114 protein-coding genes, 2 tRNA genes, 2 riboswitches and 3 other annotated features (1 of these 121 running past the window's edge) are annotated in these 115,343 nt (G+C 38.5%); of the genes, 18 read left to right on the top strand and 98 right to left on the bottom strand.

The genetic code is table 11. From position 1 onward, the window contains the following. On the bottom strand, positions 1-391 hold the 5' portion of the coding sequence (locus tag J2S74_RS19390; protein WP_307328854.1) for a hypothetical protein. Its footprint begins 266 nt before the window's first position; 391 of the gene's 657 nt are visible here — the first part of the coding sequence; it begins with the start codon at positions 389-391; its stop codon lies off the left edge, out of view. A gap of 211 nt (positions 392-602) precedes the next feature. Next, positions 603-860 (bottom strand): hypothetical protein, encoded by a 258-nt coding sequence (locus J2S74_RS19385; RefSeq protein ID WP_307328853.1) that lies wholly within the window; start codon positions 858-860, stop codon positions 603-605. A gap of 122 nt (positions 861-982) precedes the next feature. Between J2S74_RS19385 and J2S74_RS19380 the strand changes: the two genes are divergently transcribed. After that, complete coding sequence (locus J2S74_RS19380; protein WP_307328850.1) at positions 983-1,699, top strand: class I SAM-dependent methyltransferase; 717 nt, start codon at positions 983-985, stop codon at positions 1,697-1,699. Between the two features lie 166 nt (positions 1,700-1,865). On the opposite strand, the gene iadA is transcribed toward J2S74_RS19380, so the two are convergent. The 5 genes from iadA to J2S74_RS19355 all read right to left on the bottom strand — a co-directional run bounded on the left by iadA (position 1,866) and on the right by J2S74_RS19355 (position 6,495). Then, entirely contained in the window at positions 1,866-3,029 is a 1,164-nt protein-coding gene (gene iadA / locus J2S74_RS19375) for a beta-aspartyl-peptidase (protein ID WP_307328847.1), read from the bottom strand. A gap of 136 nt (positions 3,030-3,165) precedes the next feature. Next, entirely contained in the window at positions 3,166-3,438 is a 273-nt protein-coding gene (locus tag J2S74_RS19370) for a hypothetical protein (protein WP_307328844.1), read from the bottom strand. Between the two features lie 193 nt (positions 3,439-3,631). Continuing rightward, positions 3,632-4,105: a thioredoxin family protein gene (locus tag J2S74_RS19365; protein WP_307328841.1), complete on the bottom strand. Its 474-nt coding sequence runs from the start codon at positions 4,103-4,105 to the stop codon at positions 3,632-3,634. Positions 4,106-4,112: 7 nt separating this feature from the next. Then, complete coding sequence (locus tag J2S74_RS19360) at positions 4,113-4,547, bottom strand: disulfide oxidoreductase (RefSeq protein WP_307328839.1); 435 nt, start codon at positions 4,545-4,547, stop codon at positions 4,113-4,115. Positions 4,548-4,713: 166 nt separating this feature from the next. Continuing rightward, positions 4,714-6,495, bottom strand: a complete 1,782-nt coding sequence (locus J2S74_RS19355; protein ID WP_307328836.1) for a sensor domain-containing protein — start codon at positions 6,493-6,495, stop codon at positions 4,714-4,716. 55 nt (positions 6,496-6,550) lie between these two features. Further along, positions 6,551-6,633, bottom strand: a riboswitch (cyclic di-GMP riboswitch). 308 nt (positions 6,634-6,941) lie between these two features. On the opposite strand from J2S74_RS19355, the gene J2S74_RS19350 reads away from it, so the two are divergent. The 3 genes from J2S74_RS19350 to ald all read left to right on the top strand — a co-directional run bounded on the left by J2S74_RS19350 (position 6,942) and on the right by ald (position 8,803). Beyond that, on the top strand, positions 6,942-7,169 hold the full coding sequence (locus J2S74_RS19350; RefSeq protein ID WP_307328832.1) for a thioredoxin family protein: 228 nt from the start codon (positions 6,942-6,944) through the stop codon (positions 7,167-7,169). 73 nt (positions 7,170-7,242) lie between these two features. After that, positions 7,243-7,455 carry a KTSC domain-containing protein gene (locus J2S74_RS19345; RefSeq protein ID WP_307328830.1) on the top strand — a complete coding sequence of 71 codons (213 nt, stop codon included), beginning with the start codon at positions 7,243-7,245 and terminating at the stop codon, positions 7,453-7,455. Between the two features lie 229 nt (positions 7,456-7,684). After that, positions 7,685-8,803, top strand: a complete 1,119-nt coding sequence (ald, locus tag J2S74_RS19340; protein WP_307328827.1) for an alanine dehydrogenase — start codon at positions 7,685-7,687, stop codon at positions 8,801-8,803. A 207-nt stretch (positions 8,804-9,010) separates the two neighbouring features. Here the strand turns inward: ald and J2S74_RS19335 are convergent, their stop codons facing one another. Beyond that, the gene (locus tag J2S74_RS19335) at positions 9,011-9,850 is read right to left on the bottom strand and encodes an HAD family hydrolase (protein WP_370876038.1); all 840 of its coding nucleotides are present in this window, start codon (positions 9,848-9,850) and stop codon (positions 9,011-9,013) included. A gap of 298 nt (positions 9,851-10,148) precedes the next feature. Between J2S74_RS19335 and J2S74_RS19330 the strand changes: the two genes are divergently transcribed. From J2S74_RS19330 to J2S74_RS19310, 5 genes are all read left to right on the top strand, one after another. Then, on the top strand, positions 10,149-11,108 hold the full coding sequence (locus tag J2S74_RS19330) for a phosphate/phosphite/phosphonate ABC transporter substrate-binding protein (protein ID WP_307328821.1): 960 nt from the start codon (positions 10,149-10,151) through the stop codon (positions 11,106-11,108). Positions 11,109-11,176: 68 nt separating this feature from the next. After that, a complete protein-coding gene (gene phnC / locus J2S74_RS19325) occupies positions 11,177-11,953 on the top strand; it encodes a phosphonate ABC transporter ATP-binding protein (RefSeq protein ID WP_307328819.1) in 777 nt (258 codons plus the stop codon). After that, positions 11,946-12,740, top strand: a complete 795-nt coding sequence (phnE, locus tag J2S74_RS19320; protein WP_307328816.1) for a phosphonate ABC transporter, permease protein PhnE — start codon at positions 11,946-11,948, stop codon at positions 12,738-12,740. Before phnC ends, phnE (J2S74_RS19320) begins: the two co-directional genes overlap by 8 nt. Next, positions 12,740-13,543: a phosphonate ABC transporter, permease protein PhnE gene (gene phnE / locus J2S74_RS19315; RefSeq protein ID WP_307328813.1), complete on the top strand. Its 804-nt coding sequence runs from the start codon at positions 12,740-12,742 to the stop codon at positions 13,541-13,543. Before phnE (J2S74_RS19320) ends, phnE (J2S74_RS19315) begins: the two co-directional genes overlap by 1 nt. A 518-nt stretch (positions 13,544-14,061) precedes the next feature. Next, entirely contained in the window at positions 14,062-14,214 is a 153-nt protein-coding gene (locus J2S74_RS19310; RefSeq protein ID WP_307328810.1) for a hypothetical protein, read from the top strand. Between the two features lie 73 nt (positions 14,215-14,287). Here J2S74_RS19310 and J2S74_RS19305 read toward each other — a convergent pair whose 3' ends face one another. Next, positions 14,288-14,875 carry a DUF1836 domain-containing protein gene (locus tag J2S74_RS19305; protein WP_307328807.1) on the bottom strand — a complete coding sequence of 196 codons (588 nt, stop codon included), beginning with the start codon at positions 14,873-14,875 and terminating at the stop codon, positions 14,288-14,290. A gap of 131 nt (positions 14,876-15,006) precedes the next feature. Here J2S74_RS19305 and trhA point away from each other — a divergent pair, with 131 nt between their 5' ends. Further along, a complete protein-coding gene (gene trhA, locus J2S74_RS19300) occupies positions 15,007-15,654 on the top strand; it encodes a PAQR family membrane homeostasis protein TrhA (RefSeq protein WP_307328805.1) in 648 nt (215 codons plus the stop codon). 63 nt (positions 15,655-15,717) lie between these two features. On the opposite strand, the gene J2S74_RS19295 is transcribed toward trhA, so the two are convergent. The 4 genes from J2S74_RS19295 to J2S74_RS19280 form a co-directional block, all read right to left on the bottom strand. Next, the gene (locus tag J2S74_RS19295; protein WP_307328802.1) at positions 15,718-15,912 is read right to left on the bottom strand and encodes a YjcZ family sporulation protein; all 195 of its coding nucleotides are present in this window, start codon (positions 15,910-15,912) and stop codon (positions 15,718-15,720) included. A gap of 82 nt (positions 15,913-15,994) precedes the next feature. After that, positions 15,995-16,108, bottom strand: coding sequence for a YjcZ family sporulation protein (locus tag J2S74_RS19290; RefSeq protein ID WP_307328799.1), 114 nt, complete (start codon positions 16,106-16,108; stop codon positions 15,995-15,997). Positions 16,109-16,306: 198 nt separating this feature from the next. Continuing rightward, positions 16,307-16,462, bottom strand: coding sequence for a YjcZ family sporulation protein (locus J2S74_RS19285; RefSeq protein WP_307328796.1), 156 nt, complete (start codon positions 16,460-16,462; stop codon positions 16,307-16,309). Between the two features lie 98 nt (positions 16,463-16,560). Continuing rightward, the gene (locus J2S74_RS19280) at positions 16,561-16,677 is read right to left on the bottom strand and encodes a YjcZ family sporulation protein (protein WP_307328793.1); all 117 of its coding nucleotides are present in this window, start codon (positions 16,675-16,677) and stop codon (positions 16,561-16,563) included. 241 nt (positions 16,678-16,918) lie between these two features. On the opposite strand from J2S74_RS19280, the gene J2S74_RS19275 reads away from it, so the two are divergent. Beyond that, entirely contained in the window at positions 16,919-17,254 is a 336-nt protein-coding gene (locus J2S74_RS19275) for a hypothetical protein (RefSeq protein ID WP_370876039.1), read from the top strand. A 162-nt stretch (positions 17,255-17,416) separates the two neighbouring features. Here the strand turns inward: J2S74_RS19275 and J2S74_RS19270 are convergent, their stop codons facing one another. The 25 genes from J2S74_RS19270 to J2S74_RS19150 all read right to left on the bottom strand — a co-directional run bounded on the left by J2S74_RS19270 (position 17,417) and on the right by J2S74_RS19150 (position 40,476). Further along, positions 17,417-17,830, bottom strand: coding sequence for a YppG family protein (locus J2S74_RS19270; RefSeq protein WP_307328788.1), 414 nt, complete (start codon positions 17,828-17,830; stop codon positions 17,417-17,419). A gap of 324 nt (positions 17,831-18,154) precedes the next feature. Continuing rightward, positions 18,155-18,535: an Hsp20 family protein gene (locus tag J2S74_RS19265; protein WP_307328786.1), complete on the bottom strand. Its 381-nt coding sequence runs from the start codon at positions 18,533-18,535 to the stop codon at positions 18,155-18,157. Between the two features lie 359 nt (positions 18,536-18,894). Then, positions 18,895-19,035, bottom strand: coding sequence for a YrzI family small protein (locus tag J2S74_RS19260; RefSeq protein WP_307328784.1), 141 nt, complete (start codon positions 19,033-19,035; stop codon positions 18,895-18,897). A 57-nt stretch (positions 19,036-19,092) separates the two neighbouring features. Further along, positions 19,093-19,242, bottom strand: coding sequence for a YrzI family small protein (locus J2S74_RS19255; protein ID WP_307328783.1), 150 nt, complete (start codon positions 19,240-19,242; stop codon positions 19,093-19,095). Positions 19,243-19,759: 517 nt separating this feature from the next. Beyond that, positions 19,760-20,173 carry a YisL family protein gene (locus tag J2S74_RS19250; protein WP_307328780.1) on the bottom strand — a complete coding sequence of 138 codons (414 nt, stop codon included), beginning with the start codon at positions 20,171-20,173 and terminating at the stop codon, positions 19,760-19,762. 248 nt (positions 20,174-20,421) lie between these two features. Continuing rightward, a complete protein-coding gene (locus J2S74_RS19245) occupies positions 20,422-21,162 on the bottom strand; it encodes an MBL fold metallo-hydrolase (protein WP_307328777.1) in 741 nt (246 codons plus the stop codon). 357 nt (positions 21,163-21,519) lie between these two features. Next, the gene (gene rpmA / locus J2S74_RS19240) at positions 21,520-21,813 is read right to left on the bottom strand and encodes a 50S ribosomal protein L27 (protein ID WP_307328775.1); all 294 of its coding nucleotides are present in this window, start codon (positions 21,811-21,813) and stop codon (positions 21,520-21,522) included. 17 nt (positions 21,814-21,830) lie between these two features. After that, positions 21,831-22,163, bottom strand: a complete 333-nt coding sequence (locus tag J2S74_RS19235; protein ID WP_307328774.1) for a ribosomal-processing cysteine protease Prp — start codon at positions 22,161-22,163, stop codon at positions 21,831-21,833. A gap of 9 nt (positions 22,164-22,172) precedes the next feature. Continuing rightward, positions 22,173-22,481 carry a 50S ribosomal protein L21 gene (gene rplU, locus J2S74_RS19230; protein WP_307328771.1) on the bottom strand — a complete coding sequence of 103 codons (309 nt, stop codon included), beginning with the start codon at positions 22,479-22,481 and terminating at the stop codon, positions 22,173-22,175. A gap of 11 nt (positions 22,482-22,492) precedes the next feature. After that, positions 22,493-22,575 (bottom strand) — a sequence feature (ribosomal protein L21 leader region). A gap of 93 nt (positions 22,576-22,668) precedes the next feature. Then, the gene (locus J2S74_RS19225; protein ID WP_307328768.1) at positions 22,669-24,186 is read right to left on the bottom strand and encodes an Rne/Rng family ribonuclease; all 1,518 of its coding nucleotides are present in this window, start codon (positions 24,184-24,186) and stop codon (positions 22,669-22,671) included. A 261-nt stretch (positions 24,187-24,447) separates the two neighbouring features. Continuing rightward, positions 24,448-25,278, bottom strand: coding sequence for a M50 family metallopeptidase (locus tag J2S74_RS19220; RefSeq protein ID WP_307328766.1), 831 nt, complete (start codon positions 25,276-25,278; stop codon positions 24,448-24,450). Next, a complete protein-coding gene (locus J2S74_RS19215) occupies positions 25,271-26,095 on the bottom strand; it encodes a M23 family metallopeptidase (RefSeq protein WP_307328763.1) in 825 nt (274 codons plus the stop codon). The genes J2S74_RS19220 and J2S74_RS19215 overlap by 8 nt, the downstream gene beginning before the upstream one ends. A gap of 334 nt (positions 26,096-26,429) precedes the next feature. Next, the gene (locus J2S74_RS19210; RefSeq protein ID WP_307328761.1) at positions 26,430-26,939 is read right to left on the bottom strand and encodes a DoxX family membrane protein; all 510 of its coding nucleotides are present in this window, start codon (positions 26,937-26,939) and stop codon (positions 26,430-26,432) included. A 349-nt stretch (positions 26,940-27,288) separates the two neighbouring features. Further along, on the bottom strand, positions 27,289-28,086 hold the full coding sequence (gene minD / locus J2S74_RS19205) for a septum site-determining protein MinD (protein WP_307328758.1): 798 nt from the start codon (positions 28,084-28,086) through the stop codon (positions 27,289-27,291). Between the two features lie 105 nt (positions 28,087-28,191). Beyond that, complete coding sequence (gene minC, locus J2S74_RS19200) at positions 28,192-28,887, bottom strand: septum site-determining protein MinC (protein WP_307328756.1); 696 nt, start codon at positions 28,885-28,887, stop codon at positions 28,192-28,194. Between the two features lie 86 nt (positions 28,888-28,973). Next, positions 28,974-29,501 carry a rod shape-determining protein MreD gene (mreD, locus tag J2S74_RS19195; protein WP_307328754.1) on the bottom strand — a complete coding sequence of 176 codons (528 nt, stop codon included), beginning with the start codon at positions 29,499-29,501 and terminating at the stop codon, positions 28,974-28,976. After that, on the bottom strand, positions 29,498-30,418 hold the full coding sequence (mreC, locus tag J2S74_RS19190; RefSeq protein WP_307328752.1) for a rod shape-determining protein MreC: 921 nt from the start codon (positions 30,416-30,418) through the stop codon (positions 29,498-29,500). The genes mreD and mreC overlap by 4 nt, the downstream gene beginning before the upstream one ends. 13 nt (positions 30,419-30,431) lie before the next feature. Further along, the gene (locus J2S74_RS19185) at positions 30,432-31,472 is read right to left on the bottom strand and encodes a rod shape-determining protein (RefSeq protein WP_307328749.1); all 1,041 of its coding nucleotides are present in this window, start codon (positions 31,470-31,472) and stop codon (positions 30,432-30,434) included. A 250-nt stretch (positions 31,473-31,722) separates the two neighbouring features. After that, the gene (gene radC / locus J2S74_RS19180; protein ID WP_307328908.1) at positions 31,723-32,397 is read right to left on the bottom strand and encodes a RadC family protein; all 675 of its coding nucleotides are present in this window, start codon (positions 32,395-32,397) and stop codon (positions 31,723-31,725) included. 77 nt (positions 32,398-32,474) lie between these two features. Beyond that, complete coding sequence (locus tag J2S74_RS19175) at positions 32,475-33,047, bottom strand: Maf family protein (protein WP_307328747.1); 573 nt, start codon at positions 33,045-33,047, stop codon at positions 32,475-32,477. Positions 33,048-33,280: 233 nt separating this feature from the next. Then, positions 33,281-34,711 (bottom strand): aspartate ammonia-lyase, encoded by a 1,431-nt coding sequence (gene aspA / locus J2S74_RS19170; protein WP_307328744.1) that lies wholly within the window; start codon positions 34,709-34,711, stop codon positions 33,281-33,283. A 233-nt stretch (positions 34,712-34,944) separates the two neighbouring features. Then, positions 34,945-36,069: a hypothetical protein gene (locus tag J2S74_RS19165; RefSeq protein ID WP_307328742.1), complete on the bottom strand. Its 1,125-nt coding sequence runs from the start codon at positions 36,067-36,069 to the stop codon at positions 34,945-34,947. Between the two features lie 285 nt (positions 36,070-36,354). Further along, on the bottom strand, positions 36,355-37,113 hold the full coding sequence (locus J2S74_RS19160) for a prepilin peptidase (RefSeq protein WP_307328739.1): 759 nt from the start codon (positions 37,111-37,113) through the stop codon (positions 36,355-36,357). Between the two features lie 79 nt (positions 37,114-37,192). Continuing rightward, positions 37,193-38,875 carry a sensor domain-containing diguanylate cyclase gene (locus J2S74_RS19155; RefSeq protein WP_307328737.1) on the bottom strand — a complete coding sequence of 561 codons (1,683 nt, stop codon included), beginning with the start codon at positions 38,873-38,875 and terminating at the stop codon, positions 37,193-37,195. Positions 38,876-39,195: 320 nt separating this feature from the next. Then, positions 39,196-40,476: a bifunctional folylpolyglutamate synthase/dihydrofolate synthase gene (locus J2S74_RS19150; RefSeq protein WP_307328735.1), complete on the bottom strand. Its 1,281-nt coding sequence runs from the start codon at positions 40,474-40,476 to the stop codon at positions 39,196-39,198. A gap of 121 nt (positions 40,477-40,597) precedes the next feature. Between J2S74_RS19150 and J2S74_RS19145 the strand changes: the two genes are divergently transcribed. Further along, positions 40,598-41,473, top strand: coding sequence for an ATP-grasp domain-containing protein (locus J2S74_RS19145; RefSeq protein WP_307328733.1), 876 nt, complete (start codon positions 40,598-40,600; stop codon positions 41,471-41,473). Between the two features lie 65 nt (positions 41,474-41,538). Here J2S74_RS19145 and J2S74_RS19140 read toward each other — a convergent pair whose 3' ends face one another. The 6 genes from J2S74_RS19140 to J2S74_RS19115 form a co-directional block, all read right to left on the bottom strand. Beyond that, positions 41,539-42,159 (bottom strand): hypothetical protein, encoded by a 621-nt coding sequence (locus J2S74_RS19140; protein ID WP_307328730.1) that lies wholly within the window; start codon positions 42,157-42,159, stop codon positions 41,539-41,541. 30 nt (positions 42,160-42,189) lie between these two features. Continuing rightward, positions 42,190-42,822: a response regulator transcription factor gene (locus J2S74_RS19135; RefSeq protein ID WP_307328727.1), complete on the bottom strand. Its 633-nt coding sequence runs from the start codon at positions 42,820-42,822 to the stop codon at positions 42,190-42,192. After that, positions 42,815-43,861 (bottom strand): sensor histidine kinase, encoded by a 1,047-nt coding sequence (locus tag J2S74_RS19130; protein WP_307328724.1) that lies wholly within the window; start codon positions 43,859-43,861, stop codon positions 42,815-42,817. Before J2S74_RS19130 ends, J2S74_RS19135 begins: the two co-directional genes overlap by 8 nt. Beyond that, on the bottom strand, positions 43,858-44,601 hold the full coding sequence (gene liaF / locus J2S74_RS19125; RefSeq protein ID WP_307328721.1) for a cell wall-active antibiotics response protein LiaF: 744 nt from the start codon (positions 44,599-44,601) through the stop codon (positions 43,858-43,860). Before liaF ends, J2S74_RS19130 begins: the two co-directional genes overlap by 4 nt. A gap of 105 nt (positions 44,602-44,706) precedes the next feature. Next, on the bottom strand, positions 44,707-44,886 hold the full coding sequence (locus J2S74_RS19120; protein WP_307328718.1) for a hypothetical protein: 180 nt from the start codon (positions 44,884-44,886) through the stop codon (positions 44,707-44,709). Next, positions 44,883-45,242, bottom strand: coding sequence for a lmo0954 family membrane protein (locus J2S74_RS19115; RefSeq protein ID WP_307328716.1), 360 nt, complete (start codon positions 45,240-45,242; stop codon positions 44,883-44,885). Before J2S74_RS19115 ends, J2S74_RS19120 begins: the two co-directional genes overlap by 4 nt. Before the next feature lie 742 nt (positions 45,243-45,984). Here J2S74_RS19115 and J2S74_RS19110 point away from each other — a divergent pair. Next, entirely contained in the window at positions 45,985-46,377 is a 393-nt protein-coding gene (locus J2S74_RS19110; RefSeq protein WP_307328713.1) for a thiol-disulfide oxidoreductase DCC family protein, read from the top strand. 36 nt (positions 46,378-46,413) lie between these two features. Here J2S74_RS19110 and dat read toward each other — a convergent pair whose 3' ends face one another. From dat to J2S74_RS19095, 3 genes are all read right to left on the bottom strand, one after another. Then, positions 46,414-47,247 carry a D-amino-acid transaminase gene (gene dat, locus J2S74_RS19105; RefSeq protein ID WP_307328708.1) on the bottom strand — a complete coding sequence of 278 codons (834 nt, stop codon included), beginning with the start codon at positions 47,245-47,247 and terminating at the stop codon, positions 46,414-46,416. A gap of 44 nt (positions 47,248-47,291) precedes the next feature. Beyond that, positions 47,292-48,341, bottom strand: coding sequence for a DmpA family aminopeptidase (locus tag J2S74_RS19100; protein WP_307328704.1), 1,050 nt, complete (start codon positions 48,339-48,341; stop codon positions 47,292-47,294). Positions 48,342-48,636: 295 nt separating this feature from the next. After that, a complete protein-coding gene (locus J2S74_RS19095; protein WP_307328702.1) occupies positions 48,637-51,279 on the bottom strand; it encodes a valine--tRNA ligase in 2,643 nt (880 codons plus the stop codon). A gap of 43 nt (positions 51,280-51,322) precedes the next feature. Next, positions 51,323-51,624: a binding site (T-box leader), on the bottom strand. Positions 51,625-51,822: 198 nt separating this feature from the next. On the opposite strand from J2S74_RS19095, the gene J2S74_RS19090 reads away from it, so the two are divergent. Then, positions 51,823-52,023: a YszA family small membrane protein gene (locus J2S74_RS19090; RefSeq protein ID WP_307328699.1), complete on the top strand. Its 201-nt coding sequence runs from the start codon at positions 51,823-51,825 to the stop codon at positions 52,021-52,023. A 66-nt stretch (positions 52,024-52,089) separates the two neighbouring features. Here J2S74_RS19090 and ysxE read toward each other — a convergent pair whose 3' ends face one another. The 9 genes from ysxE to hemA all read right to left on the bottom strand — a co-directional run bounded on the left by ysxE (position 52,090) and on the right by hemA (position 62,300). Then, positions 52,090-53,115 carry a spore coat protein YsxE gene (gene ysxE / locus J2S74_RS19085; protein WP_307328698.1) on the bottom strand — a complete coding sequence of 342 codons (1,026 nt, stop codon included), beginning with the start codon at positions 53,113-53,115 and terminating at the stop codon, positions 52,090-52,092. Beyond that, positions 53,112-54,032: a hypothetical protein gene (locus J2S74_RS19080; RefSeq protein ID WP_307328696.1), complete on the bottom strand. Its 921-nt coding sequence runs from the start codon at positions 54,030-54,032 to the stop codon at positions 53,112-53,114. Before J2S74_RS19080 ends, ysxE begins: the two co-directional genes overlap by 4 nt. A 15-nt stretch (positions 54,033-54,047) precedes the next feature. Further along, positions 54,048-55,244: a stage VI sporulation protein D gene (spoVID, locus tag J2S74_RS19075; RefSeq protein WP_307328693.1), complete on the bottom strand. Its 1,197-nt coding sequence runs from the start codon at positions 55,242-55,244 to the stop codon at positions 54,048-54,050. Between the two features lie 328 nt (positions 55,245-55,572). Next, a complete protein-coding gene (hemL, locus tag J2S74_RS19070; protein WP_307328691.1) occupies positions 55,573-56,865 on the bottom strand; it encodes a glutamate-1-semialdehyde 2,1-aminomutase in 1,293 nt (430 codons plus the stop codon). A 44-nt stretch (positions 56,866-56,909) separates the two neighbouring features. Further along, a complete protein-coding gene (gene hemB, locus J2S74_RS19065; RefSeq protein ID WP_307328689.1) occupies positions 56,910-57,893 on the bottom strand; it encodes a porphobilinogen synthase in 984 nt (327 codons plus the stop codon). Positions 57,894-57,927: 34 nt separating this feature from the next. Beyond that, the gene (locus tag J2S74_RS19060; protein ID WP_307328687.1) at positions 57,928-58,716 is read right to left on the bottom strand and encodes a uroporphyrinogen-III synthase; all 789 of its coding nucleotides are present in this window, start codon (positions 58,714-58,716) and stop codon (positions 57,928-57,930) included. Positions 58,717-58,729: 13 nt separating this feature from the next. Then, positions 58,730-59,662 carry a hydroxymethylbilane synthase gene (gene hemC / locus J2S74_RS19055; protein WP_307328685.1) on the bottom strand — a complete coding sequence of 311 codons (933 nt, stop codon included), beginning with the start codon at positions 59,660-59,662 and terminating at the stop codon, positions 58,730-58,732. Positions 59,663-60,077: 415 nt separating this feature from the next. Then, positions 60,078-60,896 carry a cytochrome C assembly family protein gene (locus J2S74_RS19050; protein ID WP_307328683.1) on the bottom strand — a complete coding sequence of 273 codons (819 nt, stop codon included), beginning with the start codon at positions 60,894-60,896 and terminating at the stop codon, positions 60,078-60,080. Positions 60,897-60,911: 15 nt separating this feature from the next. After that, the gene (hemA, locus tag J2S74_RS19045; protein WP_307328680.1) at positions 60,912-62,300 is read right to left on the bottom strand and encodes a glutamyl-tRNA reductase; all 1,389 of its coding nucleotides are present in this window, start codon (positions 62,298-62,300) and stop codon (positions 60,912-60,914) included. Between the two features lie 276 nt (positions 62,301-62,576). Here hemA and J2S74_RS19040 point away from each other — a divergent pair, with 276 nt between their 5' ends. Beyond that, positions 62,577-63,062 carry a LiaI-LiaF-like domain-containing protein gene (locus J2S74_RS19040; RefSeq protein ID WP_307328677.1) on the top strand — a complete coding sequence of 162 codons (486 nt, stop codon included), beginning with the start codon at positions 62,577-62,579 and terminating at the stop codon, positions 63,060-63,062. Positions 63,063-63,197: 135 nt separating this feature from the next. Here J2S74_RS19040 and yihA read toward each other — a convergent pair whose 3' ends face one another. From yihA to J2S74_RS19010, 6 genes are all read right to left on the bottom strand, one after another. Beyond that, positions 63,198-63,785, bottom strand: a complete 588-nt coding sequence (gene yihA / locus J2S74_RS19035) for a ribosome biogenesis GTP-binding protein YihA/YsxC (protein ID WP_307328674.1) — start codon at positions 63,783-63,785, stop codon at positions 63,198-63,200. Position 63,786: 1 nt separating this feature from the next. Then, entirely contained in the window at positions 63,787-66,105 is a 2,319-nt protein-coding gene (gene lon, locus J2S74_RS19030; protein ID WP_307328672.1) for an endopeptidase La, read from the bottom strand. Between the two features lie 337 nt (positions 66,106-66,442). Then, on the bottom strand, positions 66,443-68,131 hold the full coding sequence (gene lonB, locus J2S74_RS19025) for an ATP-dependent protease LonB (protein WP_307328669.1): 1,689 nt from the start codon (positions 68,129-68,131) through the stop codon (positions 66,443-66,445). 441 nt (positions 68,132-68,572) lie between these two features. After that, positions 68,573-69,844, bottom strand: coding sequence for an ATP-dependent protease ATP-binding subunit ClpX (gene clpX / locus J2S74_RS19020; protein ID WP_307328667.1), 1,272 nt, complete (start codon positions 69,842-69,844; stop codon positions 68,573-68,575). A 604-nt stretch (positions 69,845-70,448) separates the two neighbouring features. Then, complete coding sequence (gene tig / locus J2S74_RS19015; protein ID WP_307328663.1) at positions 70,449-71,753, bottom strand: trigger factor; 1,305 nt, start codon at positions 71,751-71,753, stop codon at positions 70,449-70,451. A 105-nt stretch (positions 71,754-71,858) separates the two neighbouring features. Continuing rightward, positions 71,859-72,911 carry a tetratricopeptide repeat protein gene (locus J2S74_RS19010; protein ID WP_307328661.1) on the bottom strand — a complete coding sequence of 351 codons (1,053 nt, stop codon included), beginning with the start codon at positions 72,909-72,911 and terminating at the stop codon, positions 71,859-71,861. Between the two features lie 233 nt (positions 72,912-73,144). Between J2S74_RS19010 and J2S74_RS19005 the strand changes: the two genes are divergently transcribed. Continuing rightward, complete coding sequence (locus J2S74_RS19005; RefSeq protein WP_307328658.1) at positions 73,145-73,570, top strand: hypothetical protein; 426 nt, start codon at positions 73,145-73,147, stop codon at positions 73,568-73,570. Between the two features lie 104 nt (positions 73,571-73,674). Here J2S74_RS19005 and J2S74_RS19000 read toward each other — a convergent pair whose 3' ends face one another. The 17 genes from J2S74_RS19000 to J2S74_RS18920 all read right to left on the bottom strand — a co-directional run bounded on the left by J2S74_RS19000 (position 73,675) and on the right by J2S74_RS18920 (position 87,933). Beyond that, positions 73,675-73,815: a hypothetical protein gene (locus J2S74_RS19000; protein WP_307328910.1), complete on the bottom strand. Its 141-nt coding sequence runs from the start codon at positions 73,813-73,815 to the stop codon at positions 73,675-73,677. Positions 73,816-73,972: 157 nt separating this feature from the next. Further along, positions 73,973-74,049, bottom strand: a tRNA-Arg gene (locus J2S74_RS18995). A 6-nt stretch (positions 74,050-74,055) separates the two neighbouring features. After that, positions 74,056-74,129 (bottom strand) — tRNA-Gly (locus J2S74_RS18990). Positions 74,130-74,449: 320 nt separating this feature from the next. Beyond that, on the bottom strand, positions 74,450-74,962 hold the full coding sequence (locus tag J2S74_RS18985) for a metallophosphoesterase family protein (RefSeq protein ID WP_307328655.1): 513 nt from the start codon (positions 74,960-74,962) through the stop codon (positions 74,450-74,452). A gap of 61 nt (positions 74,963-75,023) precedes the next feature. Further along, positions 75,024-75,617, bottom strand: coding sequence for an XTP/dITP diphosphatase (locus J2S74_RS18980; protein WP_307328906.1), 594 nt, complete (start codon positions 75,615-75,617; stop codon positions 75,024-75,026). A gap of 2 nt (positions 75,618-75,619) precedes the next feature. Continuing rightward, complete coding sequence (rph, locus tag J2S74_RS18975) at positions 75,620-76,408, bottom strand: ribonuclease PH (protein WP_307328650.1); 789 nt, start codon at positions 76,406-76,408, stop codon at positions 75,620-75,622. 213 nt (positions 76,409-76,621) lie between these two features. Further along, positions 76,622-77,758: a GerMN domain-containing protein gene (locus tag J2S74_RS18970; protein ID WP_307328647.1), complete on the bottom strand. Its 1,137-nt coding sequence runs from the start codon at positions 77,756-77,758 to the stop codon at positions 76,622-76,624. Positions 77,759-77,898: 140 nt separating this feature from the next. Further along, positions 77,899-78,741: a glutamate racemase gene (gene racE, locus J2S74_RS18965; RefSeq protein ID WP_307328645.1), complete on the bottom strand. Its 843-nt coding sequence runs from the start codon at positions 78,739-78,741 to the stop codon at positions 77,899-77,901. A 20-nt stretch (positions 78,742-78,761) separates the two neighbouring features. Continuing rightward, positions 78,762-79,235: a MarR family winged helix-turn-helix transcriptional regulator gene (locus J2S74_RS18960; RefSeq protein ID WP_307328642.1), complete on the bottom strand. Its 474-nt coding sequence runs from the start codon at positions 79,233-79,235 to the stop codon at positions 78,762-78,764. A 301-nt stretch (positions 79,236-79,536) separates the two neighbouring features. Then, complete coding sequence (gene ptsP, locus J2S74_RS18955) at positions 79,537-81,255, bottom strand: phosphoenolpyruvate--protein phosphotransferase (protein WP_307328640.1); 1,719 nt, start codon at positions 81,253-81,255, stop codon at positions 79,537-79,539. After that, complete coding sequence (locus tag J2S74_RS18950) at positions 81,256-81,519, bottom strand: phosphocarrier protein HPr (RefSeq protein WP_307328638.1); 264 nt, start codon at positions 81,517-81,519, stop codon at positions 81,256-81,258. It abuts the gene before it with no gap. A 557-nt stretch (positions 81,520-82,076) separates the two neighbouring features. Beyond that, a complete protein-coding gene (locus J2S74_RS18945; protein ID WP_088076137.1) occupies positions 82,077-82,301 on the bottom strand; it encodes a helix-turn-helix domain-containing protein in 225 nt (74 codons plus the stop codon). Between the two features lie 167 nt (positions 82,302-82,468). Next, positions 82,469-82,921 (bottom strand): acyl-CoA thioesterase, encoded by a 453-nt coding sequence (locus tag J2S74_RS18940; protein WP_307328632.1) that lies wholly within the window; start codon positions 82,919-82,921, stop codon positions 82,469-82,471. Between the two features lie 97 nt (positions 82,922-83,018). After that, positions 83,019-83,783: a succinate dehydrogenase iron-sulfur subunit gene (gene sdhB / locus J2S74_RS18935; protein WP_307328629.1), complete on the bottom strand. Its 765-nt coding sequence runs from the start codon at positions 83,781-83,783 to the stop codon at positions 83,019-83,021. Then, positions 83,783-85,549 (bottom strand): succinate dehydrogenase flavoprotein subunit, encoded by a 1,767-nt coding sequence (gene sdhA / locus J2S74_RS18930; protein WP_307328626.1) that lies wholly within the window; start codon positions 85,547-85,549, stop codon positions 83,783-83,785. Before sdhA ends, sdhB begins: the two co-directional genes overlap by 1 nt. A gap of 22 nt (positions 85,550-85,571) precedes the next feature. Further along, positions 85,572-86,180, bottom strand: a complete 609-nt coding sequence (locus J2S74_RS18925; protein WP_307328623.1) for a succinate dehydrogenase cytochrome b558 subunit — start codon at positions 86,178-86,180, stop codon at positions 85,572-85,574. A 403-nt stretch (positions 86,181-86,583) separates the two neighbouring features. Beyond that, positions 86,584-87,933 (bottom strand): TrkH family potassium uptake protein, encoded by a 1,350-nt coding sequence (locus J2S74_RS18920; RefSeq protein ID WP_307328620.1) that lies wholly within the window; start codon positions 87,931-87,933, stop codon positions 86,584-86,586. 227 nt (positions 87,934-88,160) lie between these two features. Here J2S74_RS18920 and J2S74_RS18915 point away from each other — a divergent pair, with 227 nt between their 5' ends. Then, positions 88,161-88,604, top strand: a complete 444-nt coding sequence (locus tag J2S74_RS18915) for a YslB family protein (protein WP_307328617.1) — start codon at positions 88,161-88,163, stop codon at positions 88,602-88,604. A gap of 224 nt (positions 88,605-88,828) precedes the next feature. On the opposite strand, the gene J2S74_RS18910 is transcribed toward J2S74_RS18915, so the two are convergent. The 14 genes from J2S74_RS18910 to zapA all read right to left on the bottom strand — a co-directional run bounded on the left by J2S74_RS18910 (position 88,829) and on the right by zapA (position 107,490). Continuing rightward, entirely contained in the window at positions 88,829-90,073 is a 1,245-nt protein-coding gene (locus tag J2S74_RS18910; RefSeq protein WP_307328614.1) for an aspartate kinase, read from the bottom strand. A gap of 298 nt (positions 90,074-90,371) precedes the next feature. Beyond that, positions 90,372-90,554, bottom strand: a riboswitch (Lysine riboswitch). Between the two features lie 136 nt (positions 90,555-90,690). After that, positions 90,691-92,469: an excinuclease ABC subunit UvrC gene (gene uvrC, locus J2S74_RS18905; protein ID WP_307328610.1), complete on the bottom strand. Its 1,779-nt coding sequence runs from the start codon at positions 92,467-92,469 to the stop codon at positions 90,691-90,693. A gap of 505 nt (positions 92,470-92,974) precedes the next feature. Continuing rightward, positions 92,975-93,289, bottom strand: coding sequence for a thioredoxin (trxA, locus tag J2S74_RS18900; protein WP_307328607.1), 315 nt, complete (start codon positions 93,287-93,289; stop codon positions 92,975-92,977). Between the two features lie 333 nt (positions 93,290-93,622). Beyond that, positions 93,623-94,594 carry an electron transfer flavoprotein subunit alpha/FixB family protein gene (locus tag J2S74_RS18895; RefSeq protein ID WP_307328604.1) on the bottom strand — a complete coding sequence of 324 codons (972 nt, stop codon included), beginning with the start codon at positions 94,592-94,594 and terminating at the stop codon, positions 93,623-93,625. Between the two features lie 17 nt (positions 94,595-94,611). Continuing rightward, positions 94,612-95,382, bottom strand: a complete 771-nt coding sequence (locus J2S74_RS18890) for an electron transfer flavoprotein subunit beta/FixA family protein (RefSeq protein ID WP_307328601.1) — start codon at positions 95,380-95,382, stop codon at positions 94,612-94,614. A 45-nt stretch (positions 95,383-95,427) separates the two neighbouring features. Continuing rightward, positions 95,428-96,198, bottom strand: a complete 771-nt coding sequence (locus J2S74_RS18885; protein ID WP_307328903.1) for an enoyl-CoA hydratase — start codon at positions 96,196-96,198, stop codon at positions 95,428-95,430. A 42-nt stretch (positions 96,199-96,240) separates the two neighbouring features. After that, on the bottom strand, positions 96,241-96,828 hold the full coding sequence (gene fadR / locus J2S74_RS18880; protein ID WP_307328598.1) for a fatty acid metabolism transcriptional regulator FadR: 588 nt from the start codon (positions 96,826-96,828) through the stop codon (positions 96,241-96,243). A gap of 357 nt (positions 96,829-97,185) precedes the next feature. Beyond that, positions 97,186-98,889, bottom strand: a complete 1,704-nt coding sequence (locus J2S74_RS18875) for an AMP-binding protein (RefSeq protein ID WP_307328595.1) — start codon at positions 98,887-98,889, stop codon at positions 97,186-97,188. Positions 98,890-99,393: 504 nt separating this feature from the next. Then, complete coding sequence (locus J2S74_RS18870; protein ID WP_307328901.1) at positions 99,394-101,115, bottom strand: long-chain-fatty-acid--CoA ligase; 1,722 nt, start codon at positions 101,113-101,115, stop codon at positions 99,394-99,396. Positions 101,116-101,798: 683 nt separating this feature from the next. Then, positions 101,799-102,206: a DUF350 domain-containing protein gene (locus tag J2S74_RS18865; protein ID WP_307328592.1), complete on the bottom strand. Its 408-nt coding sequence runs from the start codon at positions 102,204-102,206 to the stop codon at positions 101,799-101,801. An 11-nt stretch (positions 102,207-102,217) separates the two neighbouring features. Then, the gene (locus tag J2S74_RS18860; RefSeq protein ID WP_307328590.1) at positions 102,218-104,581 is read right to left on the bottom strand and encodes an endonuclease MutS2; all 2,364 of its coding nucleotides are present in this window, start codon (positions 104,579-104,581) and stop codon (positions 102,218-102,220) included. 14 nt (positions 104,582-104,595) lie between these two features. After that, a complete protein-coding gene (gene polX, locus J2S74_RS18855) occupies positions 104,596-106,317 on the bottom strand; it encodes a DNA polymerase/3'-5' exonuclease PolX (RefSeq protein ID WP_307328586.1) in 1,722 nt (573 codons plus the stop codon). 382 nt (positions 106,318-106,699) lie between these two features. Beyond that, positions 106,700-107,236 (bottom strand): CvpA family protein, encoded by a 537-nt coding sequence (locus J2S74_RS18850; protein WP_307328584.1) that lies wholly within the window; start codon positions 107,234-107,236, stop codon positions 106,700-106,702. 5 nt (positions 107,237-107,241) lie between these two features. Further along, positions 107,242-107,490 carry a cell division protein ZapA gene (gene zapA / locus J2S74_RS18845; RefSeq protein ID WP_307328581.1) on the bottom strand — a complete coding sequence of 83 codons (249 nt, stop codon included), beginning with the start codon at positions 107,488-107,490 and terminating at the stop codon, positions 107,242-107,244. Between the two features lie 237 nt (positions 107,491-107,727). On the opposite strand from zapA, the gene rnhC reads away from it, so the two are divergent. Next, positions 107,728-108,681, top strand: a complete 954-nt coding sequence (gene rnhC / locus J2S74_RS18840) for a ribonuclease HIII (protein WP_307328577.1) — start codon at positions 107,728-107,730, stop codon at positions 108,679-108,681. A 226-nt stretch (positions 108,682-108,907) separates the two neighbouring features. Here rnhC and J2S74_RS18835 read toward each other — a convergent pair whose 3' ends face one another. From J2S74_RS18835 to J2S74_RS18815, 5 genes are all read right to left on the bottom strand, one after another. Beyond that, complete coding sequence (locus tag J2S74_RS18835) at positions 108,908-109,636, bottom strand: metallophosphoesterase family protein (RefSeq protein WP_307328574.1); 729 nt, start codon at positions 109,634-109,636, stop codon at positions 108,908-108,910. Positions 109,637-109,761: 125 nt separating this feature from the next. Next, positions 109,762-110,184 carry a hypothetical protein gene (locus J2S74_RS18830; protein WP_307328573.1) on the bottom strand — a complete coding sequence of 141 codons (423 nt, stop codon included), beginning with the start codon at positions 110,182-110,184 and terminating at the stop codon, positions 109,762-109,764. Positions 110,185-110,280: 96 nt separating this feature from the next. Then, positions 110,281-112,707 carry a phenylalanine--tRNA ligase subunit beta gene (gene pheT / locus J2S74_RS18825; RefSeq protein WP_307328571.1) on the bottom strand — a complete coding sequence of 809 codons (2,427 nt, stop codon included), beginning with the start codon at positions 112,705-112,707 and terminating at the stop codon, positions 110,281-110,283. A gap of 263 nt (positions 112,708-112,970) precedes the next feature. Beyond that, positions 112,971-114,005, bottom strand: coding sequence for a phenylalanine--tRNA ligase subunit alpha (pheS, locus tag J2S74_RS18820; protein ID WP_307328567.1), 1,035 nt, complete (start codon positions 114,003-114,005; stop codon positions 112,971-112,973). Between the two features lie 118 nt (positions 114,006-114,123). Next, positions 114,124-114,380 (bottom strand) — a binding site (T-box leader). Between the two features lie 85 nt (positions 114,381-114,465). Continuing rightward, positions 114,466-115,218 (bottom strand): TrmH family RNA methyltransferase, encoded by a 753-nt coding sequence (locus tag J2S74_RS18815; RefSeq protein ID WP_307328565.1) that lies wholly within the window; start codon positions 115,216-115,218, stop codon positions 114,466-114,468. Between the last annotated feature and the right edge of the window lie 125 nt (positions 115,219-115,343).

Genomic DNA, 115,343 nt, shown 5'->3' with positions numbered 1-115,343 from the left:
TAACATTACTTGCGACTAATTGATTAAGTTTTGTATGATTTTTCACGTTCATTGCTTGAAATATTTCTTTTGCCATTATGTCTAATTCATTTCTAATAACCATTTTCTCTTCCTGCAGATCTTCTAATTCATTGATTTGCTGCTTGACTGTTAAAATATCGTCTATTAACAAATCATTCTCCTCTTGCAGCGAATTTAAGTCATTCTTTAATTGTTCATTTTCCTCTCTAACTTTAGCAAGCTGTTGAACGAGAAATTCATTCGTTTCAATTAACGTGTGTAAATCATCTGTATCCTCTAGTAATTCTGCCTCGCTGACAACATCTCCATTGTTACAAGCAACTAACAGCATTAATCCAGTATAAACAACTGCGAATAATACCTTTTTCATATTGTAAAAGCCCCTTTAATTAATCTTTTTTGCACTTTCTTTCCTATACATATTTCTTTTTGATATAAACTCAATCCAAACTGATAGTTTATTTTATCATTATTTGTTAATTATTGAAAAGGGTGTAATAATGTCGAACTTTAGAATAAAAGAAGACCAACTCCATATTAGTGGAATTGGTCCTATCATCGCAAGTAGTTCCCCGTTTATTCTACCAAAATAGGGCTGCACCTAATGCGAAGCCGCCAATACCGGCTAAAGCAACTGGAATCCAAGGGCCTCCCCAGCCCCAGCCCCAACCCCAACCGAAGCCATAGCCTCCTGCTGGGTGTGTAGGCTCTAACCAAACATGGGTACGATCTACATGCATGATTTTTCCAGTATATACTCTTCCAGTACGATCGGTAATTCTTACAACACGACCTTTATGCTTACAGCAAAGGTCATAATAATAAGCCGTCGTCGACATTATACATACCTCCCTTTGTTCTTTCATAACTAGTGTATTAATTACTGTCAAAATGGTATGGACAACTGTCCTACTACAAAAAAATTCATCTCGCATATAGTGTTATGGATAGGAGGGATACTGTGAACAAAAACAATGCTTACATGGATATGCTAGCAGCGTATGGTGTGACTGCAGCACGCCCCGGAGGAAGGAAAATGTCAGACTATGTCTTTTCCAAATACCCAATAAAGGATAACAGTACTATTTTAGAAATTGGTTGCGGTATAGGGGATACGGCGAGGAAAATGACGGAAGATTTTCAATCAGATGTAACGGCCATTGACCCGCACCCAAAAATGATTGAAAAGGCAAAAAATAGGCATAAGGATAAATCATCGATTACCTGGATCAACGGTGATTTAAATTCATACCCATTACTAGAAAATAATTTTGATGCAGCCATTTCTGAATCGGTTTTATCCTTTACTAATATTTCTGATTCATTAAAAACAATTTATAAACTGCTGAAAGAGGACGGATTTCTGTATTTGTTAGAACCCATTTATTTAGAAGGGATGGAAACTAAACAATTCAATGAATATAAAGATTTTTATGGTTTTTCTTCCGTTTTAACAGAAAAGGAATGGAAACATATCCTTTCTGAAACTGGGTTTTCTGTAAAAAATATTATAAACAGCTTTGAAGTGAACGGTGAAGAAAATGAAGAATTTCCTGAGTTAGTCATTGATGAAGGATTAGATCATTCACATGTTGAAACATTAAAAAAACATGAGTATTTCCTAGAAAACTATTTAGCTTATTTCGATTACACTTATTTCATTTGTATGAAAAAATAAGATATGGAGGCTGGGACATAACTAAAGTGTTTAAGCGGAAATACGAACAATTCATCACCTTAGGGAAGTATATTTCCGAAGCGGGTAAATTGCACCTACATCTAGTTTGTTCGGATTTCTTACTATGAATAATACTTTTGTCCCAGCCTCTCGAATCATATTCCACTTATTCAAAGGTCCCTTTTACTAGGGGACTTTTGTTTTTCATTAAAAAGCTTCCCTTTGCCAATACACTTTCGATAGTAAGGTCAGCTTTATTTAAGAATACCATATCTGCATCCTTTCCCTCTGATATCCTTCCTTTTTGAGAAAACTTCAACATATCAGCAGGATTAGAAGTGGCCACTTTAATAGCCGTTCCTATTGGTACACCCTCATTTATAATAGCCTTACGAACCTCAGCAAATAAGCTTGTTACTTTACCTACACCTAAGCCTACAAACTCTCCCTTTTCATTAAACTTAGGTAAACTCCCTTGTCCATCTGACGTAAAGGAAATTTGCTCGATTGGTACTTCGGCCTCAAGCATTTTCTTTAAGGCCCTGCTACTGCTTAAATCATGTTCTTCTCGAATACTGCTTGTTGTAAAATCAATAAACCCTCCATTTTTTGCAAAAGCAATCCCAGCTTCTAAAAGATCATAGGTACGGTTAATGTGAGTTGTAATAAATTGTTGTAATGGAATGTCTGTTGTTGCAGCTATTTCCTCAATAAGAGCCAACTTCTCTTCACCATCTCCCACATGGACAATAACAGCTCCTCCTTTTCCGGAAAGAAGACCGCCTATCCTAGCTTCACTGGCTAATCGAGAGATCTCTTCTTTGGAAGGTTGTGAAGAGCGGTGATCGGAAATAGCAATCTCTCCTGCTCCTATTACTTCTTGAATAAACATTATGTCCGTTTCAACAGAGCCAGTTAACGTTTTAACAGGAACATGATAATTGCCACTTACACAAAAACAAGTTATCCCTTCCTCTGTAAGTCCTTTTGCCTTAGCAATTAAATTAGACATTGTTCTTGCAGAACCATCTGTTCCGAGAACACCTACAACAGTAGTTATACCACCTTTTATACAATCTGACAGTTGGAGTTCCGGGGTTCGGGTTTTAAAGCTGCCTTCTCCTCCCCCTCCAGTAATATGTACATGTCCATCAATTAGGCCGGGAATAATATATTTTTCCGAAGCGTCAATTACTTCTACATACTGTGACAAACCGTCTGTTGGAATATGATCAGAAACAGCAGCAATTCTACCATCGGTAATTAATATATCTTTTCTTCCTAAATAGTCTGGTGCGTATATTTCACCGTTCATGATAAGCTTAATCAACTGTATACTCCTCCTTTTTCTATCTATGACTATATCATATTAGATTTAGTTTCTTTAGTGTTAGCTACCTTCAGAGACGTACATACATAGAAAACCCACTGTATAACCATAGACAGTGGGTTTAAAATCTTTTTAATTATATATAGAAATAAAAGGCGATTGCTAATACCATTGATATGGTTCCTACAGTCCCTAAAACAATAGATGCTTGACTTTCATTTTTCCTATAAAGGGATACAACAGCGAAATAAATGGCTATCATTACAGCCATAAATAGTATTCCATCAACTATTGGATGAATAAAGGTTAACTGCATCGTTGTTTCTTGGTAAATAGTGAAATTGGCAATAAGGGCGACAACCCAACCTACCAAAAGACCGATACCTATGTATTTAATTAATTTGTTCATTTAGTGACACCTCCATTATTTTTCCTCTTTTTATTGTATAAGGTATTTTGCTCCTTGTCATCTTTTACAAAGATTCCCATTAACTTGTTATAAAATATTGTTACCTAAAATATTATCTAGCATGCCATTTTCTTTAAATCTTTACACTAAAAGGGCTCAAAAGGTATTTTTAACCATTTGAGCCCTTTTATACTTATTGTTCGAGAACGATTTGTCTAAAGTACTGCTCGTAGGTTTCTGTGTCTGCACGTCCAACTAGGCGCAAAGCCTCTTGTCCATCCTCAAAGTGAATAAGAGTCGGTGTGCCTTCAATATCATAATCATCCCAGCCCTGAGTAAACTCTAATACACTGTATAAATACACTTCTACACCTAACTCTTCCGCTACCGGCATTAAAATTGGTGTAGCAAGATTACATTGTTCACATTCAGGACTATAGAAATAAACAGTCAATGATTCCCCTGCCTCAAGCTTTTCATCCAATTCCTCAGGTAAAATAATGTTTTGGTATAGTGGATCATCCAATTGATTAATGGTACTTTGTGCAATACGATCCTTACCAAAAGGATTCCCTGCCGATTGCTGCTTATTTTGATAAGAAGTTACAAACGCTAAAGCACCAAAGATTACTATGATAACTAAACCGAAAATAATTACTTTTTTCATTCAATACTCACTCCTTCGAGACTTTAATTACCCATATCATTATTACTGAAATAAGGAAAAATGCTATTAATGCTAAAAATGGAATTGTGATAAAGCCAAACCAGTTTATATACTCATAATTACAAGGAATAATTCCACATGCTTCTGCCCGAGCACTCAAGGCTGGAATTTTCTCAAGCATATAATGATAAATAGAAAAACCCATTCCAATTAAACTTAAAGGTAATGTGTAAATAGCCTGTTTAGCATCTTTTTTTACAGAGGCAATGGCTAAGGTTATGGCTAATGGATACATGAAAATACGTTGAATCCAGCACAGCTCACAAGGAATAAACAATAGAATCTCCGAAAAATATAAAGACCCTAAAGTAGCAATTAATGCTATTCCCCATGCAGTAAATAGGGCATATTCAATCTTTTTCTGTTTACCTTCTCCTTCCAAGTACATCCCTCTTTTCGTTTTTTCTTCCATTCATCATATAACGAAAGGGTTCAATCGTATATAACTATAAAATGGAATTCATAGATTAGTCAAAAATTAAACCATAAAACTAAATATTTTATACAAAATATCAGTTTTATGGTTGAAACTACCTTTTTTTATCAAACTACTCTAGGGCATCCTCAGGGTTAACCTGATTAATAAACATGGTCACTTCATTTCCTGGCAATGGTTTACTGTAAAGAAATCCTTGCATTTCGTCACATTGACGCTCGTTTAAGAAATCGACCATATCCTTCGTTTCAACTCCTTCTGCTATTACCTTCAAGTTCATATTATGTGCTAATTGAATGATGGAGGTAACAATAGCTTGATCATTTGAATTTTCAACTAACTCTTGTATAAAGGATTGATCAATTTTTAAAGTATCAATAGGAAACTTTCTTAAATAGCTTAAAGAAGAATATCCAGTACCAAAGTCATCAATGGATATGGTGATCCCCAACTCCTTTAGCCTTTCCAATGTCTTAAAGGATTCCTTTCTACTATATAACAAATCGTTTTCTGTAATTTCTAAGTCAAGGAGTGTTGGGTCTAGCTGAGTCTTCCGCAAAATATGCTTTACTTTACTTACAAAGTCTGGACGCTGAAATTGCAATGGTGATATGTTGATGCCCATCCTCAAAGCGTCCCCTTCATTACACCAAGCTTTTGCTTGTTTACAAGCCTCTTCTAATACCCAATCTCCTATAGGAATAACGAGGCCTGTTTCTTCTGCGAGAGCAATGAAAACCGAAGGCGCTATTGGACCTAGTTCATTATCATTCCAACGAATTAATGCTTCCACTCCAACAACCTTTTTCGTTCGCAAATTAATTTGAGGCTGATATACCAATGTAAATCTCTTTTTTTCTGTTGCTAAACGAAGCCGTTTTTCCATGAATAATTTCTCATCATGCTCTGTCCTTATGGATGGATGATACCATTGAAAGTCATCCTTGCCTCGCTCCTTCGCATATTGCATTGCCATTTCAGCTTGATGAACCAATTCATCATAATTAGTTCCCAATTCAGGATATACTGAAATGCCTATACTTGCTGTGATATATAACTCCTTCCCCTTTACATGGAAAGGAGATTGAAAGCGTTGCAGTAATTCTTCAGCAATAGTTTGAATTTCCTGCTCCGATTCAGGAAATTGCAATAACAAAGAAAATTCATCCCCACCGTATCGGTATACCTGAAGGCCTTTACAATCCAAACTTAATAATGTTTGTGCAATCACTTGAATTAACTTATCTCCAGTAAAATGACCAAGAGTATCGTTATAAAACTTAAACCTGTCTAAGTCAATAAAAAGAATAGCAAAGGAAGAGCCATTTCCATCCCTTCCCTTTTCAATTAAAAAGGAAATATCCCTTTCAAATTTATCGCGGTTAGGAAGACCTGTGAGTGTATCCACTGCAACAAGCTCTTTTATAACTTTTTCTGCTTGCTTTAATCTAGTTACATCTTGATGAACAAGTAAGAATAAATCCCCTTTCCCTTCTATCAACGGCATCATTGTTGTCTGTAAAATGACAGGATTACCATTTTTCCTTTTAGGAATCATCTCTAACGTGATAGTACTATTACGTGTAAGGGCATTTTTAAAATCACCTTTAGATTCTGTACGAAAAGATCGGTGCTGTAAAAGAAAATAATCTGCACCAATTAAATCCTCTTCCCTATATTGAAGCAATTCACAAAAAGCTGTACTAACAAACAAAATGTGACCTTTGTTATTAATTACAAGCAATAACGAGGTTTCCTCTAAAGCTTTACTAAGGGATAAAGTAATTTTTTTATAGATCGACAGTTGATCAGCTTTTTGATCACTATTAGGAAGGATGTTAAACCACTTAGGTAACTCCAAGTTTCCTTCTTTTGTTTGTTTGCTTGAGTCCATATTGTTCTCCTTCTCCTACTTACTGTTGATTTACTTTTAAAACTAAAAAACCGACCTTTTGTTAGGTCGGTTGCACTACTAGCTCCAGAATGTCCAAGTGCCCAAATGAAGACATACTTTCTTCGCTACCTTCTTAATTTTTCCAAAACCTTCTTGTCCTTATATTCTATTATTGTTCTTAAGAAAATTTCAAGAAAAATAAATTATTTTTATAAAAATAATTCTTTCGAATCAGTTCATTTAAGGAAAATTATACCACGCCCTTTATCGAAATATTATAAAAATAGTAAATTATATAGTAATAAAATTATTATAACTATCCGTTGAGAGTTAATTAATTAGTAACAAATTAGTCACAACCTTGCCATATACAATCGATTATGGGAATTTAAAAGGATTTATAATAAAGGTAGAGAGAAGCTCTAAATGAAATTGAGGTGAGAGAAATGGATGTGAAACTTTTCATTAAATCAAATATTAATGGAAGAATCGTTGAAAAAAGACTATTTGAAGTTATTGAAGACATGGGATTACAAGCAAATATTGAAATTCATCATGAAGATCCTCCTTATATGGATGGAGTTTTTTATACTCCAACTCTCATCGTGGATAATCGTATTGTTTCCAGTGGCAAAGTTCTTTCAAAGGATGAAATGACCCAATTCTTTATGTAATCCGTTTCTTTTTTCAAAAAAAGGGTAGTCTAAAACTATAATGTCCCTAAATCCATAGGAAAGGGCGGATAGTATGGAAAAAGTTGAAGTAAATCAGGGAGACTTGCAATATATGGAGTATGATGAACTATCAAGGGAGCTCCATGTACACTTTAAAAATGGTGACTATGTCATCTATTATGAAGTGTTTAAACTTGACTATGTGGGATTGTTATCAAGTAATGATTATAATGGCTTTTTTAAAGAAAGAATAGAACCCCGCTTCCCATCAAAGACTATACATTAACAACCAGGATAGAAAATCCTATCCTGGTTTTTTATGGACATTAAACTGACTATATCTAATGGGCTGTTTTGTAAAATTTGTTGCTTTTATAAGGCTTGGAGAACCCAAAACCCCCTTTTAGAAAATAGCCGTTTAATAAAAAAATGTGGTAGAAATATAATTACTTCGTTAAAATAGTCTATGGGGTGGATTGTCCACTCAACAAATACATAGTAAGGAGGGCTGTTCCATGAAAATTGGAGTGCCTAGAGAAATAAAAAATAACGAAAACCGTGTTGCTTTAACACCAGCTGGTGTATTGACTCTTACTCAGGCAGGACATGAAGTGTTTATCGAAATGGACGCTGGTATTGGAAGCGGTTTCACCGATGAAGCATACACACAAGCTGGTGCTTCCATTATCAACGAAGCTCGTGATGTTTGGGGTCTTGCAGATATGGTTATGAAGGTTAAAGAGCCCCTTCCTACCGAATATGATTACTTTAGGGAAGGACTAATTCTCTTCACATATCTTCATTTAGCCGCTGTTCCAGAGCTTGCAGAGGCATTAACGGAGAAAAAGGTTACTGCAGTAGCTTATGAAACAGTAGAAGTAAATCGTACTCTTCCATTATTAACACCTATGAGTGAAGTAGCAGGTCGTATGGCTGCTCAAATTGGAGCTCAATTTCTAGAAAAGCCAAAAGGTGGAAGTGGCATCCTATTATCTGGAGTTCCTGGTGTTAAACGTGGGAAAGTAACTGTTATTGGCGGTGGTGTCGTTGGAACAAACGCTGCAAAAATTGCTATGGGACTTGGGGCTGATGTAACGATTATTGACTTAAGTCCCGAACGCCTTCGTCAGTTAGATGATATATTCGGTACAGAGATTAATACCATTATGAGTAATCCATTAAATATTGCTAGTGCAGTAAAGGAATCTGATCTAGTAATAGGAGCAGTACTTATTCCAGGTGCAAAAGCACCAAAGCTTGTTACAGAAGATATGATAATGGAAATGATGCCAGGATCGGTGATTGTTGACGTGGCCATCGACCAAGGTGGTATTTTTGAAACAGTTGACCGTATTACTACACACGATGATCCTATCTATACAAAACACGGTGTTGTTCATTATGCTGTTGCTAACATGCCGGGTGCTGTACCAAGAACGTCTACCATCGCTTTAACAAACGTGACGGTACCGTATGCATTGCAAATTGCAAACAAAGGACTTCAACAAGCACTCAAAGAAAACGCAGCCCTAGTGAAAGGAGTAAACACAGCAAATGGCTACGTAACATACGAGGCAGTTGCTAAAGATTTAGGCTATGACTACAAGTCAGTAGAAGAAACTTTATTATTCTAAAAAAGGGCTACTGAAAAGGTTGGGTTTATACCTTTCCAGTAGCCTTATTATTTTATCTTTTATTCCCTATGCCGATTTACTAACCAGTCCATTTCATCCCTATTAAACTATTAAAACTAGTTTATAAATAGTAGATTTCTAAAAGGAAATAAAAAGGTACTCCCACGGAACGATGCTTCATTCCACTGGAGTACCTTTAAAATGTATCTATTTGAACAAAGGCTTCATTTGTTCCATCCACTCTGTCATATTTTTTACCTGCATAAGATCGTGATGATCAGCAACTTTAGCATGATCAGATATATAAACTGCCTTCATTCCCATTAACAAGGCAGGAGCAATTTCATTAATAAAGTTATCACCAATTGATACCACTTGATTGCCTTCCACATTATATTTTTTTACAAGCTCCTCGAAATAATGCTTTGTTTTCGTTGGTTTTTGTGCGGAGGTTACAACTTCGTGGAAGAGACCTGTTAATTCAAGCTCTCTCAATAACCGCGCCACATCATCCTCATCACTGTTTGTTAGTAATACTACGGTTGCCTGATCCTTCAAATTCTTTAAGAACGGTGCTAGACCGGGGATTTTTTCTAATTCAAAGGCATCTGAAGACATATAGTCTTTCGTTTCCACATACCTTGGATAGCATTCTTTCACTCCGTAATGGATGGCACAGGCACATGGCAGCCACCACCCATCTCCAATGGCTATCACATTTTTGAAATCAAATTGGATTTGCTGTTCCCCATATTGTTCTTCCACATCCTTCAAAGAATTCCCTTCCCAATCTACAGCCTCCACTACTGTTAACGTCATTGGATCCACTGTGAGAATGGCATCATTCTTCGAATCGTAGGCTTTACCAATAGAGACTGGGTGCTCGCCTGCTTTCATACGCTCATAATCCTTCCAGTAAGCTTCATGACTTTCTTTAGGTACATCTAATAAAAGTCTCTTTGCGTAATAATCAAAATGGTCTGTTCCTTCATACAACGTTCCGTCTAAGTCAAATATAAAAAGTTTTTCCTTTACCAATTCTTCCACGTCCTTTTATAAGATAAGAAAATAGCACATTATAATATTTCGTTGCTATTACCCCTTTATAAATTAAACACATTAAACAGATTAATACATTTTATACTTATTCGGCAAGTTTACCATAATTTTACTAGATTGCTTGAAACGAATAATTTTATTTTGTTTTAGCCTTAATGTTAGCCTTTCTTACATTTTTTTTGTGAAAACAGTGTAAATTTGGTGTAAATGTTGTAGCTTTTCGAAATACTGTATTGTATAATCGTTTTGGTTGTACAAGATACTACAAAAAGTGAGGGATTTTTACATGAAGAAAATTTTCACAACTTTATTTTCATCCGTACTAGCACTTTCATTAGTTGCTTGTGGTACTGCTGACGAGCCTGAGGCAGATGCTGGTGCTGGAGATGCACCTGAAGAAACAGAAACAACTGATGAAACTACTGAAGATGCAGCAGAAGGAGAAGAAGTAACAAAACTTACTATGGGATTCGTTCCATCTCAAGATGCTGCTAATATCGCAACAACAGTTGCTCCTTTGTCAGAGCGTTTATCTGAGATTTTAGACGTAGAAGTAGATGCACAAGTTATGACTGACTACACTGCATTAGTAGAAGGTATGAGAACACAACAAATCGATATCGGGTTCTTACCAGCTTTCGGATTCGTACAAGCAGAAGAGCGTGCTGATGTAGAAGTTATCCTTAAATCTGTTCGTAATGGAGAAACTTCTTACCGTGCACAATTCACAGTAGCTGAAGATTCTGAAATTGACTCAATCGAAGATTTAATTGAAACACCAGGTTTTGTTTGGGCATTTGCTGACTTAACGTCAACTTCTGGTTTCTTATTCCCAGCAACAACTTTCATGAATGCTGGCGTAGATAACTTAGACACTCATTTCTCCCAAACTTCTGTTGGTGGACATGACAACGCGTTAATCGCAGTTCTTGATGGACAAGCTGACTTTGCAACAACGTTCGAAGATGCTCGTGAGCGTATTGCAGATGAGCGTCCAGAAGCAATGGATATGAAAGTTATTGGATTTACAGAACCAATCCCTAACGATACAATCTCTTTACGTTCTGGTTTAAGCCAAGAGTGGATGGATAAAATCAAGCAAGCATTCTTAGATTTCAATGATGATGAAGAAATGATTGAAGTAATGTATAACGTTTATAATTGGGATGGAATTGCTGAGGCAAGTTCAGATGAGTACCAAATCGTACGTGATACTTACGAGAACTTCCGAGAGCAGTTTGAGTAAGAAAAAAATATAAGGGGGAAAAGCTACTGCTTTTCCCCTATTCCATGAAAAAATGAGGGAAGATAAACATGATTCAATTTCGTAATGTTTCTTTAACCTATCCAAATGGTCATAAAGGATTAAAAAACATTAACTTAGAAATTAAAGATGGTGAATTCGTCGTTATTGTAGGGCTATCAGGTGCAGGTAAGTCAACACTTATCCGAAGTATTAACCAAATGGTTAAACCAACAGATGGAGAATTGCTGATTGACGGGGAGAATACTTTGAAGTTTTCGGACCGTAGGCTTCGAAGCTTCCGCAGAAACATTGGTATGATTTTTCAAAATTATAATTTAGTAAAACGTTCTTCCGTTCTACGAAATGTTCTTGCTGGCCGATTAGGACACACCGGAACGCTTCGCAGTATTTTTTCTCTTTTCTCACAAGAGGATGTAAAGCTAGCTTTAAATAGTTTAGATCGTGTTGGAATTGCAGAAAAAGCGTATATTCGAGCAGATCAGCTTAGTGGTGGACAACAGCAGCGTGTGAGTATCGCACGTGCACTCACTCAAAAACCGAAATTAATTTTAGCTGACGAGCCAGTAGCAAGTTTAGATCCTCCTACCTCTCATGCAGTAATGAAAGATTTAAAAAGAATTAATAAAGAAGATAATATTACAATGGTCGTTAACTTACATGCAATTGATCTATCCATGCAGTATGCAGACCGTATTATTGGTCTTCGAAACGGAGAAGTCGTTTTTGATGGGCCGGCCAGCTCAGTAAGTGAACAGACGTTTGAGGACATTTATGGTCGCCCGATCAAAGAAGACGACTTGGTGGGTGACGTATCAAATGAATAAGGAAAAACGGGTTCCAATTATTCCAGCAAAGCAAAAGCTAATGGCACTTGTAATACTAGCAATAGTCATTAGCTTATATTACTTAGCATCTATCGTAACTAATTCATCTCCCGCACGTTTAATTAACGGGATACCACATATTTTTGAGTTTGTGTTTGTTGACCTAATTCCACCGAACTGGAGCTACTATAGTCGAGTATTGCCTCCTCTTTTGGAAACGTGGAATATTGCATTATTAGCTACTTCACTAGCTGTTATTTTCTGTCTTCCTATCAGTTTTTTGGCTGCAGGGAATATTAATAAAAAAGCTTGGTTTTATCAAACAGTCCGATTCTTGCTGAATGTTTTACGAACCATTCCTGATATGATTTTAGCGGTTATGTTCGTTGCCATGGTAGGGATTGGGGCATTAGCAGGGGTTTACGCCTTATTTTTCTTCTCTCTTGGTATTTTAGTGAAGCTTGTGAGTGAAACGGTGGAGGCAATTGACCCTGGGCCACTTGAAGCCATCCGCGCCACAGGCGGGAATATATTCCAAGTCGTTTGGTTTGGAGCATTACCACAAATTTTACCACAGTATGTGTCCTATAGTTTGTATGTTTTAGAAATAAATGTACGTGCTTCCCTTGTTCTCGGTTTCGTTGGCGCTGGCGGAATCGGTCTGATTTTACGTCAACAAATGTCCCTGTTTAACTACGGGAATATCGCAATGATTATTTTCATCACCTTTATAATGGTGACAATCATTGACACCGTAAGTACTAGCTTAAGAAAGAGGTTAGTGTAATGTCACAGTTAGATATAAATAACATGAAAAATCCGAAACGGGCTAAGTATTGGTGGACATTTGCAGCAGTAACAGCGTTTATGGCTATTTTATATTACATTGCATTTACAGAAACCAGACTTGGTGCCCAACGGTCTATATGGGAGTCAGGTCCGTTATTACAACGTTTCTTCTGGGATCCTTTCTTTATGCCTGAAATTCATGCGAAAATTCCAGATTATTTTGGGTATATGATAGAAACAGTTGCCATTGCTTATGCCGGAACACTGATGGGGGCAATTTTAGCTATTCCAGTTGGTTTCTTAGCTGCACAGAACGTAGGTGGTCACTTTTCATTCATTGGGAAAGGGGTTTTAAATGCTGTTCGGGCATTCCCAGAAATTTTATTCGCCATTATTTTCGTAGCAGCTGTAGGAATGGGACCGTTTGCCGGGGTGCTAGCTATTTCCATTAACTCCATAGGGATGTTAGGAAAGCTTTACGCAGAGGTAATCGAATCTATTGATATGGAAATCATATCAACCTTAAAAGCGACCGGAGCAAGTAAACTTCAAGTCCTAGTTTATGGTGTTATTCCTCAAGTACTACCGGAATTCAGTTCATATGCTTTATACCGTTATGAAATAGATGTCCGTTCATCATCTGTATTAGGTATTGTTGGTGCAGGTGGTATCGGTGCACCACTTATATTAGCAGCAAATAACCGCTCTTTCGAAGAAGTGGGAATGATGCTCTTTATTATCGTTCTAACCGTTACGGTTATTGACTTGATTAGTACAAACATTAGAAAACGATTAGTTTAATATTAAAAGATTGCTTTCTAAAAGATTGTTGTTTTTAAGAGAATAACTATTGCTTGGAACCGCTACAGGCGGACCAATTACACCTAAAGGCCGTTCACCTCCTGCGTCTGCGATTACTCGACGCAAACTACTCGAGGAAGCATCTCATGGACAACGGCGTAATGTCACCGTCCTGGTTTCCCGCGGGCAATGCCTCAGCCTCTTCGGGAAAAAACCACCCTACGGTGTCTGCAGCTGCTAGTCCTGTCTCTTCCTCTACAAGTATCGCTTCGTAGCGTATCCGTCGAGACAACTCGTAGCTTACTCGTGAAGTAAACGCTCGTCGCTGGAGTCGCCGCCTTCCGCTTCTCCAAGCTTTAAAAAAAGCAACAAATTTTACGAAAACAGCCTATAAAAAACTGTACTTATGGGGAGTGCCTCAAAAGGTTGAAATCATACCTTTTGAGGCACTCCTTTGTTTTTTATTGTGATTGTTGGACATAATAAAATAAGAAAGAAATTACATGGAGGTTTTTCATATGCCAGAGCAACAAGATAAAAGGATTAAACGATTAAGAAAAGCAGTGGCAAGCATGAAAAATATATTTACAGAGTTCGGCGGGGGACAGTACGATTTCGAGGCAGAGATCGTAAAAACGGCAGATAAAAATAGGAAGAAGAATGACGAGTAACCCAAAGAAATTCCTTTGGGTTTAATATTATCACTGCTATCGAAGTAGGGTATATGCCCCTTGTCCTTTATGGTTATTTGTCCATAGATTTTAATCGTTCATCAATCATTCTTTCCGCTATCCTGCGATAAAAATTGCTCATCTGTGCAAAGGAAAGAATTAATAATAGTTCATTGAGGTCCTTTGTAACTTCCCCTTCCTTACCTAATTGGGCGGCTACTTCAATAGCCTCTTCTACTTGATCATGAACAAACTGTTTGAACACCTTTCCGTTCTTCGCAGCAAGCTGGAGGTACCCTTCATAAAATTCCTCCAAATTAAAGTCATCATCCTCCACTAATTTTTTATTTATTGGTTCCAAAGCATTTTTAATATCACCGATAGATAATGCTCCTTTTAGCTGATATATTAAACTAATGATAAGTAAATGCTCCTTCGAGTACTTTTTATTTTTAATCGGAAAAAACAACTTTCCTTTTGCATAATTGTTAATCATTGTTTTGGTAAGTACCTTCTCTTCGGCCGTTCGTGTCGTATCTCCAAATTTCTTCTCAAAAAGCTGGATAACTTGATCCATATAAAGATCTATTTCAGGGACATCCCCAAGAGTAATGTTCTTTTCCATTCTAAGGTCCATTATTAGTTCATTTATAGTCTTCATATAAAACCTCACGTTAGTCTTTTCTCTATTATAATTTATTTTACCCACGAAGTAAACCTTGACTACTTAAGACAATATGTTTATTATTATAAGTAGTATTAAAAACTACATTATGGAGTGAGGTTAATTACATGTACACATTTATTCGAGAACCTATGAATGGATTTACTCATTTAGCTGGAGCAATATTATCCTTTTGGGCTTTGCTGGCTATGGTCATAAAAGCCTCTATCACAACAACTTCATTTATGGCAATCTCATCTGTCATTGTATTTGGAATAAGTATGATGCTTCTTTATTCTGCTTCAGCTGCTTACCATATGGTGATTGCCAAGGATAAAGTAATTGCATTTCTTCGAAGGATTGATCATTCCATGATTTACATACTTATCGCCGGAACCTACACCCCTTTTTGCTTAATTACATTAAGTGGCCCCACCGGATGGGTTTTATTTTCCATTATTATAAGCCTTGCTGTTGTTGGGGTTATTTTTAAAATGGTATGGTTCCATTGTCCAAGATGGTTATCAACTTCTATTTATATAGCCATGGGGTGGATTGTTGTTTTTTTTAGTAAGCCGTTAACAGAGGTATTACATGAAAATGGGATGACATTATTAATTATTGGTGGGATTCTTTACACCATTGGAGGAATAATCTACGGACTTAAACCTAAGTTTTTGTCCTTTAAATATATGGGCTACCATGAAATTTTTCACATTTTTATCTTACTCGGTAGTGCTGCCCATTTCTTGAGTGTATTTCTATATGTACTTTAATTGAAGATGGAACGAAAAAGGATGCGAAGGAATGTGTCCCCGCATCCTTTTGATCTAGATTTACTATGCAGCCCAAGCTGCACCGATGATTACTAATAGAATGAACAGTACTAATACTAACGCGAACCCTGTTGCAAATCCTCCTGCAGGTGCTACAGGTGCTGCAGGTGCTGCAAATCCTGGAGCTGCATGTGTTGGGCAGCATCCCCATGCTGCTGCTGGATCTCCGTAACCGTATCCTCCGTAATAATGACTCATATCAAATTCCTCCTTAATTATAGTTAAATATTGTTTATCATTCTTTTTTAAAGGTAATCAATTAGCCAAGAAGGATACTAACTTAGTAGTATCCATATCCTCCTGGTCTAACAACAGCCGCACCGATAATTACTAACAAGATAAACACTACAAGAATAAACGCGAATCCACCCGCGTAACCTGTTCTGTGAGTCATCTGGCATTCCTCCTGTTCAAGATTAATGGCGAAATATCATTCGCATTAATAACTTATGTGGTCATCGTCAATTTGTATAGACGATAATCCAATCCGGCCTAAATTAGGCTCAATTTATTTCGTTCCTATTGAGCTTATTAATGAAAAACTGTTGGGCCGGATCCCAACAGTTTTTTCTTTTTGTATTCCAGTCGTTTCTTAGTACACCGCCCAAGCAGCACCAATAATCACTAATAGGATAAACAACACAAGAATTAACGCGAAGCCTGCAGCAAACCCTCCAACTGGTGCTACTGGTGCAGGCGCTACTGGTGGGCAGCATCCGTAAAACCCTGGCTCTCCGTAATAACTCATCGCAACTCCTCCTTTAATTAATTTTCATTTTTAATCAAAAACCTTATTATCGATCGCTTATTGTCCCGTATTAATTGAAGCTGTTAGACTAATTCATTTTAATAGTAACCATATCCAGGTCTAACAACTACAGCACCGATAATTACTAGCAATATAAACACTACAACGATAAACGCAAAGGCTGAAGCGTAACCAGTTCTAACAGGTGCACCCATGTAAGCTTCCCTCCCTATAGTGATTAATGATGCGAATTTCTTATCGCAATACTACTTTATGTAAGTATTGAAAATATGTATAGACTCCTGCTGAGTTCCCGTGAGGGAAATTTAAAAAGTTCTCTATATATGCCCAAAAAGGCTTTTTTTTATTGAAAATTTAAAAAGCACAACATATGTACAATCAACTCCCTTTTTTCTTAATACAATGTTAAAAGAATCCCATGAAGGGAGGGAAAAAATTATGAGTTATTATGACCTATGTTGTCAACATAAAGGTCAAGTAGTTCGTATTACAGAAAGATGTGGAAAGGTACATGTGGGGCGAATTGCACATGTTGATCAGAAGAATGTTTGGATGGAGCGTGCCGGAAGCGGCCATGGGTTTGGTTACGGATATCACGGATATCATGGCCACCCTGGACACGGACATCATCACGCACACGGATACCATCACCACCCTGGATACGGACCAGACTATGGCCATGGAGGGTTCATTGGCCGAAATCCACACTTCTTCCCTGTCGCTCTAGCAGGAATTGGTGGGTTTGCCCTTGGTTCAGCATTTTTCTGGTAAACCTATGGTTGTTTACCAATAAAACAAGTAAAAAAGCTGGTACTGATGACGAAATCGTTCTTTCTGAATATCTCTACAGTTATTCAGTGGAACGATTTCTTTATTTATTGTAGAGATGTATTCAAAAAAGCTGCCCATCGGGCAGCTTTTTTGATATATTAATTATTTCTTAAAAAAGGACAAAAGTGGAGAAAGCTGTTTTACAAGTGGAGTTACTTGACCATAAATTCCATATACTTGTTGTACACTGTTTCCTATTTTCATAAGGTCAAGACTTCCATCTTCCTTTTGAAAGTGCTTCATAAATTGTGCACCTTTTTGTCCTTTTCCTGGAGGCATCCCCTGCATCGGAGCTCCTGGTTGATTCTGAATTCCCTGAAACGGATGTACTTGCTGCTGTCCTTGATAAGGCTGTTGAAATTGCCCATGTTGTTGATGCATCTGATTCGGTCTTGGAGGCTGCTGGAAAAATGGATTCGGGCGTTCGTTCATTGGTGGACGTGGCGGTCCAAACATCATATTTGAAAAAGGATCCCTTTGTTGTTGCTGTGGGGAGCTACCATCATGTCTAAACATCAATCATCCCTCCTTACTAAATCTAAGACATAATTAGCCATATATATTAGACTATGTTTATTTAGAGAAATTGAAAGGGCATCTTGATTAATAATTTTAAAAGGTTTTTATCTAAGCATGAAAACATGTTCTAATTATAAGATTATCTCTCGAATCCGTTATAGGCGTAATGTCACCGTCCTGGTTCTCCGCGGGTAACGTGGAGTCGCCGCCTTTCACTTCTTCTATCTATAAAATCAAGCCTTTTAAAAAATATAAAAAAACTGACAAAGGGGAAGTGTCTTCCGTTCTTTGTCAGTCTTTTAAAATGACTGCGTTTATTCATTATTTAATTGGAATAAACTTTCTGTGTGCATCGTTTTTTGTAATGACAACTTTTAGTACATTATCTTCGCTGAAGGTTGCTGTTATATCCTCTTCTCCAAATGGAAAGTGTACTGGAACAAACCTTTCAATCCTTGTTGTCTGAACAGTTTTAGAAGTTTCCTCTTCACCTTCTCCTCTCTCTACAGGCTTTTCCGCTACTATTAATACACCGCTGCGAACAAGTTCCACTTTAATATGTTCCTTTTCAAACTCAGGAAAAGTGGCTTCAATAATTAGTTCCGTTTCCGTTTGACGTACATCTAGACGGACTGGTGGCTCTGGTGCAGGACCAAAAAAGGGAAAATTAAATAAACCCATCGGTTGATTACGATTTACCATTTACCTCTCTCCTTACTTAAAATAAATTATTTGTTTTTCATAACATGAAAAACTAGACTTCTGTCTTGTTTGACATAAACAGTCTATGTATGAATTCATTATCTTGACTAGACACTTGCGTAGATGACAAGTTAGTTTTTATAAATTACAAAGAAAAAGTGAGTGATCAAAAAGGATAAGAGCATACCTTTAAAATCACCCACTTCTATTTAGTCCTTTATTTTCTTACCTTTTTCTCGAAATTAAAACAGCTAAACAAACCCTTTCCCTTCTGGTAGTCTAACTAAATAAAATATTGGAATTAAAATCATTATCATCATCTCCCTTTCTGTTAAAGTTAATCTTTATGAGTAGAGCTTTTATATATGAGTTGCATGTTTGCGATGGCTTTCCATCTGACGTTGTGCATAATATTTATGCGCTTCTTCCCGGCGAATGTCTTGTTCAGTCAATTTACGTTTGGTAATCGTTATAGTTAAGAAAAATAAATGAAACATCATACTTATCACCACCTTTTTGGAAGAAAATTAAATGATATCTTATAATCAGGTAATTATTTAAAACCCCCTTGAGTTCTCAGTGAATTTATTCCAAATTTCCCTTTGTTGCTCTTGACAAGCTTGGAACAATTGTTCACGCTTAAGCTCTTTTTCTGACATTTTTCTTTTTTCAATTGTGACTGTTAAAAATAGCAGCTGGATGACCATGGTTTATCACCTCCTTTAAAGAAACTTTTTATTTTTTTGTTGTTTTCGTAACGCTGGAGTCGCCGCCTTCCGCTTCTCCAAGCTTTTTAAAAAGCAACACTTTTTTCGAAAACAGCCTATTTTTTTCACACAAAAAAACACAGGTCTTAGTAAACCTGTGTTAGGACATACTGGTGCTAATGAAAGCAACTTAAATTCCACATAAAAATACACAGGTTTTGTCTAACCTGCGCAAGTAAAGTAATATTGCTATTATAAAAGGACACACAAATTACAATAGCCCATTGGCGGAGGCTAGATTATTATTTAATTGTAAAGTCTTTAAAATTCCTTTAATCATCTTTAAATGCCTCCTTTCCAAAATTTTCATTTCTTCTTCCAATAATTATACTACTCCTAAGTAATCAAAAAGTAAATGGTTTTTTATAAATTTTTCCTTTTTTTAATTTTTATAGCTATATTTTTGTCACAAGTAAAAAAATTACCCTCCTAAAGGAGAGTAATTAACATTTCTTCATCAAGTCATGACATAGCCAAAGAATAACACTAGAATGAACGCTACAACGAATTGTACCCAGTAGGTTAATTTACCACGGTTATCTAAGGTTCCTTTAGACATTCTAGTTGAAATCATTTCCATAACGTAAATCAACCAGAAAGCAAGGGCACCCTTTACATATGATTCCCAATGGAAACCTGTACGGAGCTCAAAATCATTAATGTAGATGAGAATAACACCTGTAACAAGCAACAAAACATAAAATAAACGCAATACCATTTGTAAAATCTTCGCTATTTTCCCCTTACCTTTATTAAGAAAAATAACGATCAAGAAAAACAAAACAATTGCTAGTAACCATAACAAGGCATGGGTATGTAATATTCCTGAATAGTACTGTAACACGTAAGCTTCCTCCTTTGTTGTTATCATAGCTAGTATACCTAATTCATTTTACACTAGTAAAACATTTTGCCTCCAAGTCCCTATTCATTTTAACCATAAAAGATTTCTACTAAACTTTTTATAGAAAAGAAAAAGCCTCTACAGATAGCAGTGAATCTTTTTCTTCGAATTATTAAGTCTATACAATAATATGCAATTCTCTAAAATAAAACGAGAGATAAAGACCATTTGCGATATGTGCTCCGTTATCCCTTTCTCACTATTGTTTCTTAAATTTAGTTTAATGTGACGGTAAGTCCTACTTTAGCTAAGTGGATACAGCCTGTATAATATCCAGCTGCTTCCTTAACTAGTTGTTCATGGGTCCCAAAGTGTGGGAGATGGGATAATATAAGCTGTTTAACCTGTCCCTTTTCTGCTAGAGTTGCAGCCTCCTTACTATTCATGTGGCCATATGGAGCAGCATCTTGCTTTTCATAAAAACTACATTCTGAAATTAGAAGGTCTGCATTTTGTAAAAAAGGTATGAATGTTTCATCGTAAGTGGTATCCGCTGTATAGACAATTAATTTATCATCTGGAGATTGTACTTTCATTCCATAACAGGGAGCTGGATGTGTTGTCTTATGAAACGAAAATGTAAAAGGTCCTATTATTAATGGTTCTTCATCATTATAAGCAAATGCCTCTGCATAAGGTTTCTTCCCTAGCTGTTGAAAGGCTTGTTCATCATCTTGATGGGCATATATATGTAATGGTTGGTCCGTACGATCCAGATTCATATCTACTACTCGGCTATACTGTAAAATACCAATATCGGCAATATGGTCATGGTGATAATGGGAAAGTACAACAGCATCAATACTTGCCAAGTCATGATCCTTTTGAAGCAAGGAAACTACGCCACTACCGCAATCTAATAATATTTTCGTTTCTCCCTCTTCTAACAAGTATGCAGAGGTTGCTTCACCAGGCCCAGGATAAGCCCCCCAACTACCTATTACTGTTATCTTCATCCCGCTTCATCCTTTCCAACTTTATAAATTGGCTCTTTTCGCACAAATTGCTCCTGCGATTACTCGTCGCAAACTACTCGGGGAAGTCTCTCAGGTCCCGCTTGTGGGTAACGGCGTAATGTCGTCATCCTGGCTTCCGCTGGCAACGCTTCAGCCCCCACCTTTCTCTTCTCCAAGCTTTTTTAATAATGCAACAAAGTTTGTGAAAACAGCCTTATAATTAAAGCTTTTCCTAAAGTATAGTATGAAGATAACACGAAGCCTTTATAACGTAAAGTTCACAAAATTGTGCGGGACCCGGTCCCGCAATTAAAAAATCCTAAGCTATGTTGATAGCTTAGGATTTAATAATAAGTCTTACGCTTCTTGTGCTGCTGGGTACACGCTAACTTGCTTGCGATCACGTCCAACACGCTCAAATTTAACTACTCCGTCTACTTTCGCAAACAAAGTGTCGTCTCCACCTTTACCCACGTTAACACCTGGGTAAATTTTAGTTCCACGTTGACGAACTAGGATAGATCCACCAGTAACTTCTTGTCCGTCTCCACGCTTTGTGCCTAAGCGCTTAGCGATAGAGTCACGACCGTTCTTTGTGGAACCTACTCCTTTTTTACTTGCGAAAAATTGAAGGTCCAATTTTAAAAACATGGTCTTCACCCCCTGTATCACGAATTAATACGTATAAACTGTCCATATTGTTCTTCAATCGTTTTTAACGAGTAGAACAATCCTTCTAGTAATAATTGTACTTTCTCATAAGTGTCCGACTGTAGTTTTTCAGGAACACGACAGCGGAGAAAGCCTCCTCCTTCACCTTCCATATCCACTTCTAAATGAACATTACATATTTCTGCAATGGCATTGACAGCACCAAAGGTAACTGCAGATGCCCCTGCACAAACTAAATCCTTTCCATGAGGTCCAAATTCAGCATGTCCGTCCATCGTAAATGTATGAATGGTATTGTCATCGTTCCGCTCAAAAACAACGTTAATCATAAGGACACCTTATGCGTTGATTTTCTCAATAGTAACTTTTGTGTATGGTTGACGATGACCTTGCTTACGACGATAGTTTTTCTTAGCTTTGTATTTATACACGATCAATTTCTTACCTCGACCTTGCTTTTCTACTTTACCAGAAACAGTCGCACCTTCTACGTATGGAGCTCCAACCTTAGTCTCGTCTCCACCTACGAAGATTACACGGTCAAATGTAACTGCGTCACCTTCAGCTGCATCTAATTTCTCGATGAAGACTTCTTGACCTTCAGTTACTTTAACTTGTTTACCACCAGTTTCAATAATAGCGTACACGACGGCACCTCCTTAATACTCAGACTCGCCATAACAGGTGCTGTTTTCTAAGAAAACATGCTTGAAAACCTGATCTGTGCGGTTATAGTTCTTTGGAGCCACCCAAACAACTAACAAAGGAAATCATACCACATTTGTTAGGACAGTGTCAATATAAGGATTACACTAGTTTTCATAAAGTTTTAACCTAGCTTTTTTCACTTGATCGTCTTGTCCAAATTCCTTTAATTTCTTCCTTATCTCCTACTAATCGAATGATATGATTTACGGGTGTTGTCTTTTCCTCCACCCTAATTGGCAGTATATATATAGTTTTCCCAAATTGCTTCTCTAATTGGTTTAGTTTTTCCTTTTTATCCTTTAGTAATACCTCCAATAACGTTGGAGTTACTTCTATTAGCATAGCATCTGAGTCTATATGTCTAAAGGAAAGAAGCTCCCTTTGTAAAGCTGAAAAAGAGGATTGGGGACTTTGTACCATTCCTGTTCCACTGCATGTTGTACATTGGGAGAAAATATGAGTACCTAGTGACACTCGTGTCTTCTTTCTAGTCATCTCTACTAACCCGAACTTAGTAAAGCCTCCCACATTCGTAATGGTTCTGTCTTTTGCCACTGCTTTCTTTAATGTTGTTAGTACTTGCTCACGGTCATTTGGGTTTTTCATATCAATAAAGTCAATTAAAATAATTCCCCCTATGTCCCGCAGCTTTAATTGCTCCGCAACTGTTTGAGCGGCTTCCATATTGGTTTTTACAACCGTGTCCTGCAGATTTTCCTTTCCTATAAATTTCCCGGTGTTCACATCAATAACTGTTAATGCTTCCGTTCTATCAATGACTAGGAAACCACCATTTTTTAACCAAACATTTTTACGGAGAGACTTTTCCAGTTGCTTTTCCAGGTCATAAGCAGAAAAAATATCTTCTTTCCCCTGAAAAAGCTTTACCCTGTCCTTCTCATCCTCCCCACTCCATTCCATCAATCGATCATAATCCTCTCGAACATCCACCATTATTTCTGTTCTTCCATCACTAAAATAGTCTCTTAGGACTCGATAAATGAGTGAAGATTGATTGTATAAAAGTACTGGTGGCTTTGCAACCTCCTTAGACTTCTTTAATATTTCTTCATATTGAACTCTCAACCTATTCAATTCGTTTAGTATAAGGGTTTCATCAATCCCTTCCGCAACCGTTCGAATGATGACGCCTTCCCTATCATTTAACCATGATTTTGCTTTTTTTCGCCACGCTTCCCTAACCATTTCGGACCTCATTTTCTTTGAAACGGCAACGTAATCCCCGAATGGAAGGTACACAATATATTTCCCTGGTAATGAACAAACTTCTGTTAATCGGGCGCCTTTTGTTCCTGCTGCCTCTTTTGCCACTTGAACAATAATAGTTTGCCCTTTAGTTAATAACTGATTAATGGAAGGAACCTGGGCCTCTTCCATTTGTTTATCTTTGTATGGCTGAACATCAATTAATTCATTCCGATATAAAAAGCCGTTTTTTTCTCCACCAATATCCACAAAGGCGGCTTCCATCCCAGGAACAATATCCATTACTTTCCCTAAAAAAATGTTTCCTGATTGAGCAGATTGATCTCCCCGTTCAAAGAGCCACTCCGTTACCTTTTCTCCATCTAAAACCGCACCGCGTTTTTCTTCTGCAATCATATTTAATATTACTTTTCGCACCGTAATAGCTCCAATCTTCCACATATGTTGCGATAATTATATAAGGAAACATTACCTTTTGACAAGGTTAATATATTTTGTTTCCTCATTCAATAATGCTGTTTTCTAAGAGATTGTTTATCATTCGAAGTTGTTTCATGAAGCCTCGCTCGTCGCTGGTGTCACCGCCTGAAACGGATCGAAAATTAAAAAACAACAACCTATGCGAAAAAAGCTTCTCATTAAGAAAAAGCGGTAGACAATACCGCTTTTTCCGATTATCTATATTAATTTACCTATTGGCAGTAAACGCTTTTCCCCATCAAAGAAAGCATCCAGAACCTTATCCTCATCTATATAAACTCCCTTTGCAATGGTAAAGTAATGATACCGCTGCCTATTAACTAATTTTGCTGCATCGGCCACAGTAGAAGTTGGTGAAATGGGCACCCAACTTTCCTTCCCCTTTGGTTTCTCACGATTTCTTTCTATTAGAAATCGGAGAAATATAAAATGCCTTTGCTTCCATTCTAAATAATGGTGCAGCCATAAAAACATAATGACCACAATTAAATTTAAATGAAACGGAATGATTGATAGTGCAAAAAGGCTTAACAAAGATAGTAAGATTCCTGAAGAAAAATAAGTAATATGGTAAGCCTTATGAAATGGGAAAAAATATGAATGAGCAGAAAACAATAGCCTTCCCCCATCTAAAGGTAATATTGGTAGAAGATTAAAAAGTAAAATAGTAAGGTTATGAAAGATAAAAATTTTATGGTCAGCAGTTGACCAAATTGGCGTTTGGAGGAGCAAGAAACTCCCTCCAATAAGCCATAAATGCTGTAAAGGACCGTTAATGGTAACTAATATTTCTTCTCTTACAGGCCTGTTCCCATATTCCTCTGTTTCCGCCATTCCTCCAAAGGGAAGTAGAGTTATTTTTTTTATTCGCCAGCGAAATCGATAGGCCATATAACTGTGTCCTAATTCATGAACAAGGACAATAAAGAATAACATCAAGATTTCTTTAAATAAACCAGTTAGCCCACCGATTCCTAAAATCCCCCAAAATACAGGGTGGATATGAATTTTTTTTAGTAAGCTAATCAAGGGAGATCACATCGATAGGGTCAACGAATGTCTCCCCTTCTTTTAAGGCGAAATAATACACTCCAATCCCGTCCAATTCATTATGAGGGGAAACACTTCCAATGGTATCACCAGAGTTTACCTGATCGTTAAGTTCAACCGTAATGTTGTCGAGCATACCATACCATGCTTCTCCTCCGTCGTAGTGACGAATCCGAATAATTATTCCCCATTCCCCTTCTATATCTTCTTCGATGGATAGAACTTCCCCACTCCGTATAACTTGTACCGGTTCTTCAAGTGCAGTTTCCACATATATCCCCCGGCCATTCTGCTGAAAGGATTCCCGTACCGTCCCCGTTGCTGGTAAGGCATATACGTTTGAGTCTTCTTCCGTTGGGTCACCTGGAGCAACAACATCCATATCTGGAGGGAGGAGGGCTAAAGGTCTCCCAAATGCTTCCTCATACCAATTTGCTACAGCCCCAAATTGGAAATCTTCCTGGAATGAATGGTGGACATATCCCCTCACACCTTCTAAGTAGCTGGACTGAGATTGAAATAAGATCCCAATAGCAAAGAACAGGCAAATACTTGCCAATACTTGCATCAAAAAACGATCCTTATTGAAATAGGCTTCGCCCTTTTCCTGTGGGAGGGCTCGTCTATCATCAAACGAATATAAAGTATCCTCCCGTTCTTCATCATGCTTCATGGAAAATGGCATCATGTCCAACCCTCGGTCACGTTCACGAACTACATGATGTTGCCGCGTTTGATCTCTTTTTTTACGTTTCGCATCCATTTTTTTTCTAAGTTCATCTACACGATTTCTCATAAACGTTCCCTTCCTCATTCCCTAAGAGTCTTTGTACAATATGTATGACTTGTCCCTTCAGGATATGCAGAAGAGTTTATAAAACTAGCTTTTTTAATAGGAAAAACTCTGTTAAACATTGATGTTGATTTTCGCTTCAGGATACTCGCTTTCCGCGGGCAACGCTTCAGCCTCCTCGTCCCTGCGGGGGCTGAAGCCGTTGCTTTTCCCGCAGGAGTCTCGTACCTTCCGCTTCAATCACAGTATTAAATAGAAAAAACGCCTCCTTTTTATGTTTGGAAGCGTTTCTTTTGTAAATTGTAGCTGTTCTATTAAAGGGGGGCCTTTCTAGTAACTATGCTACTGCTTTTGTTGTTTCTATTTTTGATGTGATTTTGTTTAAGACTGTTGTACGAAGATAAGGAATTACCCAACGGTCACCACCTATACGTCCTGCGTTGTAGCCTGCTGCTAAAATGAATATTGTTAGTAGGACCATCCATGGGTTAGAAGAAATCGTGCCCGCGAACATGAATGCGAAATTCATCATAATGCCAAAGAATGCGGCAGCGGTTGTTAAGACACCCAATAGTAACCCTATACCTACTAATAACTCTCCCCAAGCAACCATGAAGCTAAATACTCCAGCGTTTGGTAGGGCAAAACTCTCAATGAAAGCATGGTATGTTGGGTATTGCTCCATCACGGCTTCGTTTGCAACTACACCGTTTAAATAACCTTCTGCACTAAAACCTCCTGTTACTTTCCCCCACCCTAGAGTCATCCAAGTCCAGCCGAGGTATAATCGTAAAACAGTTAACAAACCAGCAGCAATTTTGTTGTTTCTTAAGAAATTCATAAACATAATACATTCCTCCTTATAACTATAAATCTATAATTGCGTAATGTGGATCGTGATTTCCCACCGAATAGTTTATCTTAGTTAGTAAGTTTATCATCTGTTTATATGGTGTTGGTGAGTGATCACTAACTCCCTCCTACAACTTAATTATAAATGATAAAAGTATGTGAAGGATGTCACAAATTCGAACATTCTGTTGCAAAATGGTGACCAAAATGTGACCAAAAAAACCTCCGGTGATGTGGCACCGGAGGTAAAAATATATTATATAAAATTAAGGGGGTAATACTTAGTGTATTCCCCACTGCTATTGTTCGTTAATGTACAAATGCACATTTCCTTTACTGGTTAACTATCCGCGAATACCTAAGAATTTCTTCACTTTCGTGAACATCCCTTTATCATTTTCTAGGGACATTAACGGTACCATTTCTCCGCAAATTCTTCGGGCGATATTGCGGTAAGCAATGGAAGAACGATACTTTGGATTCATGGCGATTGGTTCTCCATTATTAGAGGCTCTAATAACCTCATCCTCATCTACAACAATTCCTAATAATTCTATAGAAAGAATGGAAACTACTTCTTCCACATCCATAGAATCACCGCTTTTACTCATGTGTGGACGAATTCGATTTACTACGAGCCTCGGTGGTTCCACATCCTCTTGTTCTAGGAGGCCAATTATACGGTCCGCATCACGAACAGAGGAAACCTCAGGTGTTGTTACAACGATCGCTTTATCCGCACCTGCCACTGCATTTTTGAAGCCTTGTTCAATTCCTGCAGGACAATCTATTAATACGTAGTCGTAATCTTTTTTAAGCTCACCTATAAGTTTTTTCATTTGCTTCGGTTCAACGGCAGTCTTATCCTTTGTTTGGGCAGCCGGCAGAAGCGTTAAACAATCAAATCGTTTATCCGTTACGAGTGCTTGATGCAACCGGCATCGGCCCTCTACAACATCTACCAAATCGTAGATTATGCGATTTTCTAATCCCATGACCACATCTAAATTGCGAAGTCCTATATCCGTATCTACTAAACATACTTTTTTTCCAGATAAAGCTAAAGCTGTTCCTATATTAGCCGTTGTGGTGGTTTTCCCAACGCCGCCTTTGCCAGATGTTACAACGATTGCTTCTCCCAAGTAACTCTCCCCTTTCTACAAACCTATCAACCTATTACCATAATAGTATATGTAATAAAATAATATAAAGACTAACTATATTTTATCACGAAAAACAGATTGCTGTTAGTTTTCATTTTCAAATAAGATGGATACATCCGGGCGAGTAGTTAATAAATTCTGTACTCGACCTATTAACATGTCACCAGTATCGTTCACATAAGCACAGCCCATTATTCTGATGGATGCCTTCTCTTTCTCTGTCCATTCTTGAATAGATTCCCCAATTCTCAATTGAGTAGGGAGCATGGAAGCGGCACAAATAACCGCATTTGAATTCCCCATAATTCCAGCATGGGCCATGCCAAGGAGCTTACCCATAACAAATATATTCCCAGTTGCCTTGACGGTCCCCCCTGGATTCACATCACCAATCAACAACAAGTCTCCGTCCACCTCAACCACTTGACCGGACCGAACGACCTTTACTAATCTATTTACTTCATAGCTTTTACGGATTTCCTCTGCTTCTTCCTTTGTAATGACATCCGATTCTATCGTCACAATGACACCTTGAATAAACTCATATAATGTTTTTTCCAATAGTTCAACTTGATTCTCGTGTAAGTACCTTTTTCCAGCAACAACCTTAACACGAACGAATCCACCTTCATTTTCTAAGGTCGTGGGACGTTCCGACAGCTTGTCTTGCAATTCAGTAATGAGAGAATCAAATGAACATTGATCATTCAGGAAGAAGGTAAGTCCGTCCTTCGTTCCTTTAATGAGTACATTTTGTTTTTTTATCTGTTTTTGAGCCATTTGTTCCTCTCACCTCAAATCCTAGTAGAAGTGCTATTACACATTCCTTTTAAAAAAATAAATTGGAATATGTTCCATGGGATCTGCTAAATCTTTTCTTCCTCCTCCATCCTACGCTTCAAGAAATGAAACCATTTCCTTAATGGATAAGCAAAGATGGAAATTATAATCATATTCATTATTAAACTAGGAATAAATCTAACTGTCAAAAATTCATGATGGTCTATTACAGTTAGACCAAGTAAATACATCATTCCGTATACGTAGTAATCAAGTACTGTTATAGCCAAGATACTTGTTAATACTGCAACAGTTAAGTTTTTCTGGAAAAAAGGAATGGATAAGGAGAGCAGGTATGCAATGAGACCCATTCCAAAGGTATATATCCCTAGTAAGGATGTGTAAATAACATCATACATGACCCCAAAGGTAATTCCGTAAAAGGTCCCCGTACCCCGTCCACGAAAAATTCCAGCAAAAATAATAACTAAAAATACCCATCTAGGAATAAACAAGTATTCTACTCCGTATTGATCTGGGGCGAAGATTTGAAACGTAGTACCTTCTATTATAAAAAGGACAAAGAGGACCATGAATAAATAATAACGTGTCATGATTCGGAATCCTCTCCCTCTTCATCTGATTCCGTGTCTGGTTCCTCACCATCCATATCAGGATCAATGGATGGGTGCAGTGTCGTCGTTCCCCTTTCAATTACTAGAACATGATCTAAGCGTAGAAAATCCGCGGACGGCTGGACAAATGCCGTTTGTGTTAAACCAAACTCATCCGTCTCAAAGGAAACTATTTCACCGATAAGAAGTTGACTTGGGAAGATTCCTCCTAACCCAGAAGTGACAACACTTTGGCCTTCCTTAATTTCTGCATCAATATTAATCATAGTAAATTGAAGATATCCTGTCTCTTCATCAACACCTTCAATAAAACCATAAATAGTTTCATTCCCATCAACAAAAGCGGATATTCGGTTCGATATATCTTGATCTGTAAGAAGTTGGACAGTGGATGTAAATTCTGATACTTGGCGGACCTTTCCAATGAGTCCCTTCGAAGTCATAACAGCCATATTTACTTCGATACCATCCTGCCGCCCCTTATTAATACCGATAAATTCGTTCCACCGGTCCGGGGAGCGGTGGATAACAAGAGCCGATCGTACTGTATAATTGTTTAGACTTTCCTTAACACCTATCGTATCCTTTAATTCTTCATTCTGCCTGCGTAATTCATTAACCTCCACTTGGAGGACTGCGTATTCATCTAAATGCGACTTTAAAATTCGATTTTCTTCATAAATGTTTCGCATATCATTAACATTCTCAAAGAAACCCGCTACGAAATGAGCGGGTCTAGAAAATGCCGACTGAACCAGGCCGACGCTGTCGGAAATAAACTGCTCCGGCCATGAAAGGGATCTCCGTTCACTCATGGAATAGCCAATAAGTGCCACGAGTATAATGATACACACAAGTAAGATGATTAGTCGCTTATTGGAAAAAAATGACTGCATTTGCGACACCTACTTATCCTTTTCTGTTTGATCTTACAGTAATACCTGCCTTCGACCTAAATAAATGTAAATTCTCTAATGCACGCCCTGTACCAATTGCTACACAATCAAGTGGGTTCTCGGAAACAAGAACCGGCATATTTGTTTCATCCGATAACACTTTATCAAGATTACGAAGTAACGCTCCACCACCTGTAAGAACGATTCCTCGATCCATAATATCTGCTGCTAATTCAGGTGGAGATTGCTCCAATGTATCCTTAACAGATTGAATGATTGCCGTAACTGTATCTTCTAATGCTTTAGCAATTTCCTCAGAAGAGACGGCAATTGTTTTAGGTAAACCACTCACAAGGTCGCGTCCACGAATATCCATTTCATCTATCGAATCTGGTTTACCCGCAGATCCGATCTCAAATTTAATAGCTTCCGCTGTACGCTCACCAATCATAAGGTTATACTTCTTCTTTACATATTGAGCAATAGCATCGTCCATTTCATCCCCTGCTACGCGAACGGATTCACTTGTTACAATTCCACCTAAGGAGATAATGGCTACCTCTGTAGTACCTCCTCCGATATCTACGATCATACTACCAGTAGGTTCCCATACAGGAAGGTCTGCACCAATGGCTGCTGCAAACGGCTCTTCAATTGTATATGCCTCTTTAGCTCCAGCTTGCTTCGTTGCATCTTCAACGGCTCTTTTTTCCACGGCAGTGATTCCCGATGGAACACAAACCATGACATTTGGCTTGCGAGTAAAAATCGAACGATTTCTTAATGCCTGACGAATAAAATATTTCATCATTGTAGCAGTTGTATCAAAATCAGCAATAACTCCATCCTTCATAGGACGAATGGCAACGATATTACCTGGAGTACGCCCAATCATGTTTTTTGCGTCATTACCGACAGCCTCAATGGCACCTGTATCTGAACGGATAGCAACAACAGAAGGCTCTCTCAAAATAACGCCCTTCCCTTTCACATATACAAGTGTGTTAGCTGTACCTAAGTCAATACCTAAATCTTTAGAAAAACCACCGAACATCTATGTAATCTCCCTTCGTTTATAACAAAAACTCATCTCGTTAATTATACTTAATATTTTTAGGAAAGAGTAGCATTTTCATACAAGTATATACAAAAACTTTATGTATGGAAGGTGACAGAAATGTCTGTAAACTGTCTGTCACACTTCCCTATGTTAACTTACCAGTTTAATTCGTATAAAAATCCTCACTTCATCCTACCACATAGACTTTCACATGTACATCATGGTAAAAAAAGGATTAGTTTTCTTACAAATACCCCTTTTCCTTAAGGGAGCAAAATTTATGATCACCGATGATCACATGATCAAGGACGTCAATTCCTAACATTCGCCCGCATTCCACTAGTCTCTTCGTCACTTCCATATCCTCATGACTCGGTGATGCGTCGCCACTGGGATGATTATGTAGGCAGACGATGGAAGCTGCAGAATAGCGGAAGGCTTCCTTAAACACCTCGCGCGGGTGCACGATGGAGGCATTTAAACTTCCTATAAAAATAGTTTGCTTGTGCATAACATGGTTCTTGGTATTGAGATAGAGGCAAACGAAGTGTTCCTGGGTGAGGTGACGCATTTCTTCCATCATATAATTAGCTACATCCTCCGGGGAGCGGATCGTGTACCTATCTTCAATGGAAAATTGCTGAATTCTTTTTCCTAGTTCCATGGCAGCTTTCAGTTGAACTGCCTTTGCTTCTCCGATTCCTTTAATATCTTGAAGTTCTTTGACAGAAGCTTCCTTTAGAAGCTTAAGACCGTCAAAATGCTGCAGTACTCGACCCGATAAATGGATCACCGATTCTTCCTTCGTTCCAGAGCCTAATATTAAAGCTATTAATTCTTGATTGGATAAATACTGAGCTCCTTCCCGAAGCATCCTTTCTCTCGGTCGTTCACTTTTCGGTACATCCTTGATCATCATACTCATCGTTAACAAAAACTCCTCTCTGGCTGACCAATTAAGATACGAGGAAATCGCCAGGAGGAGGTACTTTGTACTTAATGGTCGCTTTTAATATGAAATTTTTCTAGTATACGAACTACCTTCGCAATGGGCAGTCCCATTATGGCAAAGAAATCACCGTCAATACGCTCCACTAATGTCGCACCGATCCCTTGAATTCCATAAGCTCCTGCCTTATCCATGGAATCCTTCGTCCTTAAATAAGCGGAAATTTCTTCTTCCGTTAGTGTGAAAAAAGTAACGTCTGACCTTACATAGAAGGACTCCGTCCGCTCTTCACTAATGATGGATACACCTGTAAAAACCTGATGAGTGCGACCAGAAAGACGTTGAAGCATTTCTTTTGCTTCCTTTTCATTCTGTGGCTTCCCTAAAATTTGGTTATCAATAACCACAATCGTATCTGCACCAAGGACTACATTATGCGGGAATCTTGAAAAAACATCATATGCCTTTTGATGAGCTAATGATACGACTATTTCTTCAGGAGTATCCTCTTTGTTCATCTGTTCTTCAACTATACTCGGTTCAATGGAAAAAGAAAGATTGACTTGTTCTAGCAGTTGTTTTCGTCGCGGTGATTGCGAGGCTAAAATGAGAGTATTCAATGCGGACACCACCTTTACAAAATATGATTTAGTAGATCCCACTATTTTGCAAGAGGTATAGGTGTTCGGTTCATGCACCTTAAGTATACAGAACTCCAGCAAATGGGACAATCCCTTTACAGGATAATAACATACAAATGTTATTATCCTGAAGGGATTTAGGATTGAAGTAGGGTTTTCTGAAGCTGAGTCGGTTGAACCTGGTTCATTCGGCCCTAGTGCAATACCGTCAGCTATTCTTCTCCAAAGATGAGCTCCGGTGCTGCAATTCCCGGATTGGTCATTTCCTTAGGGTCTAAAATTCGATCTAGCTCTTCTTCCGTTAGCAACCCACGCTCTAAGCAAATTTCTCTCACTGGACGGTTAGATGTGATTGCCTCCTTCGCAATTCTTGCTGCTGTTTCATAGCCTACGTGTGGATTGATTGCTGTAATAATACCAACACTGTGCTCCACTAGGTATTTACAACGTTCCACATTTGCGGTAATTCCTTCGATAGCATAGTCTCGGAATACGCGAATTCCATTTTGTAAAATGGTAAAGGATTGCAGGAGATTAAAAACCAACACTGGTTCCATAACATTTAGTTCCAACTGGCCAGCTTCTGAAGCAAGACTGATGGTGTGATCGTTCCCAATTACCTGGAAAGAAATTTGATTCATAACCTCACACATAACTGGATTTACCTTCCCTGGCATTATTGATGAGCCCGCTTGACGCGGTGGCAGATTAATCTCGTTAATTCCCGTTCTCGGGCCAGAGCTCATAAGTCGTAAATCGTTAGAGATCTTCGACAGGTTGATGGCGAGAATTTTCATGGCGCTGGACAACTGTGTGTAAGCATCTGTGTTCTGTGTGGCATCCACTAAATCCTCAGCACGATGGAACGGCTTTCCCGTCATTTCTGCTAGATTTTCCGTTACCTTTTCAATATACTCTGGCATAGCATTCAAGCCAGTTCCCACAGCGGTAGCTCCCATGTTTACCTCATAGAGTAGATCTACTGAGCGTTGAATACGACCTAAGTCTCTAGTCAGCATCCTCCGATAGGAACCGAATTCTTGTCCCAATCGGATAGGTACTGCGTCCTGTAAATGAGTCCGCCCCATTTTAATGACTTCATCAAATTCACGCTCTTTTTTTCGCATCGTTTGCACTAATTCATTTAGTGCTTTAATTAAGCCTTCCGATAGGTTTAAACAGGCAATATGTATGGCTGTTGGGAATGTATCATTTGTTGACTGAGCCATATTTACGTGGGTATTAGGGCTTACCTTCATGTAGTCCCCCTTCTTTCCACCTAATATTTCAATGGCTCTATTAGCAATGACTTCATTTGCATTCATATTAAAGGACGTTCCAGCTCCACCTTGAATGCTATCTACGATAAAGTGGTCATTAAACTTACCTTCAATAACCTCATCGGCCGCCTTCATAATAGCATCGGCAATGTTTCTGTTTAAAACGCCCACTTCAGCGTTGGCCTTCGCTGCTGCTTTTTTTACATAGCCAAACGCTCTAATTAGTTCTTTATGTGGTGGATAACCAGTGATGGGAAAGTTTTCCTTTGCTCGGACCGTTTGAATACCGTAGTAAGCATCTGCCGGTATTTCCTTCTCCCCCATCAAATCCCGTTCCGTACGCGTGTGATGTTTTTCTACCATATGTCTTTCTCCCCTTTTTACATACTTTCCACTATAGTATAAGTACTTGTCTTTAAAAGATGCCAACTGTTATGGACTTTCCCTAAAAATGTATGGAAAGTTCACCAGAAAGCTTCAAGTCTATTGTATCGGTACAGTCATCTTTAGGAAAGGAAAATACATCCTTTCTACAAAAAAACACCTTCCCAAGGTTCTCATCCTTGAAAAAGTGCTTTACTCTGTTTTTGAAAAAATTATTGTTGCGAATGGACGATAGTTTCCACTAAGTTTTCGTAAATGAGGATGGATTCCAACACTTTACTTTGTGCATCCCAAGCTATTTCTGAAGAGATCGCCCCAGATGTAAATACCTGGAAGGCTGGTTCAGCCGTTTGCACCCATTGTTTTCCTAATTCATAAACCGGGTCCCCTTCCCCCCGTGGTTCCACATCACGAAAGGCATTTTTCCACTGTTGCCCAGCTTCTAGCATCCCCTCTATTTCCGATTCACTTAAGGAATCACCAGCCAGTTCTTTAGCAGAAACGGAAGCAGCTTGTTCCATCCAGATGATGCCACGCTCCATAAAATGAGCCCATTCTTCTGAAACTTCTCCGGCTTCAGGTGCTACACCGAAGCCTTTAATGTATGTTTCCTGCTGTAATTCCTCATATACACTTGCAATTTTATCTGCATCTTCTCTCGTATAACCAACACCGACAAAAAGAAAATAAGGATCCGTATTTTCTGTTAAAACTCCTGGCAAGCCTTTAGAATGAAAATTGTTTACTGTTTCCGTTCCCTTTTCCGTTGTGGAAAAGGCTCCACCTTGAACGACAAAGAATTCTGCAATGGGAATGGGATGGCCTAACGCTTCATTATCTCCTACCACTGGTGATTCCTGCTCCGTCGTAACTCCACCATTTTCCGATCCATTCACTAAGGCTGGTGTTTCATTATCTGTAAAAATGTTTAATAGCATTAGTCCAAAGGCACTCCCTACTACAATAGCGGCAACAATCGATAAGAAGAGGGAGTTAAATAGAAATTCTAAATTAAATTTAATAGGACGCCTTTTTTTTCTTCCAAAGGGAGGTAATCTAGGTCCGTAGTCCCGCTTCCCATCGTCCCAAAAGGGCATGGAACGATCTGTTTTCTCTTCTCGGATTTTTCCTAAATCTACTACATTAGTAGACTTGTCCTTTTCCTTGTCCTTTTCCTCCTTGTCAAATGACATCCAGCCAGTTTGAGTTTCTTCTTTAGCAGCGGCAACTTCCTCGTGATTTGTATATGGCTTATTAGACTTAACGTCTTGTTTCCGTTCATAATATGGCTTTTCTTTTCCGTTGAGACGAATAGATATATTATTTTTCTTCTCCACTTCTACCTGACTCCTTCCTCTCTAGGACTCGTTGATATATTCTATTAGGAAAAAGAGAATACTAGAACGGAAAAATAATATATTTTTGAAAAAAATGATAGATTTTTAGAAGGGGAAAATGAAAGAGTTATTACAGAAAAAAGCCTTCCCTTGAATGGGAAAGCTTCTATTAATTAGTCTTCGTCATCAGTGTCAGTAGTGGATCTTGAGCTAGAGCTGGTATTGGTTTCACTATTCCTAGGGAGCGGGTTTGTTTTGTACCTGGTAGTCCCTAATGGGAATACGCTAAGCTATAAAACTAGTGAAATACCAATTAACGATTTTTTCACCGAAAAAATAAGCTGTTAATGCCCCTAATACGATATAAGGTCCGAAGGCCATTGGTTGGCCCCGCTTTACTTTTCCAAAGATCATTCCGATTAACCCAAGGAATGCTCCGTAAAAGGAGGAAAATAAAAATGCAAGTAAAATACCTTGCCAGCCTAATACAAAACCTAGTACGGCAAAGAGCTTTATATCTCCACCGCCCATACCGCCCTTACTGACGATAGCGATAAGAAGTGGAAGGGTAAAGCCGATGGCCGCACCAAGATAGGCATCCCACCATGGGTCTAAAGGTATAAATAGGCGGGTAATAACAAAGAACACACCGAAATAGAGGAGAACTTTATCTGGAATAAGCATATAAGCCATATCTGATACAAAAATAATCATTAATAGAGAAATTAGTGCCCAAGCGATGAGCAATTCTTTTGACCATCCAACCAGTAATGGCGAGATCGTAAAAAGAGTTGCCGTCGTTATTTCAACAAATGGATAAATGGGAGAAACACGCCCCCCACAATTTTTACACTTGCCCCGAAGGAATATGTAAGAGAGAACAGGTATGAGTTCTAAGGGAGTTAGCTTTCGCTGACAACCTGTACAGTGAGAGGCCGGAAAAATGATAGATTGGTTCTTCGGAACACGAAGACCAACAACATTATAAAAGGACCCCAACAAAAGTCCTAGGGCGAACGAATATGTATAAAGGAGGATTTCCATAGATTGTTTCAGTCCTTTTAGTTGAGTGGAATTAAGGGAAAACCCTCTTCGCTCTTGGTAAGAGGGTTAAAGAAAATTGCTAGAAGTGGGAAACACGGTTTCTTCCTTGCTGCTTTGCCCCTGTGTACATGGCACGGTCTGCGTTCCTTAATACAGACATGGCCGTTTCATTAGGCTCTGACTTTACAGCAACCCCGATGCTTGCTGTGATACGGATAGACTTCCGTTCCCGTCCCTTTAGATCATCGGACACGGTAAACAGATGACTCTCAATCTCGCTTCGTAGTGCTTCTGCTATTTTTTCTGCATACAATACATTAGACCCTTCCAGGAGAACAACAAATTCTTCTCCACCGTATCGTGCTACCATTCCACTTTCATCAATGGTTTCTTTCAAAACACTTGCTACCTGGCAAAGGACCTCATTACCACTATGATGTCCATACGTGTCATTAATTTTCTTAAAGTGGTCTAAATCCAATAGAATGATAGCAAAACTATCTTCCATTGCTGGAGTTTCATATTTTTCGAGAATTAAATTCTCAAAATAACGATAATTGTAAAGGTTAGTTAAGGCACAGCGTTCGCTTTCCTTTTGTTTCTGTTCGTAATTTCTTGCATTTTGTACAGCAACGGCTAAGTAATTAGCCATAATTTCTAATATTTTTAAATGACTTTTCTCAAAGGCCCGCTTCCGATGAGATACGAGGGTAATAACCGCCACAACCTCGTGATCTCGAATACAAGGTACTGACATAATAGACTGAATATTATCAATGTTGCATTCCCCTTGCAAATATTCCCATTGCTTAGCATTGGAAAAGAATAGGGACTGCCTTTCTTGAAAAACTTTGTTACTAACCTTATCAATTGTCCCGTGCTTCGTCTCCATAGCCGGATAGATTTGGGTCAGCTTTAGCTTCTTATCTTCCGTTTCATATAGATACGTGTAGTCAACAGAGAAAACGGAGGCAACTGTTTTAAAGAATAAATCGATTATTTTTTTCACAGAGAGCCCTTCGTTTACTTGGAAACCGAAGGAGCTGACCTGCTTTAACAGCTTTCCAGTCCGCTCACTTTCGTTATAAAGCTTTAAGATCAAGGATACACTGACCAGTGGCACTCCGACTAATACAATGGCTAAGTAACCCACCTCTTGGTAAAAGAGGACTAAGGTGATCCCTACAGGAACAATTAATATGGCGGTCATCGCTTCCCATGCAAGGGCTTCATCAAAGAAACGTGTATTTTTAAGTTTAACTACATATTTTCGAACGATAAAAATAAGCCAGTTATTTAGAAAGAAATACGTAAATGCATAAATAATAATTGGAAATACCATATCCATAAGGGCGATTTCCGAGAAATTTCCCGTAGTGCCGCCAACTAGATAATAAACACTTGCTGCGGATATGGAAACGATTAAGAAGATAAAGGAATTAAGAGGATATCGGTATATTTCCGCCTTTGGTAATCTTAAACTCATGAGAGAGGTCATCATGGCGAGTTGCATAACGAAGGCTTCCACAAACAAGCCAAATTGCAGGAACACCGCTAAGGATATACCATGTAAAGGTACGATATTGGTATGACGAAAACGAATAGGAAACCAGGATGCAATCAAGATTAAACATAAAAATGCTAGGATAGTGCCCCAATGTTCTTGTACAACTGGTATTCCATTTATACTAAAAAAATAGATAAATATAGGAAAAGTGAGAGTCCAAATAACCCAAATTCCTTTTTGCTGCCGCTTCGTCACGTCATACCCTCCCCCCGAAACCTTGACGTTATTATCAACACGTACATAAACATTTTACTACAGTAAAGAATTGTAAAAAAGAAATATTCTGTTAATTTTTCCGATAAAACAAAAGTAGTTCCATATAACCAGTTCCGTTCTAAATGGTGAACGATAGTTCAGTAAAAAATATTAAATTGCCATTTTTTATCTTTATATAGAACAGCTTCGTTACTGTGGAATTAGGCTTTTATCACTAATATATAAGTATATATATAATTCGATAAAATCCAATATTATCCTTCTTTTTTACAAAAATAAATAAATTTGTTACCTTTCCCCTAGCTTGGAGTTAATATGTTCCTCACTTCTCCAATAAACTGATTAGAGCCCGTTATTAGGAGAACTTCGTCATGATGATACCCTTTCCAGTCCTTTAACCAAATAAATGGATCGTTAACAACCGTTACCGTATCGTTATCGCTGAATTGACTTACATCCATTGCCCGTTCAGATTGAAAGGTGGTTATATATACATGATTCGATAGCTCCTGTAATTGGCGAATCATCCCCATATAATCTTTGTCTTTCATTGCGGAAAAAAGAATATGTATCTCTTTATTATTATACATTTTCTTCATGGATTCAATGGTTATGGCGATTGCGTCAGGGTTATGGGCCGTATCTAATACAATAGTCGGATTTGTGTTAACAATTTCATTTCTGCCTGGGAGGATCGCATTTTTTACCCCAGTAATGATGTCTTCATCGTCAACCATCACCGCATAAAATTGCTTTAAGTAGTCCAAAGTCATGATGGCAAGAGCGGCATTTTTCCCTTGATGGTCTCCAAGCATCCCTAAAGTAACATTTTTTAGATTACGATAAGGTGCTTCGTAATCAATTTTTTGTACCCCTTCTTCCAAAAAAGTATGGAAATGAACCTTTTCCTCTAAGCGGTAAATGGCTGATTTCTTTTGTTTTGCTTCCCCTTGAAGTACTGGAAGAACATGTTCTCCGCAAGAAGTCATTACTGGGACTCCAGCTTTAATAATTCCAGCCTTTTCTGAGGCAATTTCCTCCACTGTTTCCCCTAAAAATGCTTGGTGGTCTAAGGATACATTTGTAATGATGGAAACAAGGGGAGTAATTACATTGGTTGCATCATTTCTTCCTCCCATCCCTGTTTCGATAATGGCAAGATCTACTGGCTTTTTAAAGGAAAAAAAATAGAAGGACATGGCAGTAATTAATTCAAATTCACTAATCATTTCCCCCATTTCCTCTTCCACCGTTAAGACTCCAGACTCTATTTCAGACAGAACGTTCACAAACTCCTCCTCTGACATAGGTTCATTGTTTACAGCCATTTGATGTCTATAGTCCCCTGGAACAGGAGTCATGTAAGTACCTACAAACATCCCCGATTCCTGTAAAATGGAACGTAGAAAAGTAACGGTAGACCCCTTTCCATTCGTACCAGCTACATGGATGGTCTTCACCTTTCTTTCCGGGTGACGAATTTCCTCCATTAATCGTTCCATTCTCGTTAAGTCATATCGAATTCCCGCTGCTTTTCTTGTTTGTACAAAGTCCATTGCAGCATTGTATGTATTTATCATTGTTTAACAACCTCCATCTATGAGAACAATTGATTTTTCCATCATTCCATGCCATCATTACTTTACCATAGGCAGTATATATTCTGAAAGGCTTATACATAGATGATGAAGGTGATTAATGATGGAAAAGGATGTAGAAACAGTTGGATTATTAGTATATCGTGAAGAGGATATTAGGCGGAATGAACGCTTTATTTCCCTCTTAAAGGAGTCTGCAAAAGGACAAGGACATTCCCTTTTGTTGTTCACATTGGAACAATTAATTTGGAAAATCGAAGAGGGAAAAGTACCTTTTAGTGTAGAAGGAGAGAAAGGCCCTTCCTATATGATTAATCGTTCCGTTTCTCCTTGGTTAAATGAAATGGCTGCTTTTGCAGGAATACCCGCCTTTAATTCTCCATTTGTTGCAAGAATTGCTAATGATAAGCGACTAGCACATGCTTATTTTCAACAAAAAAATATACCGATGCTGCAAACAGTTTCCACAACGAAGGAGCGTTTGCAAAGTATTGGGGATATGCCATTACCCTTCCCCTTTGTAATGAAAGATCCGCTAGGCAGAGGGGGAACTGGCGTCCAATTAATTTCGTCTGCGGAGGAATTAGCTTCTGGATTACAAAAAATCCAAAAAGATGTCATTATTCAGCCTGTATGCGGACAGCCTGGGAAAGACCTTCGGGTTTATATTGTTGGAAATAAAGTGGTAGGTGCTGTTTTACGGCAATCTGTCAATAGGAACGAAATTCGAGCTAACATTTCCACTGGGGGAACTTCTCGGCTTTATGAACTAAATAATCTGGAAAGGGCTTTCCTTGAAACGATGTGTAAAGATATTACATTAGATTTTGTCGGTATTGATTTCCTTTTCGATGAAGGGGGTAACCTCCTTTTTAATGAGATGGAGGATGCTGTAGGGTGTCGCAGCTTATATATGAACAGCTCCATTAATATTGCAGATGTATTCTTGGAATATGTTAATAGGAGACTGAATTTGTGATGAGCTAATAAAGAGAGAGGGCTAATGGTTTAAATACCGCTGAGCCCCCCCTTTTATATTATTTTTTAGCGTTCTAGTAAGTCTGTAAAATTTTTATAAATACTGTATTTCTGTATTCCTCTAGTTTGTTTAAGGGCTTGTTTTACATACTTAGTGGCTAGTTCCAAGTTACCTTCCTTTTTGTATAACTCCCCTAAAACTGTATCTTTCATCCACTTTTTATTAAGAGTTTCGGCAATGGAACGTGCTTTATAAAAATTCTCTTCTTCTATCAAAATAGATGTATAATAATAGTCTCGATAAACTGGTTGGTTTATTTTATCAACGTACTCTCTAGCACCATTTAAATCACCTTTATAAAGGGCGTATGTAGTTTGAAATATCGGGAGTTTGGAAGAGTTATTATACTTTTCCTTTACTTTTGCAAAAGCCTCATCCACCTCTTTATCAACTTTGTTTGCAATGGAATAGAGGAAATAATAAGTAGGATCACTTTTATTCTCCTTCAAAAACTTCTCAGCAACTGAAATATTGTTAGTCAATAAAACAGGACTTATCAACATGAAGAAATACAACGCAACCATTCCAATAATAATAAAGAAGCTAATAACTACACTTACACCAAAAAAGGCTAAAATAAAACTCACTAAAAAGATAAGGACAATAAATACAAAACTACGATTCATCTTTTTTTCCTCCACTGAGCTTCCGCTTCATTACTTGAATAATTCTTGATTGAAGGCATAAATCACCGCCTGTGTTCGATCATGGACTTCCAACTTACTCAAAATATTACTCACATGTACCTTAACCGTTTTTAAAGCAATAAATAGCTCATCAGCAATTTCTTGGTTCGTCTTCCCTTTCGTCATGAGCATTAACACTTCCATTTCCCTTTCTGTCAAATGGTCATGGCGGTGAATCTCTGGCTTCTGGCGCATTTTGGACATGATTTTTCCCGTTACTTCAGGCTCTAATATGGACTGACCTTGGTAAGTTGCACGGATCGCTTCGGCAATATCTTTTGCTTTGGAGGTCTTCAACATATAGCTCGTTGCCCCCGCTTCCAGTGCGGGATAAACTTTTTCGTCGTCTAGAAAGCTTGTGACAATGATAATCCTCGCTTCCGGCCATTGGGATATGATGTTTCTCGTTGCTTCGATTCCATCCATTTTTTTCATGACTAAATCCATTAAAATAATATCTGGCTTTAACTCAAGTGCCAGCTTTACTGCATCTCCCCCATCATCTGCTTCCGCCATCACTTCAATATCTGGCTGGGCTGACAAATAGGAGGAAACGCCAATTCGAACCATCTCATGATCATCTGCAAATAAAACTTTAATCATTCTCCTCGCCCCCTCTTCGATATGGAACTTTTATTTCTAATCTGCTGCCCTCCCCTTCGACACTTACTACCTTTAATGTCCCGCCAATTTCCTCTGCACGTTCATGCATATTTTGTAAGCCATAGGAACCATTGGACTTCCCTTCTTCCACATTGAAGCCAATACCGTCATCGGAAATTCTCATAATAACCATTCCATCCCGCTCAATGAGCAAGACATTCAGGTGGTCTGCCTTGGAATGTCTCAGTGCGTTGGATACTGCCTCCTGTAGAATACGAAACAAATGATCCTCCACACCCTTTTCTAGCTGAAGGGGCTCCAATTTCCAGTCTATCGTCATAGGTACCTTCTGCCTTAACTCCATTAGTAATTCCTCCATTCCTTCATGGAGAGATTTCTCCTTTAATGCGATTGGACGTAAATGGAGGAGTAAGGCGCGCATTTCTAATTGAGATTGATCGATCATTTTTTCTACTAGTCCTAGCTGTTTTTTCACAACTGGATCTTCCGGAGGATTACCTTCATTGATGGCAGACATCATCATAGATGCTGCAAATAATTGCTGGCTAACGGAATCGTGAAGCTCCCTTGCCAGTCGGCTACGTTCTTGGAGTACAACCTCCTGCAGGCTTTTCTCCCGTTCCTCCGTCCTTTCGGAAACAAGTCGTTGAGAAAGCTGTGTCTGCTGAATTAATTTATTTTCTACTTGTAAAAGCTTTTGTTGTATAAGAAATAAATCCTTATTTTTTTCCATCGGTTCGGTTGTAAGCCGTTGACCTTTCATTATTTCTTCCAGTCGTTCCTCTAGGTAATGTAGCTTCCCGCGGATTTGTATCCCGTAAATGGTACCTGTGGCGATGCCAAATACTCCGATTATGGAAAGGAGAAGAACAATATAAGGTATGTCGAAAAGTCTTCCTTGCCACAATACATTCCATTCCTCTATTGGAAATAGGATAAAGGTTGTTCCTAAGAGGAAAATGGCCAGCAAGAAAGAGCTAAGCAGTCCAACTACTATTTGTTTTATAATGAGGCTCATATGCGTTTCACCTCAATATCTCCTGACATAAGCGAGGTGACAATCTTCACTCTGGGTGCACCTGTTCCATAATCCTCCGTTTGATAGGATAGGCTTTGGTTAAATAGCTGTAGATGCTTTTTGTTAAAAATGGTTGCCCTTCCGAATAAGGAACTGTGAAGAATAGATACCTCCACATCATAAGGCACATATATTTTTACGTTCCCAACCACCTGACGGATGGAGATGACAGGATCGTCTGGTAAAACTGTATTGCTTAAGTCAATAATTTTGTCACCAAATCCACCATGAACGTTTATATCGCGCCATTGATACGGTTTTTCAGAAGTTTTTTCACTTCCAAAAAAACGGTTTCTAAATAATGGCTCCACATAGACCAGGTTTTCATGTGTTTGTGAAGCGCCCGTACCTTGTTGATGTCGGGAATTTGCAGGGTCAACTTTCTCTGGTTCATCTGTCGATTTTTTGTAATGAATAAAAAATAAAGCAATGGCTGCTATCACTAGAAAACGGACGGCTAGCATATTTATAATCGTCAAAAATAAAATAATAATTCCAACCCAAAATAGTACTTTCCCAATTGTTTTATGGTAATTCTTCCTGCCAATAAAGCTTAAAAAGGAAAAGAGTAGGAGGGTAAAAACTAGTCCACTATTGAAAAAGAACAATTCAATAAAAAGAAGAGCAATTCCAATCAGGAAGATCCAATTAAATGTACTTGTGGGAATTCGGTTAAGCATTATTGCCCTCCTTTCTTGTTTTTGAAGACGTAGGCTGGGAAGTATTCATTGGTTGTTTTACTGCCATAGGTAAAATTATACTTCGTTTATCATACCACTTTTTTACTATTTTTCCGCTGTTATCTTCCGTTCTTTTAAATCTTTTTCTAGTTGAGCTATTTTACTATCAAAGGTATTTTCGTAATAAACTCGATTCATTTTCTTTTCTAAGTATTCCATATAACATTCCATATCGTTAATACGAGAGTAGGGCTTCTCACTTGATTCCACCACTACCTTATTCATTTGATAGCTCCCCTTTGTCTTTCAAAGTTTGTGAATGGGTCGTCACTTGCGGAAGTCTTGTTAAATATGATTTCCTCTTCCCTATTATTATCGTTCCAGTTTTTATACAGCGTGTATAGGAAGTAGGCAGCTACTAAGCCAATAATGGCATAAAGGTTGGATGTTGCCATGCTAAGGACGAGTAAGCCGATGAGTACCCAAGCTACTTTTGCAACAATGGATTCAGCTTTGATGAATTTTTTAAAGATAATATAAAGCAGGTAAATGCATAATCCTAAGAAGACCATTGGCCCTAGGTTTGCTAGTAAAATGAAGATTGCAATTAATGATAATACAAATAACATAAACTTTTTCAATTTGTGTTCCTCCCCTCTCATTTCTTGTCTCTATCATATCCTGGGGGAGGATTTTCAATAATGAGCTTGAGACATAATTTGACTAAGACTTAAGGAGTATTGGCGGGTAGACCTCTATGCAAGTAAAAATTTGCACCATGGAGCACGAAAATACAAGATCATTATTGCAGTTGGTGTGAGCGGAAGCCCACGAGAAGCCGACTGTCTCTTCTTCTACAAGCTTATGCTTAGTAGCCTATGCGTCGACAACTCGAAGCTTAGTCAAGTGGCATCACGCGTGATGCCTCTCTGATGTAAACGCTTGTTCCTGCGGGAACAGCGAGCCAGACAGGACCCCACAGGCGTAAGCCGAGGAGGCTTGCGGTACGCCCGCGGAAAGGGAGTGGGCTGCAGCGAATACCAACACAGTATTTGTATTTTCAGGGTAGACCTGGGAAATAAAATATTATCGCTTTCATAAAAGGGTTTTGAAGCACGAAGTTCATTATGTACTTAGGTTTCGTGTTCCATAATGTGGTTTTGATACGCGAAGTTTATCAAATACTTCGTTTTCGCGTTCCATAATATGCTTTTGTAACGCGAAGTTCAGTAAATACTTCGATTCGTATTTTTTATGATGGCTTTGAAGCCCAATTTTCAAGGAGTTCCAGATTCAAAAAAATTACAACATTTTTTATTATACTTATAAAAGTCATGTTATAGTTAAGATAGCATGGTAGGAAGACATTAGGGGTGTTCTCGAATGGCAAATATTATTTTATTTGATGGGATTTGTAATTTTTGTAATAGCAGTGTGCAGTTTATTATAAAAAGGGATCCTAAGGGGATATTTAAGTTCGCTTCTTTACAGAGTGATGTGGGAAAAAAGCTATTAAAGGAGCAAGGTATACCTAATGATTTAGACAGTTTTATTTATATAGAGGGTGACCGCTACTACTTTAAATCTACTGCCGCCCTCCGTGTTTGTAAAAAATTATCTGGGCCTTGGAATCTCTTGTACCCTCTCATAATAGTGCCACGCCCAATTCGAAATTTCGTTTATGACATCATTGCAAAGAATCGTTACCGATGGTTTGGAAAACAAAAGGAATGCATGCTCCCCTCAGAAGGGATTAAAAAAAGATTTTTACAGTAATAGAGGGTGAATCCGTATGAATTCACCCTCTGTTTTTTATACCTTCAGTTTATAAAGATTTTCATATGCTTCGGCTAGTTTGTTAGAGATTGGTTTTTCCTCCGGCATTTTCGTGTCATCTATTGTATGTATCGGCATCACCTCTACACCTGTACTGGTGAAGAAAGCTTCATCTGCATTTTTCAAAAATGCCACATCAAATTCCTCTTCCTTCATTGGAATGTGTTCCTGTGCGGCTAATTCGAATACTTTTGCTCGAGTAATCCCGTGTAATATTCGTTTTGTAGCAGGGTGAGTGTATATGACGCCATCCTTCACAGCAAAAACATTGCTGCTGGAACCTTCCGTAACGATCCCGTCTCTAGCAAAAATAGCTTCCCCGCAGTTTTTCGATACTGCCTTTTGTTTTGCCATGATGTTCGGAAGTAGATTCAACGATTTAATATAGCAATTTAACCAGCGCTCATCTTCTAATACGATGGCTGCAGCACCTTTGTTTTTGTCACCTAATGGCCTAGCATTTCTTACTGTCATGGAAAAAACAGCGGGAACACCTGGATAATGATGCTGCCGTGGGGAAATCCCCCTTGTGAGCTGGAAGTAGATTTCTGCTTCCTCCATTTCAGAACGGGACAATCCTTCTAAAATAATTTCCTTCATTTTTTCCAAAGAAAACGGGAATGTCAGATCAATGGCATCTGCGCTTTTTCTAAAACGCTCCAGATGCTCCTCTAATAAAAACACTTTTCCCCCATACACTCGAACAACTTCATATATACCGTCACCAAATTGGTGAGCACGTTCTTGAATTGGGACAACTTTATCGTCGATTCCTACAAATTTGTCGTTATAAAATGCAATTTCTCCCATTTTATTCCCTCCCATTCAATAAATTTATCTTTACCCGTATCATACTACAACTTTTCTATATAATCACTTAAAGAATGTAATTTAAAGTCTGCTCGTCCAACAGTAGTTTTAGCAGTAAGCATTGAGTTAATGATGGCTTCCTCTGTAGCCTCCGCTATTGCATGGAAGGGCTGATCCAGCTCTTCTTCATGGAGATACGTTTGAGTAAGTATTTTTTTCTTAGAATCGTGTGATACATGACCTGCTGTGGTAAAACCAATGACTATATCTCCACTGCCATGGCTCATTTTCGAACCAGTTCGGCTAAGGCCAACTCCACACCGTTTAATAATCCTTTCCAACTGCCTTTCAGAAACAGGGAGATCTGTCGCAACAAGGATGATCACAGAGCCTTTATCTTCATTATTCGTCTTCTCTTTCTTTAGCTCGGAAATGGTCGATCCTACATTTTTCCCATCAATGGTGAGGTCGTGTAGCTTTCCGAAATTAGTTAAGACGAGGACACCGAGAGTATAGTCGTTTCCTTCAATGTTGATCACTCGCGATGCGGAGCCAATTCCACCTTTTAGACCGAAACATTTCATCCCTGTCCCAGCACCAATGGCACCTTCTTCAAAATCATGGATGGCATTTTTAATTGCTTCGTTTACATGATTTTCGTTAATAATAATTTCCCTAATATCGTTGAGGTGCATATCATTGCACTCCGCTACAACGGGATTAATTGTTCCAGTAGTACGTCCAATTTCTGGGTTATCCTTGAGCATGTATTTGATGAGTGCCGTTGAGCAGTTTCCCACACTTAACGTGTTGGTTAGTAGAATCGGTGTCTCTATAGTTCCCAATTCGTTAATTTGTATAAGACCAGTAGTCTTACCGAAACCGTTTAACACGTGGCTCGCTGCCACCACTTTTTCCTTGAATAAGTTTCCTTGATGAGGAAGGATAGCTGTAACACCAGTATTGATTTCTCCTTGTTGGATCGTTGTATGACCTACCGTAACACCTTTAACATCAGTAATTTTATTGAGGGGGCCTGTTGGTAGAGAACCAATCTTGATGTTCCATTCCCTTGCCCGTTTGAGTGTAGTCATTGTCTATCTTACCTCACGATCATTCTTAGAATTTTAATTCATGCTGTATCTTTGTTAACTGCACGAAATCTTTGTTGAAAAATGCTTTCGTGTAGTTGAACCCGGTTTCAATGCTCGAAATAATCGCTGTTCTCCGTTTTCGTGCACTCGGACCCTATCCACTGCACAAAACTATCCCTAAAATACCATTTCCATGTACTTATGAATGTCAGAGAATTGCTTCCACCTTAATTTATCCAATTTATAGAAAGAAATCCAAGGGTGTATTTCCCTTGGATTTCTCGAACAAACTTGTTTATTTTTTTAGCTCTTCTAAACGTGCTTTTACCTTCTCACGTTGTTCGAGGTAATCCTTTTCCTTCTCTCGCTCTGCGGCGATAACTTTTTCTGGAGCCTTTGCTACGAAGCCTTCGTTACTTAGTTTTTTCTGAACACGAGTTACTTCTCCATCAAGGCGTTTTAGCTCCCCTTCAAGACGTTTGATCTCTGCATCTAAATCCAATAAGCCAGCTAGAGGTAAGTAAAGCTCTACCCCTGATAAAACGGAGCTCATGGATTTTTCAGGAGCAGTTAATCCTGTTCCCACCTTTAATTCACTCGGACGACAGAAGCGTTGGATATAAGCTTCACCTCGGTTTAATTGATCGAGAATAGTTTCTGAATTGGCATTCACAAGGAGTGTAATTTCCTTACTCATTGGTACATTCAGCTCTGCCCGAGTGTTACGAACGGAGCGAATAATCTCTTGCAATAGCTGCATATCCTTTACGGCTTGCTCATCAACAAGATTCTCATCTCTTGTTGGCCATGCTGCCACGGTAATGGATTCCCCTTTATGAGGCAGGTGCTGCCAAACTTCCTCCGTAATAAATGGCATGAATGGGTGCAACAGACGCATCGTTTGATCTAATACGTATGCTAATACGGAACGGGTCGTGTGCTTCGCTTCTTCATCATCGCCGTTCAACGGGAGCTTCGCCATTTCAATGTACCAATCACAGAAATCATCCCAGATGAAGTTGTATAGACTACGGCCCACTTCACCAAATTCATAGGCATCGATGAACCTAGTCACTTGTGAAATTGTCTCTTGAAGGCGAGTTAAAATCCACTTGTCAGCGATAGATTTCTTACCGCTAAAATCAATTTCCTCATACTTTAAGCCGTTCATATTCATTAAGGCGAAACGGGAGGCATTCCAGATTTTATTTCCAAAGTTCCAGTTCGCTTCAACCTTTTCCCAGTAAAAACGAAGGTCATGCCCAGGGGAGCTACCAGTTGATAGGAAAAAACGAAGTGCGTCTGCACCGTATTTATCAATAACATCCATCGGGTCAACACCATTACCCAAGGATTTACTCATCTTACGTCCTTCAGAGTCACGAACTAAACCGTGAATCAATACGTCTTTAAATGGTCGCTCTTCAGTAAAATGAAGTCCTTGGAAAATCATACGCGCTACCCAGAAATAGATAATGTCGTAGCCTGTTACTAAAACGTCAGTTGAATAGTAACGTTTGTAGTCAGCTGCCTCTTCATTCGGCCAACCCATTGTTGAAAAAGGCCATAGAGCAGAGCTGAACCAAGTGTCGAGAACATCTTCATCCTGCTCCCAGTTTTCCGCATCTTCAGGAGCTGTACGACCTACGTAAAGCTCACCTGTTTCCTTATGGAACCATGCTGGAATTCGATGTCCCCACCACAGTTGACGGGAAATACACCAGTCACGGATGTTTTCAATCCAGTGTAAGTACGTTTTTTCAAAACGGTCTGGAACAAAGTTTACTTTGCCTTCTGACTTCTGAAGCTCGATAGCTTTTTCCGCTAATGGTTTCATTTTTACGAACCATTGTGTAGAAAGATAAGGCTCAACAACAGCGCCACTTCGCTCCGAGTGACCAACGCTGTGCATGTGATCCTCGATTTTAAAGAGAATTCCCTCTTCTTGAAGGTCTTTTACAATTTGTTTTCTACATTCAAAACGGTCCATCCCTTGATACTTTCCAGCGTTTTCGTTCATTTTCCCTGCTTCGTCCATAACAAGAACGCGCTCAAGGTTGTGACGGTTTCCGATTTCAAAGTCATTTGGATCGTGTGCTGGAGTAATCTTTACTGCCCCCGATCCAAACTCCATATCAACGTAATCATCGGCAACAATTTCAATTTCTCGGCCTACAATTGGCAGTTTTACTTTTTTCCCGATGAGGTGTTTATAGCGGTCGTCATTCGGGTGAACAGCTACAGCAGTATCCCCAAGCATCGTTTCTGGACGAGTTGTAGCAACTTCAATGTGCCCACTTCCATCCACTAATGGATACCTCATGTGATAAAAGGCACCTTGAACGTCCTTATAAATAACCTCGATATCCGATAGGGCTGTTTTTGTCTGTGGATCCCAGTTGATAATATACTCACCGCGATAAATTAGTCCCTCTTCATATAAGCGGACAAATACTTCCCTAACGGCGTCAGATAGACCTTCGTCTAATGTGAAACGTTCGCGGGAATAGTCGAGGGATAGACCTAGCATTGACCACTGCTTACGAATGGTATCTGCATACTCTTCTTTCCACTCCCATGACTTCTCTAGGAATTTTTCACGTCCTAGGTCGTAACGGGATAAGCCTTCTTCCTTCAGTTTTCCCTCCACCTTTGCCTGAGTTGCAATCCCTGCGTGGTCCATCCCAGGGAGCCACAATGCATCATATCCTTGCATTCGCTTAACACGAATGAGGATATCTTGAAGTGTTGTATCCCAAGCGTGACCTAGGTGAAGCTTTCCTGTTACATTTGGCGGCGGGATAACAATCGTGTAAGGTGTTTTCTTTTCATCTCCTGTTGCCTCAAAAAACTTACCATTTACCCAAAACGGATACCATTTCGCTTCCGTTTCCTTCGGGTCATACTTTGGCGGCATTGAAACCTCTTTATTTTCCATCTTGCTCTTCCTCCTTATTAATACAAAAAACTCCCATTCGTCATCAAAGGACGAAGGGAGTTATATTTCCTCGCGGTACCACCTTTGTTTACAGTCTGAAAAACATTGGCATCATGTCTCCCAATAAAAAAGGATATATGGGGAACATAGCAAACTGTACACTCAAAAGCTTTTAACGGTGCTGAACCGGCCTTCACTAATAACAAATTAGTAGCGTTCATGAAAGCAACTCCAGGGCGACCTTCCATCCCTACCTCCAAGAAAACCTCCCAGCATCGATTTAGTTATCGATGGTTTTCCTCTCTGATGGGTTCACGATGTACTCTTCCCTTTCAACGTAAATTATCATTTATGTATTGGTTATTTTACCCTTTCTTTTTTAGATAATCAATAGATAAATGTTTAATTAGTCTATAAATATCATTATAGTCACTATTATTGCCATTGCAAGGGTAACACATACCTTGTGTTATTCCTATTCATAACACGCATTTTTCACCATATGCATAATATGATAACAAAGTGCAAGGGGAGGGGACAAAATTGCTTGGAAAACGAAGAATGTTCAGTGGCTTTCGTTGGCCCCGTTGGGTACAGAAGTTTCAGGCTATATTCTTTCAAGTGCTATTACCTTTAATTATCTTTCAATTTATCCGCACATTATTGTTGCCAACAACCTTTGACATGATTTTGTTAGGGATTATGGTCATTCTATATTTGGCCTACACCTTCAATTGGTTTTAATACAAAAAGGCTATTCCCCATTTGCTGATAATGCTCAAGGGAGATAGCCTTTTACTATTTCATCTTTTACTCTTCTTCTGATTCTTTTTTAAAGACACTGTTCATAAACCGGTTAATGCGATTCATTGTTAGGACCTTTTTTTCCAATTGAGTTACTGCTTGGAGCTCTGTAATCTTATTGTCTTCCCTTGTATAGGCATCCACTGATTGGTAGAGACTTTCGGGAAAGGCTAAGTAACTCATAAACAAATGACGTTCCTCATCAAACAGGGCAAAGTGCCTCTCATACAAGTGAAGCCAATGCTGACCTTCCTGCTCATCCCAAGGCCGGGACTGAAAAAAGTGGCGGAACATTAAGGCAAGATCCCTTGATGGGGTGTCTAATACTGCTTTTTCAAAATTAAGGAAATATGCAGTTCCATATTGATCAAAGCAAGTATGTGTCCTGCTTGGTTTACCATGACAAAGGACACTTCGGAAGCTTTTCTTTTCCTTCGCTCCATTTATCCATTCTGAAAGATGCCTCTCTGCTTGTTCTACCATGTGTAAACTCCGTTGGAAATGGGTAAGAAAGGTTAACTGAAATGGAGATAAATACACATTCCCCTCTATTTGATCTGCATACCTTTCCATTTCAAGCCTTCGGTAAGTCCAACGCTTTTTTAACGTTTCATACGACTCTTCTAGAATTTTCTCAGAATATTCCTGTGTTCTTTCCGTTAAACCATGAAGCTTTGCCAGCTCCTCCACCATTACCTCTTCAGGATGTACTGGATGTCTGAATTTTGTATGATCTTCGTACCATGGCATCAAATAATATGCTAAGTCCCCATACCGAAGTACATAATCACCGTATTTGCTAGGGAGGATAGGAACCACATAATGAAATCCTATTCTCTCAAGACGTTTAATCACATGGATGAGCCACTCTGATTCGTCCTTGCCCATCTCCGTCTCTTTTAAAGCATAGATTCCATTAGCAGTGTGAACCTTTTTTACTTTCCCTACCGTCTCGATTTTCTCTGGATAAAGATCATATTGAAATAAAACGGCACCAATAGGTTTTTGTCTAATATGAATATTTGTACTCATACTGTCACCTTCTCCTGTGCCACATCTAGCCATTCCCCTAGTGCTTTCACTAGTAACCTAGATGCCTCCCATTGATAGGTTAGCTTTTCCTTCCAAACTAATAATTCGTCCTTTTCATGGACATCCCTTGTCTTCATTACATATTCAAGAAACTCCCAAGGAGTGAGGCACTCTGCTAGTAAATTCTTCCCATGGTATCCTTTTAAGGAAAACTCTTTATCTATTTCATTTAACAAGGAAAACAAAGAAGTTTGTCCATATCGTTGCAACCATTCAGTTAATACATTCCTCAAAGACCCATAGCCCTTCTCGGGTCTCCCCTTTAAATTAGTCCAATAAAACTGTCCGTAAACCACTTTTCCCTGATCTAATGAACGAATCGGTGCAACAATTGGTTCCTGTTTTCCCCCCGCCTTTTCCTTTATTTCCTTTGCTTTATTATAGCGGAGGCGCGATTCCCTTCTAATCCCTTCTAAAAATCTCATTTCTTCCGTACTATTTTTAGTTAAAAAAGATTGTTGTAAATAAATTTTTAACTTATTATTTGCATATGGGTCATTTATTTCCGTGTCCACATCTTGCATGCCTAAGGAGAAATAGCGACCAAAAAAAGCACCTATTTCATTTTCACGGTTTTTATAGGAAAACAGGCTGGTCACCTCGTCATGGAGGGTGACCCAGCCAGCATCGCTTAAAATTATCCGTTCACCGTGGATTGTTTGAATCATTCTATTCGTGAGACAACCTGTTTTTTCTGCCAGTTGGTCACGCCACTGGACGTGCCATCTTACCCTTTTTTCCTCTGTCCAGTTAGTCAGGCGCTTAACACCCTTTTCTGTGTCAAGGATTTCGCCGTTTATTTTCCACTTACTGTGGTTAAATCCATAGCATTCTTGGAGATATTCTAAACTAAGCATTCATCCTTCCTCCGTTCAAGACTTGGATGTAGGCGTCTGTTTTACTGGAATATAAAGAATTTGACCTTCAGCAACCCGCTCTTCGTTTAAGCGATTCATTCTAATTAAATTACTAACTTGGATGTTATATCTTTCTGCAATAGTTTCAAGGGATTCTCCATCTTGAACTATACACATACGGAGCTTGGAAAATTCCTCCTGATCCCCCTTTGTGAGCATCTTTGTTAAATAGAGGGCATTTTCATCCTTACTAGAAGAAGATTTCTCCGTTTGGTCCCTTCCAGCTTCCTCTTCACCCTCTTCTTCCAACTCATGGGTTTCTTCCACTGCACTTACGGGGCTTGGCTGTGGAGAGAAATTTACAGTTGGTTCTGATCTCACCAATTCTGGTTCCGGAGCGGGTTCCGGTTCTGGTTCAGGCTCCGTTTCTCCTTCATATTCAGGTTCAATTTCCGGATCGGTGTTATAGCTCACAGGTTCTTCATTATTTTCTTCCTGTTCATACTGATCCTCTTCTTCATAGTGTTGTTCGAAGGCAGCATTTCGTTCATAATTTTGGAACTCTTTGCTTTCCCCTTTAATTTCCTCTACACGACTTTCATACTCATCTTTTGTTTCATCATCTGCCGCAGCTTCTCGAACCGCCTCAAAATGAAAGCTTCTTTCATTCATTTCTTCCCTTTCGCTGGAGAAATCATTATATTCTTGAGGACGTGTGTAATAATCATCCGATTCTTCGTCCTGCTGCTCATCATAAGTATCCTCGGGCTCCTCAGTACGCTCATGTTTAATACCGGAAACAGATACATTTGCTTCTAACTCAATACATCCTTTTCCAGGCAATTCGTAATCAAATGCATCTACAGTTACATAAAGATCTTCTAGTCGGTTAATTTTTTCCCTTGGAATCGTTACATCAAGTGGAAAGGAATGACGAATCATACCGATGCCATCATCTGACATGGTTACTTCTTCAACAGAACGGAAAGAAATTTGGTCTGAGTAGGAGTTGCTGTTAGAATCTTGCTCTTTTGGCTTGTATTCACCAAACAATAATAAAGATCCTCTTATAAATACTTGATCATCAGCTTCCCGGATGGAGATATCGGGCTCCAGCGCTAAAGACAATAACTCATCAATTTCTTCACCTTCCCTTAACCATACAGATTCCTTGATGGAAAATGCTAAGGATGACGGTTGTTCATAAGTCAACGTGTTTTCCCCCTTTATTTTAAACTCTGCCCACTCGCTAAGTTGTTCCTAAGCATGATGTAAATAATGCCTTTGTCCACTATTTCCCCCTAAAGTGATTCATACGTTACACTTGTATGTTTCAAGCAATGGAAATATGCCTGTTTCAAAGAAAACAAAGGATTTCCAATAAAACAGAAAAATAGCTTCGCCGTAAATATATATTGTTCATCACTTAAAAGAATGCAAGATTTTTCGGGGACCGGGTCCCCGAACTTTTTGTGAACAAAAAAGAAACCTCCGAATGGGGATGTTATCCCTTCTGAAGGTTTCCTTTTTTTAATGATATTTATTGTTGCTCACTGATATGGGCAAAGGCTTTTTCCGCCGCTGCAATAGTTCGATCAATGTCTTCATCTGTATGCTTTGTAGATAGGAACATTCCTTCATACTGCGACGGTGGCAAAGAAATCCCTTCATCTAGCATGAATTTAAAGTACGTAGCAAACATATCTAAGTCAGATGTTGCTGCCTTTTCATAGTTCGTAACCTTCTCATTAGTAAAGAAGAAACCAACCATGGAACCAGCTTGACTTACGTGATGAGGAATGTTGTACTTTGCAGCGGCACTTCCTAACCCGTCTGCCAAACGTTTCCCCAGACGATCAAACTCTTCATAACTAGCTGGAGTCAACTGACTTAATGTTTCATAGCCTGCCGTCATGGCCAACGGGTTACCAGATAAAGTTCCCGCCTGATAGATAGGACCAGCAGGGGCAATTTGTTCCATAATCTCCCGTTTACCACCATAGGCACCAACTGGAAGACCACCGCCAATCACTTTTCCTAAGCAAGTTAAATCAGGAGTAATTCCAAATCTTCCTTGGGCACATTCGTAGCCTACACGGAAGCCAGTCATAACTTCATCAAAGATCATTAGTGTTCCATTATCTTCTGTGATTTTACGTACCCCTTCTAAGAAGCCAGGCTCAGGAAGAACAACTCCCATATTTCCAGCTACTGGCTCAAGGATAACAGCAGCAATATCATCACCAAATTGATCAAAGGCCAATTGCAAGCTCTCTAAATCATTGTAAGGGACAGTCAACGTATTTTTTGCAACAGATTCTGGTACACCTGGGCTGTCCGGTAAACCTAATGTAGCTACACCAGACCCCGCCTTAATCAACAACGAATCTCCATGGCCATGATAGCAGCCTTCAAACTTCACAATTTTATTTCGCCCTGTATAGCCCCTTGCTAGACGTAATGCACTCATCGTAGCTTCCGTACCGGAGTTAACCATTCGTACCACTTCTATGGAAGGTACACGCTCGATCACCAATTCAGCCATTTTTGTTTCCAACTCACTTGGAGCACCGAAGCTTGTACCCTTTTCCGTAGTAGTCTTCAGTGCTTCTACCACTTGATCATCCGCATGTCCAAGGACTAATGGCCCCCAAGAAAGTACATAATCGATATACTCATTACCATCAATATCCCAAATATGCGACCCTTTACCTTTTTCCATATAAACAGGATCCATCTTCACTGATTTAAATGCTCTTACAGGGCTGTTAACTCCCCCTGGCATTACTTCCTTTGCTCGTCCAAAAGCTTCAACGGATTTACTTCTATTCATCACAAAAATCCACCCTTCTGTAATAGCATTATCCTAAGTTCAAACTAGTTATCTTCTTCTAACCATTTCACTACATCTTTTGCAAAATACGTTAGAATTAAATCTGCTCCAGCACGCTTCATGCTTACTAACTTCTCTAAAACAACTGATTTTTCATCAATCCAACCGTTTAGTGCAGCTCCTTTAATCATGGAATATTCTCCACTAACATTGTAAGCAACAACAGGCAATGTGAAGTTATTCTTTACATCGCGAATGATATCTAAGTAAGAAAGGGCAGGTTTCACTATAAGAAAATCCGCTCCCTCCATCACATCTGATTCGGCTTCACGCATTGCCTCCATACGATTGGCTGGATCCATCTGATACGTTTTGCGGTCACCAAATTTAGGAGAACTGTGGGCAGCATCACGGAATGGCCCATAGAAAGCCGAGGCATATTTTACAGCATAGCTCATTATTGGAATGTTATGATAGCCTGCTTCGTCTAACCCATGACGAATAGCGGCAACAAATCCATCCATCATATTGGATGGTGCAATAATATCAGCACCAGCTTCCCCTTGGGAAACAGCTGTTTTTACAAGAAGCTCCAACGTTTCATCATTAAGAACCTCTCCATTTTCAATGACACCGCAATGACCATGGTCCGTAAACTGGCATAAACAAGTATCAGCAATAACAGTAAGCTCAGGATGATTTCTCTTGATTTGACGAATGGCACGCTGCACAATTCCTTCCTTTGCATAGGCCGATGTACCACAGTCATCCTTCTCTGCAGGAATACCGAAGACGATAATAGAAGGAATCCCTAAACGAACAACCTCCTCCACTTCACCATCTAATCGATCTAATGACCATTGGTATACTCCTGGCATAGATGGAATTTCATTCTTAATATTAGAACCTTCTTTTACAAAAATCGGATAAATTAAATCCTCTTTATGTAAATGGGTTTCCCTAACCATTTTACGAATTCCATGGGTTCTTCTTAATCGTCGGTGACGACCAAACTCATTTAAAGACATATGTACAATCCTCCTTATTTATCTTCAACTCTATTCATTTCCTTTTCCCTACCTGCCTAACAACAATTTCATGAACTAACCCTTCTATCGTGTATTCTTCAGGTTCTATCATTTTATCAATCCCAGCATCCCTTAAAGCCTTTGCCGTAATGGAACCTATCACTGCAAATTGCAGCTTCTGGACAGATTTCTCTAAGATCCTTTTCTCTACTTGCTGAAAAAAAGATTGTACTGTTGATGGACTAGTGAAAATGATTAAATCTATCTGTTCCTTTTCTAACAAATCATTTAATTGATCCTTTTTGGAAAAATTCAATTGTGTCTCATAGACAATGGGATTATCTATTTCGATATTAGCTTTTTTCAATTCCTTCGTCAAAATATCACGGGAAAGATGACTTCTTGGAAAAAGAACTCGTTCATTTTCTTTCAAAACCTTTAAAAGGCTGGCACTTAAATGCTCCCCATCGAAGATTTCAGGAACAAGCTGTATGGAAAAACCTTTTTCCTCGATAACCTTTTTCGTTTTCGATCCTACAGCAGCAATTTTTAAATGCTCTAAGGTACTCTTACCTAAACCCAATTCCCTCAATGTGTCAAAAAAGAAAATGACACTGTTTGCACTTGTAAAAACAATCCAATGATAGTTATGTAAGGAATGAATTGCTTCATAAACGGGCTGTATGGATCTCGTTCTTTCCATGGAAATAAGGGGAACCTCTATAACCGTTCCCCCGTAATTCTCTAGTTTTTGTGTTAGGGAAGAAGCTTGATGTTCCGCCCTGGTATTTAATATTTGAAGTCCTTGGAGAGGTCCATTCATCGTGTACTTCTCCTTATTGATCTAACTGTTCCTTTACTTTCTCTAATACCTCACGAGCACCGTCGTTAAGCATCTTATCAGCTACTTCTTTACCGATTGCTACTGGATCTTCTCCTACAATTGTCTCTTTAAAAATGGTTTTTCCATCAGGAGATCCTACTAACGCCGTTAATGAAATTTGACCATCTTCTTGTAAAGTAGCATATCCTGCTATAGGAACCTGGCAGCCCCCTTCTACCGTATGAAGGAAGGAACGTTCTGCAGCAACGGTTCTTTCTGTTTCTGGATCATTAAGCTTCCCTAATAAATGAAGAATTTCCTTATCATCTGCTCGGCACTCAATTCCTAATGCCCCTTGACCAACAGCTGGTAAGCATAGTTCAGGTTCTAAGAACTCCGTAACGATTTCCTTCGTTCTACCTACCCTCTCTAAACCAGCAGCAGCTAATATAATAGCATCAAAGCCTTCCTCACGACATTTTCTTAAGCGAGTTTCAATGTTACCTCGAATCCATTTAATTTCAAGGTCAGGTCGTTTTGCCAAAACTTGCGCGGACCTTCTTAAACTGCTCGTCCCAACAATAGATCCCGGTGGTAATTCCATTAAAGTCTGTCCGCTGTTAGAAATAAAGGCGTCCCTAGGATCAACCCTCTTAGGAACAGCTCCAACTGTCAAGCCTTCTGCAATAACAGCAGGTAAATCCTTTAAACTATGAACAGCCATGTCAATTTCACCATCGTACATGGCCTTTTCTATTTCCTTAACAAATAGACCTTTTCCCCCTACCTTAGATAGGGTTACATCTAAAATTTGGTCTCCCTTTGTAACTATTTCTTTAATTTCGAATTCATAGCCAGTATCTAAGGCCTTTAACTGATCAATAACCCACCTTGTTTGAGTCATAGCTAAATTACTTTTTCGTGAACCTACGATGATTTTTCTCATGTTTACCTCCAATGTAAGCCTTTATGTTAGTAATTTTTATTATAAATACTCTGTTAAACTTTGATGTTGATTTTCGCTACAGGTTACTCCAATTACGCCTAAAGGCAGCCCACGTCCAGCGTCTGCGATTACTCGACGCAAACTACTCGAGGAAGCGTCTCAGGCCCCGCTTGTGGGCAACGGCGTAATGTCACCGTCCTGGTTCCGCGGGTAACGCTTCAGCCTCCTCGTTCCTGCGGGGTCTTCAGCAGTTGCTTTTCGAGGCCACTGAAAAAGGACGTTTTTTCCCTTTTTCAGTGGTCTCTTACTTTTCCCGCAGGAGTCTCGTACCTTCCGCTTCAATCAACGTGTTTTAAAAGTTAACACTGTCCTTTAAAAGAGCCATTATTAACAATTCATTCCCGCTCATTTCACTTCACCATATATGAAAGTTGGAAAAGGAGCTGGATAGAAAATAGTTAATTAGTAAAACAAGAAATGCTGCGATGTTTAATAAGGCTAAGCTGTAGCCTCTTCTCTTTTTAACAGTCCACTGGAACAAATAAAATCCGTAAACAAAAAGGACGACAAATGAGCTTAGGACTTTTAAATCAAACCAAGGAATCATATGAAACTTTAACCATGCCCAGACAACCCCTAAAATAATACCTAATAGCATTAAAGGAAAGGCGATGAGGGTAAAACTAAAGGAGTATTTTTCTAATTTTGATAAATTGCCAATTCTCCCCATCCTTTTATTCCATTTCTTCCGCTTTAACATATGATGCTGAAGAAAATAGAGTATCGAATAGGAAAATGACAATGTAAACAAAGCATACGACAGTAATAACAACGTCACATGAATGACAAGGAGCTCTGTTATCATCAACTCTGCTAATTGGGGAGAAACATCTCCAGCAGGGGCAAAGACGCTAATGGTTAAAATGGAAAAGCCAATAACGTTTACAAGTAAAACCAAAAAATCCACTCGATAAAATCGACTTATATATAAGGAAAAGCTCACAATTATCCAAGAATAAAGGAACATCCCTTCAAATATTGTCATGAGCGGAAGCCTGTTGTATTCAATTGTTCTAATAATAATAAATGATAGCTGGAACACCCAAACAATAGAAAGCAACCAGAAGGCGATTCTTTTAACCTTCTGGCTGTTTTGAATGAAATCAATAAAATATCCTAAAACGCTTAAGGCGTATAAAATAATAATGGATACATACAAAATGTTTAAAAGCATTTCGGAATCCCCTCTCTAAATAGAGCGGGCAACAGCTTCTTTCGTACTAGCAAGTTTTGCCTTTTGCTTTTCTAATTTCCATAATCTCTCAGCTGTATTAATTCGAATTTCACAGGATGGAAGCTGTTCTTGCTCTTGCAATTGCTCTTCTAAAGCAAATACCTTAGTCACAAAGCTTAATAATTCTGCAGAGTTCTCCCCTTCTGGAAGCTCTTTAACTGCCGAGATTGGATCCTTTAAGAGCTGATTAACAATGCTCTTCATATGCTTACGGATAACCTTCTTTTCCCGTTCAGAAAGATTAGAGAGCTTTCTCTCAAGGCTTTTCATCGTTTCCGCTTGCACGGACATGGCTTTATTTCGTAATGCAGAAATTACCGGCACTACTCCCAAGGTATCTAACCAATGACTAAATTCAATCAGCTCTTCTTCTATCATTAATTCAATCTTTTGAGCTTCTCTCTTACGTTCTTCTATATTAGCTGCCACAATTCCTTGTAAATCATCGATATCGTATAAATAAACATTTTCAATTTCAGCTAGTGCAGGATCTAAATCCCTTGGCACTGCAATGTCCACTAGGAACAATGGTCTTCCTTTTCGTTGTTTAGCTAATTTCTCCACAGCATCCTTCGTAACAACATAATCACGGGATCCCGTTGAACTTATTAGAATATCAGCTGTTAGCAAAGAGTGTTCCATTTCATCCATCGCTTTTGCCTTTCCATGGAACTTCCCAGCTAATTCCTCTGCCCTTTCCTTTGTACGGTTCATGACAGTAATATCATTCACACCGTTAGAAAATAAGTGTTTTGCAGTCAGTTCACTCATTTTACCTGCACCAAGAATTAGAACCTTCTTATCTATATAATCACCGAAGATTTTCTTACCAAGCTCCACTGCTGCATAGCTTACAGACACTGCATTTTCACCGATAGAAGTTTCTGAATGAGCTCGTTTCCCTAAAGTTACTGCTTGTTTAAACAAATAATTAAAGATTGTTCCAGTAGTTCCTTGCTCTTGTGCCTTTAATAAACTATCCCTTACTTGACCTAGAATTTGAGTTTCTCCTAAAATCATGGAGTCCAATCCACAGGCTACCCGGAATAGATGTTCAATAACATGCTCATCTTCCCGAATATCTAAATAACGGGAGAAATCATTTATTGGAATCTTAAACCATTCAGATAAGAATAACTTTGTATAGTAACGTCCAGTGTGCAGCTGATCAGCTACGACATAGATTTCTGTACGGTTACACGTAGAAACGATAACACATTCCAGAATGCTCTTTGATTGGCGAAGCTTTAACAACGCACTATCCAAATCCTCTTGAAAGCTAAATTTCTCTCGAATTTCTACTGGAGTTGTTTTATAATTCAAACTGACGACTAGGATGTGCATGCTTTCACCTCCGTACCTTTTGCGCTAATTTTCGAAGTTCTCTATAGTAGAAATAGGATTTTTCCATTTCAAAAGTTTAAAAATCACTTGAACTCGTCTTAAATTATAACATCTTTAAAGTGTTTTTCATAAACAAAGCTTTGAAGATTATGTGAAACTTTCCTCAGTAATTTATGGATATGTATGTACAACTTTCACTTTATTTCATTATTATCCCCAAATAGGAAAAGTTTACAAATGAGGCACACACTAAAATATCACAGAAAGGAATTTATTATGAAAAAAAATAGTGTTTTACCTGGTATTATATTAATTCTTGTAGGGCTTTATTTTCTTCTTCAACAATATAGTATCTCTATCCCTTTTACAGATACTATCTTAACCTGGCCAATGATATTAATAGCCATCGGGGTGGTTCAAGCATACCAAGGCTTCTCTAACCGTGATGACAACAAGATGTTCTCCGGGATGGTTCTCCTAGGCTTAGGTGTATTTTTTCATGGGGCCCATACTGCAAACCTATGGGGATACCATTGGGGATACTTTACCCTCATCGTTAGTATTGCCTTTTTTATGAAGCATTTTGTTAATAAAAGGGAAGGTATTGTACCGGGAATGATCCTTTTATTACTAACAGGCTTTGCCCTATATTCCCATCAACTTGTCTCATGGCTGCAAAAACTATTTTCAGGTTTCGAAAGATTTTGGCCAATACTTCTCATCGGTATAGGCATATACTTATTGTTTTTCAGAAAGAAATAGGAAATACATATAAAAGCACAGCGTTAAAAATAGTACACGCTGTGCTTTATTATATAAAAAAACAAACATGATTTCAAAACAGTTACCTTTATTCAGAATATTAAATCCTTTGGTGATCATTCGCAAAAACAGCTTTTAGCTAAAAAGGAGGTTCTCCATTTCTTTCCAGGCTTTATCTTTCCCTAAACCTGTTTCTGATGAAAAGACGACCACCTTATCGTCTTTATCCATCTCTAAGTGTTCCTTGATTTCTTTAACATGCTTATCCCATTTTCCACGAGGGATTTTATCGGCTTTTGTTGCGATGATTAAAACACGGCAATTATGGTATTTTAACCAATCGTACATCATCACATCATCTTCTGTTGGTTTGTGACGAATATCAATAAGTTGAACAACTCCCTTTAGTTGTTCACGTTCTTGAAAGTAAACCTCCATTACCTTGCCCCATGCTTCCCGTTCCTTTTTAGAAACTTTCGCATAGCCATAGCCTGGTACATCCACAAAGTGAAATCGTTCATTAATAAAATAAAAGTTTAATGTCTGTGTTTTCCCAGGCCGTTGGGAGATCCTTGCTAACCCTTTACGACCAAGTACCGTATTGATAAAGGATGATTTTCCTACGTTAGAACGGCCAGACAGAGCCACTTCTGGGAAGGGCCCTGTTGGAAATTGATGCGGTTTTGCTGCACTGATTATTATTTCTGCACTGTTAATTTTCATATTATTTCCCCACTAATGCTTCCTTTAATACTTCATCTAAATGTGATACAGGAATAAATTTTAAATCTTTTCGAACACTTTCTGGAATATCTTCCAAGTCTTTTTCGTTATCCTTTGGCATGATAATATGGGTTAAGCCTGCCCTATGGGCACTCATGGATTTTTCCTTTAAACCACCTATCGGTAATACGCGGCCACGCAAGGTGATTTCTCCCGTCATACCAACTTCCTTACGAACTGCACGGCCTGTTAATGCAGAGATTAGCGCCGTTGCCATTGTAATACCTGCAGAAGGTCCATCCTTCGGAACCGCCCCTTCTGGTACATGGATATGAATATCATTTTTCTCATGAAATTCAGGATCAATGTTGAGCTCCTCTGATTTTGATCGGATATAGCTGAATGCTGCTTGAGCAGACTCTTTCATGACATCGCCCAATTTACCTGTTAATGTTAGCTTACCCTTTCCAGGAGAAAGTGATACTTCTATCGTTAACGTATCTCCACCAGCTGTGGTATACGCCAGTCCTGTTGCAGCACCGATTTGATCCTCCAGTTCTGCTTTACCGTACCTGAACTTTGGCTTTCCTAATAAATCTTCGATTGTTTTTTCCGTTACTACAACTTTTTTCTTATCACCTGAAACAATGATCTTCGCTGCTTTACGGCAAATGGTGGCCATTTGACGTTCTAGACTTCGGACACCTGCTTCCCTTGTGTAATAACGAACTACCTTGAGAAGAGCATCTTCCTTCACCTGAAGTTTCCCTTTCGTTAAGCCGTGCTCTTTTACTTGTTTCGGTAATAGATATTCTTGAGCAATATTTAGTTTTTCCACTTCCGTATAACCGGCAATATGAATAATCTCCATTCGGTCCATTAACGGTGCAGGTATGGCCCCAATATTGTTCGCCGTCATGATAAACATAACTTTAGATAAATCATAAGGCTCTTCAATGTAATGATCACTAAAGCTGTTGTTTTGCTCTGGATCAAGGACTTCCAACATTGCTGCAGATGGATCTCCACGGAAATCACTTGCCATTTTATCTATTTCATCCAATAGGAAAACAGGGTTTCTGGTTCCTGCTTTTTTCATTCCTTGAATAATTCTACCTGGCATTGCTCCCACATAAGTTCTGCGGTGTCCACGGATTTCCGCTTCATCCCGCACACCACCTAATGAAATACGTACAAAATTTCTATCCAATGATCGGGCAATGGACCTTGCCAATGAGGTTTTACCTACCCCAGGAGGTCCCGCTAAGCATAAAATAGGCCCCTTTAATTCTCGAGTAAGCTGCTGAACGGCCAAATATTCCAATACTCGCTCTTTAACTTTTTCTAAGCCATAATGATCTTCATCTAGAATTTTCTCAGATCGATGTATATCAAGCTGGTCTACCGTTTCTTTTTTCCAAGGAATTTGTACGAGCCATTCTACATAATTTCGAATAACAGAACCTTCTGCAGAGCTTGCGGACATTTTTTCATAACGGGCTAATTCTTTTAAAGCTTTCTCCTCCACAGATTCCGGCATGTCTGCTTCTGCAATTTTCTTCCTAAGCTCCTCTAATTCTCCTTCTTTTCCCTCTTTATCTCCAAGCTCTTTTTGAATTGCTTTCATTTGTTCCCTTAAGTAATATTCCTTCTGCGTTTTTTCCATGGACTTCTTTACACGTTGACCAATTTTCTTTTCGAGCCCTAGTACTTCTTTTTCATTACTTAAGATTTGTAAAATTTTTGTCAATCGATCTTTTACGGAAATTGTTTCTAGTACCTCTTGCTTCTGTACTATCTTTAATGGAAGATGAGAAGATATAATATCTGCTAAGCGTCCAGGTTCAATAATGTCAGAAACGGAAGCAAAAGTTTCTTGAGATACTTTCTTAGATAAATGAATATATTGTTCGAACTGATCTAACACATTTCTCATTAACGCTTGTTCTTCAACCGTTGGTTCTTGGCGTTCTTCGATTAATTCTACTCCCACTTCGAAGTATTCTTCTTTATCTGTGAAGGTTTGTACCTTCCCCCGTTGAATCCCTTCTACTAGAACTCGAATAGTACGATTAGGAAGCTTAAGCATTTGATTAACCTTTGCCAGAGTTCCTACCGCATAAATATCTTCTTCTTCTGGCTCATCGATCGCAATTTCCTTTTGTGTCGCAAGAAAAATTTCTTTTTCCTCAACCATTGCACGTTCTAAGGCTTGAACAGACTTATCACGTCCAACATCTAAATGGAGTACCATTGTTGGATAAACAAGTAATCCCCTCAATGGTAATAAAGGGAGTTTTTTTACCTTTTTTTCACCCATATGTACACACCTCCACCTTTCCCTTACCTCTCTATAGTAAAAATAGACGTCATTTTGGAAAATAACGCCAGTGAAATCATGAAGTCTTGTTCAATTTTATCCTATTGAACATCATTTTGTCTAACAAATACAGCGTTTCATCATTATTCAATTTTTTGAGTCTTATTAAAAAGTTGTTTTTAAAAGTATATTGTTTTAAAAGTATATTGTTTTAAGGAGAATATAATGTGACTTGGATACGCTACAGGCGGATCAATTACGCCTAAAGGTAGCCCACGTCCTGGTTCCCCGATGGCAACGCTTCATTTCTTAGACAAGAAGAGAGAGGTCTAAATAATTAGACCCCTGATTGTCCTAGTGCAAAAGAAGCTGCTGCTGGAAGGGTACTGCTTTCTTCTTCTTTTTCCTCTTCCTTCGCTTCATTTACTAATGCTAACCGGAAAACCTCCTCTAAAGTTTCAACAGGGTGAATACGTATCCCTTCATATTCTTGAAGAATGGTTTGGAAATTACCTGTTGGTATAATCACATCTGTCGCTCCAGCATGTTTTGCAGCTTCTACTTTCGCTACAACTCCTCCAATAGGCTTAACATGTCCATGTATTCCTAGCTCGCCTGTCATAGCAACAGAATGGGAAACTGGGATTTTGTGAATAGCTGAATAAATTGCCGTCGCAATAGAAATACCTGCAGAAGGTCCATCTACAGGAACTCCTCCTGGAAAATTCACATGTATGTCATAATCAAATGTATTTTCTCCCATGTTCCTAAGTACGGTCAACACATTTTCAACTGAGCCTTTCGCCATACTTTTTCTTTTCACAGAACGGGTATGGTTTCCAGTACTTTCTTCCTCTGCAATCCCTGTAATATTTATTGTTCCTTTTCCCTTATTTTCAATAACTGTAACTTCAATATCAAGTAATGCACCCATGTTTGGTCCAAAAACTCCGAGTCCATTTACAAATCCAACTTTATCTTCTTTATGAACTTGTTTCTCCGGTCGCGGTGCCCGTTGACTTGAATGGATAACCCACTCTACATCTCTTGTGAATATTTTATCTCTATTTTCACTAGTTGCCATACCCGCAGCCAGTTGAATAATGTTTACTGCCTCACGGCCATTCGTAGCATATTTAGCTGTTAACTCGAATACACCATCTTCAACAGCTAAAGCAATTTTATCAGCCGCTTTTTTAGCTACTTGTTGAATTTCTGAAGGTGTTAATGGTCTAAAATATACTTCCATACAACGTGAACGAATGGCTGGAGGAATTTCATCAGGCTGTCTTGTAGTTGCACTAATTAACCTAAAATCTGCCGGCAATCCGTTTTTAAAAATATCATGAATATGGTCCGGTATTTGATTATTTTCTTCACTATAGTAAGCACTTTCTAAAAAAACCTTTCTATCTTCCAACACTTTAAGGAGCTTATTTAACTGAATGGAATGAAGTTCCCCGATTTCATCTATAAACAAAATACCACCATGAGCTTTAGTAACGGCACCATGCTTAGGTTGTGGGATTCCCGCTTGCCCCATGGCACCTGCTCCTTGGTAAATAGGATCATGCACAGAACCGATTAACGGATCGGCAATACCTCGTTCATCAAAACGAGCCGTTGCCCCGTCCACTTCCACAAAAACAGATTTGTGTTGAAATGGAGAATGGGGGTTTCTCTTTGCTTCTTCTAGGACAAGTCTCGCTGCTGCCGTTTTACCAACACCTGGAGGTCCATATATAATGACATGCTGTGGGTTTGGACCACACAGGGCAGCCTTTAATGAACGAATCCCGTCCTTCTGTCCAATAATATCATCAAAAGATTTAGGTCGGATTTTCTCTGATAAAGGTTCACTTAACCTCATTGCACGCATTCTTCTTAACTGCTCTAATTCCTTTTTGGATTCTTTATCTACGGATACTTTTTGCGTTCGCTGATTTTTAAGCAAGTTCCAAAAATAAAGGCCTATAACAACCCCAAAAAATAGTTGGATGAAAAAGGCCATGCCTGTCAGATTCATCATATAACCTCCCTGACTAATTTTTCTTTGTGATGATTAGTATTTCCTGAACAGGCAAGGATAATCTCCAAATAACAAGGAGGCAATATTTGTCATAGAGGTAGAAGGAGAAGATGCTTTTCCCTTCTCCTTCCACCTCAGCAATGAGCGAAACAGACGTACTCTTTTTCAAAGCCCCTATGAGTGCCCTTCTCATAGGGGCGTATTTGATGCCGTAGAAGAGGGGGGAGTGGGTGAAAATTGTGGACAGATTGGATTTCGTGCAGTGGAATAAGGTTCGATTGCACGACTTCGGACATTATCAATGTTTTCGTGCTGTGGAACAAGCTTCGAGTGCATGAAAATGAAAATAGTAATAATAATCGTGCGTTAGCAGAAGCCATTACCATTATGACATACACATAAAAATAGCCTTCGACAATTAAGTCGAAGGCTACTGTATTAAGCACTTTCCTTTGGCTCTTCCTTTTGTTCGATTACTTCACCATCTTTTGATTTCAATACTGGTTGCTTAAGGTCCCGTACTGTTTCCTCAGTAATTACACAAGATGCGATATCTTCTCTTGATGGTAACTCATACATCACATCCAGCATAATACCTTCAATGATGGAACGAAGACCACGTGCTCCTGTTTTACGTTCAATTGCTTGTTTTGCCACTTCCCGAAGGGCCTCGTCAGTAAATTCCAGCTCCACTTCATCAAGTTCAAGAAGCTTCTGATATTGCTTTACTAAAGCATTTTTTGGCTTCGTTAAAATCTCAACAAGTGCGTCTTCATCTAATGGCTGAAGACTTGAAATTACAGGTAAACGTCCAATGAATTCAGGAATTAAGCCGTATCTTAGTAAATCCTCTGGCAGAATTTTTGATAAGTATTGACCTTCCTTTAGATCCTCTTGGTTTGTATCTGAACCGAAACCAATTACCTTTTTCCCTAAACGGCGCTTGATAATTTGCTCGATTCCATCAAATGCACCACCAACAATGAAAAGGACATTCGTTGTATCAATTTGGATAAATTCTTGATGAGGGTGCTTTCTTCCACCTTGAGGTGGTACACTTGCTGTTGTTCCTTCAAGAATTTTCAATAATGCTTGCTGAACACCTTCACCTGACACGTCTCGAGTGATAGAAGGGTTTTCTGATTTACGAGCTACCTTATCGATTTCATCGATATAGATGATACCACGTTCAGCTTTCTCCACGTCATAATCAGCAGCTTGAATTAGCTTTAGAAGGATGTTTTCCACATCTTCCCCTACATATCCTGCCTCTGTTAAAGATGTAGCATCAGCGATAGCAAAAGGTACATTTAAGATTCTTGCTAATGTTTGTGCTAAAAGTGTTTTACCGCTCCCTGTAGGACCGATTAAACAAATATTACTTTTTGAAAGCTCTACTTCGTCATTTTTCTGTGTAGAGTTAACACGTTTATAGTGGTTATAAACAGCAACGGATAACGTTTTCTTAGCTCTGTCCTGACCTATTACATAATCATTGAGAATTTCTCGAATTTCTTGTGGTTTTGGGATATCCTCCATTTCCACTTCTTCTTCGTTCCCTAATTCTTCCTCAACAATTTCTGTACATAATTCAATACATTCATCACATATATAAACGCCAGGTCCGGCAACAAGCTTTCTCACTTGGTCTTGAGTTTTACCACAGAAGGAACATTTAAGCTGGCCTTTTTCTTCATTAAATTTAAACATACCATTCACCCCTTACAATAAAATTAAGAATTGACAACACATATTTATCGAGATGGAATGCTCCAGGTTATTTTTTATTCTTTTAACATTGTACGTTGGTGTTCCATTTTTTAATCATAACTATGTGTGCTTAATAAAAGAGTGATCACTTCCATCCTTTTGAATCGCTTAAGAACCAGAAGAGTATAAATCCTCCTTTACTATTATTTCAATTTTACCACAAATACACCAAATACCTGAAATATAAACCCTTCCACGACAAAATGGTTGTTCGTCTCTACGTCAAATATGTTACACAAGAATATATCACGTAAAGGATACTGTCAATCACTTTGATTTATTGGACACAAAAGAGTCTTTAATTATTAGGCTACCTTGAAAATAGATATCATTCGCAACGGTCCACTCCATGCAGACTAATAATTTTCATTGTCCATAATGCTATTTACTCATCAAAATGATTGTGCTTTTATTACGTTTACAACATTGAGCTTTTAAATACCTCTTTTTATGTATAAAGAAAATTCTCCAAAATGTGCGAAACTTAGTTATGTATAAGGCAAGGCATAATTAACTTATGCCTTGCCTTCCTTTGTTATACGGATTATTCAGAAGCTGCCGCTGTTTTACTATTTTCTACAAGAAAGTCAATAGCCTTTCTTACCTTCAAATCACCTTTAAGGGCATCTGCTCCACCTTGCATCGCAAGGATTTGTTTAATTTCTTCAGCAGAACGTTGATATGTTTCTGCCATTAAGTTGATTTCCTTATCCACATCTTCTTCAGATACTTCAAGGTTTTCCGCTTCAGCAATTGCTTCTAATGTAAGATTCATGCGGACACGCTTTTCTGCATCGTCATGGAATTGTGCTTTCATTCCCTCTTCGTCTGTTTGAGAGAATTGATAGTACATGTCTAAAGACATACCTTGTGTTTGCAGACGTTGTCCAAATTCTTGCAGCATACGATCAGTTTCGGTTGTAATCATTGCTTCAGGAATATCGATCTCTGCATTTTCTGCCGCTTTTTCTACTAATGCGTCACGTTTTTGTGCATCTGCTTGCTGCTTTTTAGCAGTTTCTAATTTTTCACGAAGATCTGCCTTTAATTGATCTAAAGATTCTACTTCTTCGTTTACATCTTTAGCAAATTCATCATCTAACTCAGGAAGTTCCTTACGTTTGATGTCATGAATTTTCACTTTAAATACTGCAGGCTTTCCAGCTAATTCTTCAGAGTGGTATTCTTCAGGAAATTCTACATTCACTTCTTTTTCTTCGCCAGCTTTTGCACCAACTAACTGGTCTTCAAAACCAGGAATGAATTGGCCTGAACCGATTTCAAGAGAATAGTTCTCTGCTTTACCACCTTCGAAAGCTTCGCCATCAACAAAACCTTCAAAGTCCATAACAACAGTATCGCCATTTTGAACTTCTCCATCTTCTACAACAACTAAGTCAGCTTGACGCTCTTGAAGTTGCTTTAATTCAGCATCAACATCTTCATCTGTAACCGTTACGTCTTGTTCTTCTACTTCGAGACCTTTGTAATCCCCGAGTTTTACTTCAGGCTTAACTGTTACAGTTGCTTTAAAGATTAAGTTCTTTCCTTTTTCCATTTGCTCAATGTCAATATCCGGTCGATCAACAGGTTCAATTCCAGATTCTTCTATAGCTTCAGAATAAGCTTGTGGAAGTAAGATATCTAATGCATCTTGGTAAAGTGATTCTACACCAAAACGTTGTTCAAACATTTTGCGAGGAATCTTCCCTTTACGGAATCCAGGTACATTCACCTTCTTTACTACCTTTTTAAATGCTTCATCTAAAGCTGTATCCACTCGTCCACTGTCTACTTCAACAGTAAGAACGCCGGAGTTACCTTCTGTTTTTTCCCATTTTGCAGTCATGTATACTTTCCCTCCAACAATAAAAAAATAATTCTTTTGTACATGCTCTTTTTTTACAACCCTTACATTATAACATACGGTGATTGGTTTTCAACGAATTTCCTACTATGTACGTTCACTCTGAATTAACATTAAATCTGCTTCAATGCTTTTCATATGTTCTACTGCTTTTATAACTTCCTCTTTATCCACACCATATCTACTCGTTACTTCATTTAAGTCTTGTTCTACCCCCATCAAGGTGAATCCTAAGCTATGTAATGCAGCTGCCCAAACGGTTTTATCTGATGGTGTTGGAGACTTGGGATACAGTGCAAATAAATAGTGCCACCAAACCTGCTGTACAATTTCAAATAATGAGGGACTTTCTTGTCCTAGTTCAGCGTCTAACTTTGTTAATACACTGGTGCCGAATTGTTCATGAAAAACATCTTCTAAATTTCCTATGTTTACATTAAAAGACTTCCCAAACTTATGTACTTCAATAGTATCTTCCACATTCATTTCCTTTAACATTTGAAGCAAATAACTTTTTAAAACAGGGTTATTATTTTCACCTTTCATGAAAGTCCGACAGGTATTAAGGACATCTTCTTTTTTCATCTGACTAATTTTTTGGATTGCTCCCCATTGTTGGTCTGGCTTTCCCTGCTCTAATAAGTTTATCCATTCTTCTGTGTTTCCAATACCCTCAAAATTATCTTCTGTAAAATCTTCCAATTCTGCTTTCCCATTGGGTGATGTCATTTGTCTTGAAAATTCTAATAACTGATAAAAGGATTCTGCCATTTTCGGAGGAAGTTTTTCCTCTGAAATAACTGTTTCCAAGAGCATTTCCACCTGCTCATAATCTCCAAGTTGTACCAATAAGGATACATACACTTGAAGAACTTCATAATATTGTCCAATCCCTTCCCTCAGCATCGATTCACAATGTCTTTTTGCCTCATCTAAACGATTTAATTCAATATTTGTAATAACGAGACCATACCGTGCTTGTGGATGGGTCGGTTCCATCTCTGTAGATTGTTGAAAATAACGAAGAGCGTCATAGTATTTCTTTTCCTTTAACGAAGCCATGCCCTTTTCTACAAGCCTTGTCACAAGGCCTGGAAAAAGAATAATATTGTCCTCATGACCATTTGCTTGCTTCCCCATTTGAGCAACCACCTTTATGTTCTAAAGATATCCTTCCATTCAGTTTACCAATACAGTGAGTGAAAGACAAATTATCTTATCTAAATAGTTACCTATTTTTCCATGATATATGTTAAAAATTATAACTTTGTGTGCTCAAAAAATATTTTTGTGAGCCTGTTTGTTTAAATGAAAATTTGTTAATGACTAATAATACTTGCCTTACCAGCTTCTTAAAAGAAAGGTGATTCTCTGTGTTTATTATGTTACTAGCAGCAATAAGCAGCTCCTTCCTATATATTTATAGAAAATTCAGCCCCCATTCACGACCACCTTTTACAACCGTAAAAAAGAATGAGAGGCACCTTCTACCCACTGATGAACGGAAAGTTTATGATTATTTAACTAATGAAGGTTATTATGTTAGCTGTCGTTTTAAATATGGAAATGTAGTTATTCCATTAGCATTAATTCCATTTAGATATGCTATTTACCCTAAAGGAAACCTGTTAAAGTGTCTTGTAATCCAATTTTATTTATCTATGATGGGGTGGAAAGTTATATTTATTCCAGCTAAAAATAAGGAGACTGAAACTACGGGAGCGTTTGATGAGGAATTGAAAAAAATTGTGTTAATGTTAGAAAAGGTTGTTGTATCAAACAAAGGACAAGGGGCATGAAATGAAAGAAAAGCATATTAAAATGACCGTACATTGGAACACATAAAAAACACACTTATAAGCTTTAAGTAAAAAACTTACTCGTGTGTTTTTATGTAATAATATTATTCTGAAGGACGATTTGGACCTTCTAGCTTTTTATCCCCGTATCCAGGTGCCGTTTCTTCCTCTTGGCGTTTATTAGGTGTTCTACCTTTTTGAATTGCTTTATTCGTTGTGTTTTTTTGGTGGTTCATATCAGGCATTAACTTTACCTCCTCTTTAATAAATTCAATCTCATTTCCTCTTCATAATATGGCTTAAAACCAATCTTAATATGTAATGAATAAGTAAAGAGAAGGTAAAATTGAACAAAAAAAAGCCTTTTACATTCATTGTAAGAGGCTTTAATTAATTATGTAATGGCGTCCCAGGAGAGATTCGAACTCCCGACCGACGGCTTAGAAGGCCGTTGCTCTATCCAGCTGAGCTACTGGGACTTAAAATGGAGCGGGTGATGAGAATCGAACTCACGACATCAGCTTGGAAGGCTGAGGTTTTACCACTAAACTACACCCGCATATTATTTTATCCAAATATTATTAATCATTCTTAACTTGAACCTTACATGTCTCTTCCTCTACTAGCTTCGCTTTGTAGTGTATCCGTCGAGACAACTTGCTGCTTACTCGAGGATGTATTGCTCGTGGCTGAGGTTTTACCACTAAACTACACCCGCACAAAAATTTTTTATTTGTTTTATAAAAAATCAATCAGCAATAATTATTTTAACAAAACTTCTTGTCGATGTCAAGACAATCTTAAAATTTTATTTAATAGAGGATTGATTAATTAACAGCGACATGTATTAATATAATACAATCCTCTAGCTGATGTCAACTATTTCTTCAAAAAAGTTTTACTTAAATTATCTTGCTTTTTTCCATCTAAAGAATAGAAGGATACTTCAATATTCCCGTCATTCTCTTCCACAATTACATAGGTACCAACACTAACTTGTCGCGGTAACCGCATGCTTCCTGGATTAATAATAATAATTCCTTGTTCTTCAAATGCGACTGGTACGTGTGTGTGACCGAAGCAGACAATATCCGCTCCCACTTCCTGCCCTTTGTATACAAGATTCATGGCAGTCATTTTAACATTTAATAAATGACCGTGGGCTGCAAAAAATGTAACCCCCTTCACCTCTTCGACTACTTCTTCAGGAAAATCTGCATCAAAATCACAGTTCCCCCTAACGGTAGAAACATTTTTTAATAGATCAGACTCTCCAAACAACTCAGAGTCACCACAATGAAAAATTGCATCCACTTCATTTTGATGACGATCAATTACATCAGCCACTTCTTGTTCCCAACCATGGCTGTCACTCATTATTAACGCTCGCATAACTGTGCCTCCAAGTACCTAAATGCTAAATCTACTTTCTTTAACAATAACAGTAAATATTTTAAAGCCAGCTATCCCAATTTTCTTCTAATAGCTTTAATGCATTGGCCCTATGACTGATTTTATTTTTCTCTTCCCGCTCCAACTGAGCCATTGTTTTATTCCATTCAGGGAGATAGAAAATTGGGTCATAACCAAACCCATTCATACCAACTGGCTCCTTCCCAATCACCCCCTCACAGGTCCCCCTCACTGTTTTTGTTTCTTTTCCAGGAATATAGACAGCTAATACACATACGAATCTTGCACTTCTTTTACAATCAGGAACTCCCTCTAGCTCTTCTAATATCTTTGTCATATTAGCCTGATCATCTTTTCCCGTACCTGCATATCTTGCTGAATATATTCCAGGTCGACCATTTAAAGCATCTACTTCCAAACCCGAATCATCTGCAATAACAACTTGGCCTATGGCTTGACCAATTTCCTCTGCCTTTTTCATTGCGTTTTCTTCAAAGGTATCCCCGTCTTCCACTACATCTATTGATGACTCTAAATCATGTAATGATTTTACTTTAATTCCCTTACTATCAAAAAAGGCAGCAAACTCCCTTACTTTTCCACTATTACTTGTGGCAATAAATAATTGGTCTATGTTCATACGGTAGAGTCATCCTCATTCCCTGCCGTAACTGCTACACTAGGAGAAGTAGAGATATTTTTAGCAACTTCCCCTAGGGCTTGCTTTTGTAATTCGAACAACTCAAAAATCCCTTTTTCCGCTAAATCAATCATCTCGTTAAATTGCTTTCTAGAAAATGTAGCTTCTTCTCCAGTTCCTTGCACTTCAACAAATTCTCCGTCACCGGTCATGATGATATTCATATCTACCTGTGCCTTAGAATCTTCAATATAATTTAAGTCAAGAATAGCTCCTTCATCCTCATCAACACCTACAGAAACGGCTGCTAAGTAATTTTTTATAGGAAATTTCGTAATCCCCTTACCCTCCATTAACTTACCAAATGCCAATACCATAGCAACGAAGGCTCCTGTAATCGATGCGGTTCTCGTACCACCGTCCGCCTGAATAACATCACAGTCAATCCAAACGGTTCTTTCACCAATGACATCAAGGTCTACAACAGATCGAAGGGCACGTCCGATTAATCGTTGAATTTCCATTGTTCTACCTGAAACTTTACCTTTAGATGATTCTCGAATGTTCCTTTGCTCCGTTGCCCTCGGCAACATGGAGTACTCTGCTGTAATCCATCCCTTACCTTGCCCTCTCATAAAGGGAGGAACTCGATCCTCTACACTTGCAGTACAAATAACCTTTGTATCTCCAAAGGAAATGAGGACGGAACCTTCAGGATGTTTTATGTAATTCGTTTGAATATCAATTTTCCTAAGTTCATTATTAGCTCTACCATCATGACGCATATCATTCACTCCTAGTTGTATAATTAATTCTATGTAAAAATTTGTTAAGCACTCTAGTAGGATTATTACCCGAAACAATTGTAGCATTCCCTATTCCATTTATGTTCTTTCACTTTGCTCGACATTTAGGAAATTTTATCAATAAAAAAGAGTAGCCTTAAAAGCTACTCTTTTATGATAATTCTTTATTAATAGGATTTCAAATAGTCTCTATTAGTATTCCCCAGTATTTACTGTACTAGGGCGTGTTACAGGCTCTGTTAAGGTTTCCCCTGTACTTACTTCAATAGCCCCTTCAGATTCCACTTGTAAAGCAACACTTTGTACTTCTTGATGTTCTGTAAGGGATAGTACTAACATATTAAGTACTTCTTCTGATACTGCCGTACCTTCCAATGTACTTAAGAGTACTTCATTAAAGTTTAAGGTTAACGTTCCATCGGCGGCCAATTCCGGTGCATCTAATAGCTCAACACCGTTGTGAATACTTGTTAATAGTGGAGACATGAAATGAGGTCCTTTTACTAACTCACTTACTACAGCCTCATACAAATCCATTTGTTGTGGTACACGTCTAGTAACAGGTACATAATAAGTTTGGTTATCCACCTGCGATAAGAAATATACTACCACTGGTTTTGTATTTACTAAGTCCACTTCATCGCTCATCTCTAAATTAATTCCATGAGCACGGGTGTATCCTGAAGAAATTGGTGTACCATTTTGCGGCATCATTTCTAGGTCTTCTCCGTTAAGCTGAAGCTTAATTCTATCAACATTGTCCAACTGAGTAACACTCCAAGTTAAAGCTTGCAGAACCTGAAGCTCTAAATCAGGGTGATATTGTGAAAATTGATCAGAGAAGTTTAAGGTAGCTACTCCATCCGATACTGTTGCATCTAGAACTTCAGTACCAGAAGGAAGTACCGCTTGAAAACCATTCGGTAAAATTTCCGTTATTGGACCACCTTGAATTAAGTATTCTACTGTTCTTGCTACCTCATTATCACCTTTTGGTATGTTAAAGCTTTGAGGTGCAACAAGTCCATTTCGATCTAATAAATAAAGCTCTTGCATTGCAGTTTCATTTACAGGGCCACCCTTTTCAGCCACTTCTTCTTCACCATCAGCCTGACCATCTCCATCCATGTCAGTAATGGCGTCTCCAATTTCACCATCTTCCATTCCTTCAAAATCAAATTCTCCATCTGCATCAATAAATTCTATTTCCTGTGGTGGATCTATTTCTTCTAGTACATCTTGGTCTACTGGATCCGATCCACATGCCGTGAGTGTAATAGCTGCAGTAATTGCAAGCCCCCACGCGAATTTCATTTTTAGGCGACGCATAATAATATTCCCCTCCTTGACAGTTTGTACTATCATGTATACGAGCTATAATTCAATTTAGACCAACAGAATCGTACAACCTTAATAAAAATTACTCAGTATAAAAAAAGAAACCTCCTTTTTAGAAGGTTCCTGGTAATTTAACGCCAATTGTATTTACGCTTTAATATTGGGCTCAATTTAGCATGCTGTAAGTCAATTTTTTTTACATCGAGGTCATCTAAAGATAACCATTGTTTTGCAATTTGCTCAAACATATCACTTGAACCAGTGGAGTAAAACAAATGGGAAGGTTCCCTGTCTCCAGTAAATAATAGCTCCTGGTGATAAAGCAAGGCACTCACTTCTCTGGCTGTTTCATCACCAGAACATATTATTTCCACATGGTCCCCAGCTATTTCTTGAATAAGTGGTGCAATGAGGGGATAGTGGGTGCAACCTAAAATTAAACTGTCAATGTTTGTAGCTAATATTGGTGCAAGTGATTCTTCCACTGTTTTCTTAGCCTCTTCACCTGTAAACATTCCTCGCTCCACTAATGGAACAAGTTTTGGACAAGCAAGGCTTTCTACTCTAACTGTATCCTTTATCATCGTTAGTTCACGATAATATGCTCCGCTATTAATTGTACCCTCTGTACCTATTACACCAACATTGTCATTCTTGGTTGATTTCAAAGCTGCAATCGCCCCTGGATGAATAACCCCTATGACAGGTATGGATAATTGTTGTTTTGCTTCCTCCAGTACTACAGCGGTAGCCGTATTACATGCAATGACAAGTAATTTAATGTCGTGAAAAAGTAAATAATTAATCATTTCCCAAGTAAAGGTTTTTACTTCTTCCACAGACCTTGGTCCATAAGGGCAACGTGCAGTATCACCAATATAGATGATTTCTTCCTTCGGCAGCTGACGGATTAATTCAGAAACAACAGTAAGACCTCCTACCCCTGAATCAATCACTCCAATTGGTCTATCCAATTTCGCACGTCCTTTTTTGTTTAAAATGACTTCCATGTTTTTGCATCACGCTTCATTTCTTCTTTTAGAAATTTTAAGCTCTTTTCCAAGAAGTCAACCTCTTCTTGTGAAAAGTTATCCAATACACCTTGTAAGTAGCCTTGACGTCTATGAATTACTTCACGAATAATCGTAGTGCCTTTATCCAATAAGTGAATACGAACTACGCGGCGATCATTTGTATCTTTTACCCGCTCTACCAACTCGTTTTTTTCCATACGGTCTATTAGATCAGTTGTAGTACTACATGCTAAATACATCTTTGATGATAATTCACCGATGGTCATATCACCATATTCATGGAGCCATTGTAATGCTACAAATTGCGGTGGGGTAATTGGAAATTCATTAAGAATCTCTCTCCCCTTTTGTTTAACAATATCCGCTATCATTCGTAGTGATTTTTCAATATGGGCAACCTGTTCTATTTCAACAACTTCTTTTTGTTCAGCCATATTAATAACCTCCTTTCGGTTTACGAAACAATGTAATTACTCTTATTTTGCTAGTTTTTATCTTTAATTTCAAGTGTTTCTGTGTCATATGTCAAAGTGGTTATTAAACATTATTATAACTTATATTATAAAAGCTTTGTCGGATAAATTTATATTACTTAATTACTATAACTGACAATACTTATTTTCACTACAGATAAAATTATAAAAAAGGGCTGAACCTATTATAACCTATATGGTTCAGCCAATTTTCTCGTATATTAATTTAAGTTTCTTTTCGCATAAAGCTTACGAAAACAGCCTAATTTAAAAAGGTTTTTTCCACATAGTCTTTTACTTCTTGTGCAGTATTCATCTGCAATGCTTTTTCTACTGCCTTTTCAGCTTCTTCCTTTGTTAATTTGGAAAGCTGACTTCGTGCTGGTAAAATGGAAGTGGCACTCATACTGAATTCATCTAATCCTAAACCTAATAATAACGGAATAGCGATAGGATCTCCTGCCATTTCTCCGCACATTCCAGTCCATTTACCTTCCTGATGGGAAGCATCAATAACCATTTTCACAAGCCTTAAAATAGCTGGATTATATGGTTGGTACAAATAAGAAACTTGTTCGTTCATACGATCTGCTGCCATCGTGTACTGGATCAGATCGTTTGTACCGATACTGAAGAAATCCACTTCTTTTGCAAATTGCGGAGCCATTACTGCTGTAGATGGAATCTCTACCATAATTCCAATTTCAATGTCTCGACTCACGTCTACTCCTTTTTCAAGAAGGGCTCCTCTTTCTTCCTCCAACATTTGCTTTCCTTGACGAAATTCATCGAGAGTCGCAATCATCGGGAACATAATCTTTAAATTACCGAATGCACTCGCCCTCAGTAAAGCCCTCAACTGGGTTCGGAACATGTCATCCTTTTCAAGGCATAAACGGATAGCACGGAAACCTAGGAATGGATTCATTTCTTTTGGCAGATCTAAGTAAGGTAATTCCTTATCTCCACCAATATCTAAAGTACGGATAACAACTGGCTTTCCATTCATTTCCTCTACGACTTTCTTATAGGCTTGAAATTGCTCTTCTTCGTTAGGGAGCTCGTCCCTGCCCATGTAAAGGAATTCTGTACGGTAAAGGCCGACTCCTTCTGCACCATTGTTTTTTACACCATCTAGGTCATTTGGGGTACCAATGTTTGCAGCTAATTCAACCTGATGCCCATCCATTGTACTAGATGGTTCATTCACAAGCTTTGCCCATTCTTTCTTCTGCTCTTCATATTGTTCCTGCTTAGTACGATATTGTTGTAATTCCTCATCAGTTGGATTGAGGATGACCTTACCATCAATTCCATCTACGATAACAAATATGTCTTTTTCCGCTTCGTCTGTAATGGATTTTGTACCTACAACGGCTGGTATTTCCATAGAACGGGCCATTATTGCTGAGTGGGAAGTACGTCCTCCTATATCAGTGACGAAACCTTTAACATATTTTTTATTAAGCTGAGCAGTCTCAGAAGGAGTTAAGTCCTCTGCTATAAGGACAACTTCTTCATTGATTTCAGCTAAGGATACAATAGGCTTACCTAATACATGTGCCAACACACGCTGAGAAACATCACGAATATCAGCAGCGCGTTCCTTCATATACTCATTATCCATCGATTCAAACATGGACACAAATTGATCAGCAACTTCTTTTAAAGCAAAGGCTGCATTCACTTTCTCATCTTTCACCTTTTGGCGAATAGTATCCACAAGCTCTGGATCATTTAACACGAGAATATGAGCAGAAAAAATTTCCGCATGTTCTTCACCAAGGTCCTGTTTCGTCTTCTCTCGGATTACCTCAAGCTCTCCAATAGAAGCTTCTAACGCTTTGTTAAATACAGCAATTTCTTCTTCTGCATTCTCGATATTTTTTTTCTCAACAGTTAAATCAGGCGTTTCTATTTTAAAGCTTTTCGCAATAGCAATTCCTGATGATGCTCCAATACCAGTTAACAATTTAGACATTTACTCACTAAGACCTGCTTTCATGATTTCTTCAATTCCAGCCATTGCTTCATCAGCATCAGGACCTTCCGCCTTAATTGTAACCTCTGCGCCTTGACTAACACCTAAAGACATAACACCCATAATAGATTTTAAATTAACGGATTTCCCTTTGTGCTCTAATGTAATTTCAGACTCATACTGACCTGCTTTGTTTACTAATTGTGTTGCTGGTCTTGCATGAATTCCTGTTTCTGCTGTAATTTTAAATGTTTTCTCTGCCATCTAAAACACTCCTTAATAAAATATAATTTTTAATAATTCAGAATGGGCTACTATGGGTTATAGCTTTTCAAAAAATTGTACAATCGTTATATTTGTACCCATTTTCTTTGACATTCACCCTTATTTCCAGTAAAAATTGTTACTGAAAAACTGACAATAAAAAAAGCATGAGTAAAAAGCTGCATACGAAAACCATCCAAATAATTGGAAGTCCTTTCATATACACCACATTACTCATGCCTGATCGTATCAGTAACACGTTTTGAAGGTGAATTTATTTATCTTATTTATTTGATGTTTATTTAAACACTAGCCCTATCTGAACTATATTTGAATGTATTATAGCATAGGTCCCACAATTCATCAAATAAAACAAAAAAGGCTCTGTTAAAGGCAGTATTTGATATAAACAGCTTGATTAAAGGGAGCACCTGAAGCGAAAATCAACATTAAAGTTAATTAGAGCTAAAAAAAATGACCTCAGGAATACATCCTGAGATCAAGGCAATCCATTTTCTCTGCAAAACGAGCTTCATAGTCATGAAGCTAGTAATACATCAAATCTTCAGTTCCCCTAATCTTACTAATTCGATGACAGCTTGCGAGCGCCCCTTTACTCCAAGCTTTTGCATCGTGTTCGAAATATGATTACGAACGGTCTTTTCACTTATGAATAATTGTGCTGCAATTTCTTTCGTAGTCTTATCCTGTACAAGAAGTTCGAAAACTTCTCGTTCCCGTTTCGTTAAAAGCGGCTTAGGTCGGAACTCATGTTCTTTCAATAGTTTCACCCTTTCTTGCATGGGCTGCTCCATCTAAATGATTAGATAGTATTTAGTCATGATTATCTTATGTACATAGAAGATAGCCTGTGACTCAACATAGCTAGGCAAGAAAGGATTTTTTTAAAAAATATTAATTTTTCAGTGTTTTTATGAACACTTTTTGTTTACATGGATTTTTCAAGCCTTTTTTTGGATTGCTCGCTCCATGATAACGGTTTACCTGTTTCTTGTGAAATTTGTACCATCCTTCCCCGTCCAGTGATGCAAATTTCCCCTTTCTTGTTTTGTATCATGTAATGGAGATCAACAGATGTATTACCAATTTTTCCAACCTTAACAAATATTCGCAATTCCTCATCAAAATAAATTTGATGTAAATAATCACATTGTAAATCTGCTGTAACAGGAATTGTTTTACCTTTCCTTGAAAACCACTCCTCTGCTAATCCTATTTCCTTAAAAAAGTTGATTCTAGCTTGTTCAAAGTAAACAAAGGATACCGTGTTATTAAGGTGCCCAAAAGCATCCGTTTCTGAAAACCTGACCGTAACAGGATAACTATATTTAAAGGATTCTTTCCATCTCTGAAAATCTTCTATATAATTCGGTTTTGCCACTAAAACCACCCCCTATATTGAATGATTATTCATTCATATGGATCTAGAAAGAAAAAGGGACCAGAAGTCCCTTTTCCATAAAAGATGAATAATAATTTTATACGTTTTGGTCACTCCCAAAGAAATCTTTAAATGATTGCAATGTAGTATCACGATTAAGTGCTGCAATGGATGTTGTAAGTGGAATCCCCTTAGGACATGCTTGTACACAGTTTTGAGAGTTACCACAGTTGGTTAATCCACCGTCATCATCCATAATTGTTCTGAGACGTTCAGCTTTATGCATTGCTCCTGTTGGATGGGCATTGAATAATCGAACTTGCGATAATGGTGCAGGTCCAATAAATTCTGACTTACTATTCACGTTAGGACATGCCTCTAAGCAAACACCACATGTCATACATTTAGAAAGCTCGTAAGCCCATTGACGTTTTGCCTCAGGCATACGAGGTCCAGGCCCTAAATCATAGGTCCCATCGATAGGAATCCATGCTTTAACACGTTTCAGGGAATCAAACATTCTACGACGATCAACCACTAAATCCCTTACAACAGGGAAAGTATTCATTGGTTTTAATCGGATTGGCTGCTCTAAAAGATCGATAAGTGCCGTACAGGCCTGGCGAGGTTTTCCGTTGATTACCATGGAACATGCTCCACATACTTCTTCTAAACAAACAGATTCCCAAGCAACAGCCGTTGTTTCTTCCCCTTTAGCATTAACTGGATTTCGGCGAATTTCCATGAGTGCTGAGATAACATTCATATTTTCACGATATGGAATTTTAAACGTCTCTACGTAAGGTGCAGTATCGTGATCCTTTTGACGTGTAATTTCAAGTGTAATCGTTTTTTCGCTCATTATTTCTCACCAGCTTTCTTTTTGGAAGTGTAGTCACGTTTACGTGGCTTAATGAGTGAAATATCAACATCTTCATATTCGAAATCTGGTCCGTTATTTGCTGGATTAAATTTCGCTTTTGTTGTTTTCAACCATTCCTCATCATTTCGATCTGGGAATTCAGGCTTATAGTGCGCTCCTCTACTTTCATTACGGTTATACGCCCCTAGAGTAATAACACGTGCAAGATTCAACATACCTTCTAACTGACGAACGAATGCAGCACTTTGATTACTCCATTTTGCCGTATCGTCAATATTGATATTCTTAAATCTTTCTAATAATTCTTGGATTTTTTCATCCGTTTCTAATAGACGTTTGTTTTCACGAACAACCGTTACATTATCTGTCATCCATTGTCCTAGCTCTTGGTGAAGTTTAAATGCATTTTCTTCCCCTTTCATAGAAAGAATTTCATCAAACTTCGCTTGATCCTTAGTTACTTGTGCATCGAATACATCGGAAGGTAAATCCTCAGCGGACTTTTCGAGTCCATTAATATATTCAATAGCTTTTGGACCTGCAACCATCCCACCGTAAATAGCAGACAATAAAGAGTTAGCTCCTAAACGGTTTGCACCGTGCTGTGAATAATCACACTCGCCAGCAGCGAATAATCCTGGAATATTAGTCATTTGGTTATAATCTACCCAAAGTCCACCCATGGAGTAGTGTACAGCTGGGAATATTTTCATTGGCACTTTCCGAGGATCATCACCCATGAATTTCTCATAGATTTCCATGATACCTCCAAGCTTTATGTCGAGCTCCTTAGGATCTTTATGTGAAAGGTCTAAATAAACCATGTTTTCCCCATTAATTCCTAATTTCAAATCAACACACACGTGGAATATTTCACGAGTTGCAATATCACGAGGCACTAGGTTTCCGTATGCAGGATACTTTTCCTCTAAGAAATACCAAGGCTTACCATCCTTATAAGTCCATACACGCCCACCTTCACCACGTGCTGATTCACTCATAAGACGAAGCTTGTCATCTCCAGGAATAGCTGTAGGGTGAATTTGGATGAATTCTCCGTTAGCGTAATATGCACCTTGCTCATATACAGCAGCGGCTGCATAACCAGTGTTAATCATGGAGTTAGTGGACTTTCCAAAAATGATTCCAGGTCCACCAGTTGCCATAATAACTGCGTCTGCTCTGAACGGCTTAATTTCAGAAGTATTTAAATCCTGTGCTGTAATTCCACGACAAACTCCATCATCGTCTAATACAGCGTGCAGGAACTCCCATCCCTCATATTTCGTCACTAGTCCTGCAACTTCATGGCGCCGAACTTGCTCATCTAATGCATATAATAATTGCTGCCCTGTTGTTGCACCGGCAAATGCCGTACGATGATGCTGCGTCCCACCGAAACGACGTAGTGCTAATAAACCTTCACCAGTACGGTTAAACATTACACCCATACGGTCCATCAAGTGGATGATTCCAGGTGCTGCATCACACATTGCTTTTACTGGTGGTTGGTTAGCAAGGAAGTCGCCCCCGTATATGGAATCATCGAAATGCTCCCAAGTAGAGTCTCCTTCCCCCATTGTATTTAACGCACCATTAATCCCGCCCTGCGCACAAACAGAGTGTGATCGTTTAACAGGTACGACGGAAAATAAATCTACTGATACTCCAGCTTCCGCTGCTTTTATGGTCGCCATAAGACCGGCTAAACCGCCACCTACGACGATTACTTTACCTTTGCTCATTCAAAACACTCCTTCTTTTTGGCTAGACAAATGCTAAGATTGCTCGAATTCCAATAAATGACATGATTACAAAAACACCCATTGCTATATAAGTCATAATTTGCTGTGAACGTGGTGAAACTGTGATACCCCATGTTACTGCAAAAGACCATAATCCATTCCCGAGGTGGAAGGATGCTGCAACAATAGCAATGATATAAAGGATTAGGGCAATAGGACTGGCAACGATATCAGCCATCATATCATAGTTCACTTCGGCTCCTAGTGCCTTTTGGATTCGAGTATCCCATACATGCCAAGCAACGAAAATGATCGTAATGATCCCTGTAGTACGTTGCAGTCGGAACATCCAGTTTCTCAAATAACTGTATGTAGACGTATTGTGCCTTGCTTGGAAAGCAATGTACAAGCCATAGATACCATGGAAAATGATTGGAATATAAATGAGAACAAATTCCGCTACCAGTAGAAATGGTAAACTTTCCATAAATTGTGTTGCCTGGTTATATACCTCAGGACCTTGTACAGCCTGATAGTTAATCATAAAATGGACAACTAAAAAGGCTCCTAGCGGTACAACGCCCAGCAAGGAATGTAACTTTCGATAAAAAAACTCTCGATTCGTGGACATCAAACTCTCCCCCTAAATTAATTTAATCTTATTTGGTAGTATTTCAGAAAACTTTATTTTATATGAACCTCCTTTACCGACTCTATTATACTTCATTTACAATTTGTAAATAGTGAAATAAACACAAGTTTGACTAAACTGTGACATTTTCATTTTACTCCTCAACAACCACACCGTCAAGAAAGCGATAACACCTTATTATTTTAACAGAAAAACGTTTGTTGTGACACATTCTTCTAAATTTTCTGATTAAAAATTGTACTTTTTTTCATTGTGAATGTACGAAATTCTTTGTAAGAAGCACTCTCATGACAAGTAAGAGTACTTCTTATTGAGAGGAATTATTAAGATGCACAAAAGTTCACAAGTCTGCCACAATTTTACTGCTATATCTTTTTGTGAATTAACCGATAATTATTCTTTCTGTCGGATATTTGTAATGACTAGTTTTTTCACGACCTCGAATGGAGAATAAAAAGGCTATAAGACCTACACGTCCTATTAACATTAATACCATTAATGTTATTTGGCTTGGAAGTGTTAAGTATGGAGTAATCCCCATAGAAAGACCGCAAGTTCCAAAGGCCGAACTTACCTCAAAGATAATAGCCATTAATTCAATCTCACTACTATGTTCAAAAGCACTTACCAATACAATTGCTAGAAACAACCCTACAACAAATACTGATAGAACTATAAATGCTTTTTGACGATCTTCCTGATGAATTTCCCGACCAAAGGCTTTCACATCACGACGTCCCATAGCAAAGCTCTTAATGGTTAAAAACATAACTGCTAGTGTCGTGGTCCGAATCCCTCCTCCTACACTGGAAGGACTGGCCCCAATGATCATAAGAGCAGAAATAAATAGAAGGCTAGCTAATGTTAATTCAGATACATCCATCGTAGCTAGTCCACCACTTCGAGCTGTTGCTGAATTGAATAATGAGAAAAACAGCTGTTGATGCCAGCTTAGTCCCTCATAGTAGGCATTACGTTCCATAAGCCACAGTCCAATAACTCCAATAACAAAAACAATAAAATAAGTAGAAACGGCAATTTTCGTAAATAAGCTGAAGCGGAAGCTACGATCCTTAGACTTAAAATATTCCCTTATTTCAATTAAGACAGGAAACCCAATAGCTCCAGCAAATATAAGTAATATATTTACCAATTGAACAAAGTAGTCATCCGCAAAGGGTATTAATGAAGCACCTGTAACATCAAAACCTGCGTTAGTAAAAGCAGATAAGGCACCAAATGCTCCTTGGTAGTAGGCTTCTGCAACTGTATCGAAATAATTTAAATAATATGTACCCAAAATAAGTGCACCAATTAATTCAATTCCTAAGGCCACGAATAAAATACCACGCATTAAATTGACTAATCCCGAAAAGGCAATTTGATTCTGGTCAACCATAATAAGCATTCTCTGGGAAAGGACAATTTTTCTCCCGAAAGCCATCCACACAAATGTTCCTAATGTCATGATTCCTATGCCCCCTAATTGAATAGCTAAGGCTAGAAATATCACGCCAATTCCACTGTACGTTTCTGAGACATTTACTACAGTAAGTCCTGTAACACTAACAGCACTAACAGACGTAAACAGTGCTTCTGAATAGCTAACAGTAACTCCAGGTTGAGAAGAAATAGGTAAATATAGAAGAACACTGAATAGGAACATTGCAACAATATAGGATATTACTATAACGCGGAAGGGACTTAAAAATTTACTTAACCCTAAATTCATGAACAGTTACCTCCGTTATATATACGGGGTTTAGTATAACATTTGTTTTTATTCGTTACCATATTTGTCCTAAATAATCTTAAGAATTTTATCATAAAATTTTAGCTGTGTGTGGTAATATGAAAAAGAAATCATTTTATCATTTAAAGCCAAACAGATTTCGAATAACCTATCGAGGTAAATAACCAACATCATTATTTCATGATCAGATAAAAAGGATGGTTTTCATGTCAAAAAAGAAGCAATGGATCGAAACGATTGAAGAAATGGATACAGCTGTTTCCCCATACAGCAACCACTTGCTGCGGCATGTGTTAATTCCTGAGCTCCTTGGGGAGGAAGAAGAAAGTATACTCTATTGGGCTGGAAAAGCCATTTCCCGAAAGCTGAAGGCAGAGGAAATCAATGACTTACCCCTCTTCTTTGAAAAGGCTAATTGGGGAACACTTACTTTAATGAAGGAGAGACGGAATGAAAAACAATACGATCTGTTGGCACCACAAATGATACAAGATCGTCCCTTTACACTTGAATGTGGCTTTCTCGCCCAATGGACGGAGTTTCAGACAGGTTTCATTACTGAAGCTACATACGAGATAAAAAAGAAAAAGCCATTGACTTGCAGAATCACAGTACGCTGGGACCCTAAAGACAAGGTAATGATGTTTTAATAAAGCGTCATTTGTACAGCTTGTTGTTTTTTCATATCTCGAAGGAGTGAAAGGCGGCGAATCCAGCTGGAAAAGCAACAACGCTCTTCTATGCGACGAGTAATCGCAGGAGCAATCTTTTATGCGACGAGTAATCGCAGGAGCAATCTTCTAGAATAGAGCCTTTTAATAATACACTATATAAAATGAAGCTACCCACAATAGTTGGGTAGCTTTTGTATAGTTTAGGAAGAAACGGCAGCTTTCGCTTCTTTTCTTTCATCTAATTCAAACGCAGTGTGCAGTGCTTCTACAGCTTTAACCATTTGTTCTTCTTGTATTACTACAGATACTTTTATTTCAGAAGTACTCACCATTTTAATTCCAATTTCTTGCTCTGATAATGCATTAAACATCGTTGCTGCAACACCTGGATTAGAAACCATCCCTGAGCCAACTATAGAAACCTTCGCTAATTCCCCTTCGTGACGAATATCTTGGTATCCTAAAGTCTTTTTGTTTTTTTCTAGAATATTAAGGGCTTCTGGCAATTCATGGGTTAGAATGGAGAAGGAAATATTCATTTCATTTTTTCCTGTCATTTGCTGAATTATAATATCCACATCAATACCCGCTTCTGCAAGTGGAGTAAACACGCTAGACATTGTATTATAATGATTTGGCAAATGATCGATAGTGATCTTTGTGACTGCTCCTTCAAAAGCTAAACCACGGACTGCTAAATTTTGTTCCATTGATACTTCCTCCTCAACAATCGTACCTTCTTTATCTACCATACTTGATCTCACTACTAGCTTCACATCATAGTTTTTTGCAAATTCTACCGCTCTCGGGTGAAGTACTCCCGCTCCTAAATTAGCTAATTCTAACATCTCATCATAGGAAATACTCTGGAGCTGTCTTGCATCCTTTGCTACCCTCGGATCACAAGTATACACTCCCGTTACGTCTGTATAAATCGTGCATGACTCCGCCTTTAATGCCGCTGCTAATGCCACAGCTGTTGTGTCGGAACCACCACGGCCTAAAGTTGTTATTTCACCATCATCTGTCATGCCTTGAAATCCGGCAACAATGACAGCTTTATTATCATTTAAATAGGATTCCACTCGTTCTGTATTGATACTCGTGATTCGTGCGTTTTGGTGGATAGGCTCTGTCTTTATTCCTGCTTGCCAGCCTGTTAATGAAACGGCATCAATTCCCATTTCCTTTAATGCCATAACCATTAATGACATGGTCACTTGCTCTCCAGTGCTTAAAAGCATATCCATTTCTCTTTTTACAGGGGAGTTTGTTATATCTTGTGCTAACTCTACTAAGGAATCGGTTGATTTCCCCATGGCAGAAACTACAGTAACAACCTTATGTCCTTCTTCCATTGCTTTTTTTACTTTTTCAGCTGCACGTTTAATTTTTGTAACATCCCCTACAGAAGTTCCTCCAAACTTCTGAACAATCGTTGCCAACATTAACGCCTCCTCTTTGATTCAAACCATACTTTCATTTCTACTCCATGCCCTATTTTTTAGAACAAGAAATAAGCTGTTGGAGAGTATCAGTAGAGTGCTCACGAACCGGACCTATATATTACAAGGGTGTGTTACACAGAATTTAATAGTGAATGGAAACTCCTTATCCTATGTAGGTGCTTTGTTGTAATATTTATTTCGTTAAGGTTCGACATTTGTCAAATAAAAATCGACAGTAGGAGCTTCCCACTGTCGAGTACGACTTTTGATTAATACTAAAAATATAAAAGCCGCTCCGTGAGATAGTTCTCCATGCAATTTTCATTAGCATGACAGCTCAATACTTATTCAATACTGAGCCAGAAGGCTTCCGTTGAGAAAAGAAACCTTCTTCGGCGAATTCCCCTTTTTATTACGTTCATCGAAGCTCAACCTTCTCCGGTAATAGACTCATGGTTTTCGCACCTCTACCTTCACTCCTAAGAGCTAAGTATGGGATTATGGAGATGACTTTAGCCATCTCTATACAGCAGAAAGTATGTTTTACTTTCTACTTGGCAAAAACAAAACTCGTATAAAAGTGTAACAAATCAATTTTCTTTTGACAATTTCCATTAATCCCCGTCTTCTTTGATTTTGTCGTATAGGGCTTGAGCAGTTAACTTTGGGATACCTGCAGCTATTATTTCCTCCAAATTCGCTTCTTTTAATCGCTTTAACGACCCGAAATGCTTTAAAATCATCTTTTTTCTTTTTTCACCGATCCCTTCCACATCATCCAAAATGGAAGTAAACATTGTTTTTTTCCTGACATTCCGGTGAAAAGAGATGGCAAAGCGGTGCACCTCATCTTGAATTCTTTGTAATAAATAAAATTCCTGACTTGTTTTTTTCAAAGGAACGACCTCTGGTGGGTCTCCAATCATTAGCTGAGAGGTTCTGTGTTTCTCGTCCTTCACTAGCCCACATACAGGTATGGACAATCCTAACTCGTCCTCTAATATATTTTGTGCCGCTGAAATCTGTCCCTTCCCTCCATCAATGACAACCAAGTCCGGAAGCGGTTGTTCTTCCTTAAGGAGACGTAAATAACGTCTTCGAACAACCTCTCGCATGGATTCATAGTCGTCAGGCCCTTGAACCGTTTTCACTTTATATTTTCGATAGTTTTTCTTGTCAGGCTTCCCATCTAGGAAGGAAACCATTGCTGAAACAGGATCTACCCCTTGAATATTGGAGTTATCAAAGGCTTCGATTCGATGTGGGGTATCAATATTTAGTGCTTGACCTAGTCGTTCCACTGCAACAATCGTTTTCTGCTCATCCCGTTCGATAAGGTCAAATTTTTCCTTTAGTGCCAATTGGGCATTTTTATTTGCCAACTGAACAAGCTCTTTCTTTTTGCCTATTTTTGGTCTGATGGTTTTCACTTGTAAAAACTGAGAAACAAGCTGTTCGTCAATTTGTTCCGGAACAAAGATTTCCTTTGGTTTCTGATGCTGTTCATCCAGATAAAATTGACCTATATACGTATAAAAGTCATCTTCCGGGTCTTGATATATTGGAAATAAAGAAACATCACGTTCAATCAGCTTTCCTTGTCTTACAAAAAATACTTGGACGCACATCCAGCCTTTATCATAGGAAAATCCGAAGATGTCCCGGTCAATTTCATCTGTGAGGGTCATTTTTTGCTTTTCCATGACCGCCTCGATATGCTGTACTTGATCCCGTAGCTCTTTCGCCCTTTCAAAGTTTAATTCTTCAGAGGCTTGGAACATTTTTTTCGTTAGGTCGTCTTTTATTTCCTTATGACCTCCGTTTAAGAAACGAGTGATCTCCAGGACAAGTTGCTGATTTTTTTCTTGGCTGACTGGAAATTCACAAGGTGCTAAACATTGACCAATGTGATAATAAAGACATACCCTGTCAGGAAGTGTTCTGCATTTCCTTAAAGGATAAAGACGATCGAGAAGTTTCTTTGTTTCGTTAGCAGCATGGACATTTGGATAGGGGCCAAAGTATTTGGCACCGTCCTTTTTCACTTTACGGGTGGTGATGAGGCGAGGATGCTCCTCTTTCGTTATCTTTAAGAAAGGATAGCTCTTATCATCCTTTAAGAGGACATTGTATCTTGGTTCGTGTTTTTTAATCAGGTTTTGTTCGAGGACGAGTGCCTCAATGTCAGAGGAAGTAACGATGTATTCAAAATCTTGAATCTCACTAACGAGTCTTTGTGTTTTTTTATCATGTGATCCAGTGAAGTACGAACGGACTCGATTTCTTAAAAGTTTTGCTTTTCCAACATAAATAATCGTTCCATGCTTGTTCTTCATTAGGTAGCAGCCCGGTTGTGCCGGTACTAATGCTAGCTTCTCCTTTAATTGTGACATTGTCTCCGTCTCCTTCTCCTGTATATCGTTATATTTTATATGATGTTTTACATGCCTATGAAATAGTTTTATTAGAAGTCTGTTTAAAAAGCTCAAAACCGACGTTTTATACGAAAATCATGTTTTAATACATTGTTTATTTTCAAACAAAGTTGATTGAAGCGCAAGGTACGAGCCGTCTCTTCCTCCACTAGCAAAGCTTCGAAGTGAATCCGTCGAGACAAATTGATGTATTTTCGACGACGCAACGCTCTTTCCTGCGGGAAAAGCAACGGCTGAAGCGTAAATCAACTTAAAATTATAGCACAGCCAAAATTAGTTTTTTTATCATGGTATCTATAAAGACATAGGTGACTTAAACTGACTCTATTACTAATTTTCACTATAGCACAGGGATTTCCTCTTCTCCACTTTCAATATTTAATGGAGAGACACCAATTTTTTCTATCAAATAGAGCATAAAAAAAGACCGCTCAATAGAAGCAGTCTTTCTTTACAGATTCAATTAAACGTGCTTATTTAAAAGAGTTGCTAGCTGTTCCTTTGGCTGGAATCCTACAACTTGGTCAACTACTTGCCCATCTTTGAAAACAAGTAAAGTTGGGATACTCATTACGCCATATTTACTAGCAGTTTCTTGATTGTCATCCACATCTAATTTAACGATCTTAACCTTGTCTCCCATTTCTCCATCAAGTTCTTCTAGAACTGGGGCAATCATTTTACAAGGACCACACCATGGAGCCCAGAAATCTGCTAATACAACGCCTTGACTTGTTTCATTGGCGAAATTTTGATCTGTAACATTTACAATTGCCATTTAAAAATTCCTCCTCGTTTTAAACAATAAGTTTGCTTTCAGCCTATTATACCGTCGTGGGTCGACGGTAGGAAGAAATCTGCTCAAAAAATAAGCAAATAATTCCTTATAGTTGATTACTTATTTCCTATATTAACTAAGTTACCCTACCTGCGCAAAAATATTGCTCATACAATTTATTATACAAAAAAGTTTAGAAAAAAATACCACTTGAATAGTCAAAAAAGGTCAATGCAGTTACTATACAATCTAAAGAAAAAGACACTGCCCACTTTAATAAAATGGTAGTGTCTTTTTTTATTTGGCGGTTTTTGTTAATTTTTATTACTTGATTTAAACAAGTACCTTTTTAAACTCTTCTGTAAGCTTAGGGACAACATCGAATAGATCGCCAACAATACCATAATCTGCTATTTGAAAGATCTCCGCTTCCGGATCCTTGTTAATTGCAACAATAACCTTTGAGTTGGACATTCCAGCAACATGCTGAATTGCACCACTAATCCCTACGGCAATGTATAGGTCTGGAGTTACAACTTTACCCGTTTGGCCAATTTGTAAGGCATAGTCACAATATTCCGCATCGCAAGCACCACGGGATGCACCAACTGCCCCTCCTAACACTTCAGCTAATTCATCAAGTATTTTAAAATTTTCCGCGCCCTTCATCCCTCGTCCACCAGCTACGATGACGGATGCTTCTGATAAATCTACCCCTGAAGCTGTGTTTTTTACAACCTCTTTTATAATGGTTTGTAGATCCTTTATATCTACATCAACACTCTCCACCTTGCCTGTTAGGGTATCATTCTTCTCCAATGCAGCTATATTATTCGGTCGGATCGTAGCAAAAATAAGTCCGTCTTTTACAACCATTTTCTCAAATGCCTTTCCGGAATAAATGGGACGGGTAAAGATAACTTCTTCTCCTGTAATCTCTAAGGAAATGGCATCTGAGACAAGACCGAAACCTATTCGTGCAGCTAGCTTAGGAGCCACGTCTCTTCCAATGGAGGTATGACCTAAAATGATACCATCTGGATCTTCCTTTTCCACGACAGCTTGTAAAGCTTGCGTATATCCTTCTGGTGTATATTGAGCCAATTTTTCACTTTCTACCTTTAGTACTCTATCAACTCCATAATGGAACAATGTATTAGCAGTCTCAGTAACAGATTCTCCTAAAACAACCCCCGTTACTTCTCCCCCGGCCGAGATTTCTTTTGCAGCAGCAATTGCCTCAAAGGTTACATTGCGGAATTGACCATCACGAATTTCACTGATGACTAGAATATTCTTAGACATACTATCATCCCCTCCTGTTATATCACTTTTGCCTCAGTTTTTAATAAAGAAACTAATTCCTTTACTTGATCGTCCAAGTCACCTTCGAGAATTTTGCCCGCTTTCTTTACAGGGGGTAAATAACGATCTACTGTTTTGGTTTTTCCTTCCACATCATCTTCATCTAAATCTAAATCATCAAGGTCTAATGTGTCTAAAGGCTTTTTCTTGGCTTTCATGATTCCAGGGAGAGATGGGTATCTTGGTTCGTTTAAGCCTTGTTGTGCTGTTACTAAAACAGGTAAACTTATTTCAATGATTTCTTGGTCACCTTCCACATCTTTTTCCACGGTTGCTTTCCCATTTGCTACCTCAAGCTTTACTATAGAGGTAACATGGTTAATTCCAAGCTGTTCTGCTAAACGAGGCCCTACTTGACCTGATCCTCCATCAACAGCAACGTTACCACCTAGGATAATGTCAATCTCTTTATCTTTGAAATAAGCTGCAAGAATGGCTTGGGTTGAATAAGCATCTCCGTCTTCCACATCTTCATCTTCAATTAGAACCGCTTTATCTGCACCCATAGCTAACCCAGTTCTAAGTTCCTTTTCCCCTTCTTCATCTCCTACAGTAACTAAAGTTACCTCACCGCCATGTTCTTCCCGAAGCTGAATAGCTTCTTCAATGGCATACTCATCGTAGGGGTTTATAATAAACTCAGCCCCATCCTCAACAATTTCTCCATTTTCAATGCTAATTTTTTCTTCCGTGTCAAAGGTACGCTTCATAATGACATAGATGTTCATGCCCTTTCCCTCCCAATATTAGACTTAAAATCTATTTGAAATCTTCTACTTATCTCTAAAATGCGGTGGTCTCTTTTCTATAAAGGCTTGGATTCCTTCCTTTGCGTCCTGGGTTGCCGATACCTTACCAAAACAATGTGACTCCCTCACCTGAGCAACCTCAAAATCTTCATTAATGGACATATCTAATAATTCTAAGGCACAGGCAACGGAAATAGCACCTTTTTGAGCTATTTTTTGACCTAGGTTGGTTGCTTCCTGTAAGAGGATCTCTTGTGGATAGGCATCATTCGCTAATCCCAGTGATACAGCTTCCAACCCTGTAATTGGTTTGGAAATTAATAGCATTTCTGTAGCTTTAGCTTTTCCAACAAGGCGGGGCAATCTTTGAGTCCCTGCAAATCCGGGAACTAACCCTAAATTAAGTTCGGGTAATCCCAATTTTGCATCTTCTGCAACAAGACGGATATGACAAGCCATTGCCAACTCCAAACCACCACCTAAAGCAGCTCCGTGAATGGCGGCAATAACCGGTTTTGTAAACGCTTCAATTTTCCTGAACGTAATTTGCCCCTTTCTTGACATATCACGAAATGTCTTCTCACCGTTTGCCTGTGTAAACTCTTTAATATCTGCTCCTGCTGCGAAAAAACGACCTTCCCCATGTAGGATAACAACTTTTACCTCCTGGTCGTTTCTGAGTTCGTCAAAAGCTTCATCTAGTTCTTGAATCATTGCTTGAGATAAGGAATTTGCTGGTGGATGCTTTAAAGTGACAAATGCAATCCTTTCTTCTTTTTTTAAATCCAAATACATAAATTTGGCCAACCTTTTCAACTCCTCTCACAACGATAAACTTTAATTATTTTTTAAACCGTTTAATAACATTGTGTTTAGTGGTTTTGCTAGTGGGACTAGTTTGTATTTGTGGTCCTTCATTACCCAGTTTGTTACTACTTCGTCTATGGAGCCAAAAATCACCTGTCGAGCAATGCGGCGGTCTAATGTTTCAGGAAAAAATCCTTCTTCCATTCCTGCCACTAAAATGGAGTCTATTAAGCCTAAGTAGCCTTTGAGAACTTCGTTAATCTTTGAGCGAAGGGCCAAGTTGGACTGCCTTAGCTCTAATTGGGTAACGATGGCTAAATGATGATTAGCCTCTAATTGTTTTAAGTGCATTTCAATCAATAAAAGAAGCTTCTTTTCAATAGATTCCTCTTTTTCAAGATACTCTTTACTTTTTTCCACAAAGGTCCCCATCTTTTCTTCAAACAAAGAAATTAATATGTCTTCTTTGTTTTTGAAATACAAATAAATGGTACCGTCTGCTACTCCCGCTTCCTTTGCAATTTTAGAAACTTGCGAGTTATGATAACCGTTTTCTGCAATAACCTTGACGGCTGCATCAATGATTAAATCGTATTTTTCACCACGTTTTTTTGCCATTGTCTTCACTTCCTCAACTCATCCATTAAAAATGAATGATCATTCATTCATATTTTTTATTTTAGATGATCCTGCCCGTTCTGTCAAACAGATATTTCTTTACTAAATTTGTACACACCCCCTATAAGGGACACGTCATACAATATATAAAACGACCAATAGGAAAGGTGGTGAATAACCGCTGTCGTCACAGCGGTTTTTAATATGATTTTCATCTTGATACTAATTATTTTTATTCTATTAGTTATTATTGGCGCGTTAATGTATCCCCATGAATAACGATAGCCTTATGTATAAGGGAGGGGAGTATTTCTCCACTCCCTATAATTTATTCCATGAACTAATTTTTTACCCACATTAACTGCTTTTTTTCTCTAACTGTAGTTTCTTCTTTTCTTCATCCACTAGGGCACGTCGGAGTACTTTACCTACCATTGTCTTCGGTAATTCTTTACGGAATTCGTATGCTTTAGGTACTTTATAGGCTGATAAATGCTTTCTACAAAAAGAATCCAGTTGCTCTTCAGATAATTGACAGCCTTCCTTTAGTACAATAAAAGCCTTCGCCGTTTCTCCTCTATAAGTGTCCGGAATTCCGATGACTACAGCTTCTTGTATAGCTTCATGTTCATAAAGGACTTCTTCCACTTCTCTAGGATAAATATTAAAGCCTCCTGCGATAATCATATCCTTTTTTCGATCCACTATGTAGAAGAAACCATCCTCATCCATATAACCCATATCCCCAGTTAACAGCCATTCTCCCCGGAAGGCTGCTTCTGTATCCTCAGGGCGGTTCCAATACCCTTTCATCACTTGAGGTCCACGAATAATTAGTTCCCCTATTTGTCCCGGAGGCGCTGGTTCCCCCGTTTCCGCTGACAAAATTACTACATCTGTATCGGGCCATGGAACGCCTATACTACCAGACGGTCGTTTTCCCCACATTAAGTTAAAATGTGTAACGGGTGATGCCTCTGTTAAACCAAAGCCCTCTGATAATTTACCACCAGTTAATTTTTCAAACCGTTCTTGTACCTCAATTGGCAGGGGGGCAGATCCACTTATACAAACCTCTACTGAGGTTAAATCGTACTTCCTGACATTTTTATCATTAATTAATCCAATATACATCGTTGGTGCCCCTGGGAATATAGTTACCTTCTGCTTTTCAATTGCTTGCAACACCTGCTTTGTGTCGAATCGTGGGAGGATAACCATTTTAGATCTATCCATTACTGAAAAATTCATACCCACTGTCATTCCATAAACATGGAAAAACGGCAGGGCACATAAGATAACCTCATTTCCATGGTCAATTTTATACATCCATTTTATACATTGAGTAGTGTTTACAACTAGGTTATAGTGGGTGAGCATAACCCCCTTTGCAACACCTGTAGTGCCCCCTGTATATTGCAGCAAAGCTAAATCTTTTTTTACGTCTATCTCTAAAGAGATTTCTTCCGCTGCTGAGGATCGTAACAATTCTACAAAGGAATGTGTTTTTCCTTGATAATTTACTTCCACTTTAAACCCGTAATTTTTCTTTTGAATATATGGATAAATTAAGTTTTTTGGGAAGGGTAAAAAATCTTTAACTTCCGTTACAATAACATGCTCCAGTTTCGTTTTATTCTTTACGTTCATTACACGGGGATAAAGTAAATCAAGACAAACGATCACCTTTGCCTCTGAATCAACCATTTGATGCTCCAATTCACGTTCGACATACAGTGGATTTGTTTGAACCACTATAGCCCCTACAAATAAAGCTCCGTAATAACAAATCACAGATTGTGGAGTATTAGGAAGCATAATTGCTACTCTATCCCCTTGTACCACTCCTAAATCCTTCAATGCATTTGCAAACTTGAGTGCACCCTCATATACCTCACCAAATGTCATTTCTTTCCCCATGAAATGAAGTAAGGTCTTTTGGGGCTCCTCCGTTGCAGCATCTTTTAAGTACTCCTGTAAAGGTTTCTCCTCATAATTTATTTTATGAGGAATTTCATCTGGGTACTGCTGAAGCCAAGGTTGGTTTATTTGTTGAATCATAAAAAATCCTCCTTTGTCTCCCCTTTCATCCGAAACATTCAAACCCCTCTAATATTCATTGTAATGAAACCGATTACAAAAATAAATGGTTTTATGCTAATTTTTTAAATTTTTTATTTTTATAAAAAAATTTGAATATAACCATCTGATTTTGGCACCATTTTCCTCCTATAGAAAATTGTTATTCTATAGATATTTTATTTATAGGAAACCTCGTTTTTTATAAAAGGCTGTTTTTGTAAATTTTGTTGCGTTTTAGAAAGCTTTGAGAAGCGGAAAGCGTCCGCCTATAGCGTATCCAACCAAAAAGTATGCTTGAAAAGCAACATTCTATGCGAGAAGATCCATATGAAAAAAAAGATTTATTACTATAAAATTATCTATCTCGCAAAATAAATAATTGTTTTTTAAAAATAATAACGTCAGGCTGTTATTAATAACAATATAATCTTTTATGAATATTAAAAAGAGGCTCCCCTTGATATAAGGGTTAGCCTCTTACTTCTACTTAGCGTCTTCGTTTTCTGATTGATTCGCAGCTTCTGTTATTTTCTTCTTTTCCTCCTCCACAAGGACACGCCTAAGTATTTTTCCTACCATGGTTTTTGGTAATTCCTTTCTAAATTCGTATAAACGAGGAATCTTATAAGCTGCTAAATGTTTACGGCAAAACTCTTCTAATTCTTTTTCGGAAATTGTTCGACCTTCCTTAGGAACGATAAAGGCTTTTACCGTCTCCCCACGGTATGGATCAGGAACCCCGATAACACATGCTTCCTGAATATCCTCATGTTCATAAAGAACTTCTTCAATTTCACGTGGATATATATTGAATCCCCCTGCAATAATCATATCTTTCTTCCGATCAACAATGTAGAAGAAGCCATCTTCATCCATATATCCCATATCCCCCGTCAAGAACCAACCATCTTTAAAGGTAGCCTGTGTTTCCTCGGGACGATTCCAATAGCCCTTCATCACTTGTGGACCTTTTATCATTAACTCTCCAATTTCACCAGGCTTCGCTATATCTCCCGTTTCAGCTGAAAGGATAGAAACATCCGTATCTGGCCATGGAATACCAATACTTCCAGTCTTTCTATGTTCCCAGATAAGGTTAGAAACGGCTACAGGAGATGTTTCCGTTAATCCATAGCCTTCCACAAGCCGTCCACCTGTGATTTGTTCAAATTGATTCTGAACCTCTAAAGGTAAAGGAGCTGATCCGCTTATACATGCTTTTATGGACGATAAATCACGTTTTTTGATATCTGGATGATTTAAAAGTCCAATATACATTGTCGGTGCCCCAGGGTACAATGTTGCTTTGTGCTTTTCAATAGCCTTTAATATATCCTTAGGTTCAAACTTAGGCATAATGATCATCTTAAAACCCATTCGAATAGACAGATTCATTACTGTTGTCATACCATAAACATGAAAGAATGGAAGTGCTGCTAAAATCACTTCTTCCCCTTCCTTCGCTTCGTACATCCAACATTGACACTGCTGCGTGTTTACCACTAGGTTATAATGAGTGAGCATCACCCCTTTCGCCGGACCTGTCGTTCCACCAGTATATTGAAGAAGCGCCAAATCTTCCTTCGGGTCAATATTTAACTCAATTTCCTTTGCTGCTCCTTTCTTTATTAAGTCTACAAAGGAATGAAGGCGATGATTATACTGTAGGTTTACTGTAATACCGGTATTCTTTTTCTGAATATATGGATAGATCAAGTTTTTTGGGAAGGGTAAATAATCCTTAATACCTGTCACGATGATATGCTCCAGCTGCGTCTTCTCTTTCACCTTCGCTACCCTTGGATAAACAAGATCTAAGCAAATCATTACTTTAGAACCGGAATCGGTCATTTGATGTTCGATTTCCCGTTCCACATATAATGGATTTGTTTGTACTACAATTGCTCCAGCAAAAAGAGCACCATAATAAGCAATAACCGCTTGTGGTGTATTAGCAAGCATGATGGATACACGATCTCCCTTTTCTATCCCCAGAGATCGAAGTTGATTTGCCAGCTTTAATGCTGATTTGTAAACCTCTTTATAAGTCATTTCCTTTCCCATAAAATCAAGAACAGTCTTATCTGGAAAACGCTCTGCTGCCCTTTTTAAGTAGCTTTGTAATGTAGCCACTTCATAGTCAAGTGACTTAGGAATTTCTGCAGGGTAGTAATTAAACCAAGGTTTCTCTGTTAATGTTTCCATCATCGTTTTCCTCCCTTATAAAAAAATGATCTCTCCTTTTTAAAAGTTTTTTCTCCATGAAAAGTTGACCCAAACAGGATTCTAGATGGGGCTCCCTTTTCATCGACAGGCATTCTCCTCTACTTCCTATTTTAATGAAAACGCATACAAAATGAAATACATTTGTTTAAATTTTTAGAATATTCCCCCCCTAAAGTTCTACTTTAACCACTATTACTATTTATACGGGGAAATACGTATCACATGCTAAGATTTTATCCAAAGGCTGTTTACTGCGTTTACTTGTCGTATAAAAACAACAGTTGGTTTTTCGTATCATATATTTAGCTTGGATACCCTACAGGCGTAATGTCACCGTCCTGGTTTCGCAGGCAACTGTAGTCTCCGTCTTCCCCTTCTCCAAGCTTCAGCAAACGCAACAATGTAGGCGAAATCAGCCTAGAATAAATAAAGTCCCCCTTTCGTTACTTAGAAAGGGGACTTATCAGTTTAGTACAAGGATTATTCAAAAAACACAATATAGACAATTCCTGAAACCATAAATAAAATACAGCAACCAATGAGAACTTTCCACAATGTTTCCATTACTATAATCACCTTATTCTAATTTAACGAGTTTTCTCTAGTATTTTACCATTCTATTTACACGAGTGGTTTAACTATATTTTTCCAATATGAAGTATTTAACGGATACTGGCTCCGATAATATAGGATAGTGCAACAGATAACATAAAAGAAACCAACCCCACCGCCCGGTTATCCTTTTGCAATTCTTCATCTACCTTAAAGCCTGGTGTAAGAAATTCGAATATGAAATAAACAAAAACGAGGAGAGCAAACCCAAAGGTTCCCCACCCAAGCATAGAAATAACGGAATCATTATGCATGATCGAATGACGAAACACATTGGCAATTCCAAAAATCTTTCCACCAGTTGCCAATGCTACAGCTATATTTCCATTTTTAATTTCTGTCCACGTCTTATATTTAGTAACGAATTCAAAGACTGTTAAATATACAATAAGTGCAATGACGACGAGGCTGTACATCCCCGCCGTGTAAATATAATCATGCTGGAAGAAACTGTCCATTATGATTCCCCCTATTTTAATGCTACAACGGTAACCCCTGAACCGCCTTCACCGGCACTGCCCATTCTTGTCTCTTTAACATTTCTATGTCGCTTCAACAATTCCTGAACCCCTTTTCTGAGGGCACCTGTACCTTTTCCATGAATGATAGATACTTGATGATAGCCTGCTAAAACGGCATCATCTAAATATTTTTCTACTTCAAGCATGGCATCCTCGAATCGCTCACCTCGAAGGTCCAGTTCTGTTTTAACATGTGAGTCCTTCCCCCTGACAGTTGAAAGTGGATTCTTTTCCACCTGTTTGGGTCGGTCTATATAAAGGAGGTCCTCCACCTTTACCTTCATTTTCATCATACCAAGCTGTACTAAATACTCTTTGTCATTTATTTTTTCAACAATATGTCCCTTTTGATCAAAGCTAATTACCTTTACCTCATCACCAGGAATAAGTTTTTTCTTTTTGTCTTTAACAGAAGGCTTCGGCTTATCCTTTTCACGCTTTACTAAATGAGGCTGTGCTTCCTCTAGCCTTTTCTTTGCAGCAATTAACTCATGATCCTTTATTTGAGGATTATTTTTTTGAATTTCCCTAAGCTCAGAAATAATGGCTTCTGCTTCTAATTTAGCTTTTTCAACAGATTCTTTCGCCTTTTCTTCAGCCGCCTTTAATATCTTTTCCTTTTCTTTCTCCAACTTTTGGAATGCTTGCTCTAATTCACGGTGAAGTCGCTCTCCTTCTTCCCTATATCTGAGAGCCTCTTCGTTTTCCCGTTCCGCTTGTTTACGACTGTCTTCTAACGATGAGATCATTTTCTCTATTTTGTTTGTATCTGCTCCAATATGGGATTTTGCATCTTCAATAATGATATCACTTAACCCTAATCGCTTACTAATGGCAAAAGCGTTACTTCGACCTGGTACGCCGATTAACAAACGGTACGTTGGGCGTAATGTTTCCACATCAAATTCTACACTTGCATTCATTACACCCTCACGGTTATAGGCATACCCTTTTAATTCACTGTAGTGAGTGGTGGCAATAACCTTTGCCCCTACATTATAAACATAATCTAAAATGGAGATGGCAAGGGCTGCTCCTTCAGTAGGGTCTGTTCCCGCACCAAGTTCATCAAATAATACGAGCGAACGATGGTCTACACGATCCAATATATCCACAATATTAACCATGTGGGAAGAAAATGTACTTAAGCTTTGTTCAATAGATTGTTCATCCCCGATGTCCGCAAATATTTGCTCAAAAACTGCAGCGGTAGAGCCTTCTTCACATGGAATTTGCAACCCTGACTGAACCATTAACGTCAATAACCCAACTGTTTTTAACGTTACGGTTTTCCCCCCGGTATTGGGGCCTGTAATAACAAGGGAGGAATACTCCTTACCCATTTCAATATCAATTGGAACAATTTCATCACTTGGAATAAGAGGATGACGAGCTTTTTTCATTTGTATATAACCATCATCATTAAGTTGCGGTTGAGAGGCATTTAATTCATTACTATAAAGGGCCTTTGCAAAAATAAAATCTATCTCTGCCATAACCTCCACTATCGTATTCAATTCTTCATAAGCCTCACTAACGAGGGTAGAGAGGGCATGGAGAATTCGGTCAATTTCTTGTTTTTCCTTCACCCTTGCTTCTCGTAATTGATTATTTATTTGAACCACAGAATTCGGTTCAATAAATAATGTTGCCCCTGAAGCTGACTGATCATGGACCATCCCTCCAAAATGTCCACGATATTCTTGTTTGACAGGAATAACGAAACGGTCATTTCGAATTGTAATAATCGCATCAGACAGCATTTTTCTTCCACTTGAAGACCGAGTAATACTTTCAAGCTTAGAACGGACACTGGATTCATGGGAACGTATTTGCTGTCGAATAGTCCGCAGTACAGGACTTGCAGAATCTAGCACATCGCCATTTTCATCAATAGCGTGCTTTATTTCCCTTTCTAAATCTGTCAGAGGAATTATTTGATCCACTAATTCTGGAAGAATGGTAAGCTCCACTTCATCCTCCAGCATCCCTTCCACAAAGCTTTTAAAGCGTCTACTTCCAAAGATGGTTGAAGCCACATCTAATAGCTCCAATTCGTTTAACATACCGCCAATTCTTGCTCGCTTTATGGAGGCTCGAATATCCCTAATTCCACCTAAAGGTGCCTGTCCTTTAAGTCGGAGGACCTTTGTACCTTCATACGTGCTTTTTTGTGCATGACGAATCTCTTCCATATTAAAGGAAGGCTTTAACATTTCCACCCTTTGTTTTCCTAAGGAACTGCTAGCATGCTTTATTAGCTGCCCTTTCATTTTATCGTATTCTAATATGCGACAAACCCTATCCAACACTAGGGTCACCTCCATCATCTATTACCTATATATTTCTGTAGTTCTTCTGCTGTCCATGTATTGACAACAGTTTCCTTTTTCAACCACCCACGCCTTGCAGTTTTCACACCGATTGGCATGTGGTCCAGCCACGATAACCGATGAGCATCCGTATTAATAGAAATTAACGCACCAGCCTCTTGTGCTTTTTTCACCCATTCCGCTGATAAATCTAAACGATTGGGATTAGCATTAAGTTCTAGAATAGTATCCGTATCTACTGCCATTTGAATGAGTTGTTCCATGTTTACAGGATAACCGTCACGACGTCCTAATACCCTCCCTGTAGGATGAGCAACCATATCCACATAAGGGTTTTCCATTGCCGATTTTAAACGTTTCATAATTTTCTCTTCACTTTGCTGAAATGCAGAGTGAATGGATGCAATGACAAAATCTATTTCCCGAAGAATCTCATCTTCATAGTCTAACGTTCCATCGGGCAAAATGTCCATTTCAATCCCTGTAAAAATAGTAATGCCATCGTATTTCTCATTTAATTTACGAACTTCCTCGTGCTGGCGTTTTAACCTTTCTACTGTTAACCCATTTGCTACTTGTAAATACTTCGAGTGGTCTGTAATAGCCATATATTCATAGCCCATATTTAGACAGGCCTCAATCATTTCTTCCAATGAATTGGCACCATCGCTCCATGTTGTGTGCATGTGTAAATCAGCACGAATATGCTTTTCTTCTATTAGATCATATTTTTTATTTCCTTCTTCAAATGCTATTAGCTCCTCTTTCCCCTCCCTTACTTCTGGAGGGATGTAGGTTAAACCAAAGTGCTTGAAAAAATCCTCTTCACTTTTAAAAGTTCTAACTATACCCGTCTCTTCATTTTCTACTCCATATTCGCTTATTTTTTCCCCATTTTCCTTTGCCCTTTGACGCATGAGAACATTGTGGTCCTTAGAGCCAGTGAAATGGTGCAATGTAGTGGGGAAAGCTTCATCTTTAACCATTCGAAAATCTACGGAAACGATAAGATCATCAAATTGTAGTTCTACACTTACCTTCGTACCCCCATGTCCGATTACTTCTTTTATATTATCCATGGATACAAGCTGCTCACCTACAGCTTCTGGGTCATCCGTAGAGATAATAAAGTCTAAATCCTTCACCGTTTCTCTTGCACGCCGGTAACTGCCAGCAAGTTCATATCTGATTATGGAGTTCATATGTTCAAGGCGTTTTTTAATGAGTTCAGCCACTGGAATCATTTGCGCTAAGGTCAAACGTTCAGGCCGTTGCCCAAACACATTAATAGCTGCAAGAATTTTTTCTTCTGTTTTTTCGCCAAAGCCTGGCAGTACTTGTACTTTATTTTCTTCACAAACCTTCCGCAGGGAATCGACATCCGTAACATTTAATTCTTGATATAATTTACCAATCTTTTTCCCCCCAAGGCCTGGAAGCTTTAATAAAGGAAGCAAGCCTGAAGGAAGTTCTTCCACTAATTCGTTTAATAAGGAAGATTCCCCTGTTTCAACTAATTCATTGATCACAGAAGCAGTTCCTTTTCCTATACCTTGTAGCTTGGAAGGATCCCCAATTTCCTTCATTGTACGTTCATCCCGTTCTAAAGCATTAGCCGCTTTACGGTAGGCAGAAACCTTAAAGGTGTTTTCTCCTTTAATTTCTAAATATATAGCAATTGTTTCAAGAGCATTAATAACATCCTTTTTATTCATAAAGACACCTCACAAGAAAAAGCTGAGTGATAGCTTGGATACGCTATAGGCGGACCAATTCCGCCTAAAGGCAGCCCACGGGCAACGCTTCAGCCTCCACCGGAAAAACACCCTCCGGAGTCTTCAGCTGTTGCTTTTCCCGCTGGAGTCGCCACCTTCCGCTGCTCCAAGCTTTTACGCAACAAAGTTAAAAAACAACCTTAACAATATTTATCTTTTTCATCATAGCCTTATCATCCCCACAGGTGCAACCAATATGGGGTAATATAAAAATAACTATCACTAAACCAAAAAGCAATGATCTGTTTTCCATTTTTTCCACTCTGCTCATAAAAGCAAAGGAGTTAAAACAGATAAAAGATCATTGCTTCTTAATATGCTATTACATCGTATCCATCCAAAGCTCCTTAATTTGGTTTGAAATAATAGGTGTATATTCAAATATCATTTGTGCAAAGGATGAGTTCTGGATATGCTCTTGGATAAATTCTATTTGGATAAGTGCTCCTAAATGTAATAGAACAACAATTACTAGTAATCCCTCAATAAAACCTAAAATCCCCCCGAGCCAACGATTAATCATATTTAAAATTGGCAAATGAGCCAAGAAATCAAACAAGGATCCTACTATTTGCATGATAATCTTTGTTGCAAAAAATAAGATAGCAAAGGCAATACCATTATAGTAGACTCTTTCAAAGCTAAAGGCTTCTACTAATAAAGTTAATCCTGAATCGGATGACAGCTGTGGAAATGGAATCCACAATCTTATGTAATGTGCCACATCCTGATAGTACAGATAGGCCACAATAAAGGCTACCACGAAACCCAGCAAGTGAATCAATTGCAAAATGATTCCACGGCGAAATCCTACAAAAAAGCTGACAACTAATGCAAAAAACAACAAAAAACTCAGCATCTCTATTAATCCCCATCTTTCTCTTCTTTATCTGACTTTAACAATGATAGATAATCATTCCCAATGTTGACTGCTGTTAAGACAGCTAATTTATTTGAATCTAAATAAGGATTTTTACTTTTTAACTCTCTCATTTTACGATCAACAAGTTCTGCAACCTTCTTTACTTGCTCCGGGTTTTCTTGTCCGACGATGGTATATTGTTGACCATAAATTGTCACACTGGTTCGACGCTTTTCGTGTTCCTCTTCCACTCACAAGGCCTCCATTCGTCATAGAAATCCTAATTTATATCATAACATGACAGACTGTGTATGGAAATATAAAGATGAAAGAAGAATGGAAAAAGGGGAAATTGAACCTAGATATTCGTTTTTTTGTTATTCTACTCTGGAAGATATTTTTTCTCAAAAAATCAGTGACGTATCAAGGAAGGTTGTCTATACTGTGAAGAGAACTGGTACTGATGTTGATGGAAAGGGTGTATACATTTGAGTTATGAAGTGATTCAAGTAACGAACAAAACATTAACAGAGATGAATTCCCACTATAGTGCAGATTTAAAGAGCAATCCACCAAAGGGTGCCGTTTTTGCAGCAAAAACAAAAGGCTGTATGATCACCGCTTATAAATCAGGGAAAGTTTTATTTCAAGGGAAAGATGCCAGTAATGAGGCAAGCCGTTGGAATGGAAAAAAGACAAGTAAAAATGATACTTCTGCAAAGAAAAAAAACAGTACTTCCTCAGTAGATAATCATAATTATAAGCCGCCACATAATGTAACAGACCTAGTTTTACTAGGGAGTGATGAAACAGGTACAGGAGATTACTTTGGACCAATGACAGTCGTATGTGTTCACTTAAGTAAGGAGCAAATGAAAACAATTGAGGGCTGGGGAATTCGTGATTCTAAAAGCATTACTGATACCACCATACGTGAGCTTGCCCCTCGGTTGGTCAAGCATTGTACATACAGCTTGCTTGTGTTGAAGAATGAGAAATATAATGAGCTTCAGGAGCAGGGAATGAATCAAGGTCAAATGAAAGCCCTTCTACATCATCAAGCTATTACTAATGTCATGAAAAAATGTTCGGAAGACGAGGTAGACTTCGATGGAGTATTTATTGACCAGTTTGTCCAGCCTGAACGTTATTTTGAATATTTAAAAGGGAAGAAAAAAGCATGGATTTCTGAGAAACCCATTTACTTTGCTACTAAGGCGGAGAATATTCATCCATCTGTAGCAGCCGCTTCCGTACTTGCCAGATTTTCCTTTTTAAATGAAATGGATAAGTTAGAAGCTGAAATCGGCCTACCTTTACCTAAGGGAGCAGGTCCTAAGGTAGACCAAGCTGCCCGGGAAATCCTTCGTCAAAAGGGGCAAGATACCCTATACCGGTGCACAAAATGGCATTTTGCTAATACGAAAAAAGCAGGGGTGTAAGTTTGGATGAGAGTTTGCGTTCATAGAGAGTTTTAAATGAGATCAAACACTTAGACTAGAAGAAAGAGGCTGGGACAAAAGTATTTTTACTAATAAGAAATCCGAACAAACTTGATGTAGGTGCAATCTACCCGCTTCGGAAATATACTTCCCTAAGGTAGTGTATTGTTCGTATTTCCGATTAAACACTTTAGTTATGTCCCAGCCTCTTTTTATTAATATTTTTTTAATTTGGCAATTTTCCGTTTCGAACAATACTGGTCATCATCTCCATATTTGGATAGTTATTTTCTTCGTATTGCCTTATTACCTTATCAAGGTCATATGGTACCCGCCGAATCGCCATATTGAAATAATCCCCTTCTCCTTCAACAATTAAATAGGAGGCTAGTGGTGTTCCATCAAAGGGGAGACCAACACTTCCCGTATTGGCAACAACCTTCCCGTCAAAAAAGCGGAGATAAGGAAAATGAATATGGCCGTAGATAAATAATTTGGCTGAAGGATGTCCCATTAACTTTTCCTTAATAGCAGCACTACTTTCATCTTGTTGAACAACATCAAATAAACTCTTAGGTGTAGCATGAAAAACGTGTATTTCTATGTTCTCCGTAAGCTTAAGGGAAGCTTCTGTTGGGAGGCTTCGCAGATAATCTATTTCTTCCTCTGAAAGCTTTTCAATGCTCCAATCCCTTTCTTTGTTCATCAAATCTACAGCTTTATCAGGAACTTCCCCGTGCCTAATACCGCGGACAATCCATTCATCCGCATTCCCTTTAATAACTGTTGTCTGTAATGAACGTGTAAGCTCTAAAGCCTTTTTGGGCTCTGGTCCGCGATAACAAATATCCCCAAGGACAATGATTTGATCAACGTTTTGTATCTCTATATCCTCTAGTACCGCTTGTAAGGCTACGGCATTACCATGAATATCCGAAATAAAAGCAAATTTCATTTTCAAACCTCCTGAAAAAATTTTTAACTAGCTATAATTTTATATTAAGCGGGTTTCTAAAAGACTATTGTTTTAGGTAAATTTAATAAAGCAACATGGGTTACGAAATCAGTCTATATTAAACATTAAACAGAGACTTTTCTTAAGATTTTATGGGCTGCATTATTGTAAGTTATTTGATCCCATTTTTTACGGCTAGTTTCAATATGAAGCTCTGTCGGAAAACGTTCTAAAGTTAAAAAGCTTAATTCGTTCACGATGTATTGTTGGAATGATGGGTGTTCAATAATCCCCTTTGTAACCTCCACATGTAGGCCGCATAAGGTTAAACATGCAATTTTCACCTCCCTGCATTGAGGACAATGGTGTCCCATTAGGAGTGATGATAATTCATGTGTGATAAATGGGTTTGCGAGCCAGTAATTATATTTACTAGAATAAACTATATCCGTAGCATATTTGATCTCACTATTATTAACTGTAAATACAACATTGTATGCGTATGGTTTTTCTTCCTGAATTAACTCTATACTAGAAACATTAATCATCGCAATCTAACTCCTTCAAATTTTATGATCTATGCTTCTATTGTCTTATGAAATTAAAATTGTGCGGGACCGGGTCCCGCACAATTTTGTGACAGATTATGATCTTAAAGTTGCTCCTAAACGTTCTTCTAAGCCGGCTAATACACTTTCGTGTACTTTTGTTACTTCTTCCTCTGTCAGTGTTTTTTCTGGATCCTGGTAACGTAAGGAGAAGGCTAATGATTTCTTACCTGCTTCCAAATGCTCCCCTTGATACAAATCAAAGAGTGCTACATTTTTCAATAAATCTCCTCCGAATTCCACAATTACCTTTTCCACTTCACTTGCTTTTACGGTCTCATCAAGAACTAAAGCAATATCACGATCCATTGCTGGATACCTTGGGATTGGCGAGTAACGTATTTCTTTACCCTTACCTTCCACTAATGCATGGAAGTTTAATTCAAATACATAGGTTTCAGGTAAAGACCATTCCTTAGCTACAGATGGATGAATTTGACCAAGAACCCCCATCTCTTTTCCGTTTACTAATAGTTTGGCTGCTCTTCCTGGGTGGAAACCCTTTGGTTCACTTTGAACAAATTGAACGTCACCTTCCATCTTCAGTTCTTTAAGTAACCCTTCCACTATTCCCTTTACTACAAAGAAATCAACTGCCTTTTTCTCACCTTGCCAACTGTGCTCGTAACAAAGGCCCATAAATGCACCAGAAAGCATGGCTGTTTCCATAGGTTGCTTTGTAATTGTTTCCTCTTCCGTATGGAATACAGAGCCAATCTCATATAGACTCACATTTAAATTACTGCGATTTTTATTATGACTCAATGCGTCTAATAAATGTGGCAGTAAAGTAGTACGTAAGGTACTTCTTTCTTCACTCATTGGCAACGCTACCTTTACCCTTGAAAGGCTATCTGCATCTTCATGGAAATGAGATTCCTTTTCCCCTGTAGTTAAAGAGTAACTCACTGCTTCGTTTACACCAGCATGCTCAAGGAAACGACGTGCCTTGCGCTTCTTAGCTTGAACCTCCGTTAAGCCGCCAGGTGTAGTTGCAGTATTTGGCAACGTGGTTGGAATATTATCGTAGCCGTACAAACGAGCCACTTCTTCCACAATATCCGCTTCAATTTGAATGTCTTGACGACGTGTCGGTACGAAAATACGGAACATTTCCCCTTCTAATTCAAAAGTAAATTGAAGCTTACTTAAGATTTCTTTTACTGTATCTGTATCAATAGAAGTACCTAAAACACCGTTAATTTTTCCTAATGTAATAGTTACTTCCTTAGGGGTTACATCTAGCTCGTTAAATTCCACAATACCAGAAAGAACGGTACCGCCAGCAATTTCTGCAATCATTTTTGCTGCCCTTTCTCCAGCAGCTCTTACACGGCTTGGGTCCACTCCCTTTTCAAATCGAGCACTAGCATCACTGCGTAATCCCAATTCGCGAGATGCTTTACGGATAGTGGTCCCTTTAAAGTAGGCAGCCTCTAATAAAATATTCTTTGTATCAGATTGTACTTCTGAATTTGCTCCACCCATTACTCCAGCAAGGGCCACCGGTTCTTTTCCATTTGTGATAACAAGGTAATCGGCAGTCAACGTTCTCTCCACATCATCCAATGTGGTTATCTTTTCTCCGTCCTTAGCCCGGCGTACTAATACCTCCTCCGAACCAAAACGGTCATAGTCGAAGGCGTGTAATGGCTGCCCGTACTCTAAAAGAACGTAGTTCGTGATATCTACCACATTATTAATAGGACGTACCCCTGCTGCCATTAACGTTGTTTGCAGCCATAGAGGAGATGGGGCAATGGTTACATCCTTTATCATAATCGCACCATAGTACGGATTATCTTCATTTGCATCCACCTTTACAGATACATAATCAGACGCATTTTCCTGCCCTCTTTCCATAGTTGTTTCTGGTAATTTTACGTCACGGCCAAGAATAGCACCAACCTCGTAGGCTGTTCCAATCATGCTTAAGCAATCTGCTCGGTTCGGTGTTAGATCCAATTCGAGAACTTGATCACCTAAGTTTAATGCTTCCATTGCATCTTCCCCTGGAGTCATTTCTGTTGGGAACGGAAAAATTCCTTCTGTATACTCTTTAGAAACAAGCTTACCTTCGTAACCTAATTCCTGCAGCGAACAGATCATCCCTTCCGAAGTCTGTCCTCGCAGCTTTGCACGTTTAATTTTCATCCCACCTGGCAGACGGGCACCAACCTTTGCAACCACTACATGCTGATCTTTCGCTACATTAGCTGCACCGCAGACGATTTGTACTGATTCATCTTCACCGATATCCACCTGACAAAGGTTTAATTTATCGGCTTCAGGGTGTTTCTCACACTCCAACACTTTACCTACAACAATGTTTTTGACCCCTTTATTCATGGAATGAACAAGGTCAACCTCTACGCCGCTTCGCGTAAGTTTCTCCGCTACTTCTTCGGCGGTTAAATCATCTATGTCTATATACTTTTTTAGCCATTGATAGGATACTAACACATTATTTCCTCCTTCTAAATTCCCTTTAACTTTTTTTACTGTAGGTCCATGAAAATACGAATATAGTTATCATTCGCTACAACCCTCTCCCTTTCCACGGGTGATCTGACAAGCCTCCTCGGTCCTTCATCCCTGCGGTGTCTCGCCTTGATATTCTCCCGCAGGAGTCTCGAGGGTTTCCGCTCATTCCAAACAATGCTTATTTATCTAATCCATGGGAGTGCCCTAAAAATAATAATTTGTTACATTGATTCTATTAACCATTAAACCCGATTAAATTGAGATAAAAATCTCGTATCATTTGTATAAAAATGGCGTATATCATCAATACCGTACTTTAGCATAGCGAAACGCTCTACACCCATCCCAAAGGCGAAACCGGAGTATTTTTCTGGATCAAATCCTCCCATGCTTAGTACATTTGGATGTACCATTCCTGAACCTAATACCTCAATCCAGCCAGTATGTTTACATGTACGACAGCCTTTACCTGCACAAATGGCACAAGAAACATCTAATTCAGCAGATGGTTCTGTAAAAGGAAAGAAGCTTGGGCGTAAACGAATTTCCCTATCTTGTCCGAAATAGCGTTTTACGAACTGCTCAAATATTCCCTTTAGATCACTCATTCGAATACCTTCTGCCACCACAAGACCTTCGATTTGCATGAATTGGTGTGAATGAGTGGCATCGTCCTCATCACGTCGGTACACTTTACCTGGGCAAATGATTTTAACAGGTCCCCGTCCTTCATGCTTCTCCATTGTTCTCGTCTGTACTGGAGACGTCTGGGTACGTAAAAGTAAATCATTTGTAATAAAAAATGTATCCTGCATATCACGGGCAGGGTGATCCTTCGGTAAATTTAGTGATTCGAAATTATAGTAATCTGTCTCTACCTCTGGACCTTCTGCTACAGTAAAGCCCATCCCGATAAAAATATCTTCAATAGTTTCAATTACAGAGGTAAGGGGATGCTTACTCCCTTTGCCAACTGGTCTTCCTGGCAAGGTTACATCAATGCTTTCCTCTCGAAGCTTAGCAACTAGTGCCTCTTCCTCTAGTTTTGTTTCTTTCTCATTAATCAGATCAGCAACTGCTTCTCGAACTTCATTAGCCATTTGCCCCACTTTTGGGCGTTCTTCAGCAGAGAGTTTTCCCATTCCCTTTAACACTTCTGTAATAGGACCTTTCTTTCCTAAATATGCAACACGTAAATCCTTTAATTCCTTCACTGAATTGGCTTCATTTACTTTCTGAATTGCCTCGTCTTTCAATTCTTGCAGACGGTCTAACATCGGTTTTCCTCCTTTTATTTGAATCATTTAAGTTAGATTAAATCTGTTACAATGGCTTGGATACACTATAGGCGGACGCCTTCGGCTTCTCCAAGCATAAAAAAGGAGCCTCGTCCTAAAAAGGGACGAAAGCTCGCGGTACCACCCTTGTTAATGGAGAAGAAGATAGCTTAAAGGAATCTTGTTCTTTTCCATTCACTCAAAATGAAGATAACGGACTTCTAAAACCGGATCACCTTCACAAGCCAAGCTTGTGCTCCAGTGTCAACTCCAGAGTGAATTCTGCTGTTTCCCACTTAGAAATGCTTCCAGTCTAAGACATTTCCTCCCTGAAAGGGGATGTATCAACGTACTACTCTCTATCATCGTCTTTATGTATCATTTGTTCTTCCAATTTTCCTAATTATTATATAAGTTTTTTGTTCTTTAAGCAAACTCTTTTAAAACTTTTTTATCTAAGCTAACCACGTAAATGATAAAGTAATATTCCAGCAGCAATTCCTACGTTTAAAGATTCTGCTTTCCCGTGTATGGGAATATATAGATTTTGATCACATTGAGCTAATAAAGTTGGGTTTACCCCGCTCCCCTCATTTCCCATAATGAGGGCAAAATGTTCCTGAGGTTCAATGGCATTGTAAGTACTTCCTTCAAGGGATGTACCAAAAACAGGGATATTATTTTCCTTACAAAGCTGAACTGCATCTAATAAATTCATTCTCTGAACAGGTAAATGAAATAATGATCCTTGTGTTGCCCGAATTACTTTTCCGTTAAAGGAATCAACACTACCTTCTCCCATGACTACTCCTGACAATCCAGCGGCATCTGCCGTTCGAATCATAGCGCCCACATTGCCCGGATCTTGGACTCCGTCAATAAATAGAAATTTCCCGTCCTCCAACGGTAAATTTTTATTATCTGGAAGGTCACATATAGCAATAAAACCTTGTGGAGTTTCTGTTTCACTAATTTCATTTAATACTCTTCTTGTTACATAAACTTGTGGTACTTCTGATACTCTCCATTCCGGAGGTATTTCCTTATCCGCTTCGACAATAAGTTCTTTAATAGGAAGATGGGCTTTTAATGCTTCCTCAATAAGGTGAATTCCCTCAATTAAAAATTGTCCAACGTTTTCTCGGCCTTTTTTTGTATGCAGCTTTTTCCAGTGCTTTACTTTTGTATTATTAATAGATTCAATTACTTCCATTTCCCTCTCCCTTCTCTACAAAAACTTTCCGGCGACGGCTTTGCCATCTTTTCGAGAGACTGCCTCCAAAGGTAAAGAGCGACCTTTGGTTTATTGATGGCACGCTCGTCGCTCGGCTTTTATGA

It is taken from the genome of Evansella vedderi, assembly GCF_030813435.1.
GTDB lineage: Bacteria > Bacillota > Bacilli > Bacillales > Salisediminibacteriaceae > Evansella > Evansella vedderi.
This window is presented reverse-complemented; position numbering and strand designations above follow the sequence as displayed.

Coding starts and splice junctions, on each gene's coding strand:
- hemL (WP_307328691.1), bottom strand. CDS start 56,865: ATGAATAGAAGTAAATCCGTTGAAGCTTTTGGACGAGCAAAGGAAGTA.
- J2S74_RS19330 (WP_307328821.1), top strand. CDS start 10,149: ATGAAGAAAATTTTCACAACTTTATTTTCATCCGTACTAGCACTTTCA.
- J2S74_RS19255 (WP_307328783.1), bottom strand. CDS start 19,242: ATGGTCATCCAGCTGCTATTTTTAACAGTCACAATTGAAAAAAGAAAA.
- uvrC (WP_307328610.1), bottom strand. CDS start 92,469: ATGTCACAATTAAAGGAGAAGCTAGCATTAGTACCGGCACAACCGGGC.
- J2S74_RS19130 (WP_307328724.1), bottom strand. CDS start 43,861: ATGAGCCTCATTATAAAACAAATAGTAGTTGGACTGCTTAGCTCTTTC.
- J2S74_RS19235 (WP_307328774.1), bottom strand. CDS start 22,163: ATGATTAACGTTGTTTTTGAGCGGAACGATGACAATACCATTCATACA.
- sdhA (WP_307328626.1), bottom strand. CDS start 85,549: ATGAGCAAAGGTAAAGTAATCGTCGTAGGTGGCGGTTTAGCCGGTCTT.
- J2S74_RS19080 (WP_307328696.1), bottom strand. CDS start 54,032: ATGCTTAGTTTAGAATATCTCCAAGAATGCTATGGATTTAACCACAGT.
- J2S74_RS19280 (WP_307328793.1), bottom strand. CDS start 16,677: ATGGGTGCACCTGTTAGAACTGGTTACGCTTCAGCCTTTGCGTTTATC.
- J2S74_RS19135 (WP_307328727.1), bottom strand. CDS start 42,822: ATGATTAAAGTTTTATTTGCAGATGATCATGAGATGGTTCGAATTGGC.
- J2S74_RS18950 (WP_307328638.1), bottom strand. CDS start 81,519: ATGGCAGAGAAAACATTTAAAATTACAGCAGAAACAGGAATTCATGCA.
- hemB (WP_307328689.1), bottom strand. CDS start 57,893: ATGTCTTTAAATGAGTTTGGTCGTCACCGACGATTAAGAAGAACCCAT.
- J2S74_RS18920 (WP_307328620.1), bottom strand. CDS start 87,933: ATGAATTTAGGGTTAAGTAAATTTTTAAGTCCCTTCCGCGTTATAGTA.
- radC (WP_307328908.1), bottom strand. CDS start 32,397: ATGATGATCAAGGATGTACCGAAAAGTGAACGACCGAGAGAAAGGATG.
- minC (WP_307328756.1), bottom strand. CDS start 28,887: ATGGCTCAAAAACAGATAAAAAAACAAAATGTACTCATTAAAGGAACG.
- J2S74_RS19215 (WP_307328763.1), bottom strand. CDS start 26,095: ATGAGAAATCGTGTAGATGAACTTAGAAAAAAAATGGATGCGAAACGT.
- J2S74_RS19000 (WP_307328910.1), bottom strand. CDS start 73,815: ATGCCTGATATGAACCACCAAAAAAACACAACGAATAAAGCAATTCAA.
- phnE (WP_307328816.1), top strand. CDS start 11,946: ATGAATAAGGAAAAACGGGTTCCAATTATTCCAGCAAAGCAAAAGCTA.
- J2S74_RS18915 (WP_307328617.1), top strand. CDS start 88,161: ATGTCAAAAAAGAAGCAATGGATCGAAACGATTGAAGAAATGGATACA.
- J2S74_RS18885 (WP_307328903.1), bottom strand. CDS start 96,198: ATGTATTTGGATTTAAAAAAAGAAGAAAGGATTGCATTTGTCACTTTA.
- J2S74_RS18970 (WP_307328647.1), bottom strand. CDS start 77,758: ATGCGTCGCCTAAAAATGAAATTCGCGTGGGGGCTTGCAATTACTGCA.
- J2S74_RS19295 (WP_307328802.1), bottom strand. CDS start 15,912: ATGAGTCATTATTACGGAGGATACGGTTACGGAGATCCAGCAGCAGCA.
- J2S74_RS19350 (WP_307328832.1), top strand. CDS start 6,942: ATGGATGTGAAACTTTTCATTAAATCAAATATTAATGGAAGAATCGTT.
- J2S74_RS19290 (WP_307328799.1), bottom strand. CDS start 16,108: ATGACTCACAGAACAGGTTACGCGGGTGGATTCGCGTTTATTCTTGTA.
- rpmA (WP_307328775.1), bottom strand. CDS start 21,813: ATGTTTTTAAAATTGGACCTTCAATTTTTCGCAAGTAAAAAAGGAGTA.
- J2S74_RS18815 (WP_307328565.1), bottom strand. CDS start 115,218: ATGGAAGTAATTGAATCTATTAATAATACAAAAGTAAAGCACTGGAAA.
- J2S74_RS19365 (WP_307328841.1), bottom strand. CDS start 4,105: ATGAAAAAAGTAATTATTTTCGGTTTAGTTATCATAGTAATCTTTGGT.
- J2S74_RS19185 (WP_307328749.1), bottom strand. CDS start 31,472: ATGTTCGGTGGTTTTTCTAAAGATTTAGGTATTGACTTAGGTACAGCT.
- J2S74_RS19355 (WP_307328836.1), bottom strand. CDS start 6,495: ATGGACTCAAGCAAACAAACAAAAGAAGGAAACTTGGAGTTACCTAAG.
- dat (WP_307328708.1), bottom strand. CDS start 47,247: ATGGGAGAAATTGCATTTTATAACGACAAATTTGTAGGAATCGACGAT.
- J2S74_RS19245 (WP_307328777.1), bottom strand. CDS start 21,162: ATGAAGATAACAGTAATAGGTAGTTGGGGGGCTTATCCTGGGCCTGGT.
- polX (WP_307328586.1), bottom strand. CDS start 106,317: ATGAATAAAAAGGATGTTATTAATGCTCTTGAAACAATTGCTATATAT.
- J2S74_RS19145 (WP_307328733.1), top strand. CDS start 40,598: ATGGAAAAGGATGTAGAAACAGTTGGATTATTAGTATATCGTGAAGAG.
- phnE (WP_307328813.1), top strand. CDS start 12,740: ATGTCACAGTTAGATATAAATAACATGAAAAATCCGAAACGGGCTAAG.
- J2S74_RS19370 (WP_307328844.1), bottom strand. CDS start 3,438: ATGAACAAATTAATTAAATACATAGGTATCGGTCTTTTGGTAGGTTGG.
- J2S74_RS19210 (WP_307328761.1), bottom strand. CDS start 26,939: ATGTTTATGAATTTCTTAAGAAACAACAAAATTGCTGCTGGTTTGTTA.
- trxA (WP_307328607.1), bottom strand. CDS start 93,289: ATGGCAATTGTAAATGTTACAGATCAAAATTTCGCCAATGAAACAAGT.
- yihA (WP_307328674.1), bottom strand. CDS start 63,785: ATGAAAATTAACAGTGCAGAAATAATAATCAGTGCAGCAAAACCGCAT.
- J2S74_RS19260 (WP_307328784.1), bottom strand. CDS start 19,035: ATGATGTTTCATTTATTTTTCTTAACTATAACGATTACCAAACGTAAA.
- J2S74_RS19265 (WP_307328786.1), bottom strand. CDS start 18,535: ATGGTAAATCGTAATCAACCGATGGGTTTATTTAATTTTCCCTTTTTT.
- J2S74_RS19250 (WP_307328780.1), bottom strand. CDS start 20,173: ATGATAACAACAAAGGAGGAAGCTTACGTGTTACAGTACTATTCAGGA.
- mreC (WP_307328752.1), bottom strand. CDS start 30,418: ATGCAGTCATTTTTTTCCAATAAGCGACTAATCATCTTACTTGTGTGT.
- clpX (WP_307328667.1), bottom strand. CDS start 69,844: ATGTTTAAATTTAATGAAGAAAAAGGCCAGCTTAAATGTTCCTTCTGT.
- ptsP (WP_307328640.1), bottom strand. CDS start 81,255: ATGTCTAAATTGTTAACTGGTATTGGAGCATCATCAGGAATTGCTATT.
- ysxE (WP_307328698.1), bottom strand. CDS start 53,115: ATGAGTACAAATATTCATATTAGACAAAAACCTATTGGTGCCGTTTTA.
- J2S74_RS19385 (WP_307328853.1), bottom strand. CDS start 860: ATGTCGACGACGGCTTATTATTATGACCTTTGCTGTAAGCATAAAGGT.
- tig (WP_307328663.1), bottom strand. CDS start 71,753: ATGACTGCAAAATGGGAAAAAACAGAAGGTAACTCCGGCGTTCTTACT.
- J2S74_RS19050 (WP_307328683.1), bottom strand. CDS start 60,896: ATGCTTTTAAACATTTTGTATGTATCCATTATTATTTTATACGCCTTA.
- J2S74_RS18890 (WP_307328601.1), bottom strand. CDS start 95,382: ATGAACATCTATGTCATTATGAAGCGTACCTTTGACACGGAAGAAAAA.
- lonB (WP_307328669.1), bottom strand. CDS start 68,131: ATGAATCTGACAGGCATGGCCTTTTTCATCCAACTATTTTTTGGGGTT.
- J2S74_RS18875 (WP_307328595.1), bottom strand. CDS start 98,889: ATGATTCAACAAATAAACCAACCTTGGCTTCAGCAGTACCCAGATGAA.
- pheS (WP_307328567.1), bottom strand. CDS start 114,005: ATGTTAGACCGTCTGCAAGAATTGAAAGACGAGGCAATTCAGAAAGTA.
- J2S74_RS19140 (WP_307328730.1), bottom strand. CDS start 42,159: ATGAATCGTAGTTTTGTATTTATTGTCCTTATCTTTTTAGTGAGTTTT.
- J2S74_RS19150 (WP_307328735.1), bottom strand. CDS start 40,476: ATGATAAATACATACAATGCTGCAATGGACTTTGTACAAACAAGAAAA.
- J2S74_RS19310 (WP_307328810.1), top strand. CDS start 14,062: ATGCCAGAGCAACAAGATAAAAGGATTAAACGATTAAGAAAAGCAGTG.
- J2S74_RS19010 (WP_307328661.1), bottom strand. CDS start 72,911: ATGGGGAAGCAAGCAAATGGTCATGAGGACAATATTATTCTTTTTCCA.
- J2S74_RS19120 (WP_307328718.1), bottom strand. CDS start 44,886: ATGAATAAGGTAGTGGTGGAATCAAGTGAGAAGCCCTACTCTCGTATT.
- phnC (WP_307328819.1), top strand. CDS start 11,177: ATGATTCAATTTCGTAATGTTTCTTTAACCTATCCAAATGGTCATAAA.
- rph (WP_307328650.1), bottom strand. CDS start 76,408: ATGCGTCATGATGGTAGAGCTAATAATGAACTTAGGAAAATTGATATT.
- hemA (WP_307328680.1), bottom strand. CDS start 62,300: ATGCACATCCTAGTCGTCAGTTTGAATTATAAAACAACTCCAGTAGAA.
- liaF (WP_307328721.1), bottom strand. CDS start 44,601: ATGCTTAACCGAATTCCCACAAGTACATTTAATTGGATCTTCCTGATT.
- hemC (WP_307328685.1), bottom strand. CDS start 59,662: ATGAGAAAAATCATCGTAGGTTCACGAAAAAGTAATTTAGCTATGACT.
- J2S74_RS18865 (WP_307328592.1), bottom strand. CDS start 102,206: ATGGACAGTTTCTTCCAGCATGATTATATTTACACGGCGGGGATGTAC.
- J2S74_RS19100 (WP_307328704.1), bottom strand. CDS start 48,341: ATGACTACACTCAAACGGGCAAGGGAATGGAACATCAAGATTGGTTCT.
- J2S74_RS19345 (WP_307328830.1), top strand. CDS start 7,243: ATGGAAAAAGTTGAAGTAAATCAGGGAGACTTGCAATATATGGAGTAT.
- J2S74_RS18850 (WP_307328584.1), bottom strand. CDS start 107,236: ATGCTGAGTTTTTTGTTGTTTTTTGCATTAGTTGTCAGCTTTTTTGTA.
- sdhB (WP_307328629.1), bottom strand. CDS start 83,783: ATGAGCGAAAAAACGATTACACTTGAAATTACACGTCAAAAGGATCAC.
- J2S74_RS18830 (WP_307328573.1), bottom strand. CDS start 110,184: ATGATTAATGTTTCTAGTATAGAGTTAATTCAGGAAGAAAAACCATAC.
- fadR (WP_307328598.1), bottom strand. CDS start 96,828: ATGGCAAAAAAACGTGGTGAAAAATACGATTTAATCATTGATGCAGCC.
- J2S74_RS19110 (WP_307328713.1), top strand. CDS start 45,985: ATGGCAAATATTATTTTATTTGATGGGATTTGTAATTTTTGTAATAGC.
- J2S74_RS19095 (WP_307328702.1), bottom strand. CDS start 51,279: ATGGAAAATAAAGAGGTTTCAATGCCGCCAAAGTATGACCCGAAGGAA.
- mreD (WP_307328754.1), bottom strand. CDS start 29,501: ATGACACGTTATTATTTATTCATGGTCCTCTTTGTCCTTTTTATAATA.
- J2S74_RS18985 (WP_307328655.1), bottom strand. CDS start 74,962: ATGCGAGCGTTAATAATGAGTGACAGCCATGGTTGGGAACAAGAAGTG.
- J2S74_RS18925 (WP_307328623.1), bottom strand. CDS start 86,180: ATGTCCACGAATCGAGAGTTTTTTTATCGAAAGTTACATTCCTTGCTG.
- aspA (WP_307328744.1), bottom strand. CDS start 34,711: ATGGTAGAAAAACATCACACGCGTACGGAACGGGATTTGATGGGGGAG.
- J2S74_RS19270 (WP_307328788.1), bottom strand. CDS start 17,830: ATGTTTAGACATGATGGTAGCTCCCCACAGCAACAACAAAGGGATCCT.
- J2S74_RS19060 (WP_307328687.1), bottom strand. CDS start 58,716: ATGAATGGACCTCTCCAAGGACTTCAAATATTAAATACCAGGGCGGAA.
- J2S74_RS18960 (WP_307328642.1), bottom strand. CDS start 79,235: ATGGCTGAACAAAAAGAAGTTGTTGAAATAGAACAGGTTGCCCATATT.
- J2S74_RS19160 (WP_307328739.1), bottom strand. CDS start 37,113: ATGGAAATCCTCCTTTATACATATTCGTTCGCCCTAGGACTTTTGTTG.
- J2S74_RS18895 (WP_307328604.1), bottom strand. CDS start 94,594: ATGTCTAAGAATATTCTAGTCATCAGTGAAATTCGTGATGGTCAATTC.
- ald (WP_307328827.1), top strand. CDS start 7,685: ATGAAAATTGGAGTGCCTAGAGAAATAAAAAATAACGAAAACCGTGTT.
- J2S74_RS19305 (WP_307328807.1), bottom strand. CDS start 14,875: ATGAAGACTATAAATGAACTAATAATGGACCTTAGAATGGAAAAGAAC.
- J2S74_RS18870 (WP_307328901.1), bottom strand. CDS start 101,115: ATGGAAACATTAACAGAGAAACCTTGGTTTAATTACTACCCTGCAGAA.
- lon (WP_307328672.1), bottom strand. CDS start 66,105: ATGGGTGAAAAAAAGGTAAAAAAACTCCCTTTATTACCATTGAGGGGA.
- J2S74_RS19040 (WP_307328677.1), top strand. CDS start 62,577: ATGAAAAAAAATAGTGTTTTACCTGGTATTATATTAATTCTTGTAGGG.
- trhA (WP_307328805.1), top strand. CDS start 15,007: ATGTACACATTTATTCGAGAACCTATGAATGGATTTACTCATTTAGCT.
- J2S74_RS19285 (WP_307328796.1), bottom strand. CDS start 16,462: ATGAGTTATTACGGAGAGCCAGGGTTTTACGGATGCTGCCCACCAGTA.
- J2S74_RS18835 (WP_307328574.1), bottom strand. CDS start 109,636: ATGAAATTTGCTTTTATTTCGGATATTCATGGTAATGCCGTAGCCTTA.